This is a genomic window from Streptomyces sp. LARHCF249, assembly GCF_052871255.1.
Genome location: NZ_JBIXJQ010000017.1, coordinates 336 through 110,256, shown reverse-complemented (window position 1 = coordinate 110,256; position 109,921 = coordinate 336). Strand labels below are relative to the sequence as shown.

Genomic DNA, 109,921 nt, shown 5'->3' with positions numbered 1-109,921 from the left:
TGGTTGGTCTTGTCGTGCTCGATGGCGCGCAGCCGCCGGGGCCCGGGGAGGGCGGTGACGTTGTCGGGCCGGTCGGGGTCGCTGTGCAGCCCCAGTGCATCGTTCAGCTCGTCCTCGCGCTGCGTCATTCCCGCCTTGACGTCGAGGGCGAAGTCCTTGAGGCGGTGACCCGCCTCCACGGCCTTGTCGGCGGCCTGGGCGGCAAGGCTCTCCGGCGTCAGCTTCTTGAGCTGGCGGTTGACCTTGGTGGTGGCCCACACACCGGCGGCGGCGCCTGCGGTGAACCAGAAGGCTCGGCGGAACATCGGCGGTCAGCCCTTCTGCTTCCGGCGGCGGGCCGCCGGCACGGTACGGCCGGCGATCACGGTTCGCCTGGTGGTCTTCGCGGGCGCGTCGTCCGTCCGGCCCAGCGCCCGGCGGACGCCGTACCCGAAGGCCGCGACCTTGACCAGCGGTCCCCCGAAGGTGGAGGCCACCGTGGAGGAGAGCGCGGAGGCGTTGGAGGTGACCTCCTGGACGTCGCTCGCGATGGCGTCGACCCGGTCCAGCTGGGTGCGCGCGGAGCGGACGGTCGTGGAGGCGTCCGCCAGCAGCGGGACGGCCTGCTCCGTCACCTCCGCCACCAGCTTGGTGGTCGCCTTGAGCACCTGCGCCAGCCTCGCCAGCGCGACGGCGAGGAAGGAGACCAGGATGGCCCAGAAGACGGCCACGAGGATCCCGGCCACCTCTCCACCGGACACGTTGCACCGCTCCCTGCGCCTAGAAAATCTACGGAGAAAAGTCTCCCCCGACCCTATCGCGCCGGGGATCCGCCGCCGTACCCGATTTCCGGGGTCGGCACGCTCGTCTTGTACGCAGCGCGTTCGGAGCAGTACCCTCCGTGTCCCATGCGCCAGAGACGCCTTCCCCGCACCGCGTACGGCAATCTTCCCTCGGAGCTGAGCGGCTTCGTCGGCCGGGGTGCCGAACTCGCCGAGGTGGGACGGCTCCTGGAGTCCTCACGGCTGGTGACGGTGACCGGGACGGGCGGAGTGGGCAAGTCCCGGCTGGTGCTCGCCGCGGCCCGCGCCCAGGCGGACGCCGCGCAGGAACGCTCCTGCGACGGCGTGTGGCTGGTCGAACTGGCGACCGTACGGGATCCGGCACTGCTGGAGCTGACCGTCTCGGAGGCCCTCGGGCTGACCGATCACACCACCCGGCCGCCCCGGACCGTCCTGGCCGAGCACCTGGCCGGGCGGCGGCTGCTGCTGGTCCTGGACGGCTTCGAGCAGCTCGTCGCCGAGGCGGCCGGGCTGGTACGGGAGCTGCTGCGGGGCTCCCCCGGCCTGCGGGTGCTCGCGGCGGGCCGGCGGCCGCTGGACCTGGACGGGGAGCTGGTCCTCCCGCTGGCCCCGCCGGCCCCGGAGGAGGCGCTGGCCCTGCTGGCGGCCCGGGCCCGCGCCGCCGACCCGGCCTTCGCGGTGACCGAGGCGAACCGCGCCGAGCTGACCGAGCTGTGCGCCCGCCTCGACGGGATCCCGCTCGCCCTCGAGCTGGCGGCGGGCCGGCTGCGGGCGCTGTCCCCCGCGCAGGTGCTGGCCCGCCTCGAGGACCGCTTCGCCCTGCTGACCGGAGGCTCGCGCGGGGCGCTCCCCCGCCACCGGGCGCTGCGTACGGCGATCGGCTGGAGCCACGAGCTGTGCACGGCCGCGGAGCGGCTGCTGTGGGCGCGGCTGTCGGTCTTCGCCGGGCCGTTCGACCTCGATGCCGCCGAGTACGTGTGCGCGGGTCCGGACCTGCGGGTGGAGAACGTGCTGGACCTGGTCGGGGAGCTCCTGGCCCAGTCCCTCCTGCTGCGGGAGGAGACGCCGGCCGGTGTGCGCTACCGGATGCTGGAGACCGTACGGATGTACGGGGCGGGCTGGCTGGAGTCGCTGGGTGACGCGGGCCGGCTGCGGCGGCGGCACCGGGACTGGTACGTGGGCCTGGCGACCTGGTGCGAGCTGGACTGGTTCAGCCCGCGGCAGGCGGAGGTGGCGGCGCTGGTGGAGACGGAGCTGCCGAACCTGCGCCTCGCCCTGGAGTGCTCCCTGGACGACCCGGACGAGGTCCACCTGGGCCGGTACCTGGCGGGGACCCTGTGGTTCTACTGGGCGGGCTGCGGCCGGCTCACGGAGGGCCGGCACTGGCTGGAGCGGGCCCTGGAGGACGCGGACCAGCCGGCGGAGTACGAGAACTCGCGGCTGAAGGCGCTGTGGGTGCTGGGGTACGTCGCGGCCCTGCAGGGCGACTCGGTGGCCTCCCTGAGCGCGCTGTACGAGTGCCGGGACGCGGCCGCGCGCAGCGGAAACCCCCTCGCCGCGGCGTACGCGGTGCACCGGCTGGGCTGTCTGGCGCTGGTCTCGGACGACATGGCGCGGGCCGCAGAGCTGCTGGGCCAGGCGCTGGAGCGGTACCGGGACGCCGGGGAGCTGAACAGCAACGTGCTGATGTGCCAGGTGGAGCTGGCGATGGCGCTCGCCTTCCAGGGGGAGCAGGCCGGGGCGCTGTCGCTGTGCCGGGAGGTGCGGGAGATCTGCGAGGAGCGCGGGGAGCGCTGGACGAAGGCCTACGCCCTGTACGTCCTCGCGTACGCGGCACTGGACGCGGGGGCGGCGGACGAGGCGCGGCAGCTGCTGACCGAGTGCGTGGCGATCAACCACGCCTTCCACGACCTGGTGGGGCTGGTGCTGGCACTGGAGCTGCTCGCGCTGGTCGCGGTCGCCGAGGGCGATCCGGCGGAGGCGGCGGTGCTGCAGGGCGCGGCGGAGCCGATGTGGGGCGCGGTGGGCCTGCGGCTGTTCGGCTCGGGGTACTTCAACGCGCCGCGGCTGATGTGCCAGGAGCGGGCGGGCGAGCTGCTGGGGGCCGAGCGCTACGCGGCGTACGCGGCCGAGGGGCGGGCGCTGAGCCGGGAGGCCGTGGTCGTGCGGGCGCAGCACGGGCCGGTGGATCCGGAGGACGGAAAAACCCGCCGCCCCGGAAGGGGACGGCGGGTTTCCACCAGCCTGTGAGGCCTATGCCTGCATCAGCGGGCGTAGTACTCGACGACGAGCTGCTCGTCGCAGATGACCGGGATTTCCTTGCGGTTCGGGTCGCGGTCCAGGCGGAAGGCCAGGGCCTTCAGGTTGACCTGCAGGTAGCGCGGGGTCTCGCCCTCGCCTGCGTAGCCACCCTCGCGGGCAACCTGGAACGGAACCTTCTCGCGGCTGCGCTCGCGCACGGTGACGACGTCGTCCGGGCGGACACGGAACGACGGCTTGTCGACCTTGCCACCGTTGACCTCGATGTGGCCGTGAACGACCATCTGGCGGGCCTGGTAGATGGTGCGGGCGATGCCCGAACGCAGAACCAGGGCGTCGAGGCGACGCTCGAGCTCGACGACAAGCGCCTCGCCCGTCTTGCCTTCGGCCTTCTTGGCGCGGTCGTACGCGCGGGCCATCTGACGCTCGGAGATGTCGTACTGCGCGCGCAGACGCTGCTTCTCCAGCAGACGAACCTTGTAGTCCGAGTTCTGCTTGCGGCCACGGCCGTGCTCGCCCGGCGGGTAGGGGCGGGCCTCGAAGTACTTGACGGCCTTCGGGGTCAGCGCAATGCCGAGGGCACGCGACTTCTTGACCTTGGGTCGCTTCTGGTTCACGTGGAACCTACCTCCATGTAAGTTAGGTGAGGCTTACCTTAGCGAGGAGGACGTAATGTCTCGACCACATGGGATCCCCCTGCCCAGTGCGCACCGAAGTTCAGATTCCAACGGAACAGAATCTGCTTTCGGCGACGATAAGCAAGGTCAGCCGCGTCCCAGGGAAGGCGTTCGGCAGCTCACCGGAGCCGAACGCGTACGAACCCTCGTAGAGTCCAACGCCTCAGTATCCCTCACGCTGCCGGGTGCTCGTGACAGTCACGGGCCCGACGAGTTCGGGACAGGGATGCCGGCCGCACGGACCGTCACCCCGGACGGGGACGTGATTCTCCTTGTTTCCGCGGAATCCGCGGCTGCCAGGGCAGCCGCTCACGCCCAGGACGACGACCTCACGGCCGTGATCGAGATCACGGATGTGGCGCCGGTGTCCGTGCCTCATCGTATCCGAGGCCGTGCGTGGCTGGCCGGCTGGCTGACGCGGGTACGCGGGACGGACCGCGCGGCCTGCGCGGCGCTGCTCGCGGAGCGGCAGCCGGTGGGTGAGCTGCTGGGGATGGAGGGCCGCCCCGCGTACGTGCTGCTCCGCCTGGAGGTCGGCGAGATCTCGGTGGACGACCTGTGGGGTGCCGAGCACGTGGACCCGGAGGACCTGGCCGCCGCGGAGCCGGACCCGGTGGCCGGGCACGAGGCGGAGCTCCTGCAGCACCTGGCCTCCTCCCACTCCGACCGGGTCGGGGAGCTGTGCGGCCTGCTGGGCGGGCGGGCGGCGGACGGCATGACCGCCACCCCGCTCGCCCTGGACCGCCTCGGCCTGCGCGTGCGCTTCTCGGGCGGCGCGACCGGTTCCTTCGACGCCCGCTTCGACTTCCCCGAACCGGTGGCGGACATCTGCGGCCTGCGCCGTGCGATGCGGAGCCTCTTCGCGGCGGCCGGGGACACCTCCCAGCGGTAGCTCCGCAGGTCAGGACCCGCCGCGCAGCCGCTCCCGCACCTTCTCCACCACATCCGCGTAGCGGGCTTCCGCCCCGTACCGCGTCGGCTCGTAATACCGCTTTCCGTGCACCGCATCCGGCGCGTACTGCTGGGCCGCGATGCCCCCCGGCACGTCGTGCGGGTACACGTATCCCACCGCGTGCCCCAGCTTCGCCGCGCCCTTGTAGTGCCCGTCCCTCAGGTGCGTCGGCACGGAGCCGGCCAGCCCTGCCCGCACGTCGGCCAGTGCCGCGCCGATCGCGGTCGTGGCGGTGTTCGACTTCGGGGCCAGCGCCAGCGCGATGGTGGCGTGCGAGAGGGTCAGCGCGGCCTCCGGGAAGCCGATCATCGCCACCGCCTGAGCGGCGGCCACCGCGAGCGGCAGGGCCGTCGGGTCCGCCAGGCCGATGTCCTCGCTCGCCGAGATCATCAGGCGTCGCGCGATGAACCGCGGGTCCTCCCCCGCCTCGATCATCCGGGCCAGATAGTGCAGCGCCGCGTCGACGTCCGAGCCGCGGATCGACTTGATCAGCGCGCTCGCCACGTCGTAGTGCTGGTCGCCGTCCCGGTCGTAGCGGACGGCGGCGCGGTCGACCGCCTCCTCCACCGTCTGGAGGGTGATCTCCTGCTCGCCCTTGGCGATGGCCGCCCCGGCCCCCGCCTCCAGCGCGGTGAGCGCCCGCCGGGCGTCGCCGCCGGCGATCCGCAGCAGGTGCGCCTCGGCGTCCGCGGGCAGGGTGACCGCCCCGCCCAGGCCGCGCTCCTCCGTGAGCGCCCGGCGCATCAGCGCGCTCAGGTCCTCGTCCGTCAGCGGCTCCAGCGTCAGCAGCAGGGAGCGCGACAGCAGCGGGGAGATGATCGAGAAGTACGGGTTCTCGGTGGTGGCCGCGATCAGCGTGACCCAGCGGTTCTCGACGGCCGGGAGCAGCGAGTCCTGCTGTGCCTTGCTGAAGCGGTGGATCTCGTCGAGGAAGAGGACGGTGTCCTTGCCGTAGCCGCCGGCCGCGCGTTTGGCGCCCTCGATGACCGCCCGCACCTCTTTGACGCCCGCCGTGATGGCGGACAGTTCCACGAACCGCTTCTGCGTGGCCTGGCTGACCACGTACGCGAGGGTCGTCTTTCCGATGCCCGGCGGGCCCCAGAGGATCACCGAGGAGGCACCGGCCGGACCGCCGGCCCCCTCCTCGACCAGGCGCCGCAGCGGTGAGCCGGGCTTCAGCAGGTGCTGCTGGCCGACGACCTCGTCCAGGGTGCGCGGGCGCATCCGGACGGCGAGCGGAGAGGTCGAGGGGTCCTTCTCCCGGCGGTCTTCGGCAGCGGCGGTGAACAGGTCTGGTTCCACACAGGAAGCCTATGCGAGGCCACCGACAGTCCCGCCGCGCCCGGTCAGGAGGGCCGTCGGGACGGCCCTCGGGAGGCCCGTCAGGAGGTCCAGAAATCCCACCAGCGCGTCAGGACCAGCATTCCGATGACCCCGATGTGCAGCACCGGGAGCACCCAGGTGAACTCGTCGAGGAAGCGCTTCAGCCAGCCCGGCGCGGGCAGCAGGCCCTGGCGCACGTTGTGCGAGGTGACGTACCAGAACATCAGGATCGTGGCGACCCAGGCCAGGCAGCACCACAGGCAGAGCGAGCTGATGTTGTACAGCGACTGGTAGGTCAGCCAGGCGCAGAACACGACGCCGAAGAGGGTGCCCGCGTTCAGCGTCAGCCAGTACCAGCGGCGGAACCGGGCCCCGGCGAGCAGGCTCATGCCGACGCAGATCACGATGCCGTACGAGACCAGCCCGAGCATGGGGTTCGGGAAGCCGAAGACGGCGGCCTGGTCGCTCGTCATGATGTTGCCGCAGGAGACGATCGGGTTCAGGCTGCAGCCCGGGACGAAGTTCGGGTCCTCGAGCAGCTTGAACTTGTCGATCGTGATCACCCAGGCGGCGAGGAGGCCCGCGGCCCCCGTGATCACCAGCAGCAGGGCCAGGGCCCGGCTGCCCCCGACGGTGTTCCCCGGGGCGGTGTCCGTGTCCGTACTGCGTGTCGTCATACCGCCCGCTCCACATCTGCAAGGTCAACAAGCACCGGCCATTGTGCCGTACGCCGCTGTGAACGGGCGGGGCCGGGGAAACGTCCCCGGCCCCGCCGTCCTTCGGGTACCGCTGCCGTCAGGCGAGGCGCGCCCGGACCGTCTCGACGAGCTCGGCGACCGGCACGGCGGCCTGGTCGCCGGACTCCATGTCCTTCAGCTGCACGACGCCGTCGGCAAGGTCGCGGTCGCCCGCGACGACCGCGAAGCGCGCACCGCTGCGGTTCGCGTCCTTCATGGCGCCCTTGAGGCCCTTGCCGCCGTAGGACATGTCCGCCGCGATACCGGCCTTGCGCAGCTGGGTCACCAGCCCGAACAGGGTCGGCTTGGCCTCGCCCAGCGCCACGGCGAACACCGAGGTCGACGCCGGGATGTCCAGCTCGACGCCCTCGGCCTCGAGCGCCAGCACCGTGCGGTCGACGCCCAGGGCCCAGCCCACGGACGGCAGCGCCGGGCCGCCGATCATCTCGGACAGGCCGTCGTAGCGCCCTCCGCCGCCGACCGCGGACTGCGATCCCAGGCCGTCGTGGACGAACTCGAAGGTGGTCCGCGTGTAGTAGTCGAGCCCGCGCACCAGCTTCTCGTCGTCCTCGAAGGCGACCCCGGCCGCCGTGATCAGCGCCCGGACCTCCTCGTGGTACGCCTTGCACGCGTCGCACAGGTAGTCCCGCAGCACCGGCGCGCCGACCAGCTGCTTCTGCACGTCTGCCCGCTTGTCGTCGAGCACCCGCAGGGGGTTGATGTCGGCCCGGCGGACGGTCTCCTCGTCGAGGTCGAGTCCGCGCAGGAAGCCCTGCAGCGCCTCCCGGTACACCGGGCGGCACTCCTTGTCGCCCAGCGAGTTCAGCAGGATCCGGAAGTTGCGCAGGCCCAGCGAGCGGTACGCCTGGTCGGCCAGGATGATCAGCTCGGCGTCCAGGGCCGGGTCCTCGGCGCCGATCGCCTCGGCACCGACCTGCGAGAAGTGGCGGTAGCGGCCCTTCTGCGGCTTCTCGTAGCGGTAGTACGAGCCCGAGTACCAGAGCTTGACCGGCAGGTTGCCCTTCTTGTGCAGGCTCGCCTCCAGCGCCGCGCGCAGGACCGACGCCGTGCCCTCGGGGCGCAGGGCGAGCTGGTCGCCGCCCTTGGTCTCGAAGGCGTACATCTCCTTGGAGACGATGTCGGTGGACTCGCCCACTCCGCGGGCGAAGAGGCCGACGTCCTCGAAGCCCGGCGTCTCGATGTAGCCGTAGCCCGAGTTCCTCAGGGGCGCGGAGATGGCCTCGCGCACCGCCAGGTACTTCACGGAGACCGGCGGGATCAGGTCGTACGTGCCCTTGGGGGCCTGAAAAGTAGCCACGAAACTCTCGTCACATTCCTCGTCGTGGAGCGGCTGTCGGATCCGCTGCCAGGCCGGCGGCCACTTCCCGCAAGTACGGGTTGGCGGCGCGCTCGCGGCCGATGGTGGTCTGGGGACCGTGGCCGGACAGCACCACGGTCGAGTCGTCGAGCGGCAGGCACACGCGGCCCAGCGACTCGAGCATCTCGGCGTGGGAGCCGCCGGGCAGGTCGGTGCGTCCGATGGAGCCGGCGAAGAGCAGGTCACCGGAGAAGAACACGGACGGGATGTCCGGGGCCTCCGGCATCCGGAAGGTCACCGACCCCTTGGTATGCCCCGGCGCGTGCGCCACGGAGAAGTCCATCCCGGCCAGCTTCAGGGCGGCGCCGTCGGTCAGCTCGCGGACGTCGTCCGGCTCGCCCACGGTGAGCTCGCCCATGAGCGGCATCCCGATGGAACGGCCGAGGGCCTTCTCCGGGTCGCTCATCATGTAGCGGTCCTCGGGGTGGATCCAGGCCGGTACGTCGTGTGCTCCGCACACCGGGACGACCGAGGCCACATGATCGATGTGGCCATGGGTCAGCACGACCGCGACGGGCTTGAGCCGATGCTTCTTCAGCGTCTCCTCGACACCCTGGACGGCCTGGTGGCCCGGGTCGATGATGACGCACTCCTCACCGGCGGCGGGGGCGACCAGGTAACAGTTGGTCCCCCAGGCCCCGGCGGGGAACCCGGCAATCAGCACGTTCGTCCTCAATCGTCGTCCGGCGGGAGGCTGCAGATCGGAATGCTGCTGCTCAGAGCCTACCGGCGCCCCTCATCACACAGCGAACCCATATACGGTACGGCCTAACCCAGCCCGGACAGCGGTACCAGAGACGCACAAGGAGACGACCCGGTGGTCACGAGCGATCAGCGGCGGCGACAGCTCGCCAAGGAGAAGTACGAGCGCCAGCAGAAGCGCCGGGCCGAGGCCCGGCAGAAGGCGCGCCGACGGGCGGCCGTGATCGGCGCGGCGGTGGCCGTGGTGGTCGCGACGCTGGTCGGCCTCATCGTGGGCGGCGTCTTCGACAAGGGCCCGAAGGACCAGGCGGCGGACCCGGCCGCCAACCCGTCGGCCTCGCCCTCGCCGAAGCAGTCCCCGTCGCCCGAGATGGCCATCGACCAGAAGGCCAAGTACACCTTCGCCCTGAAGACCGGCGCGGGCGACATCAGTTTCACGATGGACGCGGCGAAGACCCCGCAGACCGTGAACTCCTTCAAGTCGCTCGCCGACAAGGGCTACTTCGACAACACCAAGTGCCACCGGCTGACGTCCAGCGGGATCTTCGTGCTCCAGTGCGGCGACCCGGAGGGCACCGGCACGGGCGGCCCCGGCTACAACATCCCGGACGAGAACCTCGACGCCCTGGGCAAGGCGAACGAACAGGGCCAGGTCGTCTACCCGGCGGGCACGGTCGCGATGGCCAACACCGGCCAGCCCGGCTCGGGCGGCAGCCAGTTCTTCCTGGTCTACAAGGACAGCCCGCTGGCGCCCTCGTACACCCCGTTCGGCAAGATCGACGCGGCGGGCATGAAGGTCCTGGAGGAGATCGCCAAGGCCGGTACGGCCGACGGCGGCCAGGACGGGGCCCCGAAGAACGAAGTGAAGATCGAGAAGGGCACCGTCACCCAGAACTGACCGGAAGCCGCTGCCACGGGCCCGGCGGCCCGCATCCCGCCCCTACGTCGATATTCCGTCGTGCGGGATGCGGACAGCCGGCCCGGCGGTCGCCTATGTTTGCGTTGTGCAGGGCGGGCGCGGCCCGCCCCAGGAAACTGTGGACGATGCCCAGGGGGTGAACCCCTCGCAAGGCATCAGGTGGAGGAGGCGCTGTGAGCAGCGACCCGTGGGGCCGAGTCGACGAGACGGGCACCGTGTACGTGCGTACTGCCGATGGCGAAAAGGTCGTCGGTTCGTGGCAGGCGGGCACCCCTGAGGAGGCCCTGGCCTATTTCGAGCGCAAGTACGAGGGCCTGGTGGTGGAAATCGGCCTCCTCGAAAAGCGGGTGCGGACCACCGATCTGTCCGCCAAGGACGCACAGACGGCGATCGACCACCTGCGCACGCAGGTCGACGAGCACCACGCCGTGGGTGACCTCGACGCGCTGCGCGTACGGCTGGACAAGCTGGTCGCGACCGTCGAGTCGCGGCGCGAGGAGCGCAAGGCCCAGAAGGCCAAGCAGACGGACGAGGCCCGCGCGGCCAAGGACGCGCTGGTCGTCGAGGCCGAGCAGCTGGCGCAGAGCGACCAGTGGCGCAGCGCGGGCGAGCGGCTGCGCGCCCTGGTGGACATCTGGAAGGGTCTGCCGCGCCTGGACCGCAAGTCGGACGACGAGCTGTGGCACCGCTTCTCGCACGCGCGCTCCGCGTTCTCCAAGCGCCGCAAGGCTCACTTCGCCTCGCTGGACGCGCAGCGCGAGGATGCCCGCAAGGTCAAGGAGAAGCTGGTCGCCGAGGCCGAGTCGCTGTCGAAGTCGACCGACTGGGGTCCCACGGCCGCCCGCTACCGCGAGCTGATGGCGGACTGGAAGGCGGCGGGCCGGGCGCAGCGCGAGGCCGAGGACGACCTGTGGAACCGTTTCCGCGGTGCGCAGGACGTGTTCTTCGCGGCGCGCAGCGAGGTCTTCGCGGAGCGCGACGCCGAGCAGATCGAGAACCTGAAGCTGAAGGAAGAGCTGGCCGACGAGGCCGAGAAGCTCGTCCCGATCACCGATCTGAAGGCGGCCCGTGCCGCGTTCCGCTCCCTCAACGAGCGCTGGGAGGCCATCGGCCACGTGCCGCGGGACGCCCGGCCGAAGGTCGAGGGCCGGATGCACGCGGTGGAGCGGGCCATCCAGGAGGCCGAGGAGGGCGAGTGGCGCCGTACGAACCCGGAGGCGCGGGCGCGCGCGGCCGGTCTGACGGGCCAGCTCCAGGCGGCCGTCGACAAGCTGCGTGAGCAGATCGACGCGGCCCGTGCGGCGGGCAACAACGCGAAGGCCGACAAGCTCTCGCGCGAGCTGGAGGGCCGCCAGGCCCTGCTGGACCAGGCGCTGAAGGGCCTGGAGGAGTTCGGCGGCTGAGGCCCCGGCTCCCCGGTACGCGCAAGCGGGCCCCGGTACGGATTCCGTACCGGGGCCCGCTTGCGTCTGCGGCTACGGCCGGCGGGCCGAGGTCACGCGGTAGACGTCGTACACGCCCTCCACACCCCGAACGGCCTTCAGGACGTGGCCCAGGTGCTTGGGGTCGCCCATCTCGAAGGTGAAGCGGGAGGTGGCCACCCGGTCGCGGGAGGTCTGGACGGCGGCCGAGAGGATGTTCACGTGCTGGTCCGACAGGACGCGGGTGACGTCCGACAGCAGGCGGGACCGGTCCAGGGCCTCGACCTGGATGGCGACCAGGAAGACCGAGGACTGGGTGGGCGCCCACTCGACCTCCAGCATCCGCTCGGGCTGCTGGGAGAGCGAGTCGACGTTGACGCAGTCCGCGCGGTGAACCGATACGCCGCTGCCGCGCGTGACGAACCCGATGATCGGGTCGCCCGGCACGGGGGTGCAGCAGCGGGCCAGCTTGACCCACACGTCGTCGACGCCCTTGACGACGACACCGGGGTCGGCGTTGCTGCGCCGCTTGCTGCGGGCCCGCGCGGGCGGGATGGACTCCTCGATGTCCTCGTTGGCCGCTTCCTCGCCGCCGAGGGCCTGCACCAGCTTCTGTACGACGCCCTGCGCGGCCACGTGGCCCTCGCCGATCGCCGCGTACAGGGAGGAGATGTCGGGGTAGCGCATCTCGTGCGCGAGGGTGACCAGGGAGTCGCCGGTGAGGATGCGCTGGATCGGCAGGTTCTGCTTGCGCATGGCCCGCGCGATGGCGTCCTTGCCGTGCTCGATGGCCTCGTCGCGGCGCTCCTTGGAGAACCAGGCGCGGATCTTGTTGCGGGCGCGCGGGGACTTGACGAAGCCGAGCCAGTCGCGGGACGGTCCGGCGCCCTCGGCCTTGGAGGTGAACACCTCGACCAGGTCGCCGTTGTCGAGCGTGGACTCCAGCGGGACGAGGCGGCCGTTGACCCGGGCCCCTATGGTCCGGTGTCCGACCTCGGTGTGGACGGCGTAGGCGAAGTCCACGGGCGTGGCCCCGGCCGGCAGCGCTATGACGTCGCCCTTGGGCGTGAAGACGAAGACCTCGTTGCGGGAGAGGTCGAAGCGCAGCGAGTCGAGGAACTCGCCCGGGTCCTCGGTCTCCTTCTGCCAGTCGAGCAGCTGGCGCAGCCAGGCCATGTCGTTGACCGTGTCCTGCCCGGCGCTGCCCTTGGCGGCCTGGGGCACGTCGGTCCGTACCTTCGACGTGCCCGCGACGGTCTGCTGCTTGTACTTCCAGTGCGCGGCGATGCCGTACTCGGCACGGCGGTGCATGTCGAAGGTGCGGATCTGGAGCTCGACCGGCTTGCCGCTGGGTCCGATGACCGTCGTGTGGAGCGACTGGTACATGTTGAACTTGGGCATCGCGATGTAGTCCTTGAACCGGCCGGGGACCGGGTTCCATCGCGCGTGCACGGTGCCGAGGGCGGCGTAGCAGTCCCGAACGGTGTCGACGAGGACGCGGATGCCCACCAGGTCGTAGATCTCCGCGAAGTCACGGCCGCGGACGATCATCTTCTGGTAGACGCTGTAGTAGTGCTTCGGGCGACCGGTGACGGTGGCCTTGATGCGGGCGGCTCTGAGGTCGGCCTGCACCTCGTCCGTGACGACGGCGAGGTACTCGTCGCGCTTGGGCGCGCGCTCGGCGACCAGGCGCACGATCTCGTCGTACATCTTCGGGTAGAGGATCGCGAAGGAGAGGTCCTCGAGCTCCCACTTGATCGTGTTCATGCCCAGGCGGTGCGCCAGCGGGGCGTAGATCTCGAGGGTCTCGCGGGCCTTCTTCTCCTGCTTCTCCCGCTTGAGGTAGCGCATGGTGCGCATGTTGTGCAGGCGGTCGGCGAGCTTGATCACGAGGACCCGGGGGTCCTTGGCCATCGCCACGACCATCTTGCGGACGGTCTCGGCCTGGGCGGCCTCGCCGAACTTGACCCGGTCGAGCTTGGTGACGCCGTCGACGAGGAGGGCCACGGCGTCGCCGAAGTCGCGGCGCAGGTCCTCGAGGCCGTACTCGGTGTCCTCGACGGTGTCGTGGAGCAGACCGGCCATCAGGGTGGCCGGGTCCATGCCGAGCTCGGCGAGGATGGTGGTCACCGCGAGCGGGTGGGTGATGTACGGGTCGCCGCTCTTGCGCTTCTGGCCGCGGTGCCAGCGCTCGGCGACCTGGTAGGCCTGTTCCAGCTGGCGCAGCGTCGCCGTCTCGATCTTCGGGTCGTTGCTGCGGACTATGCGGAGCAGGGGCTCCAGTACGGGGTTGTACGGGTTGGAGCGCTGGACGCCCAGCCGGGCGAGCCGGGCGCGCACCCGGTTGGAGGACCCGGCCGACTTCGCCGGCGCGGGCTTGACCGGCGGGGCCGGCGGGGGCGTGGCGGCGGCCGCCGTGGCCTGCTCGGCCTGCGGGTCGGGCTGCGCGGCGGAGAGTGGCTGGACCTCGTCTGGCAAGAGCGCTCCTCCTGGGGGTCCCCCCGGACGGTATCCGGGGGAGGATCCGGTGCCCGTGTCCGGTCCGGATAACCCATCGTAGCGAGCCTCGCGTCCCCCCGTTCCCCCAGCCTCCTCCCGGCCCGGGCCGGAGCCCCGGCGGACGGGCCGCACACGGAAGCGGCGGGCATCCGGGAGGACCCGGATACCCGCCGCTCGGCAAACAGAGGAGGTCAGACCACGATCAGCGCGTCCAGCGGGGCACCCGCGAGCGCCGCGCCCAGCTTGGCCCGGCCCGGGAGGAACGACAGTTCCATCAGGACCGCCACCCCGGCGACCTCGGCCCCGGCCCGCCGGATCAGCGAGAGCGAGGCTTCGGCGGTGCCGCCGGTGGCGAGGACGTCGTCGATGACCATGACCCGGTCACCGGCGGCCAGGTCCTCCGCGTGAACCTCGATCGCCGCGGTCCCGTACTCCAGCTCGTACGACTGCGCGAGCGTCGCCCCCGGCAGCTTCCCGGCCTTGCGCACCGGCACGAAGCCGATCCCGGCCTGTACGGCCACCGGAGCCGCCAGGATGAACCCGCGCGCCTCCAGCCCGACGATCTTCGTCGCCCCGTACCGCCCGGCCAGCTCCACCAGCGCGTCCGTCAGCGCCGCGAACGCCTGCGCGTCCGCCAGCAGCGGGGTGATGTCCTTGAACATCACGCCCGGCTTCGGGTAGTCCGCCACGTCCTTGATCCGGCTGAGCAGCAGCTCGCGCACGCCGTCGGACAGCGGCGACGCGGTCACCGGCGCCGTCCCGGCTGCCGGCCCTGCGCCACGACCTGCGGCTCGTCACCGGAGTCGTAGCCCTCGTCCGCGGACTCGCCCTTCGCCGCCGCGGCCGCCCGCTTCGCGAGCACCCGCTTCTTCAGGCCCTTCATCGCCGGCTCGCGCTCCTTGAGGTCCACGACCAGCGGGGTCGCGATGAAGATCGAGGAGTACGCACCGGCCGCCAGGCCGACGAACAGCGACAGCGAGATGTCGTTCAGCATGCCGGCGTCCAGCAGGCCGCCGCCGATGAAGAGCAGGGCCGCGACCGGCAGAAGCGCCACGACCGTGGTGTTGATCGAGCGGACCAGCGTGCCGTTGATGCTGCGGTTGGCGATCTCGCTGTACGTCCAGCGGGTCTGCTTGGTGATGTCCTTCGACCCCTCCTTGAGACCGTCGAAGACGACGACGGTGTCGTAGAGCGAGTAACCGAGGATCGTCAGCAGACCGATGACCGTACCGGGGGTGACCTCGAAGCCGACCAGCGCGTAGATGCCGACGGTGATGGTGAGGTCGTGGATCAGCGCGATCAGCGCCGCGACCGCCATCCGCCACTCGAAGGCGATGGCCAGGTAGATCACCACGAGGATCATGAAGATCCCGAGGCCCGTCCAGGCCTTGTTGGCGATCTGCTCGCCCCAGCTGGGGCCGACCAGGTCCGCGTTGATGTCGGCCTCGGTGACCTTGAGGTCGGTGGCCAGCTGCTTCTTCACGTCGGTCGCCGACTCGGTGTCCAGACCGGAGATCTGGATCCGCAGGCCGCCGGTGCCGAGCTCCTGGACGATCGCGTCGTGGCCCGAGGCCTTCTCCGCGTCCTCGGTCGCCTTGGCGACGGAGACGGCCGTCTTCGGGGTGGTGAAGACGGCACCGCCCTTGAACTCGATGCCCATGTTGAGGCCCTGAACGGCCAGGGCCGCGATCGCCGTGATGGTGATCAGGATGGAAACGCCGTACCAGATGAAGCGCTTGCCGACGAAGTCGTAGCCGACCTCACCGCGGTACAGCCTGGCGCCGAGATCTCCCAGCTTCGACATCTCTCACGCCTCCTTTGCGTCGACGGGGGCGGGTGCGGAACCGGTACGGCGGGACCGGCGCAGCGGCGGCTTGGCGCCGAGCCGCTTCGGGTCCAGCCCGGACCACGGGTGACCGCTGGCGAAGAACTTCGTACGCGCCAGCAGCGTCATGACCGGCTTGGTGAAGAGGAACACCACGACCACGTCGAGCAGGGTGGTGAGGCCCAGCGTGAAGGCGAAGCCCTGCACCTTGCCGACGGTGACGATGAACAGCACCGCGGCCGCCAGGAACGACACGAAGTCGGAGACCAGGATGGTGCGCCGGGCGCGCGGCCAGGCACGCTCGACGGCCGGACGCAGGGTGCGGCCCTCGCGGATCTCGTCACGGATGCGCTCGAAGTACACGATGAACGAGTCCGCCGTGATGCCGATCGCCACGATCGCACCGCAGACGGCGGGCAGGTTCAGCGCGAAGCCGATGCCCTTTCCGAGCAGCGCCATGATCGTGTACGTGAGGATCGCGGAGACCAGGAGGCTGATGATGGCGACGAACGCCAGGCCCCGGTAGTACACCAGCAGGTAGATCACCACGAGGAGCAGACCGATGGCACCGGCGATCAGGCCGGCCTTCAGCTGCTCGCCGCCGAGCGCGGCCGTGACGGTGGTGACGCTGTCCTCGCTGAAGGAGAGCGGCAGGGCGCCGTACGAGAGCATGTTGCCCAGGTCCTGCGCGGACTGCTGGGTGAAGCCGCCGGAGATCTCGGCGTTGCCGCCGGTCAGCGCCTGGCTGACGGACGGGTCGGAGATGACCTCGCCGTCGAGCACGATCGCGAACTGGTTCTGCGGGGCCTGCTTGGTGGCGAGCTCACCGGTGATCTTGGCGAACTTGTCGGCGCCCTTGTCGGTGAACTGCATCGTGACGATCCACATGCCGCGCTGCGGGTCGATGATGCCCTTGGCGTCCTTGACGTCCTTGCCGTCGACCTGGGCCGGGCCGAGGATCCACTTGCCCCAGGCGGTGCCGCGCTGGCCGCAGGCCACCATCGGGTCCTCGGGCTTGACACCCTTGCCGGCGGCGGCGCGCTGCTCCTCGTTGGTGCAGTCCAGCTTCGCGAAGGCCTCCTGCAGGCCGGCGGCGGCGGTCTCCTCGGTCGTGGGGGGCGTGGACGGCGACGGTGCGCCCGACGCGGAGCCCGACGGGGTCGGAGCGGCCTTGTTGTCGTCTGCCTTCTTCGACTCGCTACCCGAGGGGGTGGGAGTGGGGGCGTTCGGGGCCTTGAGGGCCTCGCTGAGCGCACGGCCCTGGGAAGTGGCGCTGGACGACGGGGTGGCCGACGGAGACTTGCCGTCCTCGGCCTTGGGGGCGCCGGAGCCGCTCGCGGAGGGGCTCGGGCTCTGGGTGCCCTCGGGAGCGGCGGGGGCGCCGTCCGCGAAGGCGAGCACCGGGCGGAAGTACAGCTGGGCGGTGGTACCGACCTGCTCGCGCGCCTGCTGCTCGTTCGTCCCCTTGGGGATGTTCACGATGATGTGGTCGCGGCCCTGCGTCTGGACCTCGGCCTCCGACACGCCGAGACCGTTGACGCGGCGCTCGATGATGCCGACCGCCGTGTTCATGTTGGTCTCGTTGATCGCGTCCGGCTTGCCGGGCTCGCTCTTGGCCTTGAGCGTGATGCTCGTGCCGCCGGCGAGGTCGATGCCCAGCCGGGGAGTCGTCTGCTTGGAGAGGAACATCCCCGCGGTGAGCGCCACCATCGCGATCAGGATGATCGCCAGGGCGCGCCCCGGCCTCCCCTGAGCCCCCGTGGGCCGCCGGCCCTTCTTCGGTGCTGCCACCTTGTCGTTTCTCCCTGTCCAACCGCCCCGCGCCGGGTCAGCGCGCGGACGGCCACGAAATGTGTGGTGGGGACCCCTGCCCCCCGCAGAAGTGGGTCGCTGCCCGGGACCGCGACGGCCGCCGATCAGGCGCCCTCGCGGTCCCCGGCCCGCGCGCTACTTCGCGCCGGGCTCGCCGTCCGCCTTGCCGTCCTTGGGCTCGTCGTCCTTCGGCTCGTCCTTCTTGCCGAGGTCGAGCTTCGGGGTCTCGTCCGCGTCCTTCTCGGTGAGCGAGGAGGCGTCGTCGGGGACGACCGGCGTGTCGATGGTCAGATCATCGGTGGTGCCGTGGACGATGCGGTTGTATTCCGCGTCCTCGAGCACGGCGCCGATGGCGTTCTTCGCGAAGATCGCGTGGACGCCGGGAGCCACCTCGAGGGTGACGGTGTCGTCGCCGATCTCCTTCACCGTGGCGTACATGCCGCCGATGGTGCGGACCCCGGTGCCGGGCGTCATCTGGTCGCGCATCTGCGCGGCCGCCTGCTGCTTCTTCTTCGCGGAACGGGTCATCAGGATCATCGCCCCGATGAGCACGATGAACGGGAGGAATGTCAGGAGATTCACGGGACGGAGATCCTTCGCACGACCGCACGCGGACGGCGGCCTTTTCTACGGGGGTGGGCATGCCGACCCGAAGGGTCGGCATCGGCGGAGTCTAGGCGAGTCCGCACCGATGGAACAACGCCCAGCATGGCACCGCAGTTCCTGAGGGTGCGAACCTCCGCGCCGTCAGGCCCTGAACAAGCCCTGTTGTCCGCTTGATCCGCTCCCGTACTGCTGGGGCGGCACGAGTCCCAGGTGGGACCAGGCGGCGGGCGTCGCGACGCGCCCCCTCGGGGTGCGCGCGAGCAGGCCCTCGCGCACGAGGAACGGCTCGGCGACCTCCTCGACGGTCTCCCGCTCCTCGCCGACGGCGACGGCGAGCGTGGACAGGCCCACGGGCCCGCCGCCGAAGAGCTTGAGCAGGGCCTCCAGGACGGCCCGGTCCAGCCGGTCCAGCCCGCGCGCGTCCACCTCGTACACCTGGAGGGCGGTACCGGCGACCTCGCGGTTGATCACGCCGTCGGCGCGGACCTGGGCGTAGTCCCGGACGCGGCGCAGCAGGCGGTTGGCGATGCGGGGCGTGCCGCGGGAGCGGCCGGCGATCTCGGCGGCGCCGTCGGCGTCGATCTCGACGTCGAGGAGGCGGGCGGAGCGGTGGATGACGCGCTCCAGCTCCTCGGGGGCGTAGAACTCCATGTGGCCGGTGAAGCCGAAGCGGTCGCGCAGCGGGGGCGGCAGCAGGCCGGCCCGTGTGGTCGCTCCGACCAGGGTGAAGGGCGGCAGCTCCAGGGGAATGGCGGTGGCCCCCGGCCCCTTCCCCACGATCACGTCGACGCGGAAGTCCTCCATGGCCATGTAGAGCATCTCCTCGGCCGGCCGGGACATGCGGTGGATCTCGTCGAGGAAGAGGACCTCGCCCTCCTGGAGGGAGGACAGGATGGCGGCGAGGTCGCCGGCGTGCTGGATGGCGGGGCCGGAGGTGATGCGGATGGGCGCGCCCATCTCGGCCGCGATGATCATCGACAGGGTGGTCTTGCCGAGGCCGGGGGCGCCGGAGAGCAGGACGTGGTCGGCGGTGGCGCCGCGCTGCTTGGCCGCCTTCAGGACGAGGTCCAGCTGCTGGCGGACCTTCTCCTGACCGACGAACTCCTCGAGGTCCTTGGGACGCAGCGCCGCCTCGACGGCGGTGTCCTCTCCGTCGGCGGCGGCCGCCACGATCCGATCGGCCTCGGCGTCGCTCTCGTCGTCCCAGTTCACGGTGTCAGTCTGCCTTCTCGGTTCGTGCGGTGGTCTGCCGGGTGCGGGCCGTGCATTGGGGCTCCGCCCCAGACCCCGCTCCTCAAACGCCGGAGGGGCTGGATATGGCCGGCGTCAGCCTGCAACGTGCCGGCACAACCCAGCCGCGCCGGCGTTTGAGGCGCGGGGGTCCGGGGGCGGAGCCCCCGGCAGCGGCGCCGCACGTCAACGGGCACGGTTCAGGGACTGGAGGGCGGCGCGCAGGAGTTGGGGGACCGGGGCCGAGCCTCCGGCGGCGATCGCCGCCTCGGCCTGCGGGGTGACCGCGGAGACGGCCTCCTCGGCCTCCCGGGAGGCGTACCCGAGGCCGATCAGAGCGGCGGCGAGCTGCTCCGTCCACGGCGCCGGCCCCGACGCGGCGGCCCGCTGCGGCCCCACCAGGCCACTCGAACCCAGCGGAGCCCCGAGCTTGTCCTTCAGGTCCAGCAGCAGCTTCTGCGCGCCCTTCTTGCCGATCCCCGGCACCGCCGTCAGGGCCTTCTCGTCACCCGTCGAGACAGCCGTCCGCAGCGCGTCCGGGCTGTGCACGCCGAGCATCGCCTGCGCCAGCCTCGGTCCGACCCCGCTCGCGGTCTGGAGCAGTTCGAAGACCTGCCGCTCGTCGTCGTCGGCGAAGCCGTACAGGGTGAGCGAGTCCTCCCGTACGACCAGCGAGGTGGCCAGCCGGGCCTGCTCGCCCATCCGCAGGCCGGCGATGGTGTTCGGCGTGCACTGCACGGCCATGCCCACTCCCCCGACCTCGATCACGGCCAGGGTGGGGGCGAGCGCGGCGACGGGGCCGGTGACGAAGGCGATCATCGGGTACGGCCTTTCGAGCCAGAGGCGTGCAGGGCGACCGCCTGCTGGAGGCGGTTCTGGGCGGGGGCCCGCCAGATGTGACAGATGGCCAGGGCCAGGGCGTCGGCGGCGTCGGCCGGCTTCGGCGGTGCGTCCAGCCTGAGCAGCCGGGTGACCATGGCTCCGACCTGGGCCTTGTCGGCCCGGCCGCTGCCGGTGACGGCGGCCTTGACCTCGCTCGGCGTGTGCAGGGCGACCGGTATCCCGCGCCGGGCCGCGCACAGCATGGCGACGGCGCTCGCCTGGGCGGTGCCCATCACGGTGCTGACGTTGTGCTGACTGAACACCCGTTCCACGGCGACGACTTCGGGCCGGTGGTTGTCGAGCCACTCCTCGATGCCCTGCTCGATGGCGACGAGCCGGTCTCCCAACTCCGCGTCCGCGGGCGTCCGTACGACCCCCACCGCGCGCATGGTCAGGGGGCGGCCGGCGACACCCTCGACGACGCCGATGCCGCATCGCGTCAGGCCCGGGTCCACGCCGAGTACGCGCATCCCGCCCCCCATCATCGATCACATGTCCGTGTTCGTGCAGGGTATCGGGACCCGCTGACAATGCGGCCAAAGCGACGGGCCGACAGGGTGTGTCCTGTCGGCCCGTCGTGGAAATCAGCGCCCTGGTCAGGCGTCGACCTTCTCCATGACCTCGTCCGAGACGTCGAAGTTGGCGAAGACGTTCTGCACGTCGTCGCTGTCCTCCAGCGCGTCGATCAGCTTGAAGATCTTGCGCGCGCCCTCTTCGTCCAGCTCGACCTGCATCGAGGGGACGAAGCTGGCCTCGGCGGAGTCGTAGTCGATGCCCGCCTCCTGCAGCGCGGTGCGGACGGCGACCAGGTCGGTGGCCTCGCTGATGACCTCGAAGGACTCACCGATGTCGTTGACCTCTTCGGCACCGGCCTCGAGCACCGACTCCAGGACGTCGTCCTCGGTCAGTTCACCCTTGGCCAGGACGATGACGCCCTTGCGGTTGAACAGGTACGAGACCGAGCCCGGGTCGGCCATCGAGCCGCCGTTGCGGGTCATGGCGACCCGCACGTCGGACGCGGCGCGGTTGCGGTTGTCGGTGAGGCACTCGATGAGCACCGCGACACCGTTCGGACCGTAGCCCTCGTACATGATCGTCTCGTAGTCGGCGCCGCCGGCCTCGAGGCCGCCGCCGCGCTTGACCGCGGAGTCGATGTTCTTGTTCGGGACCGAGCTCTTCTTGGCCTTCTGGATGGCGTCGAAGAGGGTCGGGTTGCCGTCGATGTCGGCACCGCCCATACGGGCCGCGACCTCGATGTTCTTGATCAGCTTCGCGAAGAGCTTGCCGCGCTTGGCATCGATCACGGCCTTCTTGTGCTTCGTCGTAGCCCATTTAGAGTGGCCGGACATCCGCCTGTCTCCTTCGCGTAACCAACAGTGTTCGTCTCCGATCCTACCGGGACCTGATTACAGCCCGGCGCGCACCATGTCGACGAAGTACGCGTGGACTCGGTCGTCGCCGGTCAGTTCGGGGTGGAACGACGTCGCGAGGACGCTGCCCTGGCGAACGGCGACGGTGTGGCCGTCGTACGTGGCGAGCACCTCGGCGGCGCCGCCGACGGACTCGACCCACGGGGCGCGGATGAAGACGCCCTGGACCGGGCCGCCCTCGATGCCCGCGAAGTCGATCTCCGCCTCGAAGGACTCGTTCTGGCGGCCGAAGGCGTTGCGGCGCACGATCATGTCGATGCCGCCCAGGGTCTCCTGGTCCTCACGGCCGTCCAGGAGCTTGTCGGCGAGCATGATCATGCCGGCGCAGGTGCCGTACACCGGCATGCCGGCGGCCACGCGCTCGCGCAGCGGCTCGAGCATGCCGAACAGCACGGCGAGCTTCGACATGGTCGTGGACTCGCCGCCGGGGATCACCAGGGCGTCGACCTCGGCGAGCTCCTCGGGGCGCCGGACCGGCCTGGCCACGGCGTCCGCCGCGGCCAGGGCGATCAGGTGCTCCCGTACGTCGCCCTGGAGTGCCAGGACACCAATCACGGGGGTGGTCATGGCAGTGACTACCAGCCGCGGTTGGCGTAGCGCTCGGCCTCGGGGAGGGTGTCGCAGTTGATGCCGACCATGGCCTCGCCCAGGTTGCGGGACGCGTCCGCGATGATCTTCGGGTCGTCGTAGAAGGTGGTGGCCTTCACGATGGCGGCGGCGCGCTTGGCCGGGTCGCCCGACTTGAAGATGCCGGAGCCGACGAAGACGCCCTCGGCGCCGAGCTGGCGCATCAGGGCGGCGTCGGCCGGGGTGGCGACGCCACCGGCGGAGAACAGGACGACCGGGAGCTTGCCGAGCTCGGCAACTTCCTTGACGAGCTCGTACGGGGCGCGCAGCTCCTTGGCGGCGGCGAACAGCTCGTTGTTGTCGTAGCCGCGCAGGCGGGCGATCTCGTTCTTGATCTGGCGCAGGTGGCGGACGGCCTCGACGACGTTGCCGGTGCCGGCCTCGCCCTTCGAGCGGATCATGGCCGCGCCCTCGGCGATGCGGCGCAGGGCCTCGCCCAGGTTGGTGGCGCCACAGACGAAGGGGGTGGTGAAGGCCCACTTGTCGGAGTGGTTGACCTCGTCGGCCGGGGTCAGGACCTCGGACTCGTCGATGTAGTCGACGCCGAGGGACTGCAGGACCTGGGCCTCGACGAAGTGGCCGATGCGGGACTTGGCCATGACGGGGATCGAGACGGCCTCGATGATCTCTTCGATCATGTTCGGGTCCGACATGCGCGCCACGCCGCCGTCCTTGCGGATGTCGGCGGGGACCCGCTCGAGGGCCATGACGGCCACGGCGCCGGCGTCCTCGGCGATCTTCGCCTGCTCGGCGTTGACCACGTCCATGATCACGCCGCCCTTGAGCTGCTCGGCCATGCCGCGCTTGACGCGCGAGGTGCCGATGGCCGACTCAGCGGACTGGGGGGAAGTGGGAAGCGTGCTCACGGATTGACCTCACTCGAAAGGAAGACGGGTGCTACTGGTACTACTCGGCCGAGGAAACCCCACGGACCAGTCCACTACAAGGGCCAATGTGGAGCTTGTGGCCTCTTCAATTGTCCCCTGCGGCCCTAGACCGGCCTCTCCGCGAGATCCGCGGGGGGCTCGTCGTCCATCTCGAAGGCCAGCGGGAAGGGCGCGTGTCCGGCCAGCCGGAACCAGCGGACCTTGCGGTGCCTGCGCAGGGCCCGCGCGGCCCGTACGGAGTCGTTGTGGAACCGGCGCGCCATGGGCACCCGGCGCACGGCCGCCGCCAGCTCCTCGGCGGCCTCCGCCCCGCCCGGCGCGGCCTTCAGCACCTCGACCTGGTCGGCGTCGGCGAACACCGCGCGCAGCGCCTGGCTGAGCTCGCTCTCGGCGACCTCCCGGTGCTCCTCCTCAGCCTGCCGCGCGGCGTGCGCGGCCTCGTACAGCACGAGGGAGGACGCGGGGTCGAGCACGCCGGAGGCGGCCACCTCCACCACCACGGAGGCCCGCCGCACGAGCTGCGCGTCCAGCGCGGCCCGCGCGGCGTCCATCCGCGAGTGCAGGCGGTCGAGCCGGCCGGCGGTCCAACTGAGGTACACCCCGATGACACCGAGCGCCAGGGCAATCCAGACAAGGGTTTCGATCACGGGCCGCGACTCTACCGGCCGCTCAGGCGGACGGGTCGCGGGAGAAGCCGAGGCGGGTGCGGAGGGGGACGCGTTCGTCCGCGGCGACCGCCGCCGCGCCGTCCGTGACCGTTTCGTAGACCGCGAGGATGTCCGCGCCGACCGTGGACCAGTCGAAGCGGCGCACGTGCGCCGAGCCGCGGGCGCTGAGCTCCGCGCGGCGGGCCGGGTCGCGCAGCAGGGCGATCGCGCCGGCCGCGAGGGCATCGGCGTTCTCGTTGGTGAAGAGGTCGCCCGCGCCTCCCTGGTCCAGGACCTGCGCGAAGGCGTCCAGGTCGGACGCCAGGACCGCCGCGCCCGCCGAGAGGGCCTCGACCAGGATGATGCCGAAGCTCTCGCCGCCGGTGTTCGGGGCCACGTACACGTCGACGCTGCGCAGCAGCCGGGCCTTGTCCTCGTCCGAGACCATGCCGAGGAACTCGACCCGGGAGCGGAGCCCGGCCGGGAGGGAGGCCACCGCCTCCTCCTCGTCGCCGCGGCCCGCGACGAGCAGCCGTACGTCCGGGCAGGCCTCCGCGATCTTCGGGAACGCCGCCATCAGCACCGGCAGGCCCTTGCGCGGCTCGTCGATGCGGCCGATGAAGCCCAGCGTCTGGCCGGACCAGGACGGATTGGGTTCCGCGGCCGCGAAGAAGTCCACGTCGACGCCGTTGGGGATCACCACCGCGTCCCCGCCCAGGTGCTCCACCAGCGTGCGCCGCGCGTACTCGCTCACCGCGATCCGCGCGCTGATCTTCTCCAGGGCCGGCTGGAGGATCGGGTACGCCGCGATCATCGCCCGCGACCGCGGGTTCGAGGTGTGGAAGGTCGCCACGATCGGGCCCTGCGCCGCCCAGCAGGACAGCAGTCCCAGCGAGGGCGAGGCCGGCTCGTGGATGTGGATCACGTCGAAGGTGCCGTCGTGCAGCCAGCGCCGCACCCGGGCGGCGGACAGGAAGCCGAAGTTGAGGCGGGCGACGGAGCCGTTGTAGGGCACCGGCACGGCCCGGCCCGCCGAGATCACGTACGGCGGCAGCGGGGTCTCGTCGTCCGCCGGGGCCAGGACCGACACGTCGTGGCCGAGGCGGATCAGGTGCTCGGCCAGGTCCCGGATGTGGAACTGGACGCCGCCCGGCACGTCCCACGAGTACGGGCACACGATGCCGATCTTCACTACGGGCGCTCCCCCTGGTCGGTCAGGTCGTCCAGCCACAGCCGCTGCAGCATGTGCCAGTCCTCCGGGTGCTCGGCGATGCCCCGCGCGAAGGCGTCCGCCACGGCCTGCGTCATCGCGGCGGTCTTCTCGATCCGGGTCCCGGTCGGGGGCACCTCCACCGCGGGGTGGATCCGGCCGTACAACTTCGGCGAATCCCCGTAGTACAGGGTCACCGGGAGCAGCACCGCCCCGGTCTGCTGCGCCAGCAGCGCCGGCCCGGCCGGCATGCGCGCCGTAGAGCCGAAGAAGTCCACTTCGATCCCGGAGGCCGACAGGTCGCGGTCCGCGACCAGACAGATCAGGCCACCGGAGCGGAGCCTGCGGGCGAGGGTCCCGAAGGCGGCGCCGCCGCTGTGCGGCAGCACCTCCATGCCCAGGCTCTCGCGGTAGGCCACGAAGCGGTCGTAGAGGCTCTCGGGCTTGAGGCGCTCGGCGACGGTGGTGAAGGGAACGCCCAGGTGCCCGGTGACCCAGGCGCCGGCGAGGTCCCAGTTGGCCAGGTGCGGCAGGGCGGCGACGACCCCGCGCCCGGAGGCGATGGCCTCGCGCAGGATGTGGTCGTCCTCGAGCCGGACGTCCTCGCCGAACCTCCCGGGGTCCATGGCCGGCAGCCGGAAGGATTCCATCCAGTACCGCATGTACGAGCGCATGCCCGCGTGCGACAGCTCGCGCAGCTGCTCAGGCGTCGCGTCCGGCACCACTCGGGCCAGGTTCGACTCCAGCCGCAGCACGCTCTTGCCGCGCCGCTTCCACGCCACGTCCGCGATCTTGCGGCCCAGGGCCACCGCGGCCGGCTCCGGGAGCTTCTTCACTCCCGCCCAGCCGAGCCCGTACAGCCCGTCGACCAGCTTGTCCCGCACCGTCCCCATCAGGCCGCGCCGCCCTCGGCGGCGGACGCCGCGGCGTCCGCCTCGGCCGACTCGCGCCGTACGGTGACCACCCGCTGGATCAGCGTGACGAGGGAGCCGACCGCCACGATCCACAGCGCGATCGGCAGCAGCACCCCGATCCAGGACGGCACGCCGAAGGTCTGCAGCCCGGACAGGCCCGCCGCGACCAGCGAGATCACGAGGCGCTCGGCACGCTCGATCAGCCCGTTGACGGCGACCGGCAGGCCGATCGATTCGCCGCGTGCCTTCGTGTACGAGACCACCTGGCCGCTGGCCAGGCAGAAGATCGCCACCGCGCACAGCACGTTGTCGTTGCCGGAGCCCGCGTACCAGAGCGCGAGTCCGCCGAAGATCGCCGCGTCCGCCACCCGGTCGAGGGTGGAGTCGAGGAACGCGCCCCACCGGCTGGAGACGCCGGCCTGGCGGGCCATGTTCCCGTCCACCAGGTCGGAGAAGACGAAGAGGGTGATCGTGATCGTGCCCCAGAAGAACTCTCCCCGGGGGAAGAAGACCAGCGCTCCCGCCACGACTCCGGCCGTGCCGATCAGGGTGACCGCGTCCGGGCTCACCCCCCGCCGGAGCAGAAAAGCGGCGAATGGCGTGAGAACACGCGTGAAGAATGCACGCGCGTACTTGTTCAGCATGGCCTTCCCGGAGGGTCGCTGGGCCGCACGGCCACCACGGCCACCGGCTGGCCCATCGTAGCCAGCACCCCGCCCCCCGCACGCCGCGCACCCACCGGTTCGCACCGCGCAAGACGTACTTCACGTCACGGACCGCCTCCCGCCCCCCTCCGGTACGGCATCCGTACGGCATCCGTATGCCCGCGGGGACCGTGCCCGGTACGACGTATGGACGCGGTGTGACACCAGTGCAAAGCTCGAAGAGCCCCTTTTCCCTCCTCGTAGGAAGCAGGGAGGCACGAGAACCATGGGAGCCACCTCACACCAAGCCGGAGCCGCCGGCAGGGCACTGACGGCCGACCGCCCCTCCTCCGTACGGAACGTCGTGCTGGTCGGCCACAGCGGATCCGGCAAGACCACGCTCGTCGAAGCCCTCGCCCTGACCGCCGGAGCGGTCAACCGGGCCGGCCGCGTCGAGGACGGTGCCACGGTCTCCGACTACGACGAGATCGAGCACCGCCGACAACGCTCCGTCCAGCTGTCCCTCGTCCCCGTCGAATGGGGCGGAATCAAGATCAACATCCTGGACACCCCCGGATACGCCGACTTCGTCGGAGAGCTCAGGGCCGGTCTGCGCGCCGCGGACGCGGCCCTTTTCGTCGTCTCGGCCTCCGACGGCATCGACGGCGCCACCCGCATGGTCTGGGACGAGTGCCAGGCCGTCGGCATGCCGCGCGCCATCGTCGTCACCCACCTGGAAGCCGCCCGCGCCGACTACACGCAGATGGCCAACATCTGCGGCGAGATCTTCGGCGCCGACGACCCGGACGCCGTCATCCCGCTCTACCTCCCCCTGCACGGCCCCGCCGGGCCCGACGGCCACGCCCCCGTGACCGGCCTCCTCGGACTGCTCTCGCAACGCGTCTACGAGTACGCCTCCGGCGAGCGCGTCGAACGCGATCCGGACCCGTCCGAGCTCACCCTCATCTCCGGCGCCCGCTCCCGCCTCATCGAGGGGATCATCGCCGAGAGCGAGGACGAGGGCCTCATGGACCGCTATCTCGGCGGCGAGGACATCGACATCAAGACCCTCGTCGACGACCTCGAGCGCGCCGTGGCCCGCGGCACCTTCCACCCCGTCCTGATGGCGGCGCCCGCCGCCGAGGGCGCCAAGCAGGGCCTGGGCACCGTGGAGCTCCTCGAACTGGTCACCGGCGGCTTCCCCACCCCCCTGGAGCGCCCCGCCCTCACCGTCACCGCCCCGGACGGCTCCCCGCGCCCCGCCGTCACCTGCGACCCCGCCGGTCCGCTCCTCGCCGAGGTCGTCAAAACCTCCTCCGACCCCTACGTCGGCCGCGTCTCCCTCGTACGCGTCTTCTCCGGCACCCTGCTCCCCGAGGAGACCGTGCACGTCTCCGGCCACGGCCTCACCGACCGCGGACACGAGGACCACGATGTGGACGAGCGGATCGGCGCCCTCAGCTCCCCCTTCGGCAAACAGCAGCGCGTCCTCACCCGGTGCATCGCGGGCGACCTCGCCTGCGTGGCCAAGCTCACCCGCGCCGAGACCGGCGACACCCTCTCCGCCAAGGACGACCCGCTCCTCATGGACCCCTGGGCCATGCCCGACCCGCTGCTCCCCCTCGCCATCGAGGCCCACAGCAAGGCCGACGAGGACAAACTGTCCCAGGGCCTGGCCCGGCTCGTCGCCGAGGACCCGACGATGCGGCTGGAGCAGAACCCGCACACCCACCAGGTCGTCCTGTGGTGCCTCGGCGAGGCCCACCAGGACGTCGCGCTGGAGCGGCTGCGCACCCGCTACGGCGTCCAGGTCGACGCCGTGCCCCACAAGGTGAGCCTGCGGGAGACCTTCGGGGCGAAGGCGGCGGGCCGCGGTCGGCACGTCAAACAGTCCGGCGGCCACGGCCAGTTCGCCATCTGCGAGATCGAGGTGGAGCCGCTGCCGCCCGGCAGCGGCATCGAGTTCGTCGACAAGGTCGTCGGCGGGGCCGTGCCGCGCCAGTTCATCCCGTCCGTGGAGAAGGGCGTACGCACCCAGGCCGCGCGCGGGGTCGCGGCCGGGTACCCCCTGGTCGACGTCCGCATCACCCTCCGCGACGGCAAGGCGCACTCGGTGGACTCCTCCGACGCCGCCTTCCAGACCGCCGGCGCCCTCGCCCTGCGCGAAGCCGCCGCCGAGGCCCGGATCCATCTCCTGGAACCCGTCGCCGAACTCTCGGTCGTGGTCCCCGACGAGTACGTCGGGCCCGTCATGAGCGACCTCGCGGGGCGCCGCGGCCGGGTCGTCGGCACCGAACAGGCGGAGCCGGGGCGCACCCGGATCCGCGCCGAGATCCCCGAGATCGAGATCGGCCGCTACGCCGTCGAGCTGCGTTCCGTGTCGCACGGCACCGGCCGCTTCGCCCGGAGTTACGCCCGCCACGAACCCATGCCGCCCCAGATCGCGGACAAGGTGCGCGAACAGGCCGAGAAGGGAAAGTAACTGACGTGACGTCGGGGGCCGCCGCCCACCCAACCCGCTTGCGGTGGGCGGCATTTCCCTGTCCCATGACCATGGGGTGAGATCGCCCGATAGGCTCATCGGCGCACCAAAGAGCACGAACGCACAGCGATGGGGGCAGCGGTGGCGGACGACGGATTCGACTTCAGGCCCGGGGCACAGGTTCCGCTCCAGGGCGGCGGGGGACAGACGGCGGCGACCAACGCACTGGCCTCCGCCGCGTACCGGGACGGCGCCAAGGACAGCGGGCTGGCCCTCATACTCGGGGCCAACAGCGAGAACCACCCCGCCACGGTCAAGCCCCCGAAGATCTCGCTCTTCGAGCCCAACCTCGGCGAGGCCTTCTGCCGGGCCGTCGAGGCCCGCACGCTGGCCTCCGGCCGCAAACCGCTGATCCAGTCCTTCGGCGCCGACCCGCAGACCGTCGTCGAGCACTGCCTGGCGGCCTCCCGCATCCGCAAGGAGCGCGACCAGAAGCTCCGCCTGATCATGCTGGTCTGCGGTGTCGTGTTCCTCCCGGGTCTGCTGCTGTGGCTGGGCCTGTTCCAGCTCCGCAAGAGCCTGGCCGCGGGCGAGGGCAAGCGCGCCTCCTGGATGGGCACCGCGCTCCTGGTCGGCGTGGCCGTCGTGGTGGCCGTCCTGATGTTCAGGCTGCCGTTCAGCGGCTTCGCCGGCCTCTACCTGCGCGGCATGATCATCGCCCCGGCCCTGGGCTGGCTGCTCGCCCGCCGGCTCTGCGAGTCCACCGCCGCCGACCTGCGCTCCCGCTGGGACGGGCTGCTGGACGGTGACGGGATCGGCGCGAAGATCCCGGAGGCGGTGCCGGGCAACCCCGACGAGAAGGCCCGCGAGGACCTGCGCCACCAGCTGGCCAAACTGACCGCGGAGGACCGTAGCAACCACGTCTTCTACGCGGGCCCCAAGGGCATCCTCGGGATGGGCACCCGGTGGGGCAGCTGGCAGATGGCCGAGGAGCTCACCCCCAAGAACGAGGGCGCCGAGATCCACCCGTTCCGCAGCTGGGACGTCATACGCGCGATCGACACCCAGCTCCGCAAGCTGGAGCGCGGCCCCCTGCACACCGGCGGCTTCCCGCCGGCCGCGATACAGCACTGGATCGTCACCCCGATCGGCGAGGGCGCCGGGGAGGTGGCCCGCCCGACCGGCGAGAACGTCGACACCTTCCTCATCAAGCCGCACGAGATCACCCGGATCTGCAACGAGCAGCAGTTCAGCGCCGGCAACCGGCACTACCTGGGCATCCAGTACCCGCTGTGGGACGGCCAGCTGGTCATCACCATGCTGGTGACGGTCACCGTGCTCTACAAGACGCTGCGCGTGGACGTCACCGCGCACGCCCTGGGCCCCGTGCACGGCCTGTTCACGACGAAGTCCAAGGCCCCGGTGGTGGAGGTGCCCAAGAGCATCCGCTTCTGGGAGACCGTGGAGCGGAAGCTGCCGCTGGTGGACGCGCAGGAGGTCGTACGGCTGGCCGTGCGGGCCCCGCTGACCTGGTACCCGCCGGTCCTCGACTTCTTCGGCGGCAAACTGGTGCTGCCCGAGCCCTTCGGCCTGCGGCACGTGTGGGCGGGCTCGATGTGGCGCCACCGGTTCATGGCCGACGACGCCATCCGCACCGTGGCCCCGGTCCTGCGGTCCGTGCACGCGGCGACCTTCAAGGTCCTGGAGGAGAACGGCGTCGACACCGACCGCTTCACCAACCGTTCCTCGATCATGAGCGGCCTGATCCAGGAGCCGGCACCGCGCAAGGCGGACGTGTACGACGCGTAGGCAGGGGGCGCAGGTAGCCTGAAGGCGAGACCGAGCCGATCCCGGATGCGGAGGAGCGAGCGACCATGACCGAGCGCAAGCCGCCTGGTGTCGACGTCGAGTCCTGGGTGGACCGGCAGATCCGGGAGGCCGCCGACCGCGGCGACTTCGAGAACCTGCCGGGCTGGGGCAAGCCGCTGGCCTCGCTCGACGCCCCCTACGACGAACTGTGGTGGATCAAGGGGAAGCTGCACCGCGAGGGGTTCTCCGCCCTGCCCCCGTCGCTCGCGCTGCGCAAGGAGGCCGAGGACGCGAGGGAGGCGGCCCTCGCGGCCCGTTCCGAGCGCCAGGCGCGGGACATCCTCACCGGGATCAACGAGAAGATCCGCGCGGCCCTGCGCAGGCCGCCGCAGGGGCCGCCCCTCCACCTCACCGAGTTCGACGTGGAGGACGTGCTGCGCACGTGGCGCGAGACACGTACCCCCTAGGCGGGACCGGTCAGCCGGTCAGCCGATCGGCCAGGAGTCGGCGAGCATCTGGCGGGTGTCCGCGAGGAGTTGGGGCAGCACCTTGGTGTGCCCGACGACCGGCATGAAGTTCGTGTCCCCGCCCCAGCGGGGCACGATGTGCTGGTGCAGGTGCGCGGCGATGCCCGCCCCGGCGGCCGCGCCCTGGTTCATGCCGATGTTGAACCCGTGCGCTCCGGAAGCCTTGCGGAGCGCGACCATGGCCCGCTTGGTGAGGTCGGCCAGCTCGGCCGTCTCGGGGCCGTCGAGCTCGGTGTAGTCGGCGACGTGCCGGTACGGGACCACCATCAGGTGGCCGCCGTTGTAGGGGTACAGGTTCAAAACGGCGTACACGTGCTTGCCGCGGGCGACGATCAGGCCGTCCTCGTCGGACATCTCCGGAATGCCGCAGAAGGGGCAGCCGTCCCCGGCCTCCGGGCCGGTCGGCTTGTTCTCCCCCTGGATATAGGCCATCCGGTGGGGCGTCCACAGACGCTGGAACGCGTCCTGCGTGCCCACACCGATCTGCTGCTCCGGCTCAGTCGTCATGGCGGCAAGCATATGACCTCGCCTGCGCGTACGAGGAAGGCCCCCGGAAAGTGATCACTTTCCGGGGGCCTTCCTGCCGGGCAAACCGAGGAGAAGGTCAGACCTGGACGCGGTCCGCGACGACCTTGGCCAGCTTGGCCAGCGCCTCGTCCTTGGGGACGCCGTTCTCCTGCGAACCGTCGCGGTAGCGGAAGGAGACGGTACCCGCGGCCATGTCCTCGTCACCGACGATGATCATGAACGGGACCTTGAGCTTCTGGTGGTTCCTGATCTTCTTCTGCATCCGGTCCGAGGAGGCGTCCACCTCGACCCGCAGGCCCTGCTTCTTCGCCTCGGCGGCGAACTCCTGCAGGTACTCCACGTGCCCGTCGCCGATCGGGATGCCGACCGCCTGGACCGGAGCCAGCCACGGCGGCATGGCGCCCGCGTAGTGCTCCAGCAGCACGGCGAAGAACCGCTCGATCGAGCCGAACAGGGCGCGGTGGATCATGACCGGGCGCTGGCGCGAGCCGTCCGGGGCGGTGTACTCCAGGTTGAACCGCTCCGGCAGGTTGAAGTCAAGCTGCACGGTCGACATCTGCCAGGTACGGCCGATGGCGTCCCGCGCCTGCACCGAGATCTTCGGGCCGTAGAAGGCCGCGCCGCCCGGGTCGGGGGTCAGCGGGAGGCCCTGCTTCTCGGCGACCTGCTGGAGGACGGCGGTGGCCTCCTCCCAGACCTCGTCCGAGCCGACGAACTTCTCCGGGTCCTTGGTGGACAGCTCCAGGTAGAAGTCGGTCAGACCGTAGTCGCGCAGCAGGTTCAGCACGAAGGTGAGCGTGCGGTCGAGCTCCTCCGCCATCTGCTCACGGGTGCAGTAGATGTGCGCGTCGTCCTGGGTGAAGCCCCGGGCGCGGGTCAGGCCGTGCACGACGCCCGACTTCTCGTACCGGTACACGGTGCCGAACTCGAAGAGGCGCAGCGGCAGTTCGCGGTACGAGCGGCCGCGCGCGTCGAAGATCAGGTTGTGCATCGGGCAGTTCATGGGCTTGAGGTAGTAGTCGGTACCACCGTCGAGCTGCATGGGGGGGTACATGCCCTCCGCGTACCAGTCCAGGTGGCCGCTCTTCTCGAAGAGGGCGCCCTTGGTGGCGTGCGGGGAGTAGACGAACTCGTAGCCCTCCTCCTCGTGCCGGCGGCGCGAGTAGTCCTCCATGGTCCGGCGGATGATGCCGCCGCGCGGGTGGAAGACGGCGAGGCCGGAGCCGATCTCGTCCGGGATGGAGAAGAGGTCCAGCTCGTTGCCGAGCTTGCGGTGGTCGCGCTTCTCGGCCTCGGCGAGGAAGTCGAGGTGGGCCTTCAGCTCCTCCTTCGAGGGCCACGCGGTGCCGTAGATGCGCTGGAGCATCGGGTTCTTCTCGCTGCCGCGCCAGTAGGCAGCGGCGTTGCGCATGAGCTTGAAGGCCGGGATGTTGCGGGTGGTGGGCAGGTGGGGACCGCGGCAGAGGTCCTTCCAGCACAGCTCGCCGGTCTTCGCGTCGAGGTTGTCGTAGATGGTCAGCTCGCCGCCGCCCACCTCGACGTTCGCGCCGTCGTCGGTGGACGCGGCGCCCTTGATGCCGATGAGCTCGAGCTTGTACGGCTCGTCGGCGAGCTCCTCGCGGGCCGCCTCGTCGGTGACCACGCGGCGGGCGAACTTCTGCCCGCGCTTCTGGATCTCCTGCATCTTCTTCTCGATGGCCTTGAGGTCATCGGGGGTGAAGGGCCTGGCGACGTCGAAGTCGTAGTAGAAGCCGTTCTGGACCGGCGGGCCGATGCCCAGCTTGGCCTCGGGGAACAGCTCCTGCACGGCCTGGGCCATGACGTGCGCGGTCGAGTGGCGCAGGATGTTGAGGCCGTCCTCGGAGGAGATCTCCACCGGCTCGACGGTCTCGCCGTCCTGCACCGCGTAGCTGAGGTCCTTGAGCTCGCCCGCGACCCGGGCGGCGACGATGGTGCGCTCGCCGGCGAAGAGCTCCGCCGCCGTAGTGCCCGTGGCCACCACGCGCTCGTCCCGCTCGGAATCGCGTTGGATGATCACACGGACGTCTGACACCGGTCTCTCCTGACTCAGGGGGTGCGCGAGCGAACACTGCGCGCCTGAATCGTACCGAGCGGAGTGGCTGCGCTGCTAAACGGTTACCGGGCGGCCCGCCCGGCAGGTCGCCCGCGCGCCGGCCCGGCCCTGAGCCGAAGGGGCAGTGCGGCCGGCGACTCGGCGGCGGCGGGTAGCGTGGGCCGGGTCGCCCGACTTCCCCGGAGGGACCCGTATGCCGAGCCCGCAGATACGACCGCTGGACCTGGCCGACGACGCCACCGCGGCCGCCGTGCACCGGATCGGTCGCGCCGCGTACGCGGTGGAGGCGGAGCTGATCGGCTTCGACGGCATCCCCGCGCTGCGCGAGAGCCTCGCGCAGATGCGGGCGCGGGACCTGCACTGGGCCGGCGCCGTGTCCGCGGCCGGCGAGCTCGCCGGTTTCCTCGCCTGGGAGGAGCAGGCCGACGGCGCTATCGGCATCGACCGGCTCTGCGTGGACCCGGCCTGGTTCCGCCGGGGCATCGCCTCCCTGCTGCTGCGCCACGCCCTGACCGAGCTCTTCCCGGACCGCCCGGTCGAGGTCACCACGGGCGCCGCCAACGCCCCCGCCGTGACCCTGTACGAAGGCCTGGGGTTCATCCGGGGCGCGGACTTCTCCCCCGCCCCGGGCCTGACCATGGCCTCGTTCCGTACCCGCTCCTAGTCGCCGGTCGTCAGTCGCCGGTCGTCGGTCGCCGGTCGCCGGTCGCCGGTCGTCAGTCGTCGCCCGGCAGCGCGTCCGCAGGGTCGAACGCCTCGTCCAGCGACTTCATCAGCCGGTCCCGCTCGACCTCGTCCAGCGGCACCGGAGTCACGTCCGTGACGTCGGCCAGCCGGCGGAAGCCGCCCCGCCGCTGCAGCCGCCCGCGGACCCGGACCGGCAGGCCCACCAGGTGCGCGTGGCCCGCCACCCGGTACGCCTCCTCGTCCAGCGCGGCCCGGACGTACGGGATCTCCGCCCCCGCCAGGACCCGCAGCCGGACCGTGCCCCCGCCGCCCGCCGCCGAGCGCCGCATCCGCACCACCGCGCCCGTGATCCGCACCGGGACGGCCGGCTCGGTCGCGGTGTAGCGGGCGGCCGCCTCGCGGAGCACCGGCAGGTCGCCGGGCGAGAACTCCACCGGCTCCGGGCGGGCCGCGCACCCCGCCGGGACCCCCGCCGCCGGAGCCCAGGCCAGCGCGACCCGGGCCCCCTCGGAGCCCCGGACCAGCGCGATCAGCGCATCGGCGAGCTCCCGGCTGACCCCGGCCCGTACGGCCGCGTCGAACGCCTCCATGCCGCCGGTGGCCCTCCGGTAGTCCACCGCCTCGCGGGCCGCGTGCAGCGCATGGTGCAGCCGGGTCACGGTCCCCCGCCCGCCGTCCACGGGCACGTACGCGGTGAGCCGCCGCCCGCCGGGGGACGGCCCCACCAGCACCCCTTCCAGGGCCCGCTCGGCCTGCGCGCGGTGGCGGGCCCCGTAGTACCCGGCCCGCTCCCGGTCGGCCAGGGCCCCGGCCAGCAGCAGCCGGCGGGCGGCCGAGCGCAGCTGTTCCTGCACGGTCCAGTCGGCCTCGCCCCGGAGCGCGTACGCCCCTTCGGGGATCTCCCGCTCCCAGCGGACCTCGTCGCTCGGCACGCTCAGCCCGTACAGCACCTCCCGCGCCGACGGCAGTGCGCTGCGCGAGAGCGCGGTCAGCGCCTCCTCCAGCAGGTCCGTGCAGTCGGGGAAGGTGCGGCTCTCGGGGACGAGCAGGCTGGTGCCCCCGGTGCCCGGGGCATGGGCGGCGGGCGGGGTCCAGCGCCCGTAGCGTCCGGCGGCCCCGCCGCGCCGCAGCCAGCCGTGCCGGTGCAGCAGCGCGCCCAGCACCGCCGGGTCGACGTGCGCGGGGTCGGGCGTACCGGAGGCGAACTCCGGGGACGACAGTGGTTCGAGGTGCGGTGCGTGCCAGTTCATCAGGGTGTCCCTCCCGACCCGACCCGGGTCATGATCTCGCACAGCGCACGGTCGTCGAAGATCCGCGAGGTCGGGATCCGTACGGTGGTCCGGCGCCGGCCGGTCACGGGGTGTCCGGCGAGGTTGGTCCAGTAGCAGCAGTGCCGCAGGTCGAGCCGGTCGTGTCCGGCCGTGAGCCACTGGTCGCGCTCCCGCGGAACGAGCATCACGACGAGGATCTTGTGGACGGCGACCGGCGTGCGGGCCAGCTTCACCAGGTGCTCGTTGTCCAGGGTGAAGCCGAAGGTGGGCCCGGCCGGCCGCGGCGGTATCTGGTAGGTCGCCTTCAACTGCACCTTGATGGTGACCTCGTCGTCGACGACGTGCTCGGGGGCACCGTGGCTGACGTGCCAGTCGATGCCGTTGTCCGGAAAGGGCTGGGACAGCGAGCAGCCGGCCGCGGCGGCGACGGCGTGCAGGTATCCCACCTGAAGGGTCTCCATGCAGGCGGTGGTGGCGAGTGTGCCGCGCAGCGGTCCGCTCCGCGCCTCGCCCGGCGTTCCGGTGCGCGGATCGATCTGCCCCGCCAGCACCCCGCCCTGTTCGGGCTGTGCGAGCGCCATGGCCGGCTCCCCATGCCTTCCGGGCTCTGCCGTGGGTGGTGGGTGGAGTGACGACCGGTCATGTGCACGGCCCCCCATGGGTGTTGTCTCCGCACCCGGGTCCCCGCAAACGGCGTACGGGGCAAACAGCCCGGGTATCACCGATGCGGGCAAGGGTGGCGTGGTCCGGGTGCGCCCCATCTGCCGATCGGGGACGAGGAGTTCGCCATGACACGCTGGTACGAGGGCCCGCTGGCCGCATTCGACACGGAGACGACCGGGGTGGACGTCGAGGAGGACCGGATCGTGTCCGCCGCGCTCGTCGTGCAGGAGTGCGCGGGCGGCCGGGTGCGCACCACGCGCTGGCTGGTCAATCCCGGCATCCCGGTGCCCCCGGGGGCGACGGAGGTGCACGGCCTGACCGACGAGCACCTCCAGCGGCACGGGCGGTGGCCGGCGCCGGTGGTGGAGGAGATAGCCCGCGCGCTCGGGGAGCAGCAGGTGGCGGGCCGGCCGGTGGTGGTGATGAACGCGCCGTTCGATCTGACGCTGCTGGACCGGGAGTTGCGCCGGCACCGGGCGTCGTCGCTGACGCGGTATCTGGACAACCGGCCGCTGACGGTGCTGGATCCGCGGGTGCTGGACAAGCACCTGGACCGCTACCGCAAGGGCCGCCGGACCCTGACGGACCTGTGCGCGCACTACGGGATAGAGCTGGAGGGCGCGCACGACGCGGCGGCGGACGCGCTGGCCTCGCTGGAGCTCGTACGGGCGGTGGGGCGCCGGTTCGCGGCCCGTCTGGAGCGGCTGTCGCCGGCCGAACTGCACACGCTGCAGGCGGTGTGGCACGCGGCACAGGCGCGGGGGCTGCAGGCGTGGTTCGCGCGGCAGGGGACACCGGAGCCGGTGGATCCGCACTGGCCGCTGCGGCCGGGCCTGTCGACGGCGGCGTAGGACGCGGCACAGAACGCGGCGCGGAACGCACCCCGTACGTGCCGGACATGCGGAAGGCCGGCCCGTCAGATGACGGACCGGCCTCTCCCGGTGGGCGATACTGGGATCGAACCAGTGACCCCTTCGGTGTGAACGAAGTGCTCTCCCGCTGAGCTAATCGCCCGGGAACGCACTGAACAATACAGAAGCCTTGGGGCTGGTTCAAACCGCTTCCGGCGAAGCGGCCAGCCGGGCCGCGAGACCGCGCCGCCCGGCCCGCATCATCAGGGCGTGGTTGAGCCGGAACACGGGCCGTCCCGGCAGCGCGAGGCGCCGCATCAGCGGCCGGCGCACCTCCACCTCCTGCTCGTACAGCGCGCGGGTGCGTGCGGAGCCGGTTCCGGCGCGCGGCCGGACCGTCCACCGGGCCCAGCCTTCGAGATCACCGTGCAGGGACACCTCCAGCACCCCGCGGACGGGGTCGCGCAGCAGTTCGCCGACGGTGACGCGGAGCGCGTACGGGAGGACCGAGCGGACGGTCGCGGTGCCGGTGCGCTCGTCGACCGGCTCGACCCGGCGGATCTGGGGCCACCACTGCGGGTACTCCTCCGGCTGCTCCAGTACGGCGTAGACGCGTGCGGGCGGGGCGTCGAGGTCCCACACGCTGCGGAAGCGGTAGCGGCTCCAGCGGTCCCAGCGGCTGCGGTCCATGGATCCAGTCTGGCCGGGCGCGGCCCCCGGTATGCCCCATTCCGCCGGGTCTTGCGCCGGTCCTCCCGCCCGGCCGTGCGTACTCAGGGCGGATCTGAGTACGCGCACCCATGTCCCGACCGCGTGACGGGCGCCACACTCCGAACCATGAACACCCCTCTGCCGCCGGCCGAAGAGCTGGCGCTCATCGACCGTGAGCTGGCTCAACTCGATGCCCGGCGCCTGTTCTTGCTGGCCCGCCGGGACTGGCTGCTGCGGCTGCCCGTGCCTCCCGCCCGGACCCCGGCGGTGTCCGCGCGCCCCAAGGAGGCCTCGGCTCCCGGCGCGCAGAACGTGCTGCTGACCTTGGGCGCGGTGCTGCTGGCCGTGGCCGCGCTGGCCTTCACGCTGCTCAGCTGGGGGTCCCTCGGGATCGCCGGGCGCTCGGCGGTGCTCGCCGCGGTGACGGCGGCCGCGCTGGCCGCGCCCGTGCCGCTGCTGCGCCGCGGCCTGGCCTCGACGGCGGAGTCGGTGGCGGCGGTGGGGTTGCTGCTGACCGTGCTGGACGCGTACGCGCTGTACGCGGTCGGCCTGCCGGGCACGGACGGCACGGCGTACGCGGCGGGGGCGGCGGCGGTGCTGGCCGCGGTGTGGAGCGGGTACGGCTCCGCCCTGCGCACCCTGCGGATCCCGCTGCCGGCGGCGGTGCTGGCGGCGCAGTTCCCGCTGCCGCTGGCCGCGCTGGCCGCGCAGGCGGGACCGCCGGAGCTCGGCTGGGCGCTGCTGGCGACGGCCGCGCTGGACACCGTTCTCGCGCTGCGGGCCCGGGCGGCGGCGGTCCCGGCGGCGGTGCTGGGGGCGGGGGCGCTGCTGATCGGCGCGGTCGAGTCCTGGTCCGCGGACTCGGCGGCCGCCGCGCTGGCTCCGGCGGGCCTGCTGCTGGCGGGTGCGGCGCTGGGCACGGCGGCGGCGTGGCGGGAGCCGCGCGCGTGGCCCGCCGCGTCGGCGGGCGGTCTGGCGGCGGTGGTCGCGCTGGGCGGGGTGGCGCGGCCCGGGCTGGCTCCCGCCTGGGCGGTGGCGGCGCACCTGCTGGCGGCGCTCCCGCTGCTGGCGGTCGTCCGGGTCCACGCGGTCCCGGAGCCGGTGCGGCGCGGGCTGGCCGGGGCCGGGGCGGTGACGGCCGCGCTGGCCGCGGCGGCGGCCGGGTCGGCGGCGGCGGCGACCCTGCTGGACCGGGTCGGGGTGCTGGACGAGGTGTGGGCGGCGACGGCCCCGGCCCGGGAGCCGTACTGGCCGGGGGCGGCGGTGCCGGTGACGCTGCTGGTCGCGGCGGGGGCTGCCTGGTGGCTGTCCCGGGTGTCGCCGCGGCCGGAGCCGGTGGCGGTGGTGCTGGCCTGGGCGGGGCTGTTCACGGCTCCGGAGCTGCTCGGCCTGCCGGTGGCGGCGGTGTTCGCCGCCCAGACGGCGGTGACGGGGGCCGCGGGCGCGCTCGCCCTGCGCTCCCCGGAGCGCGCGGCCGGGATCGCGGCCGCCGCGTGCTCGCTGCTCGGGGCCGCGAACGTGTCCCTGGGCGCGCTGGACGGCCGGGCGGCCACCTTCGCGGTGTGGGGGCTGCTGGCCGCGGGCTGCGCGGCAGGCGCGGCGTACGGACCCGCTGCACGTCCGCTGCGGGCCGGGGCGGCCGTGTGCGCCGTCGGGTACGCGACGGCGCTGCTGGTGGCCGCGGCCGCGGTGACGGACCTGGCGGTGGTCTGGTGGGCGCTCCCGGTGCTGGCCGTCCCGGCGGCGGTGGCGGCGCTCGGACCGCGGCTCGGCGCCGTGCGGGTGCCCGCCGAGATCGCGGCGGGCGGGGCCGGCGTGCTGGCGGTCGCCCTGTCGGCGGGCCGCGCCGGGACCCTCGCGCTGGTGCTCGCCCTGGCCGGGGTGATCTGCTCGGGCGCCGCGGTGCGGGCCGACCGGCGGGCGCTGGGCTGGGCGGCGGGGGCCCTGTTCGCGGCGGCGACCTGGGTCCGGCTGGCGGAGGCCGGGGTCACCGCCCCGGAGGCGTACGCGCTGCCGGTGACGGTGCCCGCGCTCGTGCTGGGCCTCCTGCGGCGCCGTACGGACCCGGGGACGTCCTCGTGGACGGCGTACGGTCCGGGGCTGTCCGCGACCCTGCTGCCGAGCCTGGTGGCCGTCCTGGGCGGGTCCCCGGTCGGCACCGCGAGCTGGCTGCGCCCGCTGCTGCTGGGGGTGGCCGCGCTCGCGGTGACCCTGGCGGGCGCCCACCGGCGGCTCCAGGCCCCGCTCCTGCTGGGCGGCGCGGCGCTGGCGGCGGTGGCCCTGCACGAGCTGGCCCCGTACGTGGTGCAGATCGCGGGGTCGCTGCCGCGCTGGGTGCCGCCGGCCCTGGCGGGCCTGCTGCTGCTGGCGGTGGGGGCGACGTACGAGAGGCGGCTGCGCGACGCCCGCCGCCTGAAGGACGCGATCGGGCGGCTCGGGTGACCGGGTGACCCCGTGGGACCGCGGAAACGCCAGAGGCCCGGAGACGGTGAAAGTCTCCGGGCCTCTGGTCCGGGTGGGCGATACTGGGTTCGAACCAGTGACCCCTTCGGTGTGAACGAAGTGCTCTCCCACTGAGCTAATCGCCCGGACGCACCGCAAACATTACCGCATGTCAGCGGTGCTCCATGACCATCGCCGGCCGATCACTGGTCCTTGAGGTTCCAGGGCAGCACGAGCCCGTACTTCCACAGGTAGAAGCCGATCAGCGCGCCCGCGATGACGAGGCCCGCGGTGGTCAGGATGATGTTGCGGCGGCGGACCTTGGGGTCCATCGCCCGCTGCGCCGCCTCGGTGACCTTGCGCTTGGTCCAGTGCAGCACGAGGTGGGCCCAGGCGAACTCGGTGGCCCAGATCGCCAGGCCCGCGAAGATCGCGACCCAGCCCGGCCCGGGCAGGACGAGCATGGCGATGCCCGCCCCGATGACCGCCAGGCCGACGACGAAGACGCCGACCTGCCAGCTCAGGTGCAGGCTGCGGCGGGCCTTGATGAAGGCGGGCGCCTTCGAGACGTGCGGCGCCGCTTCGGCGGCCGGCTCACTGCTCACGGACTCATCGGACCCGTGGTCACTCCCCGTATTCATGAGGACGAATCTACCCGAGCCGGAAGCACACGTGAATGGTGGTTTGGATCCGCCGTCCGAGGGACCCAGAGGTCCGCAAAACGGTCAGAGGGGTTTACAACGGCACCGTAGGTGGCATGTCGATTTCGCCGACGTGCGAATCCCCGAGCGCACACTGAGCGAAAGGCCCTGGCGCTTATGAACACCACGGTCAGCTGCGAGCTGCACCTGCGCCTCGTTGTGTCGAGCGAGTCCTCACTGCCTGTTCCCGCGGGCCTGCGGTATGACACGGCCGACCCCTACGCCGTGCACGCCACCTTCCACACCGGCGCCGAGGAGACGGTCGAATGGGTATTCGCCCGCGACCTCCTCGCGGAGGGCCTGCACCGGCCCACCGGTACCGGCGACGTCCGCGTCTGGCCCTCCCGCAGCCACGGTCAGGGCGTCGTCTGCATCGCCCTGAGCTCACCGGAGGGAGAAGCGCTGCTCGAAGCACCAGCACGAGCACTCGAGTCGTTCCTCAAGCGGACGGACGCCGCGGTCCCGCCCGGTACCGAGCACCGGCACTTCGACCTCGACAAGGAGCTCTCCCACATCCTGGCCGAAAGCTGAGCCAGGCCCTCCGCCGCGCGACACCGTCCGACTCGGGGCGACGGTGCGCGCCGGACAACCACATAGGCAGTGCCGGCGCTGTCCACGCGGGAGCCATCCGCGCGGACGGCGCCGGTGTGCGTGCCGGGCCCCCTCGGCGGAGTACCCGCTAGAGTCGGCCCCCATCGGCGGCGGCAGCCCGTCGCCGCAGGCCCGGCCCTTGAGGGAGACCCCGTGCAGATCCCCCACGACACCCGTCGCGCGCTCGACGTCGTCGTCGCGCTGGTGAACACCGCGGCCGAGGCTGACCAGCCCGACGGGCTCTCGGACATCAGCGCGCTGCGCGACTTCGTCCAGGAGTACTCGATCAGCGACGTCGGCGAGCTCGGCGCCCGCGACCTGGCCGGGGTCCGCACGGTCCGCGGCAAGTTCGCCCAGGTCTTCGCGGCACCGAACGCCCGTGCGGCGTCCGTGCTGATCAACGAGCTGGTGGCGACGGCCGGCACCACCCCGCAGCTCACCGACCACGACGGCTACGACTGGCACGTGCACTACTTCGCGCCGGGCGCCTCGGTGGGCGACCACCTCGCGGCCGACGGCGGCATGGCGCTGGCCTTCATCGTGGTCTCCGGCGAAGAGGAGCGGCTGCGCCGCTGCGAGGCCCCGGACTGCCGGCGCGCCTTCGTGGACCTGTCCCGGAACCGTTCGCGGCGCTACTGCGACAGCCGGACCTGCGGGAACCGGCTGCACGTGGCGGCGTACCGGGCCCGGCGCAAGGAGGCCGACGCGGGGCACTCAGAGCAGGAAGAGATCGTGCACGGCGGCCAGCAGCAGCAGGACGCCGATCACTCCTAGAAAGATCATCAAGGGCGGCTGGGAGAGGGCGAAGAGGCAGCCTCGCGGCTCCTCGGCGACAGGGGCGGGTGCCGGGGCGGGCACCGAGGGCTCACTCTGAGATGTTTCGAGCATGTCGGGGCGATGATGGCGCAGCACACGGCCATCCGTCCCTCAACACGCGATTTTCGGCGCGGTAGTTCGCCCGATCTCGTGGACCGGGGCGCTCTGCCGCCGGTCCGGCCGGTCAGATCCCGTGCTTCTTGAGGATGGCCTCGATGTCGGAGAAGTCGTCCGCCGGAGCGGCGGTCTGCGGGTTCTTGCGGGCGGCGGGCTGCGGGCGGGCGCCGGAGCCGAGCGAGGGCCCGGAGGCGGCCGGGGCGACGGCCTCCGGGGCCGGGCCCCCCTTGGCGGCCTTGGCCGGCTTCCCGGGCGCGCCGAGCCTGCGGCGCTCGATCGCGCGGGTGGTCATGAAGAGCAGCCAGGCCAGTCCCAGCACTCCGAATCCGGCCCAGACGGTCGGCTTGAAGACCATGCCGGACACCCATTCCACGACACCGGTCATCACGAGGCCGACCGGCACCAGCGCGTACGCGGCGATCCGCGTGGCGGCCAGGAAGCGCCTGCGGTAGGCGGTCAGCGCGGCGATGCCCAGGCCCGCCGCGGACACCGCGGAACAAATGGTCTCGGCGAGCATGCGGTCCTCCAGGGGTGGGCGGTCTGTCCCCCTCCATCCTGCCCCGCCCGCGGCCGTACGGGCCAGGCGCGCGGCCTTCCCGGGACGGATCTCGGGGACATCTCCGGGTCGCGTCTCCTCCGCAGGTCCCGGTCGGTGTGTGCGGGCGGGGGCTGGGAGACTGTCCACATGACCGATTCCGTGATCCTCGACGTCTGGTGCGAACTGCAGTGCCCGGACTGCCACAGCGCGCTCGACGACGTCCGCGCCCTGCGGGCCCGCTACGGCGACCGGCTGGACATCCGGCTGCGCCATTTCCCCCTGGAGAAGCACAAGCACGCCTTCGCCGCGGCGCAGGCCGCCGAGGAGGCCGTGGAGCAGGGGCAGGGCTGGCCGTACGCGGAGGCCGTGCTCGCGCGCACCGCGGAGCTGGGCGAGCGGGGCGAGCCGGTCCTGCTGGACGTGGCGCGTGAACTCGGGCTGGACGTCGAGGAGTTCGACACCGCCCTGATCGACGGGCGGCACATCCTGATCGTCGACGCCGACCAGGCCGAGGGCAAGGCGATCGGCGTCACCGGCACCCCGACCTACGTGATCGGCGGCGAGCGCCTGGACGGCGGCAAGAGCCAGGAGGGCCTGCGCACCCGCATCGAGGAGATCGCGGACCGCCTGCTCGCGTCCTAGTGCTCGGGACTAGAGCAGCTCTTTCCTGGCGTTCACGATGATGTCCCGGTACCCGAGCGACGCGTAGAGCCGGCGGGCCGCGGTGTTGTCCTCGTGGACGTGCAGGGCCAGCCGGCGGGCGCCCGCGGCGAGGGCGGCGTGCTCGGCCAGCAGCATGAGGGTCCGCCCGTGCCCCTGCCGCCGGTGCTCGGCGGCGACCTCGACGTCCCACACGTACGGGACGGGGCCGGGCCCGGGCAGGTCGCGCTCCCCCACCCACAGCGTGCCCAGGACCGCCCCGTCCGGCGCCTGCAGCACGAGGAACGCCGAGCCGGGGGTGTCCCGCCCGGCCGGCAGCAGCACGGCGTGCTCCGCGCGGGACGCGGCCAGGGCCTGCTCGGCGGTCATGCCGGGGGCGGCGAGGTGGTGGCTGTACTCCACGACGGCCTGCTCGTGCCAGGCGTCGTACTCGGCCTGGGTCATGGCGCGGCCGCGGCCGCCCGGCGGGAGAGCGGGCGGTTCGGCCGGCAGCTCCTTGACCTGGACCCGGCCGGTAACCCGGTAGCCGAGGGCCTCGGCCATCCGCAGCGCGGGCGCCGCGTCGGCGGGTACGGACACGGCGACGCCCGTGCAGCGCCAGGAGCGCAGCACCTCCTCGGCGGCGAGCGCGGCGACCGTGCCGCGCCCGCGCCGCCGGTCCGGTTCGTCGATCCTCAGGTCCCGGATCACACCGACCTCCGGCTGTGCGGCGGAGCGGGTGGCGAGTTCGAGGCTGCCGACGTGCCGGCTGTTGACCCGGACCGCGTACGTCCGTGAGCGGGTGCCGTCACTGTGCTGCTGGAGCGGCTGCGCGGGCCGCAGGGTGGTGGTCATCACCTCGTGTTGTACCTGCCCGGCGGCCCCGCGTCACCCGGGTTCACGGATCGAGGTCCGCGCCGGCCTTCGCGTCGAAGATCCGCATGGCCTCGGCGGTGACGGGGCCGGGGGCCGCGCCGAGCTCGCGGCCGTCGATCCGCAGGACCGCCTGGACGTCGCGCAGGGACGAGGTCAGGAAGACCTCCTCGGCCTGTTCCAGCGCCTCGAAGGGCAGGTCGGTCTCCTTGGCCCCGGCCCACTCGACGACCAGGGCGCGGGTGATGCCCGCCAGGCAGCCCGAGGCCACGGGCGGGGTGTGCAGCTCTCCGTCGAGCACGACGAAGACGTTGGAGCCGGTGCCCTCGCAGAGCCGTCCCACGGTGTTGGCGAGGAGCGCCTCGGAGGCCCCGGCCCGGTGGGCGGTGGCGAGGGCGACGACGTTCTCGGCGTACGAGGTGGTCTTCAGGCCGGCCACGGCGGAGCGCTCGTTGCGGACCCAGTCCACCCGGACGACGGCGGTGGTGTCGGGGCGGCGGACGGACTCCGCGACGGCGGCGACCAGCGTGGGCGCCGCGTCCCCGCGGTCGGAGCCGAGGGGCGAGACGCCGCCGGTGTAGGTCACGCGCAGCCGCCCGAACGGCGTCGGGTTGGCTTCCAGTACGGCCGCGCACGCGCGGCGCACCTCGTCCAGGTCGGGATCCGGGAGGCCGAGACCGCGCGCCGAGCGGGTCAGCCGCTCGAGGTGGCGGGTGAGCGCGAAGGCCTGTCCGCGCTCCGCCTTGAGCGTCTCGAACACGCCGTCACCCACGGTCAGCCCGTGGTCGAAGACCGACACCTTCGCGTCGTCCACGTCCCGCAGCGCTCCGTCGAGCCAGATTCTCATCCGTGCGGCTCCTCTCATCGTCCCGCTCGTCCCGTTCGTCCTGCCTGGTGCGTCCCCGACGCTACCCGCAACAGCCGGGCGGCCTTGAGTTCGGTCTCCGCCCATTCGCGGTCGGGGTCGGAGCCCCAGGTGATGCCCGCGCCGGTGCCGAACAGCAGGCGGGGGCCGCCGGGGGCCTCCCGGTCGATCCAGAAGGTGCGGATGCCGACGGCGAGTTCGGCGGTGCCCCGGTCTGCGTCGACCCAGCCGATGCCCCCGCAGTAGGGGCCGCGCGGGGCGGTCTCCAGGGCCTCGATGATCCGCAGGGCCGAGGATTTGGGCGCCCCGGTGACGGAGCCGGGCGGGAAGGCGGCGGCGAGCAGCTCGGGCCAGCCGGCGCCGTCGGCGAGTTCGCCGCTGACCGTGGAGACGAGGTGGACCAGGCCCGGGTGCTCCTCGACGGCGCACAGCTCGGGGACGGTGACGGAGCCGGTGGCGCAGACCCGGCCCAGGTCGTTGCGTACGAGGTCCACGATCATCACGTTCTCGGCGTGGTCCTTGGGGAGCAGGTCTGCGACGGTGCGGCCGGTGCCCTTGATGGGGCCGGACTCGATGCGCAGGCCGCTCCGGCGCAGGAACAGCTCCGGGGAGGCGGTGGCGATCTCGACGCCGTGGGCGGGTAGCCGAATCGTTCCTGCGTAGGGCGCGGGGTTGCCGCGCGCGAGCAGCGCGGTGAGGGCGTCGACGTCGGCAGCGGCCGGATCGGGAAGCGGCGCGGACATCACCCGGCAGAGGTTGGCCTGGTAGACCTCGCCCGCGGCGATGTGCTCGCGGATGCGGCGGACGCCGGCGACGTACGCGGCGCGGTCGAGCGAGGTGGACCACTGGTCGGCGTCGGGGCCCCGCCAGGCGCCGGGTCGCGGCGTGGGGACGGGGTCGGGGCGTATGTCTCCGAAGCGCGCGCAGACGAGCCGCCCTTCGAAATCGGCGGTCACCGCCCAGAAGCCGGTGGAGTCCAGGGCCGCGGGATCGCTGGTGACGTCTCGGAGGTCGGTCGCGAGGAGGCCGCCGAAGCGGGCCAGGGGAGGCAGGTCGTGCACGGCTGCGAGTCTATGACCGGTGACGCGACGGCGCCGGTGAGGTGACGGCGGCGTGACCGCCGGTGATCGAGCGGCAGCACGCTGCGGAAACGCGTTTTTGAGCTGGCCCCGGAATCCGCTAGAGTTCAACACGTCGCCAGGGAGCGAAGGGGCAAAACCCCGGAGCGCACACGGTGACCTGCGGACGTAGCTCAGTTGGTAGAGCACCACCTTGCCAAGGTGGATGTCGCGAGTTCGAGTCTCGTCGTCCGCTCGAAGTGGGGGATTTCTTCCCGAGAACCCCTGCAGCTCCATGGTGGAGTGGCCGAGAGGCGAGGCAACGGCCTGCAAAGCCGTCTACACGGGTTCAAATCCCGTCTCCACCTCCAAGGACGATTAGCTCAGCGGGAGAGCGCTTCCCTGACACGGAAGAGGTCACTGGTTCAATCCCAGTATCGTCCACTGATCCGCAAGGATCCCCGCGCGATTAGCTCAGCGGGAGAGCGCTTCCCTGACACGGAAGAGGTCACTGGTTCAATCCCAGTATCGCGCACGCAGCACGTGCACCACCTGCTTCACCTGCGGCTTCATGCCGTTCCCGCGCGATTAGCTCAGCGGGAGAGCGCTTCCCTGACACGGAAGAGGTCACTGGTTCAATCCCAGTATCGCGCACCATCCGGAAGCCCCGGCCGTCTCGACGGCCGGGGCTTCCGCGTTCCCCCGCGCTCCCCGGCTTTCAGGAGGAGAAGAGCATCCGGCCGAAGCCGCCCTTGCGGTGGCCGTGGTGGCCGTGGCCGCCGTGGTGGGGGGCGCCCCAGGCGGGGGCCGGTGCCGCGTGCGGGGCCGGGTAGGGGGCCGGGGGCGCGGCGGGCGGGGGGACCTGCCCGTACTGCTGGCCGGTGTACTGCGATTCCAGGCGGGTCAGCGCCTCCAGCTCGCCGTAGTCGAGGAAGATGCCGCGGCAGCCGCTGCACTGCTCGATCTGGACACCGTTGCGGTTGTAGGTGTGCATCATCGCGTGACACTTCGGACACTGCATGACCGGATCAACTCCTCGCCGTGGACGTCGCCATCGGATGCATGCCCGATGCCGGGAGACTCACCCTACGGCGGAGGCTCGGACTCCAAGTCGGCCGGGAGGGCGGCGATTCGGGCGCAGGCGTCCACCATCAGCCGCTCCTCGTCGTCGAGTCGGCGGCCGCCGTGCGCCGCCTTGGCCAGGGACAGGGCCGCCGTCTGCACGGTGAGCGCCCGGGCGGCGAGGTCGAGTTCCGGCCAGGGGTCGCTGCCGGGCGGGCCGGCCGCCGGGCCGCCGGCGGCGCGGTAGGCGTCGAGGAAGCGCAGCCAGGTGGCGGTGTCGAGGAGCCCGGCGGCGTACCAGGCGGCCGGGCGGGCCAGGTCCCAGGCGGGGAGGCCGAGACCGAGGTCGTCGACGTCGATGAGGAGCCAGGCCCCCGCCGGGGCGGGATACCGCACCAACTGCCCCAGGTGAAGGTCTCCGTGGCACAGCGCCCCGCCGGGCGGGGGCGGTTCCTCCGCGCGCGCCCAGGCGGGCAGGGACCGGGCGGCGGCCCGTACGGCGCGCGTGGCCCCGGGCTCGGCCCCCAGGGGCTCCGCCCGCGCCAGCCGGTCCAGGGCGCGGGCGAGCTTGGCCGGTCCGCGCATCGGCGGAAGGGGGACCGGGAGTACGTCGGGCGGTGTCCGGTGCAGGACCGCCAGGAGCCGGCCGGCCTCTTCCCAGGGCGCGTCCTCGGGGCGCTCCGGATCGACCGGAGCTCCGTAGGGCCACAGGGAGACGGGCCTGCCGTGTACGGCCCCGGTGCGCAGCGGCGGCAGCAGCACCCCGGCGAGGGCGCTCGCTCCGGCGATGCGCAGCCGCGCGGCGAGGGCCTCGCGGTCGCTGTCCCCGGCGTGGGCCTTGGCCACGGTGTCCCCGTGGCGTACGAGGGTGCCGTCGGGCCGGTCGGCGAGGACCTGGTACTCCCCTGGAGCGCGGCCGTCGCCCCAGGCGGCGAGGGCGGCGGGCAGGGCGCCGGGGGTCAGGGCTCGAACGGCTCGTCGCTCCACCGGAACCAGGCCTCCTCCCCGTCGACGTGCAGCAGGAACTCGGCCACCGGGCCGGCGGGCGATTCCAGGGTGAGCGCCTGCGCGATGACCCCGTACGCGGCGTCGAAGGGCTCGTCGTACTCCTCGGCGGCCATCAGCGCGAGGACCTCGTCGAACCAGGGTTTGACCTCGGCGAAGGCCGGCTCGGGCGCGAAACTGCCGTGGAGCCAGGGGAAATCGGCCCCGGTGATGGTGATGGTGCCCAGCAGGGCGTCCCGGCGCAGCAGCCGCCATGTGGTGCCTTCGGGCGTCATGGCCCTCCCCTCGTGCGGCACGAGGGTACGCGCAGGGCGGCGCGGCATGAGAGGCGGCACGAGACGCGGCACGAGAAAGGGTGCTGCCCGTCCGACTCCCCAGTCGTACGGGCAGCACCCTTCACCTGCCGTCCGTCGTCACGCCCCCGTCCCCACGGGGTGTGACAGGCCGATTCCCCGGGCCGCTCTCCCGGGTCTGTGGCGCCGCTCAGCGCCCCAGCACCGCGCCCACGGACGACGCCTGTGCCGCCACCTGCTCGAAGCCTCCGAAGAGGAAGAGCAGGAGCGCGGCCAGGGGGAGCACCATCGCAGCGGCCACCAGCGGGTGCCGCGTACCGGACTCATGGCCGTTGAACGCGAATGCCTTGCGTCCCTGCCGTGCGATGTCCGCCATGGTCCTCTCCCTGTCGTTGGCAGCGGCGGGCTTTTGACCTCGGGGGACGAGTGCGCCACCCGCCGCTTGTCTTCAACACTAGGCGCGCGGAGGGTTCCAGGCCTCATGCCCTCGTACCCATTGGCGGGCCTCCAGGAGGATGACGGGCCGCGGTCGGTGTACTCCCCTGGGTGGAGACCGCTCCCCCGGAGTCGGGGTCTTCCCGGAGGGGATCAGCGCAGGGTGGTGACTTCGCTCACTTCCGTTACTCCCTGTTCACGCGTGTCCGCCGACGGGGAACGGGCATGATCGACTCGCCGGTGCGCGGCCCCTGGGCACGGACGATCCGGGCACGGACGGCGGCGATCGCCCAACCCCCTTGCCCAGGGCCGCGATTGATCCAACGCCCCGACCGGGGGTCCGGACCCCGCCGTACGGCTGAGGACCCCTCAAGTGTGCTGCGGCGCACTGACAATCGAATCCCACGGCGAGGGCGCGGCCTCTGAGCGCACATGCCGGATGGTCCGTAAGCTGTGCCACGTCAACAGGACGACCGGTCAGCGGGGTGGACATGGCGATGATGCGGCTCCGGCGCGAGGACCCGCGTGTCGTCGGCTCGTTCAGACTGCACCGACGGCTCGGCGCCGGCGGCATGGGCGTGGTCTACCTGGGCTCCGACCGGCGCGGTCAGCGCGTCGCGCTCAAGGTCATCCGGCCGGATCTGGCCGAGGACCAGGAGTTCCGCTCCCGGTTCGCCCGCGAGGTGTCAGCGGCCCGCCGTATCCGCGGCGGGTGCACCGCACGCCTGGTGGCGGCGGATCTGGAGGCCGAGCGGCCGTGGTTCGCCACCCAGTACGTGCCCGGGCCGTCCCTGCACGACAAGGTGGCCGAGGAAGGCCCCCTGACGGCCGCGCAGATCGCCGCCGTCGGTGCCGCGCTCTCCGAGGGTCTGGTCGCCGTGCACGAGGCGGGGGTCGTCCACCGGGATCTCAAGCCCTCGAACATCCTCCTCTCCCCCAAGGGCCCGCGGATCATCGACTTCGGGATCGCCTGGGCGACCGGGGCGAGCACGCTCACCCATGTGGGAACGGCCGTCGGCTCCCCCGGCTTCCTCGCGCCCGAACAGGTGCGCGGCGCGGCCGTCACCCCGGCCACGGACGTCTTCGCCCTCGGCGCCACCCTCGCCTACGCCGCGACGGCGGACTCGCCCTTCGGGCACGGCAGTTCCGAGGTCATGCTGTACCGGGTGGTGCACGAGGAGCCCCACCTCGTCGGAGTTCCGGACGCGCTCGCGCCCCTCGTACAGGCCTGCCTGGCCAAGGATCCCGAGGAGCGGCCCAGCACGCTCCAGCTGTCGATGCGGCTCAAGGAGATCGCGGCCCGCGAGGCGCAGGGCCTGTCCGACGGACGCCCGCCGGCGCAGCGGGCCCGCGTCGAGCGGCCGTCCGGACGGCTCGCGGAGGAGTACGCCGACCAGCGCACGGAGCGTCGTACCGGTGGCGGGGCCGCGCCCCGGCCCCAGGGCGGTGCGCAGAGCGGACCGCCCTCGCGGCCCTCGTCCTCCCGCAACCCGCGCACCCCGGGCGGCCCGTCCTCCCGGCCGACGGCGGGGCGTACGGGTGGCCGCACGGGCCCCCGTACGACGGGGACGGGCCGGCGGCCTTCGCGGCCGGACCCGAAGCTGATGCGGCAGCGGCTGATCGTGTTCGTCGTGGTGACGCTGATCGTGGCCTTGGGCATCGCCGCCGCCCAGAAGTTCTGACGCGCCGGGCCCCGGGGGGCGGCCTAGGCGCCGTCGCGGCCCTGGGCCACCGCGTAGAAGGCCACCGCGGCGGCGGCGCCCACGTTCAGCGAGTCCACGCCGTGCGCCATGGGGATGCGCACCCATTCGTCGGCGGCGACCAGCGCTTGGGTGGACAGGCCGTCCCCTTCGGCGCCGAGCATCAGCGCGACCCGCTCCAGGGACTGGGGTGCGGCCACGTCGATGGGCGAGGCCTTCTGGTGCGGGGTGAGGGCCAGCAGCTTGAAGCCGGCCTCGCGGACCGAGTCCAGGCCCTTGGGCCAGGCGTCCAGGCGGGCGTAGGGGACGGAGAACACCGCACCCATGGAGACCTTCACCGAGCGGCGGTAGAGCGGGTCCGCGCAGTCGGGCGACAGCAGGACCGCCTCCATGCCGAGGGCGGCGGCGCTGCGGAAGATGGCCCCGATGTTGGTGTGGTCGTTGACCGCTTCCATGATGACCACGCGGCGGGTGGTGGCGAGGAGCTCCTCGGCCGTGGGCAGCGGCTTGCGCTGCATGGAGGCGAGGGCGCCGCGGTGCACGTGGTAGCCGGTGACGCGTTCGGCGAGCTCCGGGCTGACGGCGTAGACCGGGGCGGGGAGTTCGTCGATGACGTCGCGCATGACGTCGACCCACTTGGCGGAGAGCAGCATCGAGCGCATCTCGTACCCGGCGTCCTTGGCCCGTCTGATGACCTTCTCGCCCTCGGCGATGAAGAGGCCTTCCGCGGGCTCGCGCCTGCGCCGGAGTTCGACGTCGGTCAGGCCCGTGTAGTCGCGCAGGCGCGGGTCGTCGGGGTCCTCGACGGTGATGAGATCAGCCACAGGGTGATACTGCCTTGTCCTGGGTGCGGTGCCAACGGCCTTGGCGGTCTCCGGGAAGTGCCCCACTTCCCGGAGACCGCTTAGGCGCCGGTGGTGGGGAGGGCGCCGGGGTCGAGGACGGTGACGACCTCTCCGATGACGATGACGGCGGGCGGGCGGACCGCCTCGGCGCGGACCGTCTCACCGACCGTGGCGAGGGTGGCGTCCACCCGGCGCTGGGTGGCGGTGGTGCCCTCCTGGATCACGGCGACCGGGGTTCCGGCGGGCTTGCCGTGCCGGACCAGGGCCTCGGCGATGGAGCCGATCTTGTCGACGCCCATCAGGATGACGAGGGTGCCGGTGAGCTTGGCGAGGGAGGCCCAGTCCACGAGCGAGCGCGGATCGTCGGGGCCGACGTGGCCGCTGACCACGGTGAACTCGTGGGCCACGCCCCGGTGGGTGACGGGGATGCCGACGGCGCTGGGCACCGAGATGGAGCTGGAGATGCCGGGCACGACGGTGCAGGTGATGCCGGCCTCGGCGAGCGCCTGGAGCTCCTCCATGCCGCGGCCGAAGACGTACGGGTCCCCGCCCTTGAGGCGGACCACGGCCTTGCCTGCCTTGGCGTGCTCGATCAGGGCGTTGTTGATGGCCTCCTGGGCCATGTACCGGCCGTACGGGATCTTCGCGGCGTCGATGACCTCGACGTGCGGGGGGAGCTCCGCGAGCAGGTCGCGGGGGCCGAGGCGGTCGGCGATGACGACATCGGCCTCGGCGAGGAGGCGGCGGCCGCGCACGGTGATCAGGTCGGGGTCGCCGGGTCCGCCGCCGACGAGGGAGACGCCGGGCGTGTGGGGGCGGGCGGCCGTGAGGGAGCCGTCGCGCAGTCCCTCGACGACCGCGTCCCGGACGGCGGCGGAGCGGCGGGGGTCGTTGCCGCTGAGGACGGCGACGGTGACGCCCTCCACGCGGCCGGTGGCCGGGGTCCAGGCGGTGGCGGCCTCGGCGTCGTCGGCGCGGACGCACCAGACCCGCTCGCGCTCGGCCTCGGCGGAGGCGCGGTCGTTGGCCTCGCGGTCCCGGGTGGCGATGAGCGCGTACCAGGCACCGGCTAGGTCGCCGTCCTCGTAGCGGCGGCGCTCCCAGCGGATCTCCCCGGTCTCGGCCATGGCGTCCACGGAGGGGGTGGCGGAGGGCGAGATCAGGAGGATGTCGGCGCCGGCCGCGATGAGGGCGGGCAGGCGGCGCTGGGCGACCTGGCCGCCGCCGATGACGACGACGCGGCGGCCGGCCAGTCTGAGGCCGACGGGGTACGCGGGGTGTTCAGCCATGGCGGTGCGGCTCCTGATGCGGCGGTCGTCGTTTGTCTTGCCGCTGCGGCGTTGGAGCGGCGGGGGTACTGACGTGCGGTTATGTGGTGCGGGTCCACCATACGGCGCGGGCCGGGCGGGGGCGCGGGGCGGGCCGGGGCCCGCTGCGCGGGGGCCTCCTGCGGCTCCGCCCCGGACCCTCCCCCGGACTCCGTCCGGGGGACCCCCACGCCTCGCACTCCTGCTGGGCCGGATGTGGCTCGTGCCGTCCGCCGGGCGCGGCCGGATTGCCCGCCGGGCCGTATCAGCCGCATCCGGAGCCGGGAAGGCGGCCCGTACGGACTACTTCTCGGTGACGCCCGCCGAGTCGAACGTGGCGACCTCGTGCATCGCGCGGGCCGCGCTCTGCACCAGCGGGAGGGCAAGCAGCGCGCCGGTGCCCTCGCCGAGGCGGAGGTCCAGGTCGACCAGGGGGCGCAGGCCGAGCTTGTTCAGGGCCGCCACGTGGCCCGGCTCGGCGCTGCGGTGGCCCGCGATGCACGCCGACAGGGCCTCGGGGGCGATGGCGCGGGCCACCAGGGCGGCCGCGCCCGCGCTCACCCCGTCCAGGATGACCGGCGTACGCAGGGAGGCTCCGCCGAGGAGGAGGCCGACGATCGCCGCGTGCTCGAGGCCGCCGATGGCCGCCAGGACGCCGATCGGGTCCGCCGGGTCCGGCTGGTGGAGTTCCAGGGCGCGGCGTACGACGTCGACCTTGCGGGCGTGTGTCTCGTCGTTGATGCCGGTGCCGCGGCCGGTCACCTCGGCCGGGTCGACCCCGGTGAAGACCGAGATGAGGGCCGCGGAGACGGTGGTGTTCGCGATGCCCATCTCGCCCGTGAGCAGGGCCTTGTTGCCCGCCGCGACCAGGTCGCGGGCGGTTTCGATGCCGACCTCGATCGCCGCGACGGCTTCCTCGCGGGTCATCGCCGGGCCGACGGAGAGGTCGGCCGTGCCCGGGCGGACCTTGCGGGGCAGCAGGCCGGGGGTGGCGGGCAGGTCGCCCGCGACGCCCACGTCGATCACGCAGACCTCGGCGCCGACCTGGTTGGCGAAGGCGTTGCAGACCGCCCCGCCGCCCAGGAAGTTCGCCACCATCTGGGTGGTGACCTCCTGCGGCCACGGGGTGACGCCCTGGGCGTGCACGCCGTGGTCACCCGCGAAGATCGCGACGGCGGCGGGCTCCGGGATCGGCGGCGGGCAGACCCGGGACAGGCCGCTGAGCTGGGCCGAGATGATTTCGAGCATGCCCAGGGCCCCGGCGGGCTTGGTCATGCGCTTCTGCCGCTCCCACGCCTCGCCGAGCGCCTTCGCGTCGAGCGGGCGGATGCTGGCGACGGTCTCGGAGAGCAGGTCGTGCGGCTCCTCGCCGGGCAGCGCGCGGCGCCCGTACGTCTCCTCGTGGACGACCCAGGACAGCGGGCGGCGCTGGGACCAGCCGGCCTGCGCGAGCTCGGGCTCCTCGGGGAACTCGTCCACGTAGCCGACGCACAGGTAGGCGACGACCTCCAGGTGCTCCGGCAGGCCGAGCTCGCGGACCATCTCGCGCTCGTCGAAGAAGCTGACCCAGCCGACGCCGAGGCCTTCGGCGCGCGCGGCGAGCCAGAGGTTCTCGACGGCGAGGGCGGAGGAGTACGGGGCCATCTGCGGCTGGGTGTGCCGGCCGAGGGTGTGGCGGCCGCCGCGGGTGGGGTCGGCGGTGACGACGATGTTCACCGGGGTGTCGAGGATGGCCTCGATCTTGAGTTCCTTGAACTGCTTCGCCCGGGCCTTGGGGAGGGAGTTCGCGTAGGCCTCGCGCTGGCGCTGGGCGAGCTCGTGCATCGTCCGGCGGGTCTCGGCGGATCGGATGACGACGAAGTCCCAGGGCTGGGAGTGGCCGACGCTGGGCGCGGTGTGGGCCGCCTCCAGGACGCGGAGCAGCACCTCGTGCGGGATCGGGTCGGTGCGGAAGCCCTTGCGGATGTCGCGGCGCTCGCGCATGACGCGCAGGACGGCCTCGCGCTCGGCGTCGTCGTAGGCCGGAGCCGGGTCGCCTGCCGGGGCGCCTGCGGCGGGCTCGGCGAGTACGGGCTCGGGCTCGGTCTCGGCTTCGGCGGCCACCGGCTCGGCCTCCCCCGGAACGGGATTCGCCGGAACGGCCGGGGTCGCTGCCACGGGCTCGGCCGGGACGGGCTCGGCAGCCGCCGGCTGCGGCTCCGCCGCCATCGGCTCGGTCTGGGCCGGTACGGGGGCGGGCACCACGAGAGCGACCGGCTCGGCAGCGGCCGGCTCGGGCTGGGCCGGCTCCACCGGCTCGGGCTCGGGCGCGGCGGCCTCGACCGCCACGGGGGCCGGTACGGGCTCCGGTTCGGGCGCGGCCGCCGGTACGGCGGGCTGAACCACCGCTTCCGCGAAGGCGGGCGCGGGCACGGACTCCGGCTCGGGCTGCGGCTCGGGCGCGGCGGCCTCGACCGCCACGGGGGCCGGCACGGGCTCCGGTTCGGGCGCGGGTGCGGGCTCCGGCTCCGGGACGGCCGCCATGACCGGCTCGGGCTCCGGTACGACGACCGGCTCGGGCTGGGCTTCGGGCTCGGGGGCCGCTGCCATCGCGGGGGCCTCGACGGCCACCGGCGCCGGCTCCGGGGTCCACGGGGCGCCGGCCTGCGGCGGGATCTCGGTCAGCTGCGGCGCGGGGGCCGCCGGGAGGTCCAGGTACTCCGGACCCGTGGTCGGCGGCCCGGGCTGGTGCAGGGGGGCGGGCGCCGCGGCCGGACCCCGGTCCGCGAGGGACCGTACGACTCCGCCGGTGGCCTCGGGCACGGGCGGACCCATGTGCAGCGGGCGCCGGACCGGAGCGGCCGGGGCGGCGGCCGGAATCGGGGCGGCGGGCGGAGGGACGACGAGCCCGCCGAGGTCGAGCGCGCCGGAGTCACGGCCGCCCGTCTCGTGCGCGCCGGCGCCGTAGGAGGGGAACTCGGGGTAGGCGGCAGGCTCGTTGTAGGCCGGGGCCTGCGGGTACGAGGGCTCGGTGCCGTACGGTGCGTCGGCGTAGTGCGGCAGTTCGGCCGCGGGCTCGACGGGGAAGGCGGGGGCCTGCGGGACGACCTGCGGGTCGCTCCACGCGCCCTGGCCGCTCGGCATCAGCAGCAGTTCCTCGTCCTCCGGCTCGGCGTCCACGAGGTCCTGGAAGGCGTAGCCGGCGGGAAGCGGCGGCGGGGGCTGGACCGGAGCGGGGATGCCCTGCTGATCCACCATGCCCGCGTTGTCCGGGTGACCCTCGCCCGGGACCTGGCCGGTGTCAGTCATGCGTACCCCTCGCCCATCGGTGTTGCGTCTTCGATCGCCCGGCGCCCCACGTGAAGGACGAGCGGGGTTGCCGTGCGGCGCCCTTGCCTCACGTACGCCTGCGCGACAACCACTAAGCATTGTCGCGCCCGTTCGCCACTGTGGCGGCCATAACCGCCACGGTCCACTGTGGACTGCGCCACGTCGCGCGTCGTCCGGTGCCGTGATGCCCGAATCGTCCAGGGCAGTACGACGATCGGCCAGCCTACCCCGGCCCTGCCGTCAGCGGGTCACGGGGCGTTCGGCCGCCAGCAGGAAGACGACGGAGCGCTCTTGTTCGGTCCAGGTGCGCGTGTCCAGGCCCACGGACTGGAGCAGCGCGCACTCGACGGCGTACCCGTGTTCGGTGAGGGCGCGGCCGATGGCCTCCGCCTCGTCGCGGGTGGAGGCGTGGCTGACGATCCGTTCGGGGCGGCGGTCGGCGACCGCCGCGACGACCGCGGCTCCCCCGCCGCCGACGCGTACGACGTCGGGTTCGGGCAGGTTCTCCAGTACGTGGGGTGCGCGCCCGGCGACGACTTGGATCTGCACTCCGCGCTTGCGGGCCGCGGCGGTTACGCGTTCGCAGGCCTGCGGGTCGGCGTCGACGGCGATGACGGCGGCGCCGAGCGCGGCGGCGTCCACGGCGACGCCTCCGGAGCCCGCTCCGATGTCCCAGACGAGGTCGCCGGTGCGGGGGCCGAGCCGGGCGAGCTGTGCGGCGCGCAGCTGCGCGGACTCCCCTTCCCCCGTGTCCGCCTGGGGCCGGGCCCAGCCGCGGTCGCCGGGGCGGTTGCGGTCCGGGCTCTGGCCGAGCAGCCAGCCGGGCTCGGCGGCCAGGGCCTGTCCGGTGCCTCCGCCGCCGATGACGATGACGACGTTCGGGTCGCGCCAGGTGTGGTCGGCGGCCTTGTCGGAGGTGAGGACACTCACCTGTTCCCGGTCGGTGCCGAGTTCCTCGCAGATGACGAACGTGCGGTGGACTCCGTCGAGGAGGAGCGCGAGTTCGGCGGGGCCGGCGCCGGGCGAGGTGAGGACGGCGACCTTGCCGTGGGCGCGGATGACGTTGACGGCGCGGCGCAGGGTACGGGGGTGGGCGACCACGACCTGGGCGTCGTCCCACGGCATCCCGGCGCGGGCGAAGGCGGCGGCGACGGAGGAGACGGCCGGGACGACCTCGACCTCCAGTCCGTGCTCCGGGGCGCGCAGGGTGCGTACGACGCCGAAGAAGCCGGGGTCGCCGTCGGCGAAGACGACGGCGGTGCCGCGGTGGCCGGCGATGCGGCGGGCGGCGAGGCCGAGGCTGCCGAGACGGATGCGTTCGGCGGTGGGCGGGACCTCGGGGAGCGCGAGGTGGTGGGCGGCGCCGGCCACCAGGGTTGCGGCGGAGAGCGCGGACCGGGCGGCCGAGGTCAGGGGCGAGCCGTCCCAGCCGATCACCGTGACCCGGTCGGCCATCGTCGTCAGTCTCCTGGGGTGGGCGGGGGCGCCTTCCAGCGGTGGCTGGGGGAGCGCGAAGCTTCGTCGAGGGGGTCGGGCACGGTGAGACTACCTGGTCATCGGGTCAGCTCCCGGTCGGCGTCGTCGGCTCTGGCGGTTCTGTCGACGGAGAAGGTGTCGTAGCCGTCGTAGTCCCCGTAGCCGTCCGCGTCGTCGAGGTCCTCGGGGACCAGGCTCCAGACGATGACGTCGGTGCGGGCGTCGGTCCAGCTGCCGTCGGCGGCCTGGGTGCGCACTATCCAGGCGTTGCGCAGGACTCCCTCGCTGATGCAGCCGATCTTCTGGGCCACCTGCTGGGAGGCGGTGTTGTCGGCGGCGGTGCGCAGTTCGAGGCGTTCGAAGCCCTGGTCGCGGAAGAGCCATCGGGTGACGGCGAGGACGGACTCGCTGGCGTAGCCCTCGCCGCGGGCCCAGGGGGCGGTGACGTAGGCGACCTCGGTGGCGCGGGTGCGCCAGTTGGTGTTCCGGAGGTGGACGATGCCGACGAGGCGCTGGGTGAGGAACTCGGTGACGGCGAAGACGATGCCGCGGCCCTCGGTGCGCTCTGCGTGGGAGACGCGGGTGGCCCAGCCGTGGGCGTCGGCCCGGGTGTAGGGGTGCGGGACCGAGGTCCAGGCGGTGACGCTCTCGTCGTTCATCATCTCGGTGAGCGCGGTGACGTCCTCTTCCTCGAACGGGCGCAGCACCAGCCGGTCCGTGCTGATGGTGACGTCCGGGAAGGTGGTAGTCATGCGCAGCTCCATGCCTGAGACCGTGGTGCGGGACCGTTTGTGCGGGTCGTAGGCCACAGCATGCAGCATCGACCCGGGGAAGTGCAGGGCCGGGTTGCCCGGAAGCGGGCAGAGCTCGGCCCCGCGCGCCGACAGGAGCGTGCGGGGCCGAAATGCCTGACCGTCCGGCTCAGGAGGCCGGGGTACCGAAGGCCGGGACGACCGAGCCCTGGTACTTCTCCTCGATGAACTTCTTGACCTCGGGCGAGTTCAGGAGCGTGGCGAGCTTCTGGACCCGCGGGTCGTTCTCGTTGCCCTTCTTCACGGCGAGGAAGTTGGCGTACGGGTTGCCCTCGGCCTTCTCCAGGGCCAGGGCCTGCTCCTTGGGCTTGAGGTCGGCCTCGATGGCGTAGTTGCCGTTGATCACGGCGGCGTCGACCTGGCCGAGGGCGCGGGGCAGGGTGGCGGCCTCCAGCTCCTTGAACTTCAGGCCCTTGGCGTCGGTGATGTCGGAGAGCTTGGCGGTGGCTCCGACCCCCTGCTTGAGGGTGATCAGGTTGTGCTCGGCGAGCAGCTGGAGGGCGCGGCCCTCGTTGGTGTTGTCGTTGGGCACGGCGATGGTCTGGCCGGCCTTGATGTCGGTGAGGGCCTTGGCCGTCTTGGAGTAGAGGCCGAGCGGCTCCAGGTGCACGGTGACGACCGGCACGATGTGGGTGCCGTTCTTGGCGTTGAAGTCATCGAGGTAGGGCTTGTGCTGGAAGTAGTTCGCGCCGACCTGGCCGTCCTCGGTGGCCCTGTTGGGCAGCACGTAGTCGGTGAACTCCTTGACGTCCAGCTTCAGGCCGGCCTTGGCGGCGAGGTTGTCCTTGACGAAGTTCAGGATGTCGGCGTGCGGGGTGGGCGACGCGGCCACGACGAGCGCGGCGCTGCCGTCGGTGCTGCCGTCGGCCTTCTTGGCAGGGGCCGGGTCGGAGGAGCTGCCGCAGGCGGTCAGGCCGAGGGCGAGCACGGTGGCGGCAGCGGCGACGGCGGTGGTCTTGATGTTGTTGCGCACGAAGAGTGCCTCTTTCTTGGTGGTGCGGTCTACGCCCAAGCACGACAAGTGCGGGCTGTGCGGGGTGGTGAGGTCTGTTTCAGGCGGTCCGGCCGCGGCGGGCGAGCAGTCGTACCGCTCCGTCGCCGATCAGCTGGATGGCGGTGACGATCACGATCAGGACCACGACGGTGGCGAGCATGAACTCGCCTTCGAAGCGCTGGTACCCGTGGGTGATCGCGAGGCTGCCGAGGCCCTCGCCGCCGACGGCGCCGGCGAGTGCCGAGTAGCCGATGAGGGCGATGACGGTGGTGGTGAGGCCGGAGAGCAGGGAGGGCAGGGCCTGCGGCAGCAGCACCTTCCACACGATGGTGGGGATGCCGCCGCCCATGGCCTGGGCGGCTTCGACGAGCCCGTGGTCGACCTCGCGGACGGCCGTCTCGACCAGGCGGGCGAAGAAGGGGATGGCGCCGATGGAGAGCGGCACGATCATCGCCGTGGGGCCGATGTACGTGGGGATGCCGGTGAGCATCCCGATCACCCATGTGGTGACCGGGATGAGCCAGATGAGCAGGATGATGAACGGCATCGAGCGGCCGATGTTCACCACGACACCGAGAACCTTGTTGAAGGGACGGTTCTGCAGCAGTCCGCCCTTGTCGGTGAGGACCAGCAGCACGCCCAGCGGCAGGCCGCCGAGCGCGGTGACCACGGTGGACCACAGCACCATGTACAGGGTGTCGTAGGTGCCCTGGGTGAGCAGGGGCTGCATCTCGGACCAGGTCACTTCGCACCATCCTTGACCAGCGCGGCCAGTTCGTCGTCGATCGCGTCGGCCTCGTCGACGACGTCGACCTGGAGGCCCTGTTCGCGCAGGAAGCCCACGGGTACGACGTTGTCCTCGAAGCGGCCGGGCAGCTCGATGCGCATGCGGCCGATCTGGCGCCCGGCGACGGTGTCCATCGCGGCGCCGAGGATCGAGATGTCGATGTTGTACGTGCGCGAGAGCTGCGAGATGACCGGCTGGGCGGCGGTTTCACCGTGGAAGGTGACGTCGACGACCGTGCGGTCGGGGCCGGTGGCGGCGCCGGTGACCGGGAAGAGTTCGCCCGCGAGCTCGGAGCCCGGGGTGGCGAGCAGTTGGGCGACGGTGCCGGACTCGACGATCCTGCCGCGCTTCATCAGGGCGGCCGAGTCGCAGACGGACTTGACGACGTCCATCTCGTGCGTGATGAGCAGCACGGTGAGGCCGAGCTGCTGGTTGAGGTCGCGCAGCAGCTGGAGGATGGAGCGGGTGGTCTCGGGGTCCAGGGCGCTGGTGGCTTCGTCGGACAGCAGCACCTTGGGGTCGCCGGCCAGGGCGCGGGCGATGCCGACGCGCTGCTTCTGACCGCCGGAGAGCTGGCCGGGGTAGGCCTTGGCCTTGTCGGCGAGGCCGACCAGGTCGAGGAGTTCCAGGGCCTTGCGGGAGCGCTCGCGGCCGGAGGCGCCGAGGATCTCCAGGGGCAGCTCGATGTTGCCCTGGACGGTGCGCGAGGACAGCAGGTTGAAGTGCTGGAAGACCATGCCGATGCGGCTGCGGGCCTCGCGCAGCTCCTTGCCGGCGCGGCGGCCGCGGCCGGCGAGGGCGGTGAGGTCGACGCCGTCGACGCTCACGGTGCCGGTGGTGGGGCGCTCGAGCAGGTTCACGCAGCGGATCAGGGAGGATTTGCCGGCGCCGCTCTGGCCGATGACTCCGTAGACCTCGCCCTCGCGGACGTGGAGGTCCACGCCGTCCAGGGCGGTGACCTCGCGGCCACGGGACTGGTAGACCTTCGTGAGGCCCGATGTGGTGATCACAGGATTTCCGTCGCTGTCGAGTGCACGGCGCAGCGGAGTGCCGGGCACGGGGCATACATCTGGGGACGCGATACGGGTCGAACCGTCATGAGGGGATGGCGTCGACGCGTGCGCGGGGCAGGAGCGGTCCGGGGACGCACGGACGGGCTCGGCCGGTCTCGCTTCGGGGCGCGAGGCGTGCGGAAGGGGCCCTCAGAAGGCGCGCATTCGACACATACAACGAGCACCGGGCGTCATCGTCGCCTCGGTCGCAAGGGTGCGGCTGCTCGTCGTGGTCATGGGCCCCAGTAAAGCAGACATGTCGCTTCACCGATCAACGATGTCCGGATAGCGGACGGAAAGCGGCCGCATACCGGACACGACCGGTCGACGTCAGCCACCCGTCCCGAGCGTCGGACCCCCGCCGCCGACCTGCACCGACACGGGCGAAAGCTCCCTGCCGACCAGGTCCGCGCCGCGGGCCGCGGCGGTGTGCGCTGTGGTCAAGGCCACGGTCCGGATGCCGGCGCGCGGGCCCGGGCCCGGCGGAGGCGAGCGTGCCGCCGTTGTCGAACGGGCCCCCGCGCAGGGGTGCGCGCATCGGGTCTTTCGGCCCGTAATACCCTCGCTGCATGCTCGACGCCCTGACGGTCGCCATCGGTGTGGCCGCACTCGCCCTCGCCGCCTGGTGCGGCCACGCCGCATGGCGGGACCAGCCGACCAAGGACTGGCACTTCACCGGCATGGCCGTGGTGACGGTACTGGTCCTGGCCCAGCTGGTGATCGGCCTGGTCATGCTGGCCCGGGGCGAGAAGCCCGACGAGGGCACGGTGATCTTCGTGGCGTACCTGCTGGGCGCCTTCGCGGCGGTACCGGCCGCCGGCATGCTCTCGCTGACCGAGCGGACCAAGTGGGGTTCGGTGACGGTGGCCGCGGGCGCGGTCGTCCTCGCCGTCCTCGAAGTACGGCTCCACGACATCTGGGGAACCACCGGTGCCTGACACGACGACCGCCGCACCGGCCGGGCGCACACGGCTCGTCTCCGGGCCGGGGCTGCTGCTGGTGTGGCTGTACGGGGTGATGGTGGTCGGCGCGGTGTCGCGTTCGGCCTACCAGATCTCCACCGAGTTCGGCCGGGCGCCGCTGGCGTACTCGCTCTCCGCCGCGGCGGCCCTGGCCTACGCGTTCATCACGTACTCGCTGGTGCGCGGCGGGGAGACGGCCCGCAAGGCGGCGCTGGTCTGCTGCGCCGCCGAGCTGGCCGGCGTACTGGCCGTCGGCACGTGGACCCTGGTGCGGCCCGACTCCTTCCCCGACGCGACCGTGTGGTCGCAGTTCGGGATGGGCTACCTGTTCATCCCGGTGATCCTGCCGATCACCGGGATGCTCTGGCTGCGCAGGAAGCGCTAGCGTCAGGCGCTGACCGCGAAGTCGGTGGCGTCCTTGGCTTCCTTCTCCAGGATCACCAGCTGCACGCCGTCCGAGGCCGTGCGGCCGCCGACCTTCGTGTAGCCCGCCTTGCGGTAGAGCCGCAGGTTGGACTCGCTCTTGTGCCCGGTGTGCAGACGGAAGCGCGTGGTGGCGCCGTGGCCGGCGAGGGCCTCCTCGACCGCGCGCAGCAGACGTGCGCCGAGACCGTGACCCTGCAGCCGCGGGTGGACGCACAGCTTGGCGATCTTCCCCGTGCCGTCCTCGTCGACGCTGCCGCGCACGGTGCCGACGACCTCGTCGCCGAGCCGGGCCACCAGGACGGTGTCCGTCGCCAGCTCTGCCTTGAGGGAGTCCAGGGACTGGGTGAGCGGCTGGATGAGGTAGTTGCCGTACAGCTCGGCCTCGCGCTGGAAGGCCAGGTACTGCAGTTTGAAGATCTGCTCAGCGTCCTCGGCAGCCGCCGCCGAAATGGTCACGCTCATGCCCATGTGCGCATGCCTCCCGCTCACCTGGTAGCCCGTTGGTCTACCGCTCCTTTCCCCGCAGGCCAGGAGCCGCAACCTCTGCAGCCAGCATTCTGCGCAGACATCCCAGGCAACGGGAACGGACGGGCCCCAAACTTCCTTGTGAGATACCCAACTCTCCTGCGATTTCACGGTAAGTGAGGTCTCTGGGCGAAAGAAGTGCCTTCATGAGCTCCGGGCAGCGGCCGGGCAATCGGGCGACCGCCGATCGGAGGGCCCGGTTCTCCTCGCCGTTGAGGAGGACGTCCTCCGGTACGCCGCCCGCGTCCGCGGGGGCCGCGCCGACCGCTCGGTGGCGACGGCGGCCGTCCACGGGGTGATGGCGGTGGTCGTAGGGGATCTCGCGGCGCGCCCGCCGCCGAGCGAGCCGGGCCTCGGCGCGCACCGCCCGGCGCAGCCAGCGGGCGCGGCCGGTGGGATCGGGGTCGCGGGGGCCGCTCTCCAGCAGCCTGACCCAGACGGCTTGTTCCAGGTCGGCCGCCTCGACTCCGGTACCCGTGGCTTCCGCGGCCGCCTCGGCGGAGAGCAACGGGCCGAGCTTCTCGAAGAGGTCAGCCTTCAGCAGGTCCATGCCGGGCGGGACGAGCGGTGCGCGCCCGGCGGTTTCCCCGCCGGGCGCGTCCCACTCGTACGGGAAGCTCCGCTCAGCGGTTGACGGGGCGTCGGCCCGGGCGGAAGGCCTCCGCCGCGAGGAGCCCGGTGTCCGGGTTGTCCGTGAAGATGCCGTCGATGCCCTGTTCGAAGTACGTCCGGAAGGCGGCGAAGGCGTCTCCGTACGCGGCCGGGTCCGTGCCCTTGCGGAAGTCGGCCGGCAGGAAGCTGTTCTCGTTGCGCGCGGTGTAGGGGTGCAGCAGCAGCCCCTGGGCGTGGGCGTCCTTGACCAGGGTGGTCGGGGCGCCGAGTTTGCCGGCCGCGTCGCGCGGGAGGATCAGGTCCATGGTCGGGCCGATGCCCTGGGCGAAGCCGGCGATCCACTTCAGGCCCTCGGGCTTGACCAGGTCCGCAACCGTGCGCGGGTCCTTGGCCAGTTCGAAGTCCCAGGGGCGGGTGCCCGCCGCGGAGAGCAGGACGACGCGGGGCGCCGAGACCAGCCGGGAGAGCCGCTGGATGCTGGAGGGCTCGAAGGACTGGAGGAAGACGGCCGAATCGTGCCGGTCGCGTCCGTAGCGGCGCAGCAGCTTGGCGAGGGGCTCCTCCAGGCCGAGGCCGAGCGACCGGAAGTAGCTGGGGTGCTTGGTCTCCACGTGGAGCCAGACCTGCTTGTCGCGCCGGCGGCCCTCCCGGTTGGCCCAGCGCAGGACCTCCTCGAAGGTGGGCACCGCCCACTGGCCGTCGTAGAGGGTGTTCCGCTGCCGGACGGCGGGGATACGTTCCTTCGCGCGCAGGGTCTTCAGCTCGGCGAGGGTGAAGTCCTCGGTGAACCAGCCGGTGACGGAGACCCCGTCGATGGACTTGGTGGTACGGCGTCCCGCGAACCCGGGATGGTCGGCGACGTCCGTGGTACCGCCGATCTCGTTCTCGTGGCGGCACACCAGGTGACCGTCCTTGGTCGGGACGAGGTCCTGCTCGATGACGTCGGCGCCCAGGTCGAGGGCGAGCTGGTAGGAGCCGAGCGTGTGCTCGGGCCGGTAGCCGCTGGCTCCGCGGTGGCCGATCACCGTCGGGTACGGGAGGTCCCGGAACCCGCCCTCGCCGTGTCCGCCGCCCGTGGCGGAGGCGGAGGCGGATCCCGCCGCGAGGCCGGCGATGCCGGTGCCCGCCGCCAGAACCGCCGCGCCGAGGACCGTCCGCCGTGCTGCCCCACCCTGTGTCATGCGTGCCACTTCCCCTCGCGAAAAACGCCCGAATCGGCGTGCCGATCGTAGGCTGGAAGGGGTTTCCGGGAAGGGTGTCACGTCGGAACACGGCGGAAACGTGCGTCAACACTGCGTATCCGTCTCGTGAACCCGATGTGCGATCAGACCTGACCCACGAGTATCGTCCTCACCTGCACTACCGCCGTGTGGTGGGTGCGAGAACCGCTTTTCGATGCCGGAGGGCCCACGTTGTTCCGTACGCGCCTCATCAAAGCCACTGTCGGACCGGTCATGCGCCTGATGTTCCGCACCCGTGTGGAGGGCATCGAGAACATCCCGGGCACCGGACCGGTGATTTTGGCGGGCAACCACCTCACGTTCATCGACTCCATGATCCTCCCGCTGGTCTGCGACCGCACGGTCCACTTCATCGGCAAGGACGAGTACGTGACGGGCAAGGGCCTCAAGGGCCGCGCGATGGCCTGGTTCTTCACCGGCTCCGGCATGATCCCCGTCGACCGTGACGGGGCGAACGGCGGGGTCGCGGCCCTGATGACCGGCCGCCGGATCCTCGAAGAGGGCAAGATCTTCGGCATCTACCCGGAGGGCACCCGCTCCCCCGACGGCCGGCTCTACCGCGGCCGCACCGGCATCGCCCGGCTGACCCTCATGACGGGCGCCCCCGTGGTCCCGTTCGCGATGATCGGCACCGACAAGCTGCAGCCCGGCGGCGCCGGGATGCCGCGCCCGGGCCGGGTCACCGTGCGCTTCGGCGAGCCGATGGAGTTCTCCCGCTACGAGGGCATGGACCGCGACCGGTACGTGCTGCGCGCGGTCACCGACTCGGTGATGGCCGAGGTCATGCGGCTGTCGGGCCAGGAGTACGTGGACATGTACGCCACGAAGGCGAAGGCGGCCTGACCCTACTGCCGCTGGAGTGAGCGGCTGATGCCCGCCGCCGTGGTGGTGGCGAGGATCCAGCCGGTCACGATCAGCAGGTACGACAGCCACTGGTACCAGCCGCTCGGCGCGTAGGCGGACTCCTGCCCGAAGCTGATGATCGGCACCATCAGGTCGAGCGTGTAGAACACCGCGTTGAAGTCCGGGGCCTCGCCCGCCTTCAGCGGCCGCGGCGGCTCCGTGCCGTATGCGATCGATCCGGTGAGCAGCAGCGCGAGCAGCCAGCCGACCGCCCGCAGCGGCCGGAAGCCGTAGCCGACCGTGACGTCCTGGAGCTTCCCCCACAGCCGGGCGTGCCGGGGCAGGGTGCGGCGGTGGCGGCGAAGCTTGGCGAGCTGTACGGTCCGGGCGGCGGCCTCGTCGCCCGCCGTACGGTAGGCCGCGGCGAGCTGTTCGTAGGCGTACGGGACGTAGCCCGACTCCTCGCGTTCCAGGGCGGGCAGCCGCTGCTCGGCGGGCAGGTGCGGGGCGAGGGTGCGGTAGGTCAGGCCGTCGATGCGGATCTGGTCCGGCCAGGTCTCCGGCGGCATGTGCAGCCGGTCGAACTGGGAGCGCCGCAGGTTCACCCCGCCCTGGATCGTCGCGCAGGACCTCAGCCACACCTCGCCGATCACGCAGCTGGACGCCCGCAGGGCGACTCCGCCGGGGTTGGCGAGGCGGGCATAGGCCAGGTTGAGCTGCCCCGGTATGCGGGAGCCGGTGAGGTTGACCCGGCCGGTCAGCTCGGCGCGCATGGCCCGCAGGTCGGTGCCGACGGTGAGGGTCTCGGCGTGCAGGGCGGTGGAGCCGGGGGCGAGCAGGCGGGCGTCGTCGAGGTTGATCTGACCGCCGACGGTGGCGCCGTTGATGCGGGTCTGGCCGTGGACGGTGAGCCCGAAGGCGATCACGTCGGTGCCGATGTCGGCGTGGTTGACCTGGAGCGGCGCCTCCTCGCTCGCCGCCTCCCCCTCCGCGGGGCCGGGGCTCCCGATGACCGCCTTCTGCAGGAAGAGGCCGCCGGATATCCGGGCGCCGGAGAGCCGCACCGGTCCGGTGATCCGGCAGCAGGGCATGCGCAGCACGACGTCGATGGTGACGGAGGTGGCGGTGAGGCCGGGCAGGGCGGAGTCGCTCAGTACGAGGGCCCGCAGCTGGGCCCCGTAGACGAGGGGCTTGCGCTCGAACCAGCAGCCGCGCAGCCGGATCGCGTGTTCGACCACGGCGTACTTGAGGTTGAGCTTGCCGGTGATCCGGGCGCCTCGGACGTTGAGGCCGGCGACCTGGCCTCGGGCACTGGACCCGTTCAGCAGCAGGTCGGTGAGCACCTCGGCCCGTACGGTCCGCTCAGAGCCCCAGGCGTGGCCGTCGGAGGCGTCCTCCTCGGGTTCCGACCGGAAGTCGACCCGCTCGCCACGCGGGAAGGCGTCCCAGATGCGGCGCTCGGCCGGGGTCAGGTCGTTGATCTCCATCGCCGGGATGGTGTCCCGCGCTTCGACGGAATGTCAACTCCGCATGGAAGAGCCCTTCCTGGCGGGACGTCAGTGCTCGATGCCGTCGTGGAGCCGCTGGCCCTTCAGCAGGAACCAGGCGGCCGCGGCGGTGGCCAGGAGGACGGCCGCGCCCACGCCGGAGGCGAGCCGCAGCCCGTCCGCGAAGGCCTCCTGAGCCGCTCCCACCAGCTGTCCGGCGGTGTGCGGGTCCAGTGCCCTGGCCGCTTCGACGGCCCCGCCGAGGGATTCGTGCGCGGCGTCGGCGACGGGTCCGGCGACCGTGGCGGGGGCGGTGAAGCCCTGGTAGACGCCCGTGACGATGGAGCCGAGCAGGGCGATGCCGAGGGCGGCGCCGAGTTCGTACGCCGTCTCGGAGACGGCCGAGGCCGAACCGGCCTGCTCCTTGGGCACGCTGGAGAGGATCACGTCGGCGGTGACGGTGAAGGAGAATCCGGCGCCGAGGCCGACGACGAGCAGGGCCGCGCCGAGCAGCGGGTAGCCGGTCTCCTTGTGGATCACGGTGAGCACGGCGAGGGCCAGGCCGATGGCGGCGAGGCCGCCGGCGACGACGGAGCGCACCGAGTACCGGCGGGCGTAGCGGCCCGCGACCAGACCGGTGGCCACCGCGCCGATGGCGGCGGGCAGTTCGGCCAGGCCCGCCTCCAGCGGGTCGCGGCCCTGGACGAGCTGGAGGAACTGGGAGAGGAAGAAGACCAGTCCGGAGAGCCCGAAGACGGTGAGCAGGTCGGCGAGGACCGCGCCGGAGAAGCCGCGGTGCTTGAAGAGCCGCATGTCGAGCAGCGGGGACGGCAGGCTGAACTGGCGGCGCACGAAGGCGTACAGGCCGGCTGCGCCGATGAGGGCGGCGGCCCAGACCCCCGGGGTCATGCCGTGGGTGGCGACTTCCTTGACGGCGTACACGACGCCGATGACACCGACGAGGGACAGGCCGACGCTGAACAGGTCCCAGGGGCCCGCGACCGGGTTCTTGGACTCGGGCAGCAGCTTGGTGCCGACGATGACCAGGACGATCATCACGGGGAGGTTGATGAGGAAGACCGAGCCCCAGTAGAAGTGCTGGAGCAGGGCTCCGCCGACGACCGGGCCGACGGCGGCGCCGGCCGAGGCGGTGGCGCCCCATATGCCGATGGCGAGGCTGCGTTCCCTGGGGTCGTGGAAGATGTTGCGGATCAGGGCGAGAGTGGACGGCATCAGGGTCGCGCCGGCCACGCCGAGCAGGGCCCGGGCGACGATCATCATCTCGGGGCTGGTCGCGTAGGCGTTGAGGACGGAGACGGCGCCGAAGGCGGCGGCGCCGACCAGCAGGAGCTTCTTGCGGCCGATGCGGTCGCCGAGGGAGCCCATGGAGACGAGCAGTCCGGCGATGACGAAGGAGTAGATGTCGCCGATCCACAGCAGCTGGGTGCCGGACGGCTTGAGGTCCTCGCTGAGCGAGGGCGTGGCCAGACCGAGTACGGTCGCGTCCACCGCGACCAGCAGCACGGCCAGGACGAGTACGGAGAGCGCGAGCCAGCGCCCGGGGCTCTTGGCCTCCGTCCCCTTCGTCAGGCTCAGCTGCTCGGTTCCGGTCATTGCTCCACGCTCCGTCGTGCGCCACCGAGCAGCAGCTCGATGATCATGTACTGAAAGTCCTTGGCGGCGACCCGGCCGTCCATGACGGCCCAGGCGCAGGTGCCGATGAGGCCGTAGAGGGCCTCGGTGAGCCAGGCGGTGCTCAGGTCGATCCGGATGTCGCCCTCGGCCTGGCCGCGCCGGAAGAGCGCGCCGACGCGGGCGTCGAGGCGGGCCCACCCCTCGTTGACCTGGTCGCCCTCGAACAGCTGGTTCTCGGTCACGAGGAAGGCCAGCAGCTGGGCGTTGGGCTCGGTCTCGGCGACGAGCCGCTTCAGGGCGTCCACCGCCGTGCCCTCGTCGAGGCGGGCGTTGTCGAAGGCCACCTCGAACTCCCTGATGCCGAGTTCCTCGAGGGCCCGTACGAGGGCGTCGCGCCCGGCGAAGTGCCGGTGGAGGGTCGCGCGGCCGATGCCTGCGGCGCGGGCGACCTCATCCATCGTGGCGGTTGATTTGCGGGAGAGCAGGGCCGCCGCAGCGCGGAGCACCTGGTCACGATCCATGGCCATGAGACAAGCATACCCCGAATGAGACGCCTACGTCTCATTCGTACGGAAAACGAGCTGCCACCCGGGCGGCCTGAAAGGAATCCTGCGGACATGAAGCCACTGCTGCTGATCAACGTCGACGGACCCCTGAACCCGTACGCCGCGAAGGCCCGGCGCCGCCCCGAGGGCTACACCACCCACCGGATGCGCCCGACGGGCTGGACCGGCGCCGAGAGCGCGCGGCCCCTGCGGGTCTGGCTGAACCACGCTCACGGCGCGGAGCTGCTCGCGCTGGCGGACGCGTACGAGCTCGTCTGGGCCACGACCTGGAAGGACGAGGCGAACGACTGGATAGGCCCGCACCTCGGCCTGCCCAGACTCCCCTTCATCGACTGGCCGGTGATGCACGGCCGGGCGCCGCGCGGAACGTTCTGGAAGACCCAGTACGTCCTCGAGTACGCGGGCGCCCGGCCGTTCGCGTGGATCGACGACGACATCACGGCCATGGACCACGAGTACGTCGACCAGCGCCACCCGGCGCGGGCGCTGCTCCTGCGGATCGACGAGCGGATCGGGCTGACCCGGCCCGACTTCGACGCGCTGCGCGACTGGGCGGCGTAGGGCCGGCCGGGATCAGGTGAGGGCCGAGGCCAGCAGCCGGGCGGTCTCGGCGACGAGGGCGTTGTCCCGGGGGCCGGCCGGCGAGCCCGGCTTGGTCGTCAGGACCGCCATCACGATCGGGGCGCCGTCCGGCGGCCACACCACGCCCACGTCGTTGGCCACCCCGTACTCGTGCCCGCCACCGGTTTTGTCCGCCAGGATCCAGTCCGCGGGGAGGCCGGCCCTGAACCGCTCGGTGTTCGTCGTGTTGGCGATCAGCCAGCCGGTCAGCATCCTGCGGTCCCCGGGCGGCAGCGCGTCGCCGAGGAGCAGGCGCGCGTAGGTCCTCCCGATGGCCCGGGGGCTGGTGGTGTCGGTCACCCGCCCGGGTTCCGCAGAGTTCAGTTCGGGTTCCCAGCGGTCCAGCCGGGTGGTCCGGTCGCCGAGCGAGCGGCTGAAGCGGGTGATCGCCGCGGGGCCGCCCAGTTCCTCGAGGAGCAGGTTGGCCGCGGCGTTGTCGCTCAGGCTGACGGAGGCCGAGCACAGGGCCTCGACCGTCATGCCGTTGGCCACGTTCTCGGGCTTGCCGGTCTCCGGGCCGTACCCCGACTTCGTGACGTACTCCTGGGTGTACCGGATGCACTGGGCGAGGAACTCGCCGTCCTCGTCGAGGTCCCGCAGCACGGCCGCCGCGGCGAGCCCCTTGAAGACCGAGCACATCGGGAACCGCTCGTCCGCGCGGTACGCCACCGTCCGGCCCGTGGCCGTGTGGCGGGCGAACACTCCCAGCCGGGCGGAGTGCTCCCGCTCCAGCTCCCGCAGCCGCCGGGTCACCGCGGCCGCCGGCTCCGCGGCGTGGGCCCGGCCCCCGGCGGCCGCGGCCAGGCCGGTGAACAGGACGGTCCCCGTACCGAGTGCCAGTAACGCGCGCCGGGACGGGCCGGCTCCTGAGGTGTCCACCATCGTCTCCTCGTCTCCCAAGATCAGGTCACCGTCCAACACGCTCCTCGGTGCCGGACGGTTCCCTTCGGGCGGCGCGGAGCCGTTACTGCTTGTGCGCGGCCCAGGCGTGCTGGATGACCAGGTCCGCCTTCAGCTCGGTCAGCTGGACGGCCACCGCGGAAGGGGCCGTGCCGCCGCGGCCGTTGCGGGAGGCCAGGGCGCCGGGCACGTTGAGGACGGTGCGGACCTCGGGCGTCAGGTGCTGCGAGATCTTCGCGAACTGCTCGTCCGTGAGCTCGTCCAGCTCGATGCCGAGCGCCTCGCACTCCTTGACGCACTCGCCGGCCACCTCGTGCGCGACGCGGAACGGCACACCCTGCTTGACCAGCCACTCCGCGATGTCGGTGGCGAGCGAGAAGCCGGCCGGAGCCAGTTCCTCCATCCGCTCCCGGTTGACGGTGAGGGTGGCCATCATGCCGGTGAAGGCCGGCAGCAGGACCTCGAGGGTGTCGCAGGAGTCGAAGACCGGCTCCTTGTCCTCCTGGAGGTCCCGGTTGTAGGCCAGGGGCAGCGCCTTGAGGGTGGCGAGCAGACCCGTCAGGTTGCCGATGAGGCGGCCGGACTTTCCGCGCGCCAGCTCCGCGATGTCCGGGTTCTTCTTCTGCGGCATGATCGACGACCCGGTGGAGAAGGCGTCGTGCAGGGTCACGAAGGAGAACTCCTTCGTGTTCCAGATGATGATCTCCTCCGCGATCCGGGACAGGTTGATCCCGATCATCGCGGTGACGAAGGCGAACTCGGCGACGAAGTCGCGCGAGGCCGTGCCGTCGATGGAGTTGCCGACCGAGCCCCGCTCGAAGCCCAGGTCGGCGGCGACCGCCTCCGGGTCCAGGCCGAGCGAGGAGCCGGCGAGGGCGCCCGAGCCGTACGGGGAGACCGCTGTCCGGGTGTCCCACTGGCGCAGCCGCTCCGCGTCCCGGGACAGGGACTGCACGTGGGCCAGTACGTGGTGGGCGAAGAGCACCGGCTGGGCGTGCTGGAGGTGGGTCCGGCCGGGCATCGCCACGTCCGCGTGCGTCTCGGCGAGGCCGACCAGCGCGTCCTGGAGGTCGGCGATGAGGCCGCCGATGATCCGGGCGTGGTCGCGCAGGTACATCCTGAACAGCGTGGCCACCTGGTCGTTGCGGGACCGGCCGGCCCGCAGTTTGCCGCCGAGGTCGGCGCCGAGCCGCTCCAGCAGGCCGCGCTCCAGCGCGGTGTGCACGTCCTCGTCGGCGACGGTGCCGACGAAGGTGCCCGCGGCCACGTCGGCCTCGAGCCGGTCCAGCCCGGCGATCATGCGCTCGAGCTCGTCGGCCGTGAGCAGGCCCGCCTTGCGCAGCACGCGGGCGTGGGCACGGGAGCCCGCGATGTCGTACGGCGCGAGGCGCCAGTCGAAGTGGACCGACGCGGACAGCTTCGCGAGGGCCTCGGCGGGCCCGTCGGCGAAGCGGCCGCCCCAGAGCCGGACGTCACCGTTGTTGCTGCTCACAGCTACTGCTCCTCAAGACTGCATGGTGTGGGATGTGCAACCGCCCCCCGGTCGCGGAGGTAACGGGGGGCGGTCCGTTCGGCTGCGCGTGCGCCTCAGGCGAGGTCGCGGCGCGCGGCGATCTTCGAGGAGAGGCCGAAGATCTCGATGAAGCCTGCGCGGCCGCCGTGCAGGGTCATCCGGATGTCACCGGTGACGTGCCGCCACGGGCTTCTCCTTGCGGTGCGTTCGGCGTGCGGGGGATTCAACGACAGGCATAACTATGCATTACTCCGTATGTTTCGTCAATGGAGTCTTCGCCGCTCCGCTGACCAGCCCCCCGCGGGCGCGTTCCGGGCCTCCGCCGTCGCCGGGCTGCGCCGGGCGGCCGGCAGTTCGCGGCACGACAACCGGTGCGACGGATAATCAGCCACATGGGAAAACTCTACGAACGCATAGACGGCCGGCTGCGCACCTTCATCGAGGAGCAGCCGGTCTTCTTCACGGCCACCGCGCCGCTCGCCGGTGACGGCCACATCAACCTCTCCCCCAAGGGCCGCGCCGGAACCCTCGTCGTCATCGACGAGCAGACGCTCGCCTACCTCGACTTCGGCGGCAGCGGCGCCGAGACCATCGCCCATGTCCGCGAGAACGGCCGGATCACCCTGATGTGGTGCGCCTTCACCGGACCGCCCAACATCGTGCGCGTGCACGGCGAGGGCGAAGCGGTCTTCCGCGACGACCCCCGCTGGGGCGAGCTGATCGGCCTGTTCGGCGACGCCGACGGGCCCTCCGCACGGGCGGTGATCCTCGTCCACGCCCGGCGGATCGCGGACACCTGCGGGTACGCCGTCCCCTTCATGGAGTACGAGGGCGAGCGCACCCTCCACGCGGAGTACTTCGGCCGCAAGACGGACGAGCAGTTCGCCGAGTACTGCGAGAGCAAGGAATTCATCGAGAAGAGCCTCGACGGCCTGCCTGCGCTGCCTCTGCCCCTTCCGCCCCGTACCGTCTGACATGTGCTGCGTACTGCTCTTGTCACGGGCTCACTGATCGTCACCGCCCTGCTCCCGCAGGGCTTTCCGGGCCACCCCCCGCTGCCCGCCCTGCTCGCCGACACCGGCGGCGGAACCCAGCTGATCACCGCCGTCGCACCCGCTCCCGGCTCCACGACCGGGCGGCTGACCTGGTGGGACCGGCGGGCGGGGCGGTGGTACGAGGCCGGGAGCGCGACCGCCCGCTTCGGGGCAAAGGGCCTCACCGAGGGCGCGACCCGCACCCAGGGCACGAACACCACCCCGACCGGGCTGTACGACCTCCCGTACGCCTTCGGGATCCGGCGGGCGCCGGCCGGAACGGAGTACGACTACCGGCCGGTGTCCGGCGACTCCTGGTGGTGCCAGGACAACGCGTCCGCCGCGTACAACCGCTGGGTGGAGCCGCTGCCCGCGGACTGCGCGCCGGGCGAGGCGGAGCGCCTGGTGACGTACGAGACGCAGTACGCCCATGCGCTGGTCATCGGCTTCAACTACGCCGAGCCCGTGCGCGGCCGGGGCGCCGGGATCTTCCTGCACGTTAACGGCAGGGGCGCGACGGCCGGTTGCGTGTCCGTGCCCGAACGGGCCATGCGGGCGATCCTGCGCTGGGCGGACCCGCGCCGCCGTCCGCACATCGCGATCGGCACGGAGTCCGGGACCCTGGACGTCACGCGCTACTAGGCGCCGGCGCCTAGGTCGTCTCTTTCGGCCTAGCCCTCCTTCTGGGCCAGGCGCAGCAGGTGGTCGGCCAGCGCCTGGCCGCCCGCCGGGTCGCGGCTGATCAGCATCAGGGTGTCGTCGCCCGCGATCGTGCCGAGGATCTCCCGGAGTTCGGCCTGGTCGATCGCGGAGGCGAGGAACTGGGCCGCACCCGGCGGGGTGCGCAGGACCACGAGGTTGGCGGAGGCCTCCGCGGAGATCAGCAGTTCCCCGGAGAGGCGCCGCATGCGCTCCTCCTTCGCCGACTCGCCGAGCGGGGCCTGCGGGGTGCGGTAGCCGCCCTCGCTGGGCACCGCGTAGATCAGCTCGCCGCCGGTGTTGCGGATCTTCACCGCGCCCAGCTCGTCGAGGTCGCGGGAGAGCGTCGCCTGGGTGACGCTCAGTCCGTCGTCGGCGAGCAGCTTGGCCAGCTGGCTCTGTGAGCGGACCGGCTGCCGGTTGAGGATGTCCACGATCCGGCGGTGGCGGGCGGTGCGGGTCTGCGGGACGGCCTGGCCGCCGTGCTCGTTGTCCTGCGCCTGACTCATCGTCGTCTCATTCTCCGGATCCGTCCCCGTGGGCTGCGACGCTCGCCGCGTCGAGGATGCCGGGCAGGTCCCGGAGGAACGCGTCCGCCTCGGCCTCGGAGAGTACGTACGGCGGCATGAGCCGTACGACGTCGGGGGCGGGCGCGTTGACCAGGTAACCGGCATCCTGAGCCGCCTGCTGCACCTGAGGCGCGAGGGGCTCGGTCAGCACGATACCCAGCAGAAGGCCCGCACCACGGACGTGGGAGACCAGCGGATGCGCGGAAGCCTCGATTCCGGAGTGCAGCCGCTCGCCGCGCGCCTTGACCTGCGCGAGCAGGTCTTCGGCGGCGATGGTGTCGATGACGGCGAGTCCGGCGGCGCAGGCGACCGGGTTCCCGCCGAAGGTGGTGCCGTGCTGGCCCGGCTGGAGCAGGTCGGCGGCGGCGCCGAAGGCGGCCACGGCGCCGAGGGGAAGACCGCCGCCCAGCCCCTTCGCGAGCGCGACGAGGTCCGGCTCGACGCCCTCGTGCGCCTGGTGCTCGAACCACTGGCCGCACCGGCCGATGCCGGTCTGCACCTCGTCGAGTACGAGCAGGGTGCCGGTGGCGCGGGTGATCTCGCGGGCGGCCGTCAGGTACCCGGCGGGCGGGACGACGACGCCGTTCTCGCCCTGGATGGGTTCGATGACGACGAACGCGGTCTGCTCGGTGACGGCGGCCCGCAGCGCCTCGGCGTCGCCGTAGGGAACGTGCGTGACGTCACCGGGCAGGGGCAGGAAGGGCTCCTGCTTCGCGGGCTGGCCGGTGAGCGCGAGGGCGCCCATGGTCCGGCCGTGGAAGCCGCCCGTGGTGGCGACCATGTGGGTCCGCCCGGTCAGCCGGCCGATCTTGAAGGCGGCTTCGACGGCCTCGGCGCCGGAGTTGCAGAAGAACACCTTGCCGGGGCGGCCGAAGAGCTGGAGCAGCCGCTCGCCGAGTGCGATGACCGGCTCGGAGGCGTAGAGGTTGGAGACGTGGCCCAGCGTCCGGATCTGGCCGGTGACGGCCTCGACGACCGCCGGGTGGGCGTGGCCGAGCGCGTTGACCGCGATGCCGCCGACGAAGTCGGTGTACTGCTTGCCGTCCGCGTCCCAGACCTGGGCGCCCTCACCGCGTACGAGAGCCAGCGCGGGGGTGCCGTAGTTGTTGGTCAGCGCGCCCTGCCAGCGGGTGCGGTACTCCTCGTTGCCCGTGGTCACCGGGGCTCCCCTCCCTGTCCGTCGGGCACGACCATCGTGCCGATTCCCTCGTCGGTGAAGATCTCCAGCAGGATCGAGTGCTGGACCCGTCCGTCGATCACGCGGGCGGTGGTGACCCCGTTGCGGACGGCGTGCAGGCAGCCCTCCATCTTGGGCACCATGCCGCTGGACAGCTCGGGCAGCAGCTTCTCGAGCTGGCTGACGGTGAGCCGGCTGATGACCTCGTCGCTGTGCGGCCAGTCCGCGTAGAGGCCCTCGACGTCGGTGAGGACCATCAGCGTCTCGGCGCCGAGCGCGGCGGCGAGCGCGGCGGCGGCCGTGTCCGCGTTCACGTTGTACACGTGGTGGTCGTCGGCGCTGCGCGCGATGGAGGAGATCACCGGGATCCTGCCGTCGGCCAGCAGCGCCTCGATCGCGCCGGTGTCGATGGCGGTGATCTCGCCGACCCGCCCGATGTCGACGAGCTCGCCCTCGATCTCGGGGGTGTGCTTGGTGGCGGTGATGGTCCGGGCGTCCTCGCCGGTCATGCCGACGGCGAGCGGCCCGTGCTGGTTGAGCAGCCCGACCAGCTCGCGCTGGACCTGGCCCGCCAGAACCATCCGTACGACGTCCATGGCCTCCGGGGTGGTGACGCGCAGGCCCGCCTTGAACTCGCTGACCAGGCCCTGCTTGTCGAGCTGGGCGTTGATCTGCGGGCCGCCGCCGTGCACCACGACCGGCTTGAGGCCGGCCTGGCGCAGGAAGACCACGTCCTGGGCGAAGGCGGCCTTCAGGTCCTCGTCGATCATGGCGTTTCCGCCGAACTTGATGACGACGACCTTGCCGTTGTGGCGGGTCAGCCAGGGCAGGGCCTCGATGAGGATCTGGGCCTTGGGCAGCGCGGTGTGCTTCCTCGCCGTGCTCATGAGGAGTACGCGCTGTTCTCGTGGACGTACTCGGCGGTCAGGTCGTTGGCCCAGATGACCGCCGACTCGCTGCCCGTGGACAGGTCGGCGGTGATGCGGACCTCGCGGTCCTTCATGCTCACCAGGTCGCGGTCCTCGCCGACCGAGCCGTTCTTGCAGACCCAGACCCCGTTGATGGCCACGTTCAGCCGGTCCGGGTCGAAGGCCGCCTTGGTGGTGCCGATGGCGGAGAGCACCCGGCCCCAGTTCGGGTCCTCGCCGTGGATGGCGCACTTGAGCAGGTTGTTCCGGGCGATGGACCGGCCGACCTCGACCGCGTCGTCCTCGCTCGCCGCGCCGATGACCTCGATGCGGATGTCCTTGCTGGCGCCCTCGGCGTCGCCGATCAGCTGGCGGGCCAGGTCGTCGCAGACGGTCCGTACGGCCTCGGCGAACTCCTCGTACGCGGGCACGGTGCCGGAGGCTCCGGAGGCCAGCAGCAGCACCGTGTCGTTGGTGGACATGCAGCCGTCGGAGTCGACCCGGTCGAAGGTGGTGCGGGTGGCGGCGCGCAGTGCCGTGTCGAGGGTGGCGCTGTCCAGGTCGGCGTCGGTGGTGAGGACGACGAGCATGGTGGCCAGGCCCGGGGCGAGCATGCCCGCGCCCTTGGCCATGCCGCCGACGGTCCAGCCGTCCTTCGTCACCGCGGCCGTCTTGTGCACGGTGTCGGTGGTCTTGATGGCGACGGCCGCGGCTTCGCCGCCGTCCTCGGACAGGGCCGCGGCCGCGGTCTCGATGCCCGGCAGCAGCTTGTCCATGGGCAGCAGGACGCCGATCAGGCCGGTGGACGCGACCGCGATCTCGCCGGAGTTGAACTCCTCGCCCAGTACGGCCGCCACCTTCTCGGCGGTGGCGTGGGTGTCCTGGAAGCCCTTGGGGCCGGTGCAGGCGTTGGCTCCGCCGGAGTTCAGGACGACCGCGCTGACCACGGCGCCGCGCAGGACCTGCTCGGACCAGTGCACGGGCGCGGCCTTGACGCGGTTGGAGGTGAAGACGCCCGCCGCCGCCAGGCGGGGCCCGTTGTTGACCACGAGGGCCAGGTCCGGGTTGCCGTTCGCCTTGATCCCGGCGGCGATGCCCGCCGCCGTGAATCCCTGTGCTGCCGTGACGCTCACGGTGCGACTCCGATCGTGGAAAGCCCCAGGCTCTCGGGGAGGCCGAGGGCGATGTTCATGCTCTGCACCGCGCCGCCGGCGGTGCCCTTGGTCAGGTTGTCGATGGCGCTGACGGCAATGATCCGCTGTGCGGACTCGTCGTAGGCGACCTGTACGTGGACGGCGTTGGAGCCGTGCACGGACTTGGTGGACGGCCACCGGCCCTCGGGCAGCAGGTGGACGAAGGGCTCGTCGGCGTACGCCTTCTCGTAGGCGGCGCGGAGCGACTCGCCGGTGGTGCCGGGCTGGGCCTTGGCCGAGCAGGTGGCGAGGATGCCGCGCGCCATGGGGACGAGGGTCGGCGTGAACGAGACGGAGACCCTGGTGCCCGCGAGCGGGCTCAGGTTCTGCACCATCTCGGGCGTGTGCCGGTGGCCGCCGCCCACGCCGTACGGGGTGACGCTGCCCATCACCTCGGCGCCGAGCAGGTGCGTCTTGAGGGCCTTGCCCGCGCCGGAGGTGCCGGTGGCGGCGACGATCACGGCCTCCGGCTCGGCCAGCTGCGCCTGGTAGGCCGGGAACAGCGCGAGGGAGACGGCGGTGGGGAAGCAGCCCGGGACGGCGATGCGACGGGCCCCTTCGAGCGCGGCGCGCCCGCCGGGCAGCTCGGGCAGACCGTACGGCCAGGTGCCGGCGTGCGGGGCTCCGTAGAACCGGTCCCAGTCGGCCGAGTCCTTGAGCCGGTGGTCGGCGCCCATGTCGACGACGAGGACGTCCTCGCCGAGCTGGGCCGCGACGGCGGCGGACTGGCCGTGCGGCAGCGCGAGGAACACCACGTCATGCCGGCGGCCCTGCCCGGCCAGGACCTCGGGGCTGGTCGGCTCCAGGGTCCGCCCCGCGAGCGGCACGAGGTGCGGCTGCAGGTTGCCGAGGAGCTCTCCGGCGTTGGAGTGTCCGGTCAGCGCACCGATCTCGACCTCGGGGTGCGAGAGCAGGAGGCGCAGGACTTCACCGCCCGCGTACCCGCTCGCTCCGGCCACCGCTACACGTACCGCCATCGGACCCTCCTTGTCGATGGCATGACTATACGTATCGCCGCACGTTTATGCAAAGCCCTTCCGGTCCCGACCGGCAGGACGGCCTCAGGATCCGGACATGCCGAGCTTTCCGCTGCCCGAGCAGCCGTGACAGCGCCTCCCGCCGGAGGTCAGCCCCGCACGGCCGGGCCCAGCGGGTGGCGGACCCAGACGTTCGGTTCGACGTAGACCGCGTAGCCGGACTCCGGGGCGCAGTGGACCGGGGCCAGGGCGCCCGGGACGCGGACCGGGCCCGGGGCGTCGAAGGGGAGACCGGTCCACTCGCGCCACTGGGGGAGCGAGCCGGTGATCGTCATCGAGAGGGGGGCCACCGAGTCGATGGCACCGCCCGCGCGGACGTGGACGCGCAGCCAGGGGTCGTACGGGAGCCCGTCCTCGCGGGTGCGGTACGCGTACTCGTGGATCGGGGTGTCCGGCTCGGCCGGCTTTCCGCTCGGGCGGACCGGGGCCACGGCCTCGGCGAAGCCGCGGGCGCGTGCGTTGTCCCGCAGGGCGGCCAGCATCCGGCCGGACAGGCCCTCGCCCTGCCGGTCCGTGGCGACGCTGATCTCGATCGCGCTCACCGTGTCCGGTGCGATCCCGCGCCGCAGGTCGGAGAAGGCCCACATCAGGACGCGGTCCCAGCCCTGCTCGGGCAGGACCCCGTCGCGGCCCGGCGCGTGCTGGGCGAAGGGCACGCTGAACCCCCGGGCGACCACCGCGTCGCCGTCCGTGGCGACCAGGACGTACTCCGGCAGCTCGGCCACCATCCGCGGGTACAGCAGCCAGGCGAGCGCGTCGTGCTGGGCGAACTCGGGCCACGAGTCCTTCATGTCCCAGAGCCGGTCGGCGAGTTCGGGCCGCTCCGCCAGTGTGGTGATCAGTATGCCGGTCATCCCCGCAGGCTAGGACCCGGAGGCGAGGGCCTCAACCGCTTTACACCGGGGCCTGCAGGGAGAGGTGCCAGCGCCCAGCCCAGCCCGTCAGGGTCATCGTGGACAGCGGTCGCACGTCCACGTTCCAGTAGGTCAGCGGCGGTGCCTGCAAGGCGTAGACCAGGGCCGCCCGGACCACCGAGGGCTCCGCCACCGCGACGATCGCGCCCCCGTCGTCGGCGGGGCGCGTGTCGAGCCAGCCGCCGATCCGGGAGATGAAGGCGAGCAGCGACTCGCCGCCGTGCGGGGCGGCGCGCGGGTCGGTGAGCCACAGGTCCACCGCCCCCGGCTCGCGGGCGGTCACCTCGGCGAGGGTCAGCCCCCGCCAGCGGCCCATGTCGCACTCGCGCAGCGCGGGCTGGGCGAGGGGCGCGTACCCGAGCGCCTCGCCGGTGGCCCTGCTGCGCGGGGTGGGCGAGCAGTAGCGCAGCCCGGCGGCGCCCAGCGGGACCAGCCCGGGGGCGGCGGACTCCACCGCGTGCCAGCCCGCGCCGTCGAGCGGGCGGTCGTCGTCGAAGCGCTCGGTGAGCAGCGGGGAACTGCGGGCTGCGGCAACGAGCGAGACCCGAACATGCATGCGGTGATGGTGGGCCGTGCGCCGCGCGGGGTCAAGCGTCGGTACGGGGTGCCGTGACCGGTGACGTTCCCGGTCACAGCACGTGCGCCGCCCGCAGCCGCTGGACCGCCTCCACCAGCTCTCCGGGCCCCGACACGCCGGCGAAGCTCAGCCGGACGTGCGGACCGGGCGGCTCCGCGCAGAAGTACGGGCGGCCGGGTGTGACCGCGACCCCGGCGCGCAGGGCGGCCGCCGCGAACCCGGCGTCGTCTCCCCCGCCGCTCGGCCTCACCCACAACTGGTAGCCGCCGGAGGGCAGATGGGGCAGTTCCAGCCCGGGCAGCTCCCGGCGCAGCGCCCCGGCGAGGACGTCCCGGCGGTGGCGCAGCTCGGCGGAGACGGTCCGCAGGTGGCGGGGCCAGGCGGGCGCGCCGACCAGCTCCAGGGCGGCCTCCTGGAGCGGCCGGGGCACGAAGAAGGTGTCCACGACCTGGATGGCGCGCAGCCGGTCCACGACCGGGCCCCGGGCGGCGAGGGCGCCCACCCGCAGGCTGGGCGAGGTCGGCTTGGTCAGGGACCGGACGTGCACGACCACTCCGTCGGCGTCCTCGGCGGCCAGCGTGGCGGGCAGCGGCCCGCAGTCCTCGTGGGCCAGGGCCCGGGCGTAGTCGTCCTCGACCACGAAGGCCCCGGCGGCCCGGGCGATCCGCAGCACCTCGGCCCGCCGCCCGGGAGCCAGCACGGCCCCGGTCGGGTTCTGGAACAGCGGCTGGCATACGAAGACCCGCGCCCCGGTGGCTTCGAAGGCGGCGGCGAGCAGTTCCGGCCGGACCCCCTCGGCGTCCACCGGGACCGGCACGGGCCGGCAGCCGGAGGCGCGCGCGATGGCCAGCAGTCCCGGGTAGGTGGGCGATTCCACCAGGATCGGCGCCCCGGGCGGGGCGAGCGCCCGCACGGCGGTGGCCAGCGCGCTCTGGCCGCCCGCGGTGACCAGCACGTCGGCGGCGACGACCGGTCCGCCGATCTCCCGGGCGAACCAGTCGCGCAGCTCGGGCAGCCCCTCGACGGGCGGCCGCCCCCACGCACCGGGCCGGCGCCCGGCCCGGGCCAGCGCGGCCGCCATGGCCCGCTCGGGCTGGAGGGAGTGGTGCAGGTAGCCGCCGTTGAGCTCGATCACCCCGGTCGGCGGGGCGGCCAGCGAGCCCAGGACCCCGGTGGCGTCCACGGAGCGCGGCACGATGTCGCCGGCGCCCTCGGCGCTGAGGGCGACCTCCTGCCAGGAGGTGTCTCCGGATGCGGGGGCCGACGTACGCGGCCGGGCGCGGAAGACCCCGGCGCCGGGCCGGGTGACGACGAGGCCCTCGGCGGCGAGCTGCGCGAGGGCCCGGGAGACCGTCACGGGGCTGACCCGGTAGCGCTCGACCAGGGCCCGGCTCGACGGCAGCTTTCCACCGACCGAGTAGCGGTTCAGTTCGGATCGCAGGGATTCGGCCAGTTCCGCCACACTGCTACGCTCATACATGACAGCACAGAATAGCGCTACTCTGCCGAGCACGATAGCGGTAACGGGATCCGCCCGCGGCGCCGCCACCGGTACCGCCCTCGCCTCGCTCGGCGTGGTCGCGTTCTCCCTGACCTTCCCCGCCACCGCCTGGGGGCTGGAGAGCTTCGGCCCGTGGTCGATGGTCGCCCTGCGCAGCGTCCTGGCGGCCGCCATCGCCGGAGTGTTCCTGCTGGCCCGGCGGGTGCCGCTGCCGGCCCGCGAGCACTGGGCGGGGCTGGCCGTCGTCGCCGCCGGGGTGGTCGTCGGATTCCCCCTCCTCACCACCCTCGCGCTGACCACCTCCACGACCTCGCACGCCGCCGTCGTGGTCGGCCTGCTGCCGCTGACCACGGCCGCGCTCTCCGCGCTGCGCACCGGCGCCCGGCCCTCGCGCCGGTTCTGGGCGGCGGCGCTGGCCGGGGCCGCCGTGGTCCTCGCCTTCACGGTGGCCCAGAGCGGCGGTTCGCTCTCGGCCGGGGACGCCTACCTGTTCGGCGCCCTGCTGGTGTGCGCCGCCGGCTACACCGAGGGCGGCCGGCTCGCCCGGACGCTGCCGGGCTGGCAGGTGATCGGCTGGGCGCTGGTGCTGTGCCTGCCGCTGAGCCTGGCCGGCTCGGCGCTGGGGCTCGCGTACGAGCCGGTCCACCTCACCGGGCACGGGCTGGCCGGGCTGGTCTGGGCGGCGGCCGGCTCCACCTTCCTCGGCCTGTACGTCTGGTACCGCGGCATGGCCGAGATCGGCGCGCCCCGGGCCAGCCAGCTCCAGCTCGCACAGCCGCTGCTGACCCTGGTCTGGTCCGTGGCCCTGCTCGGCGAGCAGCTGTCCCCCGCCGCCCCGGCGGCCGCCTGTGCGGTACTGGTCTGCATCGCGGTGACCCAACGGGTCAAATAGCCCCCGAACGACCTAAACTGCTAGCACCGGATCGGACCGCCACCGAGGAGGTCGGTTATGCGCGCTACCGAGGGCGACCAGCTGGTGCAGCACGGCAGGATCGTCGGACAGCACGACAAGGTGGGCGAGATCACCCAGGTGCTCGGCGAGAACGGAACCCCCCCGTACCGGGTCCGCTTCGAGGACGGGCACGAGGCCCTGATGGCCCCCGGACCCGACTGCGTGGTCCGCCACCCCGCAGAGCCCGAGGACCAGCACTGACTCAGCCCGGTACCGCCGCCGATCCGTAGTGGTCGGCGACCACTCGGGCCATCGCGCCGTTGGGGTCCGCGGCCACGTGTTTCGCCGAGAAGTACACGTGGCCGCGGACCTCCGGATATGTCCGCGCGAACGCGACGTGGCGGGAGAGCTCCCGCGGATCGCGCCAGGCGGGAGTGGAGCTGTCCGCGTCGCAGCGGTACAGGGCCTCCCCCACGTACAGCTGGACGCCCGTGCCCGCGACCGTCCGCGCCCACCAGGGGACGATGTCCGCGTAGTCGGCGGTCGGGTGCCCGATGTGCCAGTAGGCCTGCGGCACGATGTAGTCGATCCAGCCCTCGGTGACCCACTTGCGGGTGTCCGCGTACAGGTCGTCGTACGTCGCGATGCCCGCCCGTGTGGGTGAACCGAGCGGATCCCGGTCGGAGTTGCGCCAGATCGCGAACGGGCTGACGCCGAACCGGGCGGCGGGCCGGACCTCCTTCAGCCGCGCGGACATCTCACTGACCAGGGTGTCGGTGTTGTGGCGGCGCCAGGCGGCCCGGGAGTCGAAGTCCGCCCCGTACTCCTCGTAGGCCTCGTCGTCGTCGAACTCCTCGCCCTCCACCGGGTACGGGTAGAAGTAGTCGTCCCAGTGCACCCCGTCCACCGGGTAGCGGGAGACGGCGTCGAGCATGGCCTCCTGGACGAAGCGCCGCACCTCGGGCAGCCCGGGGTTGTAGAAGAGCCTGCCGCCGTACTCCACGGTCCATTCCGGGTTGCGCCGGGCCGGGTGCGCGGGCGCCAGCCGGTCGAAGTCGGCGTGGTGGGCCACCCGGTACGGGTTGAACCAGGCGTGCAGTTCCAGACCCCGGGCGTGCGCCTCGGTGACGGCCGTGCCCAGCGGGTCCCAGCCCGGATCCACCCCCTGCTCCCCCGTCAGCCACTGCGACCAGGGCTCCAGCCGCGAGGGCCACAGCGCGTCGGCCGCCGGCCGGACCTGCAGGACCACCGCATTGAGACGGCGCCGCACCGCCGCGTCGAGGAGCCCGAGCAGCTCCCGGCGCTGCTGCGCGGCGGGAAGCCCGCTCCGCGATGGCCAGTCCACGTTCGACACGGAGGCGATCCACATCCCCCGGAACTCCGTGGTCGCCGCATGGCGGGAGGGCCGGGGGACCGCCGCCCGGGCCTGCGCCGCCCCGCCGCCCGTGGCCGCCGCCAGCGTCCAAGCGGCCCCCGCCAGCAGTCCCCGACGCCCGATGTACGTCATGTGACGACTCCGTTCCGTTGCGTGACATCCCGTTGCGTGCGCCCAGCATGCCCGCCCCGGCCCGCCACCGGGGTCAACGTCGGGGGTAACGTCGGGGGGCGTGGCGGGCGCCGGAGAGCAGTTACCACTGTGAGCACGGGGGACCCGCGATGGATGAGCAGCGAAAGGCACGAAGTGACGGACCTCTCTACCCTCCCGACCGACATCACCCGCGTCGGCGTAGTGGGCTGCGGCCAGATGGGCGCGGGCATCGCCGAGGTGTGTGCCCGCAGCGGTCTTGAGGTGAAGGTCGCCGAGACCACGGGCGAGGCCCTGGAGATCGGTCGCACCCGGCTGCACAGCTCGCTGACCAAGGCCGCCGAACGCGGCAAGATCAGCGAGGAGGAGCGGGACGCCACCCTGGCCCGGCTCACCTTCACCACCGACCTCGGCGAGTTCGCCGACCGCGACCTGGTGATCGAGGCCGTCGTCGAGAACGAGCAGGTCAAGACGGAGATCTTCCAGGTCCTCGACCAGGTGATGACCCGCCCGGACGCCATCTTGGCCTCCAACACCTCCTCGATCCCGCTGGTCAAGCTGGCCGTCGCGACCTCGCGCCCCGACCAGGTCATCGGCATCCACTTCTTCAACCCGGCCCCGGTGCAGAAGCTCGTCGAGCTGATCCCGGCGCTGACGACGGGCGAGGAGACGGTCAAGCGGGCCGAGGCCCTGGTCCGCAACGTGCTGGGCAAGCACGCCGTCCGCGCCCAGGACCGCTCCGGCTTCGTCGTCAACGCGCTCCTCGTCCCGTACCTGCTGTCCGCGATCCGGATGTTCGAGTCCGGCATCGCGAGCCGCGAGGACATCGACAACGGCATGGAGCTGGGCTGCGCCCACCCGATGGGCCCGCTCAAGCTCTCCGACCTGATCGGCCTGGACACCATCGCCTCGATCGCCGACTCCATGTACGCGGAGTACAAGGAGCCGCTGTACGCCGCTCCCCCGCTGCTCCAGCGCATGGTCGACGCCGGCCGCCTGGGCCGCAAGACCGGCTCGGGCTTCTACCCGTACGGCTAGCCGAGCCGCAGGTGGTGCAGCAGGAGCAGCCCGGCCGCCATGTTGGCGGCCGGGATCTCACCGCGGGCGATCATGTCCGGCACCAGCTTGAGCGGGACCCACTCCCGTCGCGAGGACTCGAAGTCGTCCTCGGGATGGCCGACGTACGTGGCCCCGTCCGCCCAGTAGAGGTGGTGACGGGCATCGGTCAGCCCGTTGGACGGCTCCACGGTCATCAGGTGCTGGAGCGGTCCGGGCCGCCAGCCCGACTCCTCCTCCATCTCCCGCGCCGCCGCGCTCTCGAGGGACTCCCCTTCCTCCACCACCCCGGCGGGCAGCTCCCAGCCCCAGCTGTCGGTGATGAAGCGGTGCCGCCACAGCAGCAGCACCTCATTGGCCTCGTTGACGGCCGTGGCGACGGCGACCGGGCGCAGCCGGATCACGAAGTGGTCCAGGTGCCGGCCGTCGGGGAGTTCCACATCGGCGAGATTCACATCGAACCAGCGGTTCTTGTACACGGTCTGCTCACTCAGGTTCGTCCACTGCACGGTTGTGCCGCCTTCCGTTCGGATTGGTGGCAACATGGCAGCAGCTGAACCTGTCACAGGGGAACGCGCAGCGCCCCGTCGATGAGCTGGGCGGTCTCCTCCGCGCCCGAACAACCGCTGGTCAGCAGCTGTTCGCGGACCGCCCGCAACCGGTCGCGCAGCCGCAGCGACTCCATGCCTTTGGCCCGCTCCGCCATTTCGGCCGCGGCCGCCACCGCCCGGTCCGCCTCTCCCTGCCGCAGCTGGATCTCGCACAGCATCGCGAGGCGGTGCACCCGGCCGCGGTCGTGCGCGGGGGTGCCGACGGCCGCGGTCGCCTGCTCGTGCGCGGCGGCGAGGTCCCCCAGGCCGAGCAGCGCCTCGGCGACCTGGACGTTGACCAGCCCCGGCTGTACGTAGCCGGTCTCGTCCGGTTCGGCGCCCGGGGTGATCCGCTCGGCCGCCGACTCGGCGTGCCGGATGCAGGTCAACGCGGCCGGGGTATCGCCGAGTTGGGCGTACGCCTTGGCCTGCATCGCGTACAGGTCGGCGGCCAGGGCCGGGGTGGTGTGCCGGCCGGCGGCGCGCAGCGCGGCCTCGGCGAAGGCCACGGCCTGCCGGTACTCCCGCAGGTGCAGGGACTGGTTGACGATCAGCGCGATGACGTACGCACCGAGCCCGCGGTCCCCGCTCGCCTTGGCCAGGCGCAGGGCCTGGTGGAAGTAGCGCTGGGCGAGCCCGTGCGCGTCCGAGTCGTACGCGCAGATCCCGGCCACGGCCACGAGGGACCCGGTGGCCCGGTGCAGCCGGCGGCCGAGGGCGTCGGGGTAGCTGCCGCGCAGCATGGGCGCCGTCTCGGTGCCGAGGAAGCGCACGATCCGGTCCCGGGTCGCCACCCCGCCGGCCCGGCGGTACATCAACTCGTAGTGCGCGCGGGCCGCCCGCAGGATCTCGATGTGCTCGGGCCCGATCCTGTCCGGGCCCTCGCGGGAGACGTCGGCGTCCTCCGGCGGGTTCTCCCACTCCCAGACCGGGATGACGGCGGGGGTCCCGGTGACGGCCTGCACCGCGAGGAGTTGGGTACGCGCCTGCCCGTCGGCCCGCCACAGCGCGGCGGCGCGGTCCACGAAGCCGCTGAGCGGGGAGGCGTGCGCAGAGGCGGGCAGGCCCGGCACGCCGAGGCCGATGTCGTCCAGGCCGACGGGACGCCTCAGCCGGCCCCCGAGCACCTCGCAGATCAGGTCGGGGACCTGGCCGCGGGGCCGCTGGCCCTTCAACCACCGGGCGACGGCCGTGTGTTCGTAGCGCAGCGCGAGTCCGCGGGTGCGGCCCGCCTGGTTCACGTGCGCGGCGAGTCCGGCGTGGGACATGCCCGCCTCGGCGAGGAGGGCGTCGAGCAGGACATTGGGCTGCATGGGCCGCTCCCGGGGCTCGTCGGTCTCAGGCTAGTGGGTACTCGCTTCACACGGGGTGTGAACCGAGTACGCGCATAAATGCGATACGCACTCTGCCGCGGGGGGTCCGCAGGGCGCTTCACTTAAGGGCCTCGCCAAGAGGCGGCTCGGGTCGTCGGCTCCCCCTCGTACAGTGCGACGACCCGTCACCGCGCCGCCCGTCCTGCTGTCTGCCCGACACTCCACGGCAGGCGGGCGGCGTGCCGGTTCCCGCCGGTGCCCGGTTGGTCGCCGGGCCCGGCGGGGCCGGCCTTCCGGCCGGGCCGGTCAGGGCCGGTCGTCGCGGAGCACCAGCAGGGCGACGTCGTCGGCGAGTTGCCCGCCGGTGTGCCGGAGCAGGGCCGCGTGCACGCCCGCGACCAGCCGCGCGGGCGTGAGCGGTCCCTCTGCGAGGACGCTCCGCAGGGGGAAGAACGCACCTGCGGCGTCGCGGGCGTCCTCGGCACCGTCGGTGTGCAGGAACAGCGTCTCCCCGGGCCGCAGTTCCCCCACGGGGTGCGGCTGCGCGTCCGCCGGCAGGGGCACCACCCCGAGCGGGGGCATCGTCTCGCCGTCGAGCGCCTGCACGTCCGTGAGCCGCTGCGCGGGGCCTCCCCCACCCCGCCCCTTCCCGGCACCGGGGCTCCGCCCCGGACCCCCTACGGCGCTCCGCGCCCGCGCCTCGAACGCCGGCGGGGCTGACCCCCAGCTGCGCGGAGCGCAGTGCTCCGGGACCGCCGGGCGCAGCAGGTACGGCCACGGGTGGCCGCAGTTCAGGGCCAGCAGGGAGCCATCCGGGCACACTTGGAGGAGCAGCACCGTCACGAACTCCTCGGCCGAGGGCGACTCCGGCTCGGACGGGCAGGACGCGGGGTGCTCGGACCGGGCCCGGTCACGGACATGCCGGCCCAGCGCCCGCTCCATCCGCACCAGCACCCCGCCCAGCGACACCTCGTCGTACGCCGCTTCGCGGAAGGCCCCGAGGACCGCCGCGGCCGCGCCCAGGGCCGGCAGCCCGTGCCCCCGTACGTCCCCGATGACCACCCGCACGCCGTGCGCCGTCGACACGGCCTCGTACAGGTCCCCGCCCACTGCCGCGCCCCGGCTCGCGGAGAGCTGCGCGGCGGCCAGGGTCAGCCCGTCCATGCGTCTCGGCAGCGGCCGCAGCAGTGCCCGCTGCGCGGCCCCCGCGATCTCCTGCGAACGCCGCAGCTCCGCGACGAGCCCGCGCCGGATGTGCAGCGCGCAGCCCGTCGCCAGCAGCAGGAACGCCGCGCAGGTGGCCAGGCTCGGCACCAGCCGCCCGGGGGTGGACAGCTCCCAGGACACCGCGGCGCCGCCCCACGCGAAGACGCACACCCGGCGTACCTGGGGCATCTCCCCGATCATCGCGGCCTCCCCTCGGCCGCAACGATTGTGCCGACCACCCGGTGCCCCGGACCCGGGCCGCGGGCGTTCTCACCCGAATGAGTGAGGGGCGGATCCGGTGTCCGGATCCGCCCCTCAACAGGCCTTGCAGGCGGCGGTCACGCGCCCCGGAGCACCGCCCCGGTCCGCTCGCCCGCGAGCGCCACCGCCGCGTCGCGCGCGGCCGTGGACTCCTCGGCGGTCAGCGTGCGGTCGGCCGCGCGGAAGCGCAGCGCGTACGCCAGGGACTTCTTGCCCTCGCCGACCTGCTCACCGGTGAACACGTCGAACAGCCGGAGCGACTCGAGGAGTTCGCCCGCGCCCGTGCGCAGCGCGGCCTCCACGTCCGACGCCGGAACCGACGCGTCCACGATCAGCGCGACGTCCTGGGTCGCCACCGGGAAGGAGGAGATCCGGGGCGCCTGGAGGGCCTCGCCGCCGGCCGCCGCGAGGCGGTCGAGGTCGAGCTCCATCGCGCTGGTGCGGGCCGGCAGGCCCATCGCCTTGACCACGCGCGGGTGCAGCTCACCGGCGTGGCCGATGACCTGCGGGGCGCCGTCGAGGGTGACGACCAGCTCGGCGCAGCGGCCCGGGTGCCAGGGGCCGTACTGGCCCTGGCGGACGATGAGCTCCGTGCCGGCCTCGACGGCCAGCGCACGCGCGGCCTGGACGGCGTCCGCCCAGTCGGCCGGGCGGCCCTTGCCCCACCAGCCGGCCTGCTCGCGCGCACCGGCCAGCACGACCGCGGCGTACCGCGGCTGCGCGGGCAGGGCCGCGTTCAGGGTGCCGATCTCCTCGTCCGTGGGACGGCGGTCGACGGGCAGCCGTACGGCGACGCCCGGCTTCGGGCCGGCCAGGAAGACCGAACCGGTCTCGAAGAGCGCGAGGTCGTGGCTGCCCCGGCTGTCGTTGCGGCGCAGCGCGCCGAGCAGACCCGGCAGCAGCGTGGTGCGCAGCGCCGGCTCCTCGTCGGAGATCGGGTTGACCAGCTTGACGACCTGGCGGGCGGCGTCCTGGGCGGGCAGCTGGAGCTGGTCGAAGACGCCCTCGCCGATGAACGGGTAGCTGAGCGCCTCGACGTACCCCGCGCCGGCCAGCGCGCGGCCGGCCCGGCGGTGCAGCTGCTGGCGGGGGGTGAGACCGCGGCCGGAGGGCACCTGCGGGAGGGTCGACGGGAGGTTCCCGTAGCCCTCGAGCCGGATGATCTCTTCGGCGAGGTCGTTGGGCGCGGCGAGGTCGGGCCGCCAGGAGGGGACGGTGACGACGAGCTCGTCCTGGCCGTAGACGTCGCAGCCGACCTCCTGGAGGCGGCGTACGACGGTCTCCCGGCCGTAGTCCATGCCCGCGACCCGGTCCGGGTGGTCCGCGCGCATCGCGATGGTGCGCGGGGCGCCGGGGGCGAGGAACTCGGTGACCCCGGCCTCGGCGGTGCCGCCCGCGAGGAGCACGAGCAGGTCGACGGTCCGCTGCGCGGCCGCGGCGGCGGCCAGCGGGTCGACGCCCCGCTCGAAGCGCTTGGAGGCCTCGGAGGAGAGCTTCAGGCGGCGGGCGGTGCGCGAGATCGACACGGAGTCGAAGTGCGCGGCCTCGATGACCACGTCCCTGGTGCCGGTGACGGCGCCCGTCTCGGGGTCGGTGACGGAGTCGGCGATCTCGGTGTTGGCGCCGCCCATGACACCGGCGAGGCCGATCGGCCCGCTGTTGTCGGTGATCACCAGGTCCTCGGCGTCGAGCGTGCGCTTGACCCCGTCGAGGGTGGTGAACTTCTCGCCCTGCTCGGCGCGGCGGACACCGATGGCGCCGTCGATCCGCGAGCGGTCGTAGGCATGCAGCGGCTGGCCGAGTTCGAGCATCACGTAGTTGGTGATGTCGACGGCGAGCGAGATCGGGCGCATTCCCGCCTTCTGCAGGCGGCGGGTCAGCCAGATCGGGGAGCGCGCGTCGGGGTCGAGGCCGGTCACGGTGCGGGCGGTGAAGCGGTCGCAGCCGGCCGGGTCGTCGACCTTGACCGGGTAGCCGTACGCGTTCGGCACCGGGACGTCGAGCAGCGCCGGGTCGCGCAGCGGCAGGCCGTAGGCGGTGGCCGCCTCGCGGGCGACGCCGCGCAGGGACATGCAGTAGCCGCGGTCCGGGGTGATGTCGATGTCGAGGACCTCGTCGACGAGCTGGAGCAGCTCGATCGCGTCGGTGCCGACCTCGTGCTCGGGCGGTAGCACGATGATGCCGTGCGTGCCGTCGTCGCCCATGCCCAGCTCGTCGCCGGAGCAGATCATGCCGTGCGAGGTGCGGCCGTACGTCTTGCGCGAGGCGATCGCGAAGTCGCCGGGCAGGACGGCGCCGGGCAGGACCACGACGACCTTGTCGCCGACGGAGAAGTTCCGGGCGCCGCAGACGATCTCCTGCGGCTCGCCGGTGCCGTTGGCCTGGCCGACGTCGACCGTGCAGAACCGGATCGGCTTGCGGAAGCCCTCGAGCTCCTCGATGGTCAGCACCTGGCCGACGACGAGCGGGCCCTTGAGCCCGCCGCCGAGCTGCTCGACCGTCTCGACCTCGAGGCCGGCGTCGACGAGCTTGGCCGCCACGTCACGACCGGTCGCACCCGCGGGGAGGTCGACGTACTCCCGCAGCCAAGAAAGCGGGACCCGCATCAGATCTCCATCCCGAACGGCCGGGTGAAACGGATGTCACCCTCGACCATGTCTCGCATGTCTTCTACGTTGTGGCGGAACATCAGCATCCGCTCGATGCCGAACCCGAAGGCGAACCCGCTGTACTTCTCCGGGTCCACACCGCAGGCGACGAGCACCTTGGGGTTGACCATGCCGCAGCCGCCGAGCTCGATCCAGCCCTCGCTGGAGCAGGTACGGCACGGGCGGTCGGGGTTGCCCACCGACTCGCCGCGGCACACGTAGCACTGCATGTCCATCTCGGCGGACGGCTCGGTGAACGGGAAGAAGTGCGGGCGCAGGCGCGTGGTGGTGCCCTCGCCGAACAGCTCCTGGACCATGTGGTCCATGGTGCCCTTGAGGTCGGCCATGGTCAGGCCCTCGTCCACGGCGAGCAGCTCGACCTGGTGGAAGACCGGGGTGTGCGTCGCGTCGAGCTCGTCGGTGCGGTACACGCGGCCCGGGCAGACGATGTAGACGGGGGGCTTGCGCTCCAGCAGCGAGCGCGCCTGCACCGGGGAGGTGTGGGTGCGCAGCACGACGCCGGACTCGTCGCCCTCGGTGCCTTCCGGCCCCTGGACGAAGAAGGTGTCCTGCATCTGGCGCGCCGGGTGGTCGGGGGTGAAGTTGAGGGCGTCGAAGTTGAACCACTCCGCCTCGACCTCGGGCCCCTCGGCGACCTCGTACCCCATGGCCGTGAAGATGTCCGCGATGCGGTCCATCAGCGTGGTCAGGGGGTGCCGGGCGCCGGCGGGCACGCGGTCGTAGGGCAGCGTGACGTCCACCGCCTCCTCGACCAGCACCCGCTCGTCGCGCTCGGCTTCGAGCTCGACCGTGCGGGCCCCGAAGGCCTTGTTCACGGCGCCGCGGGCCTGTCCCACGCGCTTGCCCGCCTCGGCCTTGGCCTGGGGGGGCAGCGCGCCGATCTCGCGGTTGGCGAGCGCCAGGGGCGAGCGGTCGCCCATGTGCGCGGTCTTCGCCTCACGCAGCGCGTCGAGGTCGCCGGCGGACGCGAAGGCGGCGAGCGCCTCGTCCCGCATGCGCTCGATCTCTTCCGGTTTCAGTGCCTCGACCTCGACAGGGTCGTACGACTTGTTCGGTGCCGACATCTCTTCCCGTACTTCCGATGGCTGGCTGGTGGGTCCCCGTACGGCGCGATCAGACCGATCGACACAGAGACACAAAGGTGCCAAAGGACGAGTCTAAAGGTCGCTGGGGGTGAAGGGGCCCGTGGGCCGCCTGGCAAGACGCTCCGCAGTGCTACTGCGTGAGGTAGGCCGGGGCGCTCACGGGCAGGATAAATCGGAATTCGGCGCCGCCGCCGGGGCCGCGGCCGACCGTGATGGTGCCGCCGTGGGCCTCCACGATGCCCTTGACGATGTACAGGCCCAGGCCGGTGCCGCCGCGCTTGCTCCCCCGCCAGAAGCGGGTGAACACGCGGCCCATCGACTCCTCGGGGATCCCGGGGCCTTCGTCGGTCACGGTGACGGCGGTTCCCTTCTCATGCGGCGATACGTCGATGGTGACCGTTCCGTCTCCGTGGCGCACCGCATTTTCGAGGAGGTTGCCGAGGATCTGGTCGATTTTGTCCGGATCGGCCCACAGATCGGGGAGGGGGCGGCTGACCCGTACGAGGAACCGCTCGGGGGCCTGGCCGTTCGCGGTGAGCGCCTGGACGTGGCGGCCGACGGCGGTGGCGATGTCCACCGGCTGGCGGCGCACCTCGAGGCGGCCGGAGTCGATGCGGGAGATGTCGAGGAGTTCGGCGATGAGGCGGGTGACGCGGTTGGCGTCGGCGTCGACGGTCTCCAGCATCAGCCGCTTCTGGTCGTCGGTGAACCGCTCCCACTTGGCGAGCAGGGTCGCGGTGAAGCCCTTGACGGAGGTCAGCGGGGAGCGCAGTTCGTGTGCCACGGTGGCGATCAGCTCGGCGTGGCTGCGCTCGGTGCGGCGGCGGGCCTCGGTGCCGCGCAGGGTGACGACGAGGCGGCGCAGGGGGCCCGTGGGGTGCGTGCGGATGTAGCTGGCGGAGACGAGCACCTCGCGGCCGCCGGGCAGCAGCAGGTTCCGCTCGGGCTGCCCGCGGCGGGTGGCGAGGCCCCCGTACGGGTCGGTCAGCGTCCACCAGCGGCGGCCCTCGAGGTCCTCGAGGGGCAGCGCGCTGTCGATGCGGGTGCCCAGTGCCTGGCCGGCGGCGATGGCGGTGATCCGGGCGGCCGCCGCGTTGAAGCAGATCACCCGTCCCGTGTCGTCCGCGACGACGAGCCCGTCGGGCAGTTCGTCGGGGTCCAGCCCGAGGGCAGCGGGCGGCACCGGTACGCGGCCGCGGGCGGGCTCCGCCGCCTGCGGCGGTACACCGGACAGCCCGCCGTCGGCGGCCGGGGATTCAGGGGCGCACCCGAACCGCTGCCCGTCCGCGTGCGCCGCGTCCGCGGCCCCCGGTGAGCTGTTCGTACCGACGGTCATGTCCCCGTACCCCACATCTCCGAGTAGCGCAGTGGGCCCCCGGGCCGCCACATTACTAGCTGGGGGTCACGGAGCGGCACCCTCCGGGCGCCCGCTGTGCACGCGCGGAGGCGTACAGGCACACGGCGGCGGCCGTGGCGAGGTTCAGGCTCTCCGCCTTGCCGTGGATCGGGACCCGTACGACGGCGTCCGCGAGGGCCCTGGTCTCCTCGGGCAGGCCCCAGGCCTCGTTGCCGAAGACCCAGGCCGAGGGACCGCCCATGGTGCCCGCGTCCAGCTCGGCGTCGAGGTCGTCCTGGCCGGCCCCGTCGGCCGCGAGGATCCGTACGCCCGCCGCGCGCAGCCCCTCCACGGCCTGCTCCACGGGGACGCCCACGGCGACCGGGAGGTGGAAGAGGGAGCCGACGGAGGCCCGTACGGACTTGGGGTTGTACAGGTCGACCGAGGCGTCGGTCAGGACGACGGCGTCGGCTCCGGCGGCGTCCGCGCAGCGCAGCACCGTCCCGGCGTTGCCGGGGTCGCGGACGTGCGCGAGGACGGCGACGAGCTTCGGCCGGGCCCGCAGGACGTCCTCGAAGGGCGAGTCGAGGAAGTGGCAGACGCCGACGAGGCCCTGCGGGGTGACGGTCTGCGAGACCTCGGCGAGCACCTCGTCGGAGGCGTAGTGGACGCGGGCCCCGGAGGCCAGTGCGGCGTCGATGATCTCGGTGTAGCGCTCGGCGGCTTCGACCGTGGCGAACAGCTCGATCAGGGTCGGCGTGCCCTCGGCCCCGCGGTGCTCGACGGCCTCGCGGACGGCCTGGGGGCCTTCGGCGATGAACCGGCGCTCCTTGGTGCGGAAGTTGCGCCGCGCCAGTCGCCTGGCGGCGGCCACCCGCGGGGATCGGGGGGAGATCAGCTCGGGGTGACCCAGGTCAGCCATGGTCTCTGCGGTTCTCTCTCGGGGGTGCGGGGCGCGCGGGGCACGGACGGTGCGGGGCGCGGCGGTGCGGGGGCGCGGGCGCGGGCGGTGCCGAGGCATCCCTGCCGTGCGGGGAAAAGCACTCGGACCCGCAGGCGAAGTGCCTGCGGGTCCGAGGGTGCCGACTGCTTACGCGGCCGGCCAGGCCTTACGCGGCGGCCTTGGGGGCGTTGACGTCGGCCGGGAGGGCCTTCTGGGCGACCTCGACCAGCGCGGCGAACGCGTTGGCGTCGTTGACGGCCAGCTCGGCGAGGATCTTGCGGTCCACCTCGACGTTGGCGGCCTTCAGACCCTGGATGAGGCGGTTGTACGTCATGCCGTTCTGGCGGGCAGCGGCGTTGATGCGCTGGATCCACAGCTGACGGAAGTCGCCCTTGCGCTTCTTGCGGTCGTTGAAGTTGTAGACCAGCGAGTGGGTGACCTGCTCCTTGGCCTTGCGGTACAGGCGCGAACGCTGACCGCGGTAGCCGGAGGCCGCCTCGAGGATTGCCCGGCGCTTCTTGTGGGCGTTTACTGCCCGCTTGACGCGTGCCACTTTTTAACTCCTTGTAGCGGGGCCGTGGTTGTCTTCACACGGCCCGAATTCGATGGGGTCCCGGTCTTGACGCTCATCCGCTCCCGGCGCGGGAGCGGAGAACATCACTTGCCGAGAAGCTTCTTGATCTTCGCGGCGTCGCCGGGGGCCATCTCCGCGTTGCCGGTGAGGCGACGGGTGATGCGGGACGACTTGTGCTCGAGCAGGTGGCGCTTGCCGGCGCGCTCGCGAAGCACCTTGCCGGAGCCGGTGATCTTGAAGCGCTTCTTGGTCCCGCTGTGCGTCTTGTTCTTCGGCATAGCGCCGTTATCTCCTCGTCGGTGGCGCTCCCCCCGGTCCGGTTCGGGACCGGGTGGCGGGAGCGTCATGTTGTGTCGGTGATCCGAGACAGGCTGCCCCGGAATCAGGCCTCGGCGTTCGCCTCGTCGGCGGCGGCCTCGGTGACGTCGGCATCCTCGGTGGTCGTCGCCTCGACGGCGTCGGTCTCCTCGGAAGGAGCCTCCTCGTCGGTGGCGGCGACACCCTGGCGCTCCGCCTTGCGGGCGGCCTGCGCCTCGCGGGCTTCGGCCATCGCCTCGGTCTTCTTCTTGTGCGGACCGAGGACCATGATCATGTTTCGGCCGTCCTGCTTCGGGTTCGACTCGATGAACCCGAGGTCCTCGACGTCCGAAGCGAGACGCTGCAGCAGTCGGTAGCCGAGTTCCGGCCGGGACTGCTCGCGACCACGGAACATGATCGTGATCTTGACCTTGTCGCCCTGCTTGAGGAACCGAACGACGTGACCCTTCTTGGTGTCATAGTCGTGCGGGTCGATCTTCGGCCGGAGCTTCATTTCCTTGATGACCGTGTGCGCCTGGTTCTTGCGCGCCTCACGGGCCTTCATGGCCGACTCGTACTTGAACTTGCCGTAGTCCATGAGCTTGCAGACCGGCGGGCGTGCGGACGCCGCGACCTCGACCAGGTCGAGGTCGTACTCCTGCGCGAGCTCAAGCGCCTTGGCAAGCGGCACGATGCCGACCTGCTCGCCGCTGGGACCGACGAGTCGTACCTCGGGAACGCGAATCCGGTCGTTGATGCGGGGCTCGGTGCTGATGGATCCTCCTCGGTAGCACCACACGACTGCCTGGCAGACAGCCGCTGACGTGTATTTCCGTCAGACCGACCACGGCGGGAGAATGAAAAAAGCCCCGCCGGGCACAGGCAGGGGCTCCAAAGGGACCGGAGCACCGCCGCATGCGAACCGCGGGGCGCAGACTCGGGCAGCTTTCCATCGTCCGTACGGAACGATGGATGCCGCCTGACCGGTGACCCGCCGCCCCGGAGGGTGGTCGGGTGGGAGATCGGAGCCTCCACTTGTGGGCCGGGGACTTACGTCTCCGGCCGGTCGTAGCCCAATATAGCATTCCGCGCCAGAGCCGCTCACCTGGTGCTCCGGTCGGGGGCCTGCGGCGCCCGGCTTATCGTGGGGAGCATGACTGACGCGACCCGCCCCGCCGACACCGCTGCCGGCACCGCACCCGATTCGCCCGACTACGACGCCATGACCCGCGACATCGCGGACGTCCCCGCCGTCGAGGTGATCACCACGGTGGCCGTGCACCTCCTGAGCGCCGCGGCGGTCAACCTGGGCCTGGACAAGCCCGACTCCGAGCACAAGGACCTCGACGAGGCCCGAAAGCTGATCACGGCCCTGGCCGGCCTGGTCACCGCGAGCGCCACCGAGATCAGCTCCTTCCACGCCGCCCCGCTGCGGGACGGCCTGAAGTCGCTCCAGCTCGCCTTCCGCGAGGCCTCGATCGTCCCGGACGAGCCGGGCCAGGGGCCGGGCGAGAAGTTCACCGGTCCCGTCTTCGGCTGAGCCGCCGCGCGTCGCCGCCGTACGGCCGGGGGCGGGGGCTGCGGGAACCGTCCCGCAGCCCCCGCCCCCTCGTCGTTCAGCGGGTGAACAGCGCCTCGCCGGGCGGGGCCGGGGCGTCCGGCGGCAGCAGCGCCAGGTCCAGGCCGCGCACCAGCCGGGCGCGCAGGGTCTCGTCCGCCGCCAGGGCCTCGGCGACCCGGCGGGCCGCCGGCTGCGCCTGGGCCGCCTCGGCCGGCACGATCGCCAGGGTGCCGTCGGAGTCCGCTCCGCCGGGGCCGAGGTAGGCGCGCAGTACGGCCTCCTCCGCCGCCACGGCGGCCCGTACGGCCTCCCGTACGGCGGGATCGGCCAGCGGGCCCGCCTGCGTGCGGCCCTCGGCCAGCGCGAGCAGGGCGGAGCCGGTCAGCTGGTAGGTGACGGGGCCGGCCAGGTCCAGGACCACGGTGTCGGCCTTCTCGTGCGCCGCGGCCGCCAGGGCCTGGTGCAGCGGGACCGCGACCGGCCGGGCCGCCGGGTCCCACAGGGCGAGCGATGCGGTCGAGGTGAAGGCGGGCAGCGCCCGCCGGTCGCCCGCGCGCAGCGTCGGGACGGCCATGTCGCTGGTCTTCTCGCGGGTGAGGCCGGTCTCCGGGTCGGTCTCCACCTCGCCGAGCACGGCGACGACCGGGACCAGCAGGCGGGCGTCCTTCAGGGCCGCCAGCACCTCCGGCTCGTGCGACCGGTCCTGGGACCAGGCGGCCAGGGCCGCGCTCAGCCGGGGGTCGGCCGAGCCGTCGTCGTCGGAGAAGCCCGGGTCGGGAATGTTCTTGTTCGCCATGTTCGCCACAGTTACCCGACCCTACTGTGCCGGGCTCGACGGCGTGGTGAGGGGTTGGCGGTCCCGGCCCCGGGTCCGGCCCCGGGTGCCCCGCCGCGGCCGCCGGGACAGCACGGCGGCCAAGGCGAGCAGCACGGCCCCGGCGGCCGCGGCCGCCGGGGCGCCGAGGCGCGCCGCGCGCTCGGGCGGGCGGGCCGGTTCGGGGCCGGGGCCGAAGTACGGCTTCTCGGCGGCGGCGGGCGCGGGGACGGGCGGCTCCGGCTGCACGGCCTCCGCGACCTGGAGGGCGGCGACGGGGTCCACCATCCCGTGGCCGCGGGCGTCGTCGCGGCCGCCGGCCGGGCTGCCGGAGGCGGTGTCCTCCAGCAACTTCTTGATCTGGGCCGGGGAAAGGTCCGGGTGGGCGGCCTTGACGAGGGCGACGGCGCCGGAGACGAAGGCCGCCGCGGCGCTGGTGCCCCAGCCCTCGTAGTACGAGCGGTCGGGATCGGCGATGACGACGTCGACGCCGGGGGCGCTGACGGTGGCGTACCAGTTGCGCGTGGAGAACTTGGCCTTGCGGCCGCGCCGGTCGACGGCGGTGACGGCGATGACCCCCGGGTAGGCGGCCGGGTAGGAGACGCGGTCGCCGCTCTCGCCGCCGTTGCCCGCGGAGGCGACGACGACCACGCCCTTGGCGAGGGCGTACTGGACGGCCTCGTCCTCCCCCGCCTCGTGGTGGGCGGAGTCGCTGTCGTCGCCGAGGGACAGGTTGATCACGTCGGCGCCGTGGTCGGCGGCCCAGCGGATGCCGTCGGCGAGGGCGCCGCCCTTGCTGTCGCGGGCCTGGGCGCGGCCCGGGTCGCCCTCCTCCAGGATCACCCGGACGGGCAGGATCTTGGCCTGCGGGGCTATGCCGAGGACGCCCTGGCCGTGGCCTGAGCCGTGGCCGTGCCCGGCGATGATGCTCGCCATGGCGGTGCCGTGGCGGGCCCAGGAGCGGTCGCCGCGGCCGGCGCCCATGCCGATGAGGTCGGTGCCCTCGAGTACCTGCCCGGCGAGGTCGGGGTGGGAGTCGTCCACCCCGGTGTCCAGGACGGCGACGGTGACCCCGTCGCCGCGGGTGGTGCCCCAGGCCTCCTCGGCGCGCAGGGCCAGGAGCCCCCACTGGCGGTCGCGGATGGCGTCGGCGGCGGCCGGGGCCGCGCCGACGGCCGTCAGGACGGCGGCGACGGCCAGGGCGGCAGCGCCTCGGACGAGCGCCCGGGGGGGCTTCATCGGGAGGCCTCCGGGGCGGGAGTGGCCCGAGCGGCGGGCGGGGCGGGCGGGGCGGGCGGGGCGGCGAGCAGGGCCACGCCGTTGCCGATGCGGTCGGCGACGGCCTTGGCCTCGTGGCCGAGGCCCGCCTGGGCCACGGCGCCCGTGGCGTCCTTCTTCATCACGTCCTCCGCGGGGCGCGGCCCGTCCAGCGGACGGCCGTCGGCGAAGGCGGAGACGGCGTAGACGACCACGGGGGCCTTGTCGACGACGGACGCGGTCCAGGCGGCGCGCTGGGAGTCGGCGAACCCGTACGCGGGCGGGGCGGTGAGCCGGCCGGTCAGGGCGGTCATCGCGGGGGCGTCGGCGGGGGTGAAGACCATGCCGACGGTGATCAGGAAGCTGCGGGTGGCGTCGGTGTAGGTGGCGCGCAGCACGCGGGTGCAGCCGGCCTCGGCCAGCAGGCCCTGCCAGTCGGCGGCGAGGGCGGCGGGGCAGTCGGCGTCCGGGGCGAGCGCGATCCGCGTCCAGACCCGCTTGGAGCCGCCGGGGCCGGCCGCGGGGCCCGCGAGGACCGGCGGGAAGAGCGTGTCCACGGGGGCGGACCGCCACAGCGACTCGGCCTTGCGGTACACGGCGGCGGCGGACAACGGGCGGTGCGCGGCGCGGTGTTCGAGCCAGGCGTCTGCTCCGGCGCCGCCGACGAGCCCGAGGCCGAGGAGGGCGCACAGCACGGCGGCGAGGACGCGTCCGGGGCGGCGGCGCGGCGGTGCGGGGAAGGGCGGCGGGGTCCGGTCCGGCTCGGGGGGCGGGTCGGGCTCGCCCAGGACCGCGGTCCGCGGTGTCGTCGTGGTCATCCGGCGGCTCCGCCCCCCGTTCCGTACGGCTGCCTGCCCGTACTCTACGGGTTCCCCGGCCGGCGGTATCGCGGGGACTGGGCCGGTGTGCCCGGCCCCGGCGGCACCGGTCGGACCCGCCGGCGCCCGGGGCGCGGCGGGCCGTGGCGGAGCCCCGGACCCCTACCCATCGGTAGAGCCGTCTGGCAAGCTCCCGCCATGAACTCCCCCGCCGCCGACCGCGCCCGGTACGACCGGGCGACCGCGCACCTGGACGCGCCGCTGGCCATCGTGGATCTCGACGCGTTCGACGCCAACGCCGACGATCTCGTGCGCCGGGCCGGCGGGAAGCCCGTCCGCGTCGCCAGCAAGTCCGTCCGCTGCCGCGTGCTCCTCGAACGGGTCCTGGCCAGGCCGGGGTTCGCCGGGATCATGTCGTACACCCTCGCCGAGTCGCTGTGGCTGGCCCGCTCCGGCTTCGGGGACGTGCTGCTGGCCTATCCGTCCGCCGACCGCGGCGGATTCGCCGAGCTGGCGGGCGATCCGAAGCTGGCCGCCGCGGTCACCGTCATGGTGGACGACGTGGCGCAGCTGGAGCTCATCGACCGGTCGCGGGACGGCGGCACGCAGGAGATCCGGGTCTGCCTGGAGCTGGACACCGCGCTGCGCATGTTCGGCGGACGGGTGCGGGTCGGGGCGCGCCGGTCGCCGTTGCGGGAGCCCGGCCAGCTGGCCGCACTGGCCCGTGCGGTCGGTGCCCGGCCCGGGTTCCGGGTGGTCGGGCTGATGGCGTACGAGGGCCACGTCGCAGGGGTCGGGGACGCGCTGGCCGGGCGGCCGGTGCGGTCGCGGGCGATCCGGCTGATGCAGGGCGCGGCCCGCAGGGAGCTGGCCGCACGGCGGGCCGACGTGGTGCGCGCGGTGCGGGCGGTGGTGCCGGACCTGGAGTTCGTCAACGGCGGCGGGACGGGAAGCGTGGCGGAGACGGCCGCCGAGGAGGCGGTGACCGAGATCGCCGCCGGGTCGGGGCTGTACGTTCCGCGGCTGTTCGACAACTACACCTCGTTCAGCGGGCGGCCGGCGGCCCTGTTCGCCCAGCCGGTGGTCCGCAGGCCCGGGGTGGGTGTGGTGACCGTGCTCGGCGGCGGGTATCCGGCCTCGGGCGCACCCGGCCCGGACCGGCTGCCGGTGCCGTACCTGCCGCAGGGGCTGCGCTACGACCCGCAGGAGGGCGCCGGCGAGGTGCAGACGCCGCTGCTCGGCAGCCCGGCCGACGATCTGCTGATCGGGGACCGGGTCTGGTTCCGGCACGCGAAGGCGGGCGAGCTGTGCGAGCGGTTCGACACCCTGCACCTGGTGGAGGGCGACCGGGTGACGGCCGCCGCCCCGACCTACCGGGGCGAGGGCCGCACCTTCCTCTAGGCCGTCTGGAAGACCCGGTCCGCCTGGTCCGGGATGACGCTCGTGTCCTCCCGCAGGACCGGGCCCCTGGTGCCGTCGCGGTCGACGTAGCCCGTCGTGGCGCACGGGTACGGGGTGGCCTTCTGCTCCTTCGGTTCGATGAACATCGGGTTGACGATCCAGCGCCCGTCGCTGTTGTCGTACGCCCGGCACATCAGCTCGTTCTTGTTGCGGTTGACGGCGAGCCGCAGGGCGGTCGCGTCGCGCAGGAACGAGATGTCCGTGTCGGAGTCGCCCGCGGCGAACACCTGGCGGCGGGAGGCGGGCTGGACCTGTTCGGCGGCCGCGCCGTGCACGCCGAAGACCTCCTTGTTGATCCAGCAGCGCTTGCCGTCGATGTACGTGGTCATCGTGTCGTCGCCGTCCCGGACGGATCCGCAGCCCTGCAGGTGGGAGGTGAGCTTCCCGCCGCGCGTGGTGGTGTTGCGGATGCCGATGACGTGGTCCGCGTCGATGCCCACGCCCTTGGCCCAGACCTCGACGACCGGCTGCGGGGAGGCCGAGCTGATCCAGACGTCGAAGCCGGACTTCCGGAGGGTGTTGACCAGGTCCTTCTGCTGGTCGTAGTAGCGGACCCAGCCGGTGGCGGTGCCGCTGCCGACCTGCTGGACGGCGCCGACGGGCGCGGCGAGGTTCTCGGTGCGGGCCGCGGCGGCGAAGCCGCGGACCTCGCGGGCGGTCCAGCCCTGCATCAGCTGCGGGAGCCAGGCGTAGGAGGGCTCGGTCGTGCGGCGGTCCCAGCCGGCGAAGGCGGCGGCGCCGGTCCGGGTGGCGGCCGTGCCGTACACGCTGTTGATCTCGTCGGCGCAGCCCGCACCTCCGGGGGTGCCCGTGGGCAGCGGTGCGCCGGGGCGGGCGAGCGGGCCGCAGGCGTCGGTCAGGGCGGTGGCGGCCGCGGGGGTCAGGAAGCGGCTGGTGGCCGACCAGTCGGCGGGCTGGCGGATCCTGCCGTTGCGCAGAAGCCAGTACATGGTCGCGTCGCCGACGTCGTTCTTGACGACCGTGTTGTCCCAGTCGAAGACGGCTACGGGCTTGTGCCCCCGGCCGCAGCTGCCGTACCGGTCGACGAGCTGCTGCAGCCTGGCCTGGTTGTCCCCGTACCAGCCGGACCCGACGACCGCCCGCCGGCAGGAGGTGGGGTCCGCCTGGGCGGGCGGTGCCAGGAGAAGGCCGGAGCCGGTGGCGGCTATGAGGGCGAGGGTGGCGGTTCGGCTTCTGCGCATGCTGCTCCTCGGGGTTCGGGACAGGGGACGGCCGGGCGCCCCGCGGGGCGCCCGGCCGGCTCGGAGCGGGGCTGGTCTACAGCGGGGTGACGTAGGCGCCGGAGATGCCGCCGTCGACCAGGAAGTCGGTCGCGTTGATGAAGGAGGAGTCGTCGCTGGCGAGGAAGGCGACGGCGGCGGCGATCTCGGTGGGCTCGGCGAAGCGGCCCAGCGGGATGTGCACGAGCCGGCGGGCGGCGCGCTCCGGGTCCTTCGCGAACAGCTCCTGGAGGAGGGGGGTGTTCACGGGCCCCGGGCACAGCGCGTTGACGCGGATGCCCTCGCGGGCGAACTGCACGCCGAGCTCGCGGGACATGGCCAGGACGCCGCCCTTGGAGGCGGTGTAGGAGATCTGCGAGGTGGCGGCGCCCATGATGGCCACGAAGGAGGCGGTGTTGATGATGGAGCCGCGGCCCTGGCGCTGCATGTAGGGGAGGGCGGCCTTGCAGCACAGGTAGACGGAGGTGAGGTTGACGTCCTGGACGCGCTTCCAGGCCTCCAGGCCGGTGGTGAGGATCGAGTCGTCGTCCGGCGGGGAGATGCCCGCGTTGTTGAAGGCGATGTCGACGGAGCCGTAGGTGTCGAAGGCCGTCTTGAAGAGGGCCTCGACCTCCTCGGGGCTGGTGACGTCGACCTTCACGAAGGTGCCGCCGACCTCCTCGGCCGCGGCCTTGCCGGCGGTCTCGTCGATGTCGCCGCAGACGATGTCGGCGCCCTCGGAGGCCAGGCGGCGGGCGGTGGCGAGGCCGATGCCGCTGCCGGCTCCGGTGATGACGGCGGTACGGCCGACCAGGCGGCGGCAGACGATCTCTTCAGTGCTCATGGTGCTCAGGCCTCCGTGCTGATGAAGACGTTCTTGGTCTCGGTGAAAGCGGTGAGGGCGTCGGGTCCGAGCTCCCGGCCGAGGCCGGACTGCTTGTAGCCGCCGAAGGGGGTCCAGTAGCGGACGCTGCTGTGGGAGTTGACGGACAGGTTGCCGGCGGCGACGGCGCGCGAGACGCGCAGCGCGCGGCCGATGTCGCGGGTCCAGAGGGAGCCGGAGAGGCCGTACTCGGTCGCGTTGGCCAGGCGTACGGCGTCCTCCTCGTCCTCGAAGGGCAGGACGACGGCGACCGGGCCGAAGACCTCCTCGGCGGCGACGGGCGCGGTGGGGGCGACGTCCGTGACGAGGGTCGGCGGGTACCAGAAGCCGGGGCCCTCGGGGGCCTTGCCGCGGATCGCGGTGAGGCCGGCGGTGACGTAGGACCGTACGCGCTCCAGCTGGGTGCGCGAGATGAGCGGGCCCATCTGGGTGTTCTCGTCGAGGGGGTCGCCGACGGCCACGGATTCGATGCCGGGGGCGACGAGCTCCAGGAACCGGTCGTAGACGGAGCGCTGGACGAGGATCCGGGTGCGGGCGCAGCAGTCCTGGCCGGTGTTGTCGAGGAAGGCCATCGGCGCAGCGGCCGCCGCCGCCTCCAGGTCGGCGTCCGCGAAGACGATGTTGGGGCTCTTGCCGCCGAGTTCGAGGGTGACGCGCTTCACCCGGTCGGCGCACTTCGCCATGATCTGCTTGCCGACGGGGGTGGAGCCGGTGAACACGATCTTCGCGACGCCGGGGTGCTCGACGAGTGCGTCGCCCGCGACCGCGCCGCGGCCGGGGAGCACCTGGAAGAGGTGCTCGGGGATCCCGGCTTCGAGGGCGAGTTCGGCGAGGCGCAGCGCGGTGAGCGGGGTGGTCTCGGCGGGCTTGAGGAGGACGGCGTTGCCCGCGGCGAGGGCGGGGGCCAGGCCCCAGGCGGCGATCGGCATGGGGAAGTTCCAGGGGGCGATCACGCCGATGACGCCGAGGGGTTCGAGGAAGGTGACGTCGATGCCGCCGGCGACGGGGATCTGGCGGCCGGAGAGCCGTTCCACTCCCCCGGCGGCGAAGTCGAGCAGGTCGCGTACGTTGCCGGCCTCCCAGCGGGCGTTGCCGATGGTGTGTCCGGCTTCGCGGACCTCCAGCCGGGCCAGTTCCTCGATGTGGCCGTCGACGACGGCCGCGAAGCGGCGCAGGATCCTGGCCCGGTCGGCGGGGGCGGCCGCCGCCCAGCCGCGCTGGGCCGCGGCGGCTCTGGCGACGGCGGCATCGACATCGTCCCGTGTGGCGGCCGGGACGATGGCGACGATTTCCTCGGTGGCCGGATTCAACACTTCCAGCGCGTCGGACACGTGGTGCCTCTCAGACGTTCGGTCGGTTCGTGGGTTACAGGCGTTCGAAGGAGCGGCGCAGCTCCCAGTCGGTGACCGCGGAGTCGTAGGCGTCGAGTTCGACGCGGGCCATGTTCCGGTAGTGGGCGACCACTTCGGGCCCGAAGGCGGCCTTGGCGATCTCGCTGTTCTCCCAGAGCTCGGCGGCGTCGCGCAGGGTCGCCGGGACGTGCGCGTAGTCGGCGGTGTACGCGTTGCCGGTGCACACCTCGGGCAGTTCGAGGCGGTTCTCGATGCCGTAGATGCCGGCCGCGACCAGGCCCGCGACGGCGAGGTACGGGTTGACGTCACCGCCGGGGAGGCGGTTCTCGAAGCGCATGGAGCGGCCGTGGCCCACCACCCGGAGTGCGCAGGTCCGGTTGTCCACGCCCCAGGCGACGGCGGTCGGCGCGAAGGATCCCGGCCGGAAACGCTTGTACGAGTTGATGTTCGGGGCGTAGAGAAGGGAGAAGTCGCGCAGCGCGGCCAGCTGGCCGGCCAGGAAGTGCCGCATGACCGGTGACATTCCGCCTGGTCCGTCCCCGGCCATCGCGTTGCGTCCGTCAGCGTCCTGGAGCGAGAGGTGGATGTGACAGGAGTTGCCCTCGCGCTCGTCGTACTTGGCCATGAAGGTGAGCGAGACGCCCTCCTGGGCGGCGATCTCCTTCGCGCCGGTCTTGTAGACCGCGTGCTGGTCGCAGGTGGTCAGCGCCTCGTCGTAGCGGAAGGCGATCTCGTGCTGGCCGAGGTTGCACTCCCCCTTCGCCGATTCGACGATCAGGCCCGCGGCCTGCATCTCGTTGCGGATGCGGCGCAGCAGGGGTTCGATGCGCCCGGTCCCGAGGACGGAGTAGTCGATGTTGTACTGGTTGGCGGGGGTCAGGCCGCGGTAGTTGGCGTTCCAGGCCTGCTCGTAGGTGTCCTGGAAGACCATGAACTCCAGCTCGGTGCCGACCATCGCGGTGTATCCGTGCTCGGCCAGGCGCTCGAGCTGGCGGCGCAGGATCTGCCGGGGCGCGGCGACGACGGGCGTGCCGTCGTTCCAGCCGAGGTCGGCCAGGAGGAAGGCACTGCCGGGGTTCCAGGGGATGCGGCGCAGGGTGACGGGGTCGGGGTGCATGGCGAAGTCGCCGTAGCCCCGGTCCCAGGAGGACATCTCGTATCCGTCGACGGTGTTCATGTCGGTGTCGACGGCGAGGAGGTAGTTGCAGCCCTCGGTGCCGTGCGCGAGGACCTCGTCCAGGAAGAACTGTGCGGCGAACCGCTTGCCCTGGAGGCGACCCTGCATGTCGGGGAAGGCCAGGACGACTGTGTCGATCTCACCGCCGGCGACCAGGGAGCGGAGCTCCTCGATCGTCAGCGGCGGCTTGCGGTCTACCACGGGAATCTCTCCTTCGGTGAGCCGAGGAGGCCTAAGGTATTGAATAGAACCATTGCTTGGGAAGGGGAGGGGCCGAGATGACCGATACGGCGAGCGGGGGCGGCGCGATCGCGCGGCTGAATCCCGTACTGCGGCAGGTGCGGGCGGGCAACGGTTTCGAGGAAGCGCTGGAGCAGATCCTCCAGGTGGTCCGGCTGGGTCTGGTACCGGGCGGGGAACGGCTTCCGCCCGAGCGCGAGTTGGCCGAGCGGATGGGGATCAGCCGGGTCACGCTGCGCGAGGTGCTGAAGGTACTGCAGGACCAGGGGCTTGTGGAGGCGCGGCGCGGCCGGTACGGCGGAACGTTCGTGCTGCCCCGCCCGGACACCCCGGCGGGAGGCGCCGAGGAGGAGCTGCGCCGGCGCGTCGCGGGCGTGGACATCGAGGACGTCCTGCGGTTCCGCGAGGTCCTGGAGGTCGGGGCGGCCGGGCTCTGCGCCTCGCAGGGGCTGGCCGAGGAGGGCGCCGAACGGCTGCTCGCGGCCCTGACCGCCACCCATGACGCCCCGCTCGCCGACTACCGGCGCCAGGACACGCTCTTCCACCTGACCCTGTGCGAACTGGCCGGGTCCGCCTCCCTGACGGCCCAGTACGCGGCCGTCCGGGCCACCGTCAACGACCTGCTGGACTGCATCCCGCTGCTGGTGCGCAACCTGGAGCACTCGCAGCAGCAGCACACCGCGCTGGTGGAGTCCGTACTGGAAGGGGACGCGGCCGGGGCGCGCGAGACGATGCGCGAGCACTGCTGCGGCACGGCGGCGCTGCTGCGGGGCTTCCTGGCGTGACCGCCCGGCCCCGGACCGCCCGTCCACCCTGCCCCACCCCACCCCACCCCACCCGGAGCTTTTCGTAACGTCCGTTTAACGCAGAGGTCTTGCGCTCTCCACCGCTCTACGGCAAAGGTACGCCCCACAACCATTGCCCCGAGGCAGGAGCGCACGATGGCCGACGACATCGAGGCACGGCTGAAAGCCGTGCCCGCACCCACCCCGTCCCCCGAGGGCGGCGACAGCCGCGACGACTACCTCGAGCGCCGTACGCTGCGCCGCGGCAGCGCCGGCTGGCTGCTCCTGACCGGCCTCGGCGTCGCGTACGTGGTCTCCGGCGACTTCTCCGGCTGGAACATCGGCCTCGACAAGGGCGGCTTCGGCGGCCTCGCCATCGCCACCGTCCTGATGGGCGCGATGTACGCGTGCCTGGTCTTCTCCCTGGCGGAGCTCTCCACCATCCTGCCGACGGCGGGCGGCGGTTACGGGTTCGCCCGCCGCGCGCTCGGCCCCTGGGGCGGCTTCCTCACCGGTACCGCCATCCTCATCGAGTACATCCTGGCCCCGGCCGCGATCGTGATCTTCATCGGGGACTACGTCGAGTCCCTCGGCCTCTTCGGCCTGACCTCCGGCTGGCCCGTCTACCTCGGCTGCTTCGTCGTCTTCATCGGAGTGCACCTCTGGGGCGTCGGCGAGGCGCTGCGCTTCAGCCTCGTCGTGACCGCCGTGGCCGTCGCCGCGCTGCTCATCTTCGCCGTGGGCGCCTTCACCGAGTTCAGCGCCGACGGCCTGAACGACATCCCGGTCGACGCGAGCGCCTTCGGCTCGAACTCCTGGCTGCCGCTGGGCGTGCTGGGCATCTGGGCCGCGTTCCCCTTCGGCATGTGGTTCTTCCTGGGCGTGGAAGGCGTACCGCTGGCGGCCGAGGAGGCCAAGGACCCGGTCCGCTCCATGCCGAAGGCCCTCGCCATCTCCATGGGCGTCCTCGCCCTGCTGGCACTGATCACCTTCTTCGCGGCGACCGGCGCCCAGGGCGCGGACGCCGTCAAGTCGGCGGGCAACCCGCTGGTCGTGGCGCTGGAGGGGGACGGCGGCCCGACCGCGCTGAGCCGCTTCGTCAACTACGCCGGGCTCGCCGGCCTGGTCGCCTCCTTCTTCTCGCTCATCTACGCGGGCTCGCGCCAGCTCTTCGCCCTCTCCCGGGCCGGCTACCTGCCGCGCTTCCTCTCCCTCACCTCCCGGCGCAAGGCCCCGTACCTGGGCCTGGTCATCCCCGGCGCGATCGGCTTCGCCCTGGCCGCGGCCACCGGCAACGGCGCCCGCATGCTCAACATCGCGGTGTTCGGCGCGACCATCTCCTACGCCCTGATGGCCCTCTCGCACATCGTGCTGCGCCGGCGGGAGCCCGACCTGGAGCGGCCGTACCGCACCCCCGGCGGCATCCTGACCTCCTCGGTGGCCTTCGTACTCGCCCTCTCGGCCCTGGTCGCCACCTTCCTGGTGGACAAGGACGCCGCATTCATCGCCCTGGCCGTGTACGGCGTCGCCCTGGCCTATTTCGCGCTCTACAGTCGGCACCACCTCGTAGCCTCGGCTCCCGAGGAGGAGTTCGCGGCGCTGGCGCAAGCCGAGGCGGAACTGACCCGCGACTGATCCGCGACTGACTCACGTCCGACCCTGCCCGTATCGCCCTGCGGAGGTAAAGCCCGTGCCACGGCCGCTCATCGGCATCACCACCTATGTGGAGGACTCCACCCGTTACGGGGTGTGGGACCTCCCGACGTCCCTCGTACCGTCCGGGTACTACGAACTCGTCCAGGCGGCGGGCGGCGCGGCCGTGCTGCTGCCGCCGGACGAACCCGGGTCGGCGGCGGAGGTGCTGAGCCGGGTGGACGGCCTGGTCGTGGCGGGGGGGCCCCCCCCGGGCCCCCCCCCCCACCCCCCCCCCCCCCCCCCCCCCCACAGCGCCCCCCCCCCCCCCCCCCCCCCCACGGAACAATC

Annotated in this window: 106 protein-coding genes, 7 tRNA genes and 1 pseudogene (1 of these 114 running past the window's edge); 33 read left to right on the top strand and 81 right to left on the bottom strand. The window is 72.6% G+C overall.

Features of this window, described 5'->3' with window-relative positions; translation table 11 throughout:
- Together ACIPUC_RS34050 and ACIPUC_RS34045 are read right to left on the bottom strand one after the other, a co-directional pair.
- Window positions 1-305 carry the 5' portion of a DUF6167 family protein gene (locus tag ACIPUC_RS34050; protein ID WP_446594243.1) on the bottom strand. It extends 49 nt beyond the left edge of the window, so the window shows 305 of its 354 coding nt (coding positions 1-305); its start codon is at window positions 303-305; its stop codon lies beyond the left edge, outside the window.
- Window positions 306-311: 6 nt separating this feature from the next.
- Window positions 312-740 (bottom strand): DUF948 domain-containing protein, encoded by a 429-nt coding sequence (locus ACIPUC_RS34045; protein WP_446594242.1) that lies wholly within the window; start codon window positions 738-740, stop codon window positions 312-314.
- A gap of 147 nt (window positions 741-887) precedes the next feature.
- On the opposite strand from ACIPUC_RS34045, the gene ACIPUC_RS34040 reads away from it, so the two are divergent.
- Window positions 888-3,032: an ATP-binding protein gene (locus tag ACIPUC_RS34040; protein WP_446594241.1), complete on the top strand. Its 2,145-nt coding sequence runs from the start codon at window positions 888-890 to the stop codon at window positions 3,030-3,032.
- Window positions 3,033-3,046: 14 nt separating this feature from the next.
- On the opposite strand, the gene rpsD is transcribed toward ACIPUC_RS34040, so the two are convergent.
- Window positions 3,047-3,658, bottom strand: coding sequence for a 30S ribosomal protein S4 (gene rpsD / locus ACIPUC_RS34035; RefSeq protein ID WP_150520470.1), 612 nt, complete (start codon window positions 3,656-3,658; stop codon window positions 3,047-3,049).
- Window positions 3,659-3,713: 55 nt separating this feature from the next.
- Between rpsD and ACIPUC_RS34030 the strand changes: the two genes are divergently transcribed.
- On the top strand, window positions 3,714-4,610 hold the full coding sequence (locus tag ACIPUC_RS34030; protein WP_446594240.1) for a DUF2470 domain-containing protein: 897 nt from the start codon (window positions 3,714-3,716) through the stop codon (window positions 4,608-4,610).
- 9 nt (window positions 4,611-4,619) lie between these two features.
- On the opposite strand, the gene ACIPUC_RS34025 is transcribed toward ACIPUC_RS34030, so the two are convergent.
- The 4 genes from ACIPUC_RS34025 to ACIPUC_RS34010 form a co-directional block, all read right to left on the bottom strand.
- Window positions 4,620-5,972, bottom strand: coding sequence for a replication-associated recombination protein A (locus ACIPUC_RS34025; protein ID WP_446594239.1), 1,353 nt, complete (start codon window positions 5,970-5,972; stop codon window positions 4,620-4,622).
- 80 nt (window positions 5,973-6,052) lie between these two features.
- Entirely contained in the window at window positions 6,053-6,670 is a 618-nt protein-coding gene (locus ACIPUC_RS34020) for a vitamin K epoxide reductase family protein (RefSeq protein ID WP_446594238.1), read from the bottom strand.
- A 118-nt stretch (window positions 6,671-6,788) separates the two neighbouring features.
- Entirely contained in the window at window positions 6,789-8,048 is a 1,260-nt protein-coding gene (hisS, locus tag ACIPUC_RS34015; RefSeq protein WP_446594237.1) for a histidine--tRNA ligase, read from the bottom strand.
- 10 nt (window positions 8,049-8,058) lie between these two features.
- On the bottom strand, window positions 8,059-8,772 hold the full coding sequence (locus ACIPUC_RS34010) for an MBL fold metallo-hydrolase (RefSeq protein WP_446594236.1): 714 nt from the start codon (window positions 8,770-8,772) through the stop codon (window positions 8,059-8,061).
- Between the two features lie 153 nt (window positions 8,773-8,925).
- Here ACIPUC_RS34010 and ACIPUC_RS34005 point away from each other — a divergent pair, with 153 nt between their 5' ends.
- Window positions 8,926-9,708: a peptidylprolyl isomerase gene (locus ACIPUC_RS34005; RefSeq protein ID WP_446594235.1), complete on the top strand. Its 783-nt coding sequence runs from the start codon at window positions 8,926-8,928 to the stop codon at window positions 9,706-9,708.
- Between the two features lie 194 nt (window positions 9,709-9,902).
- Window positions 9,903-11,132 carry a DUF349 domain-containing protein gene (locus tag ACIPUC_RS34000; RefSeq protein ID WP_446594234.1) on the top strand — a complete coding sequence of 410 codons (1,230 nt, stop codon included), beginning with the start codon at window positions 9,903-9,905 and terminating at the stop codon, window positions 11,130-11,132.
- 72 nt (window positions 11,133-11,204) lie between these two features.
- On the opposite strand, the gene ACIPUC_RS33995 is transcribed toward ACIPUC_RS34000, so the two are convergent.
- The 15 genes from ACIPUC_RS33995 to pgsA all read right to left on the bottom strand — a co-directional run bounded on the left by ACIPUC_RS33995 (window position 11,205) and on the right by pgsA (window position 26,363).
- Window positions 11,205-13,628 (bottom strand): RelA/SpoT family protein, encoded by a 2,424-nt coding sequence (locus tag ACIPUC_RS33995; protein WP_446594233.1) that lies wholly within the window; start codon window positions 13,626-13,628, stop codon window positions 11,205-11,207.
- A 212-nt stretch (window positions 13,629-13,840) separates the two neighbouring features.
- Window positions 13,841-14,398, bottom strand: coding sequence for an adenine phosphoribosyltransferase (locus ACIPUC_RS33990; protein WP_446594232.1), 558 nt, complete (start codon window positions 14,396-14,398; stop codon window positions 13,841-13,843).
- On the bottom strand, window positions 14,395-15,453 hold the full coding sequence (gene secF, locus ACIPUC_RS33985) for a protein translocase subunit SecF (RefSeq protein ID WP_446594231.1): 1,059 nt from the start codon (window positions 15,451-15,453) through the stop codon (window positions 14,395-14,397). Before secF ends, ACIPUC_RS33990 begins: the two co-directional genes overlap by 4 nt.
- 3 nt (window positions 15,454-15,456) lie before the next feature.
- Complete coding sequence (gene secD, locus ACIPUC_RS33980; RefSeq protein ID WP_446594230.1) at window positions 15,457-17,265, bottom strand: protein translocase subunit SecD; 1,809 nt, start codon at window positions 17,263-17,265, stop codon at window positions 15,457-15,459.
- Between the two features lie 156 nt (window positions 17,266-17,421).
- Window positions 17,422-17,868 carry a preprotein translocase subunit YajC gene (yajC, locus tag ACIPUC_RS33975; RefSeq protein WP_446594229.1) on the bottom strand — a complete coding sequence of 149 codons (447 nt, stop codon included), beginning with the start codon at window positions 17,866-17,868 and terminating at the stop codon, window positions 17,422-17,424.
- Window positions 17,869-18,033: 165 nt separating this feature from the next.
- Window positions 18,034-19,104, bottom strand: a complete 1,071-nt coding sequence (gene ruvB, locus ACIPUC_RS33970; protein WP_446594228.1) for a Holliday junction branch migration DNA helicase RuvB — start codon at window positions 19,102-19,104, stop codon at window positions 18,034-18,036.
- A gap of 204 nt (window positions 19,105-19,308) precedes the next feature.
- Window positions 19,309-19,941 (bottom strand): Holliday junction branch migration protein RuvA, encoded by a 633-nt coding sequence (ruvA, locus tag ACIPUC_RS33965; RefSeq protein WP_446594227.1) that lies wholly within the window; start codon window positions 19,939-19,941, stop codon window positions 19,309-19,311.
- The gene (gene ruvC / locus ACIPUC_RS33960; RefSeq protein ID WP_446594226.1) at window positions 19,938-20,474 is read right to left on the bottom strand and encodes a crossover junction endodeoxyribonuclease RuvC; all 537 of its coding nucleotides are present in this window, start codon (window positions 20,472-20,474) and stop codon (window positions 19,938-19,940) included. The genes ruvA and ruvC overlap by 4 nt, the downstream gene beginning before the upstream one ends.
- Before the next feature lie 126 nt (window positions 20,475-20,600).
- Window positions 20,601-21,353 (bottom strand): YebC/PmpR family DNA-binding transcriptional regulator, encoded by a 753-nt coding sequence (locus tag ACIPUC_RS33955; protein ID WP_446594225.1) that lies wholly within the window; start codon window positions 21,351-21,353, stop codon window positions 20,601-20,603.
- 57 nt (window positions 21,354-21,410) lie between these two features.
- On the bottom strand, window positions 21,411-22,001 hold the full coding sequence (gene pdxT, locus ACIPUC_RS33950) for a pyridoxal 5'-phosphate synthase glutaminase subunit PdxT (protein ID WP_446594224.1): 591 nt from the start codon (window positions 21,999-22,001) through the stop codon (window positions 21,411-21,413).
- An 8-nt stretch (window positions 22,002-22,009) separates the two neighbouring features.
- A complete protein-coding gene (gene pdxS, locus ACIPUC_RS33945) occupies window positions 22,010-22,927 on the bottom strand; it encodes a pyridoxal 5'-phosphate synthase lyase subunit PdxS (protein WP_030706266.1) in 918 nt (305 codons plus the stop codon).
- 125 nt (window positions 22,928-23,052) lie between these two features.
- On the bottom strand, window positions 23,053-23,595 hold the full coding sequence (locus tag ACIPUC_RS33940) for a hypothetical protein (RefSeq protein WP_446594223.1): 543 nt from the start codon (window positions 23,593-23,595) through the stop codon (window positions 23,053-23,055).
- A 22-nt stretch (window positions 23,596-23,617) separates the two neighbouring features.
- Complete coding sequence (locus ACIPUC_RS33935) at window positions 23,618-24,787, bottom strand: glycosyltransferase family 4 protein (protein WP_446594222.1); 1,170 nt, start codon at window positions 24,785-24,787, stop codon at window positions 23,618-23,620.
- Entirely contained in the window at window positions 24,787-25,698 is a 912-nt protein-coding gene (locus tag ACIPUC_RS33930) for a phosphatidylinositol mannoside acyltransferase (protein WP_446594221.1), read from the bottom strand. The genes ACIPUC_RS33935 and ACIPUC_RS33930 overlap by 1 nt, the downstream gene beginning before the upstream one ends.
- On the bottom strand, window positions 25,698-26,363 hold the full coding sequence (gene pgsA / locus ACIPUC_RS33925; RefSeq protein WP_446594220.1) for a phosphatidylinositol phosphate synthase: 666 nt from the start codon (window positions 26,361-26,363) through the stop codon (window positions 25,698-25,700). Before pgsA ends, ACIPUC_RS33930 begins: the two co-directional genes overlap by 1 nt.
- A 286-nt stretch (window positions 26,364-26,649) precedes the next feature.
- Between pgsA and ACIPUC_RS33920 the strand changes: the two genes are divergently transcribed.
- The 3 genes from ACIPUC_RS33920 (at window position 26,650) to ACIPUC_RS33910 (ending at window position 31,121) form a co-directional block, all read left to right on the top strand.
- The gene (locus ACIPUC_RS33920; RefSeq protein ID WP_446594219.1) at window positions 26,650-28,845 is read left to right on the top strand and encodes an elongation factor G-like protein EF-G2; all 2,196 of its coding nucleotides are present in this window, start codon (window positions 26,650-26,652) and stop codon (window positions 28,843-28,845) included.
- Between the two features lie 141 nt (window positions 28,846-28,986).
- The gene (locus ACIPUC_RS33915) at window positions 28,987-30,654 is read left to right on the top strand and encodes a hypothetical protein (RefSeq protein WP_446594218.1); all 1,668 of its coding nucleotides are present in this window, start codon (window positions 28,987-28,989) and stop codon (window positions 30,652-30,654) included.
- 65 nt (window positions 30,655-30,719) lie between these two features.
- Complete coding sequence (locus tag ACIPUC_RS33910) at window positions 30,720-31,121, top strand: DnaJ family domain-containing protein (RefSeq protein WP_446594217.1); 402 nt, start codon at window positions 30,720-30,722, stop codon at window positions 31,119-31,121.
- Window positions 31,122-31,139: 18 nt separating this feature from the next.
- Here the strand turns inward: ACIPUC_RS33910 and ACIPUC_RS33905 are convergent, their stop codons facing one another.
- Window positions 31,140-31,700, bottom strand: coding sequence for an HIT family protein (locus ACIPUC_RS33905; protein ID WP_446594216.1), 561 nt, complete (start codon window positions 31,698-31,700; stop codon window positions 31,140-31,142).
- An 85-nt stretch (window positions 31,701-31,785) separates the two neighbouring features.
- The gene (gene thrS, locus ACIPUC_RS33900; RefSeq protein WP_446594215.1) at window positions 31,786-33,762 is read right to left on the bottom strand and encodes a threonine--tRNA ligase; all 1,977 of its coding nucleotides are present in this window, start codon (window positions 33,760-33,762) and stop codon (window positions 31,786-31,788) included.
- Between the two features lie 214 nt (window positions 33,763-33,976).
- Between thrS and ACIPUC_RS33895 the strand changes: the two genes are divergently transcribed.
- Window positions 33,977-34,447 carry a GNAT family N-acetyltransferase gene (locus tag ACIPUC_RS33895; RefSeq protein WP_446594214.1) on the top strand — a complete coding sequence of 157 codons (471 nt, stop codon included), beginning with the start codon at window positions 33,977-33,979 and terminating at the stop codon, window positions 34,445-34,447.
- 52 nt (window positions 34,448-34,499) lie between these two features.
- Here ACIPUC_RS33895 and ACIPUC_RS33890 read toward each other — a convergent pair whose 3' ends face one another.
- The gene (locus ACIPUC_RS33890; RefSeq protein ID WP_446594213.1) at window positions 34,500-35,720 is read right to left on the bottom strand and encodes a hypothetical protein; all 1,221 of its coding nucleotides are present in this window, start codon (window positions 35,718-35,720) and stop codon (window positions 34,500-34,502) included.
- Window positions 35,720-36,322 (bottom strand): DUF4365 domain-containing protein, encoded by a 603-nt coding sequence (locus tag ACIPUC_RS33885; RefSeq protein WP_446594212.1) that lies wholly within the window; start codon window positions 36,320-36,322, stop codon window positions 35,720-35,722. Before ACIPUC_RS33885 ends, ACIPUC_RS33890 begins: the two co-directional genes overlap by 1 nt.
- Before the next feature lie 207 nt (window positions 36,323-36,529).
- Here ACIPUC_RS33885 and ACIPUC_RS33880 point away from each other — a divergent pair, with 207 nt between their 5' ends.
- Window positions 36,530-37,255 carry a 3'-5' exonuclease gene (locus ACIPUC_RS33880; protein ID WP_257557149.1) on the top strand — a complete coding sequence of 242 codons (726 nt, stop codon included), beginning with the start codon at window positions 36,530-36,532 and terminating at the stop codon, window positions 37,253-37,255.
- A 91-nt stretch (window positions 37,256-37,346) separates the two neighbouring features.
- Here ACIPUC_RS33880 and ACIPUC_RS33875 read toward each other — a convergent pair.
- Window positions 37,347-37,418: transfer RNA gene (locus ACIPUC_RS33875), tRNA-Val, on the bottom strand.
- Window positions 37,419-37,456: 38 nt separating this feature from the next.
- On the bottom strand, window positions 37,457-37,945 hold the full coding sequence (locus tag ACIPUC_RS33870) for an SRPBCC family protein (RefSeq protein WP_446594211.1): 489 nt from the start codon (window positions 37,943-37,945) through the stop codon (window positions 37,457-37,459).
- A gap of 147 nt (window positions 37,946-38,092) precedes the next feature.
- Here ACIPUC_RS33870 and ACIPUC_RS33865 point away from each other — a divergent pair, with 147 nt between their 5' ends.
- Window positions 38,093-40,408 (top strand): SCO7613 C-terminal domain-containing membrane protein, encoded by a 2,316-nt coding sequence (locus ACIPUC_RS33865; protein WP_446594210.1) that lies wholly within the window; start codon window positions 38,093-38,095, stop codon window positions 40,406-40,408.
- Between the two features lie 74 nt (window positions 40,409-40,482).
- Here ACIPUC_RS33865 and ACIPUC_RS33860 read toward each other — a convergent pair.
- Both ACIPUC_RS33860 and ACIPUC_RS33855 read right to left on the bottom strand, forming a co-directional pair.
- Window positions 40,483-40,554, bottom strand: a tRNA-Val gene (locus ACIPUC_RS33860).
- A 57-nt stretch (window positions 40,555-40,611) separates the two neighbouring features.
- Window positions 40,612-41,049: a TIGR02611 family protein gene (locus ACIPUC_RS33855; protein ID WP_446594209.1), complete on the bottom strand. Its 438-nt coding sequence runs from the start codon at window positions 41,047-41,049 to the stop codon at window positions 40,612-40,614.
- A gap of 177 nt (window positions 41,050-41,226) precedes the next feature.
- Here ACIPUC_RS33855 and ACIPUC_RS33850 point away from each other — a divergent pair, with 177 nt between their 5' ends.
- Both ACIPUC_RS33850 and ACIPUC_RS33845 read left to right on the top strand, forming a co-directional pair.
- The gene (locus ACIPUC_RS33850) at window positions 41,227-41,640 is read left to right on the top strand and encodes an SsgA family sporulation/cell division regulator (RefSeq protein ID WP_030011909.1); all 414 of its coding nucleotides are present in this window, start codon (window positions 41,227-41,229) and stop codon (window positions 41,638-41,640) included.
- A 213-nt stretch (window positions 41,641-41,853) separates the two neighbouring features.
- On the top strand, window positions 41,854-42,474 hold the full coding sequence (locus ACIPUC_RS33845; protein WP_446594208.1) for a CGNR zinc finger domain-containing protein: 621 nt from the start codon (window positions 41,854-41,856) through the stop codon (window positions 42,472-42,474).
- 226 nt (window positions 42,475-42,700) lie between these two features.
- Here the strand turns inward: ACIPUC_RS33845 and ACIPUC_RS33840 are convergent, their stop codons facing one another.
- Window positions 42,701-43,150: a hypothetical protein gene (locus tag ACIPUC_RS33840; protein ID WP_446594207.1), complete on the bottom strand. Its 450-nt coding sequence runs from the start codon at window positions 43,148-43,150 to the stop codon at window positions 42,701-42,703.
- 168 nt (window positions 43,151-43,318) lie between these two features.
- Here ACIPUC_RS33840 and ACIPUC_RS33835 point away from each other — a divergent pair, with 168 nt between their 5' ends.
- Window positions 43,319-43,813 (top strand): DsbA family protein, encoded by a 495-nt coding sequence (locus tag ACIPUC_RS33835; RefSeq protein ID WP_446594206.1) that lies wholly within the window; start codon window positions 43,319-43,321, stop codon window positions 43,811-43,813.
- A gap of 9 nt (window positions 43,814-43,822) precedes the next feature.
- On the opposite strand, the gene ACIPUC_RS33830 is transcribed toward ACIPUC_RS33835, so the two are convergent.
- The 3 genes from ACIPUC_RS33830 to ACIPUC_RS33820 are packed head-to-tail and all read right to left on the bottom strand — an operon-like array spanning window position 43,823 to window position 46,609.
- On the bottom strand, window positions 43,823-44,665 hold the full coding sequence (locus ACIPUC_RS33830; RefSeq protein WP_446594205.1) for a GNAT family N-acetyltransferase: 843 nt from the start codon (window positions 44,663-44,665) through the stop codon (window positions 43,823-43,825).
- A gap of 43 nt (window positions 44,666-44,708) precedes the next feature.
- The gene (locus tag ACIPUC_RS33825; RefSeq protein ID WP_446594204.1) at window positions 44,709-45,530 is read right to left on the bottom strand and encodes an aminotransferase class IV; all 822 of its coding nucleotides are present in this window, start codon (window positions 45,528-45,530) and stop codon (window positions 44,709-44,711) included.
- A gap of 14 nt (window positions 45,531-45,544) precedes the next feature.
- Window positions 45,545-46,609, bottom strand: a complete 1,065-nt coding sequence (locus tag ACIPUC_RS33820; RefSeq protein WP_446594203.1) for a chorismate-binding protein — start codon at window positions 46,607-46,609, stop codon at window positions 45,545-45,547.
- A 180-nt stretch (window positions 46,610-46,789) separates the two neighbouring features.
- Between ACIPUC_RS33820 and ACIPUC_RS33815 the strand changes: the two genes are divergently transcribed.
- The 5 genes from ACIPUC_RS33815 to ACIPUC_RS33795 all read left to right on the top strand — a co-directional run bounded on the left by ACIPUC_RS33815 (window position 46,790) and on the right by ACIPUC_RS33795 (window position 47,263).
- Window positions 46,790-46,862, top strand: a tRNA-Gly gene (locus ACIPUC_RS33815).
- 41 nt (window positions 46,863-46,903) lie between these two features.
- A tRNA-Cys gene (locus ACIPUC_RS33810) sits at window positions 46,904-46,977 on the top strand.
- Window position 46,978: 1 nt separating this feature from the next.
- Window positions 46,979-47,050 (top strand) — tRNA-Val (locus ACIPUC_RS33805).
- 19 nt (window positions 47,051-47,069) lie between these two features.
- Window positions 47,070-47,141: transfer RNA gene (locus ACIPUC_RS33800), tRNA-Val, on the top strand.
- 47 nt (window positions 47,142-47,188) lie between these two features.
- Window positions 47,189-47,263, top strand: a tRNA-Val gene (locus tag ACIPUC_RS33795).
- 61 nt (window positions 47,264-47,324) lie between these two features.
- On the opposite strand, the gene ACIPUC_RS33790 is transcribed toward ACIPUC_RS33795, so the two are convergent.
- From ACIPUC_RS33790 to ACIPUC_RS33775, 4 genes are all read right to left on the bottom strand, one after another.
- Window positions 47,325-47,627, bottom strand: coding sequence for a TFIIB-type zinc ribbon-containing protein (locus ACIPUC_RS33790; RefSeq protein ID WP_446594202.1), 303 nt, complete (start codon window positions 47,625-47,627; stop codon window positions 47,325-47,327).
- A gap of 65 nt (window positions 47,628-47,692) precedes the next feature.
- A complete protein-coding gene (locus ACIPUC_RS33785) occupies window positions 47,693-48,616 on the bottom strand; it encodes a phosphotransferase (protein ID WP_446594269.1) in 924 nt (307 codons plus the stop codon).
- An 11-nt stretch (window positions 48,617-48,627) separates the two neighbouring features.
- Window positions 48,628-48,948: a hypothetical protein gene (locus ACIPUC_RS33780; protein ID WP_446594201.1), complete on the bottom strand. Its 321-nt coding sequence runs from the start codon at window positions 48,946-48,948 to the stop codon at window positions 48,628-48,630.
- 208 nt (window positions 48,949-49,156) lie between these two features.
- Complete coding sequence (locus ACIPUC_RS33775) at window positions 49,157-49,342, bottom strand: hypothetical protein (protein WP_446594200.1); 186 nt, start codon at window positions 49,340-49,342, stop codon at window positions 49,157-49,159.
- 550 nt (window positions 49,343-49,892) lie between these two features.
- Here ACIPUC_RS33775 and ACIPUC_RS33770 point away from each other — a divergent pair.
- On the top strand, window positions 49,893-51,083 hold the full coding sequence (locus ACIPUC_RS33770) for a serine/threonine-protein kinase (protein WP_446594199.1): 1,191 nt from the start codon (window positions 49,893-49,895) through the stop codon (window positions 51,081-51,083).
- 23 nt (window positions 51,084-51,106) lie between these two features.
- Here ACIPUC_RS33770 and ACIPUC_RS33765 read toward each other — a convergent pair whose 3' ends face one another.
- The 8 genes from ACIPUC_RS33765 to ACIPUC_RS33730 all read right to left on the bottom strand — a co-directional run bounded on the left by ACIPUC_RS33765 (window position 51,107) and on the right by ACIPUC_RS33730 (window position 61,641).
- Entirely contained in the window at window positions 51,107-51,925 is an 819-nt protein-coding gene (locus ACIPUC_RS33765) for a TrmH family RNA methyltransferase (protein WP_446594198.1), read from the bottom strand.
- Between the two features lie 80 nt (window positions 51,926-52,005).
- Window positions 52,006-53,235 (bottom strand): uroporphyrinogen-III C-methyltransferase, encoded by a 1,230-nt coding sequence (gene cobA, locus ACIPUC_RS33760; protein WP_446594197.1) that lies wholly within the window; start codon window positions 53,233-53,235, stop codon window positions 52,006-52,008.
- Window positions 53,236-53,556: 321 nt separating this feature from the next.
- Window positions 53,557-56,541 (bottom strand): nicotinate-nucleotide--dimethylbenzimidazole phosphoribosyltransferase, encoded by a 2,985-nt coding sequence (gene cobT, locus ACIPUC_RS33755; protein ID WP_446594196.1) that lies wholly within the window; start codon window positions 56,539-56,541, stop codon window positions 53,557-53,559.
- A 261-nt stretch (window positions 56,542-56,802) separates the two neighbouring features.
- Window positions 56,803-58,017 (bottom strand): precorrin-6y C5,15-methyltransferase (decarboxylating) subunit CbiE, encoded by a 1,215-nt coding sequence (cbiE, locus tag ACIPUC_RS33750; RefSeq protein WP_446594195.1) that lies wholly within the window; start codon window positions 58,015-58,017, stop codon window positions 56,803-56,805.
- A 98-nt stretch (window positions 58,018-58,115) separates the two neighbouring features.
- Window positions 58,116-58,790 (bottom strand): GNAT family N-acetyltransferase, encoded by a 675-nt coding sequence (locus ACIPUC_RS33745; protein ID WP_446594194.1) that lies wholly within the window; start codon window positions 58,788-58,790, stop codon window positions 58,116-58,118.
- A gap of 169 nt (window positions 58,791-58,959) precedes the next feature.
- A complete protein-coding gene (locus ACIPUC_RS33740; protein WP_446594193.1) occupies window positions 58,960-59,823 on the bottom strand; it encodes a MetQ/NlpA family ABC transporter substrate-binding protein in 864 nt (287 codons plus the stop codon).
- Window positions 59,824-59,902: 79 nt separating this feature from the next.
- Entirely contained in the window at window positions 59,903-60,589 is a 687-nt protein-coding gene (locus tag ACIPUC_RS33735) for a methionine ABC transporter permease (protein WP_446594192.1), read from the bottom strand.
- Window positions 60,586-61,641, bottom strand: a complete 1,056-nt coding sequence (locus ACIPUC_RS33730; protein WP_446594191.1) for a methionine ABC transporter ATP-binding protein — start codon at window positions 61,639-61,641, stop codon at window positions 60,586-60,588. Before ACIPUC_RS33730 ends, ACIPUC_RS33735 begins: the two co-directional genes overlap by 4 nt.
- A 611-nt stretch (window positions 61,642-62,252) precedes the next feature.
- Here ACIPUC_RS33730 and ACIPUC_RS33725 point away from each other — a divergent pair.
- Window positions 62,253-62,621, top strand: a complete 369-nt coding sequence (locus ACIPUC_RS33725; RefSeq protein WP_446594190.1) for a hypothetical protein — start codon at window positions 62,253-62,255, stop codon at window positions 62,619-62,621.
- Window positions 62,614-63,030 carry a hypothetical protein gene (locus ACIPUC_RS33720; RefSeq protein WP_446594189.1) on the top strand — a complete coding sequence of 139 codons (417 nt, stop codon included), beginning with the start codon at window positions 62,614-62,616 and terminating at the stop codon, window positions 63,028-63,030. Before ACIPUC_RS33725 ends, ACIPUC_RS33720 begins: the two co-directional genes overlap by 8 nt.
- 2 nt (window positions 63,031-63,032) lie before the next feature.
- Here ACIPUC_RS33720 and ACIPUC_RS33715 read toward each other — a convergent pair whose 3' ends face one another.
- From ACIPUC_RS33715 to ACIPUC_RS33705, 3 genes are all read right to left on the bottom strand, one after another.
- Window positions 63,033-63,539 (bottom strand): GNAT family N-acetyltransferase, encoded by a 507-nt coding sequence (locus tag ACIPUC_RS33715; RefSeq protein ID WP_362595645.1) that lies wholly within the window; start codon window positions 63,537-63,539, stop codon window positions 63,033-63,035.
- A 37-nt stretch (window positions 63,540-63,576) separates the two neighbouring features.
- The gene (locus ACIPUC_RS33710) at window positions 63,577-64,146 is read right to left on the bottom strand and encodes a sigma-70 family RNA polymerase sigma factor (protein WP_446594188.1); all 570 of its coding nucleotides are present in this window, start codon (window positions 64,144-64,146) and stop codon (window positions 63,577-63,579) included.
- A gap of 73 nt (window positions 64,147-64,219) precedes the next feature.
- Entirely contained in the window at window positions 64,220-65,389 is a 1,170-nt protein-coding gene (locus tag ACIPUC_RS33705) for a glycerophosphodiester phosphodiesterase (RefSeq protein ID WP_446594187.1), read from the bottom strand.
- Between the two features lie 273 nt (window positions 65,390-65,662).
- On the opposite strand from ACIPUC_RS33705, the gene ACIPUC_RS33700 reads away from it, so the two are divergent.
- Window positions 65,663-66,292: a lysophospholipid acyltransferase family protein gene (locus ACIPUC_RS33700; RefSeq protein WP_069923714.1), complete on the top strand. Its 630-nt coding sequence runs from the start codon at window positions 65,663-65,665 to the stop codon at window positions 66,290-66,292.
- A 2-nt stretch (window positions 66,293-66,294) separates the two neighbouring features.
- Here ACIPUC_RS33700 and ACIPUC_RS33695 read toward each other — a convergent pair whose 3' ends face one another.
- The 3 genes from ACIPUC_RS33695 to ACIPUC_RS33685 all read right to left on the bottom strand — a co-directional run bounded on the left by ACIPUC_RS33695 (window position 66,295) and on the right by ACIPUC_RS33685 (window position 69,941).
- Window positions 66,295-67,779: a membrane-associated oxidoreductase gene (locus tag ACIPUC_RS33695; protein WP_446594186.1), complete on the bottom strand. Its 1,485-nt coding sequence runs from the start codon at window positions 67,777-67,779 to the stop codon at window positions 66,295-66,297.
- Between the two features lie 69 nt (window positions 67,780-67,848).
- Window positions 67,849-69,393, bottom strand: coding sequence for an MFS transporter (locus ACIPUC_RS33690; RefSeq protein ID WP_446594185.1), 1,545 nt, complete (start codon window positions 69,391-69,393; stop codon window positions 67,849-67,851).
- Entirely contained in the window at window positions 69,390-69,941 is a 552-nt protein-coding gene (locus ACIPUC_RS33685; protein ID WP_446594184.1) for a TetR/AcrR family transcriptional regulator, read from the bottom strand. Before ACIPUC_RS33685 ends, ACIPUC_RS33690 begins: the two co-directional genes overlap by 4 nt.
- Window positions 69,942-70,031: 90 nt before the next feature.
- Here ACIPUC_RS33685 and ACIPUC_RS33680 point away from each other — a divergent pair, with 90 nt between their 5' ends.
- Window positions 70,032-70,541 carry an HAD domain-containing protein gene (locus ACIPUC_RS33680; protein WP_446594183.1) on the top strand — a complete coding sequence of 170 codons (510 nt, stop codon included), beginning with the start codon at window positions 70,032-70,034 and terminating at the stop codon, window positions 70,539-70,541.
- Window positions 70,542-70,553: 12 nt separating this feature from the next.
- On the opposite strand, the gene bla is transcribed toward ACIPUC_RS33680, so the two are convergent.
- The 3 genes from bla to ACIPUC_RS33665 form a co-directional block, all read right to left on the bottom strand.
- Window positions 70,554-71,480, bottom strand: coding sequence for a class A beta-lactamase (bla, locus tag ACIPUC_RS33675; protein ID WP_446594268.1), 927 nt, complete (start codon window positions 71,478-71,480; stop codon window positions 70,554-70,556).
- An 85-nt stretch (window positions 71,481-71,565) separates the two neighbouring features.
- Window positions 71,566-72,993 carry an argininosuccinate lyase gene (gene argH, locus ACIPUC_RS33670; protein WP_446594182.1) on the bottom strand — a complete coding sequence of 476 codons (1,428 nt, stop codon included), beginning with the start codon at window positions 72,991-72,993 and terminating at the stop codon, window positions 71,566-71,568.
- A 95-nt stretch (window positions 72,994-73,088) separates the two neighbouring features.
- Complete coding sequence (locus ACIPUC_RS33665; protein WP_446594270.1) at window positions 73,089-73,241, bottom strand: hypothetical protein; 153 nt, start codon at window positions 73,239-73,241, stop codon at window positions 73,089-73,091.
- Between the two features lie 165 nt (window positions 73,242-73,406).
- Here ACIPUC_RS33665 and ACIPUC_RS33660 point away from each other — a divergent pair, with 165 nt between their 5' ends.
- Both ACIPUC_RS33660 and ACIPUC_RS33655 read left to right on the top strand, forming a co-directional pair.
- The gene (locus ACIPUC_RS33660; protein WP_446594181.1) at window positions 73,407-73,988 is read left to right on the top strand and encodes a pyridoxamine 5'-phosphate oxidase family protein; all 582 of its coding nucleotides are present in this window, start codon (window positions 73,407-73,409) and stop codon (window positions 73,986-73,988) included.
- Window positions 73,989-73,994: 6 nt separating this feature from the next.
- Window positions 73,995-74,690, top strand: a complete 696-nt coding sequence (locus ACIPUC_RS33655) for a L,D-transpeptidase family protein (RefSeq protein WP_446594267.1) — start codon at window positions 73,995-73,997, stop codon at window positions 74,688-74,690.
- Between the two features lie 29 nt (window positions 74,691-74,719).
- On the opposite strand, the gene ACIPUC_RS33650 is transcribed toward ACIPUC_RS33655, so the two are convergent.
- The 8 genes from ACIPUC_RS33650 to ACIPUC_RS33615 all read right to left on the bottom strand — a co-directional run bounded on the left by ACIPUC_RS33650 (window position 74,720) and on the right by ACIPUC_RS33615 (window position 82,602).
- Window positions 74,720-75,256 carry an arginine repressor gene (locus tag ACIPUC_RS33650; RefSeq protein WP_446594180.1) on the bottom strand — a complete coding sequence of 179 codons (537 nt, stop codon included), beginning with the start codon at window positions 75,254-75,256 and terminating at the stop codon, window positions 74,720-74,722.
- A 7-nt stretch (window positions 75,257-75,263) separates the two neighbouring features.
- The gene (locus ACIPUC_RS33645; protein ID WP_446594179.1) at window positions 75,264-76,475 is read right to left on the bottom strand and encodes an acetylornithine transaminase; all 1,212 of its coding nucleotides are present in this window, start codon (window positions 76,473-76,475) and stop codon (window positions 75,264-75,266) included.
- Window positions 76,472-77,380, bottom strand: coding sequence for an acetylglutamate kinase (argB, locus tag ACIPUC_RS33640; RefSeq protein ID WP_362595619.1), 909 nt, complete (start codon window positions 77,378-77,380; stop codon window positions 76,472-76,474). The genes ACIPUC_RS33645 and argB overlap by 4 nt, the downstream gene beginning before the upstream one ends.
- Complete coding sequence (gene argJ / locus ACIPUC_RS33635) at window positions 77,377-78,534, bottom strand: bifunctional glutamate N-acetyltransferase/amino-acid acetyltransferase ArgJ (protein ID WP_446594178.1); 1,158 nt, start codon at window positions 78,532-78,534, stop codon at window positions 77,377-77,379. The genes argB and argJ overlap by 4 nt, the downstream gene beginning before the upstream one ends.
- Window positions 78,531-79,571: an N-acetyl-gamma-glutamyl-phosphate reductase gene (gene argC, locus ACIPUC_RS33630; protein WP_446594177.1), complete on the bottom strand. Its 1,041-nt coding sequence runs from the start codon at window positions 79,569-79,571 to the stop codon at window positions 78,531-78,533. The genes argJ and argC overlap by 4 nt, the downstream gene beginning before the upstream one ends.
- 149 nt (window positions 79,572-79,720) lie before the next feature.
- Window positions 79,721-80,485, bottom strand: a complete 765-nt coding sequence (locus ACIPUC_RS33625; RefSeq protein ID WP_446594176.1) for an N-acetyltransferase — start codon at window positions 80,483-80,485, stop codon at window positions 79,721-79,723.
- A 40-nt stretch (window positions 80,486-80,525) separates the two neighbouring features.
- Window positions 80,526-81,101, bottom strand: coding sequence for a histidine phosphatase family protein (locus ACIPUC_RS33620; RefSeq protein ID WP_446594175.1), 576 nt, complete (start codon window positions 81,099-81,101; stop codon window positions 80,526-80,528).
- 73 nt (window positions 81,102-81,174) lie between these two features.
- Complete coding sequence (locus ACIPUC_RS33615; RefSeq protein WP_446594174.1) at window positions 81,175-82,602, bottom strand: aminotransferase-like domain-containing protein; 1,428 nt, start codon at window positions 82,600-82,602, stop codon at window positions 81,175-81,177.
- Between ACIPUC_RS33615 and ACIPUC_RS33610 the strand changes: the two genes are divergently transcribed.
- Window positions 82,601-83,515: a DMT family transporter gene (locus tag ACIPUC_RS33610; protein ID WP_446594173.1), complete on the top strand. Its 915-nt coding sequence runs from the start codon at window positions 82,601-82,603 to the stop codon at window positions 83,513-83,515. The two genes, ACIPUC_RS33615 and ACIPUC_RS33610, sit on opposite strands and share 2 nt — an antisense overlap.
- 57 nt (window positions 83,516-83,572) lie before the next feature.
- Window positions 83,573-83,776: a DUF1918 domain-containing protein gene (locus ACIPUC_RS33605; protein ID WP_446594172.1), complete on the top strand. Its 204-nt coding sequence runs from the start codon at window positions 83,573-83,575 to the stop codon at window positions 83,774-83,776.
- A 1-nt stretch (window position 83,777) separates the two neighbouring features.
- Here ACIPUC_RS33605 and ACIPUC_RS33600 read toward each other — a convergent pair whose 3' ends face one another.
- Window positions 83,778-85,022, bottom strand: coding sequence for a glycoside hydrolase family 10 protein (locus tag ACIPUC_RS33600; RefSeq protein ID WP_446594171.1), 1,245 nt, complete (start codon window positions 85,020-85,022; stop codon window positions 83,778-83,780).
- A gap of 153 nt (window positions 85,023-85,175) precedes the next feature.
- Here ACIPUC_RS33600 and ACIPUC_RS33595 point away from each other — a divergent pair, with 153 nt between their 5' ends.
- Window positions 85,176-86,078, top strand: a complete 903-nt coding sequence (locus tag ACIPUC_RS33595) for a 3-hydroxybutyryl-CoA dehydrogenase (RefSeq protein ID WP_446594170.1) — start codon at window positions 85,176-85,178, stop codon at window positions 86,076-86,078.
- Here the strand turns inward: ACIPUC_RS33595 and ACIPUC_RS33590 are convergent.
- The 10 genes from ACIPUC_RS33590 to infC form a co-directional block, all read right to left on the bottom strand.
- On the bottom strand, window positions 86,075-86,605 hold the full coding sequence (locus tag ACIPUC_RS33590) for an NUDIX hydrolase (RefSeq protein ID WP_446594169.1): 531 nt from the start codon (window positions 86,603-86,605) through the stop codon (window positions 86,075-86,077). The genes ACIPUC_RS33595 and ACIPUC_RS33590 overlap by 4 nt on opposite strands.
- Window positions 86,606-86,658: 53 nt before the next feature.
- A complete protein-coding gene (locus ACIPUC_RS33585) occupies window positions 86,659-87,999 on the bottom strand; it encodes a transcriptional regulator (RefSeq protein ID WP_446594168.1) in 1,341 nt (446 codons plus the stop codon).
- A gap of 306 nt (window positions 88,000-88,305) precedes the next feature.
- Window positions 88,306-89,394, bottom strand: coding sequence for a PP2C family protein-serine/threonine phosphatase (locus ACIPUC_RS33580; protein WP_446594167.1), 1,089 nt, complete (start codon window positions 89,392-89,394; stop codon window positions 88,306-88,308).
- A 149-nt stretch (window positions 89,395-89,543) separates the two neighbouring features.
- A complete protein-coding gene (gene pheT, locus ACIPUC_RS33575; RefSeq protein WP_446594166.1) occupies window positions 89,544-92,072 on the bottom strand; it encodes a phenylalanine--tRNA ligase subunit beta in 2,529 nt (842 codons plus the stop codon).
- Window positions 92,072-93,199: a phenylalanine--tRNA ligase subunit alpha gene (pheS, locus tag ACIPUC_RS33570; RefSeq protein ID WP_069919536.1), complete on the bottom strand. Its 1,128-nt coding sequence runs from the start codon at window positions 93,197-93,199 to the stop codon at window positions 92,072-92,074. Before pheS ends, pheT begins: the two co-directional genes overlap by 1 nt.
- 151 nt (window positions 93,200-93,350) lie before the next feature.
- On the bottom strand, window positions 93,351-94,556 hold the full coding sequence (locus ACIPUC_RS33565; RefSeq protein ID WP_446594165.1) for a sensor histidine kinase: 1,206 nt from the start codon (window positions 94,554-94,556) through the stop codon (window positions 93,351-93,353).
- Window positions 94,557-94,611: 55 nt separating this feature from the next.
- A complete protein-coding gene (locus ACIPUC_RS33560) occupies window positions 94,612-95,469 on the bottom strand; it encodes a TrmH family RNA methyltransferase (RefSeq protein ID WP_446594266.1) in 858 nt (285 codons plus the stop codon).
- A 196-nt stretch (window positions 95,470-95,665) separates the two neighbouring features.
- On the bottom strand, window positions 95,666-96,052 hold the full coding sequence (rplT, locus tag ACIPUC_RS33555; RefSeq protein WP_073920387.1) for a 50S ribosomal protein L20: 387 nt from the start codon (window positions 96,050-96,052) through the stop codon (window positions 95,666-95,668).
- 104 nt (window positions 96,053-96,156) lie between these two features.
- Window positions 96,157-96,351, bottom strand: a complete 195-nt coding sequence (gene rpmI / locus ACIPUC_RS33550; RefSeq protein WP_069919538.1) for a 50S ribosomal protein L35 — start codon at window positions 96,349-96,351, stop codon at window positions 96,157-96,159.
- Between the two features lie 104 nt (window positions 96,352-96,455).
- The gene (gene infC / locus ACIPUC_RS33545) at window positions 96,456-97,169 is read right to left on the bottom strand and encodes a translation initiation factor IF-3 (RefSeq protein ID WP_446594164.1); all 714 of its coding nucleotides are present in this window, start codon (window positions 97,167-97,169) and stop codon (window positions 96,456-96,458) included.
- A gap of 354 nt (window positions 97,170-97,523) precedes the next feature.
- Here infC and ACIPUC_RS33540 point away from each other — a divergent pair, with 354 nt between their 5' ends.
- Window positions 97,524-97,910, top strand: coding sequence for a DUF1844 domain-containing protein (locus tag ACIPUC_RS33540; protein ID WP_446594163.1), 387 nt, complete (start codon window positions 97,524-97,526; stop codon window positions 97,908-97,910).
- Between the two features lie 76 nt (window positions 97,911-97,986).
- On the opposite strand, the gene ACIPUC_RS33535 is transcribed toward ACIPUC_RS33540, so the two are convergent.
- From ACIPUC_RS33535 to ACIPUC_RS33525, 3 genes are read right to left on the bottom strand one after another with little or no spacing between them, the layout of a single operon-like run.
- Window positions 97,987-98,727 carry an SseB family protein gene (locus ACIPUC_RS33535; RefSeq protein WP_446594162.1) on the bottom strand — a complete coding sequence of 247 codons (741 nt, stop codon included), beginning with the start codon at window positions 98,725-98,727 and terminating at the stop codon, window positions 97,987-97,989.
- A 21-nt stretch (window positions 98,728-98,748) separates the two neighbouring features.
- Window positions 98,749-99,984, bottom strand: coding sequence for a type VII secretion-associated serine protease mycosin (gene mycP / locus ACIPUC_RS33530; protein ID WP_446594161.1), 1,236 nt, complete (start codon window positions 99,982-99,984; stop codon window positions 98,749-98,751).
- On the bottom strand, window positions 99,981-100,820 hold the full coding sequence (locus ACIPUC_RS33525; RefSeq protein ID WP_446594160.1) for a hypothetical protein: 840 nt from the start codon (window positions 100,818-100,820) through the stop codon (window positions 99,981-99,983). Before ACIPUC_RS33525 ends, mycP begins: the two co-directional genes overlap by 4 nt.
- 198 nt (window positions 100,821-101,018) lie before the next feature.
- On the opposite strand from ACIPUC_RS33525, the gene ACIPUC_RS33520 reads away from it, so the two are divergent.
- Entirely contained in the window at window positions 101,019-102,221 is a 1,203-nt protein-coding gene (locus ACIPUC_RS33520) for an amino acid deaminase/aldolase (RefSeq protein WP_446594159.1), read from the top strand.
- Here ACIPUC_RS33520 and ACIPUC_RS33515 read toward each other — a convergent pair.
- The 4 genes from ACIPUC_RS33515 to ACIPUC_RS33500 all read right to left on the bottom strand — a co-directional run bounded on the left by ACIPUC_RS33515 (window position 102,218) and on the right by ACIPUC_RS33500 (window position 107,114).
- Complete coding sequence (locus ACIPUC_RS33515; RefSeq protein ID WP_446594158.1) at window positions 102,218-103,483, bottom strand: haloacid dehalogenase-like hydrolase; 1,266 nt, start codon at window positions 103,481-103,483, stop codon at window positions 102,218-102,220. The two genes, ACIPUC_RS33520 and ACIPUC_RS33515, sit on opposite strands and share 4 nt — an antisense overlap.
- Before the next feature lie 76 nt (window positions 103,484-103,559).
- The gene (locus tag ACIPUC_RS33510; protein ID WP_446594157.1) at window positions 103,560-104,345 is read right to left on the bottom strand and encodes a 3-oxoacyl-ACP reductase; all 786 of its coding nucleotides are present in this window, start codon (window positions 104,343-104,345) and stop codon (window positions 103,560-103,562) included.
- A gap of 5 nt (window positions 104,346-104,350) precedes the next feature.
- A complete protein-coding gene (locus ACIPUC_RS33505; RefSeq protein ID WP_446594156.1) occupies window positions 104,351-105,715 on the bottom strand; it encodes an aldehyde dehydrogenase family protein in 1,365 nt (454 codons plus the stop codon).
- A 34-nt stretch (window positions 105,716-105,749) separates the two neighbouring features.
- Window positions 105,750-107,114, bottom strand: coding sequence for a glutamine synthetase family protein (locus ACIPUC_RS33500; protein WP_446594155.1), 1,365 nt, complete (start codon window positions 107,112-107,114; stop codon window positions 105,750-105,752).
- 77 nt (window positions 107,115-107,191) lie between these two features.
- Here ACIPUC_RS33500 and ACIPUC_RS33495 point away from each other — a divergent pair, with 77 nt between their 5' ends.
- From ACIPUC_RS33495 to ACIPUC_RS33485, 3 genes and pseudogenes are all read left to right on the top strand, one after another.
- Window positions 107,192-107,938, top strand: a complete 747-nt coding sequence (locus ACIPUC_RS33495; protein ID WP_446594154.1) for a FadR/GntR family transcriptional regulator — start codon at window positions 107,192-107,194, stop codon at window positions 107,936-107,938.
- Between the two features lie 156 nt (window positions 107,939-108,094).
- A complete protein-coding gene (gene eat, locus ACIPUC_RS33490; protein WP_446594153.1) occupies window positions 108,095-109,573 on the top strand; it encodes an ethanolamine permease in 1,479 nt (492 codons plus the stop codon).
- Window positions 109,574-109,628: 55 nt separating this feature from the next.
- Window positions 109,629-109,826: pseudogene (locus ACIPUC_RS33485) on the top strand (gamma-glutamyl-gamma-aminobutyrate hydrolase family protein); the annotation flags it as partial.
- Window positions 109,827-109,921 lie beyond the last annotated feature (95 nt).

What these genes read in the sequence shown, in the direction of transcription:
- ACIPUC_RS34040 (WP_446594241.1), top strand. Translation starts at nt 888, where the DNA reads ATGCGCCAGAGACGCCTTCCCCGCACCGCGTACGGCAATCTTCCCTCG.
- ACIPUC_RS34030 (WP_446594240.1), top strand. Translation starts at nt 3,714, where the DNA reads ATGTCTCGACCACATGGGATCCCCCTGCCCAGTGCGCACCGAAGTTCA.
- ACIPUC_RS34020 (WP_446594238.1), bottom strand. Translation starts at nt 6,670, where the DNA reads ATGACGACACGCAGTACGGACACGGACACCGCCCCGGGGAACACCGTC.
- secF (WP_446594231.1), bottom strand. Translation starts at nt 15,453, where the DNA reads ATGTCGAAGCTGGGAGATCTCGGCGCCAGGCTGTACCGCGGTGAGGTC.
- ruvA (WP_446594227.1), bottom strand. Translation starts at nt 19,941, where the DNA reads ATGATCGCCTTCGTCACCGGCCCCGTCGCCGCGCTCGCCCCCACCCTG.
- ruvC (WP_446594226.1), bottom strand. Translation starts at nt 20,474, where the DNA reads ATGCGCGTACTCGGCGTGGACCCGGGCCTGACGCGATGCGGCATCGGC.
- ACIPUC_RS33955 (WP_446594225.1), bottom strand. Translation starts at nt 21,353, where the DNA reads ATGTCCGGCCACTCTAAATGGGCTACGACGAAGCACAAGAAGGCCGTG.
- pdxT (WP_446594224.1), bottom strand. Translation starts at nt 22,001, where the DNA reads ATGACCACCCCCGTGATTGGTGTCCTGGCACTCCAGGGCGACGTACGG.
- ACIPUC_RS33930 (WP_446594221.1), bottom strand. Translation starts at nt 25,698, where the DNA reads ATGGGGACGGTGCGGGACAAGCTGGTCGACGGGCTGTACGGGCTCGGC.
- pgsA (WP_446594220.1), bottom strand. Translation starts at nt 26,363, where the DNA reads ATGCTGAACAAGTACGCGCGTGCATTCTTCACGCGTGTTCTCACGCCA.
- ACIPUC_RS33920 (WP_446594219.1), top strand. Translation starts at nt 26,650, where the DNA reads ATGGGAGCCACCTCACACCAAGCCGGAGCCGCCGGCAGGGCACTGACG.
- ACIPUC_RS33910 (WP_446594217.1), top strand. Translation starts at nt 30,720, where the DNA reads ATGACCGAGCGCAAGCCGCCTGGTGTCGACGTCGAGTCCTGGGTGGAC.
- ACIPUC_RS33905 (WP_446594216.1), bottom strand. Translation starts at nt 31,700, where the DNA reads ATGCTTGCCGCCATGACGACTGAGCCGGAGCAGCAGATCGGTGTGGGC.
- ACIPUC_RS33895 (WP_446594214.1), top strand. Translation starts at nt 33,977, where the DNA reads ATGCCGAGCCCGCAGATACGACCGCTGGACCTGGCCGACGACGCCACC.
- ACIPUC_RS33890 (WP_446594213.1), bottom strand. Translation starts at nt 35,720, where the DNA reads ATGAACTGGCACGCACCGCACCTCGAACCACTGTCGTCCCCGGAGTTC.
- ACIPUC_RS33885 (WP_446594212.1), bottom strand. Translation starts at nt 36,322, where the DNA reads ATGGCGCTCGCACAGCCCGAACAGGGCGGGGTGCTGGCGGGGCAGATC.
- ACIPUC_RS33880 (WP_257557149.1), top strand. Translation starts at nt 36,530, where the DNA reads ATGACACGCTGGTACGAGGGCCCGCTGGCCGCATTCGACACGGAGACG.
- ACIPUC_RS33870 (WP_446594211.1), bottom strand. Translation starts at nt 37,945, where the DNA reads ATGGACCGCAGCCGCTGGGACCGCTGGAGCCGCTACCGCTTCCGCAGC.
- ACIPUC_RS33865 (WP_446594210.1), top strand. Translation starts at nt 38,093, where the DNA reads ATGAACACCCCTCTGCCGCCGGCCGAAGAGCTGGCGCTCATCGACCGT.
- ACIPUC_RS33855 (WP_446594209.1), bottom strand. Translation starts at nt 41,049, where the DNA reads ATGAATACGGGGAGTGACCACGGGTCCGATGAGTCCGTGAGCAGTGAG.
- ACIPUC_RS33850 (WP_030011909.1), top strand. Translation starts at nt 41,227, where the DNA reads ATGAACACCACGGTCAGCTGCGAGCTGCACCTGCGCCTCGTTGTGTCG.
- ACIPUC_RS33840 (WP_446594207.1), bottom strand. Translation starts at nt 43,150, where the DNA reads ATGCTCGCCGAGACCATTTGTTCCGCGGTGTCCGCGGCGGGCCTGGGC.
- ACIPUC_RS33835 (WP_446594206.1), top strand. Translation starts at nt 43,319, where the DNA reads ATGACCGATTCCGTGATCCTCGACGTCTGGTGCGAACTGCAGTGCCCG.
- ACIPUC_RS33830 (WP_446594205.1), bottom strand. Translation starts at nt 44,665, where the DNA reads ATGACCACCACCCTGCGGCCCGCGCAGCCGCTCCAGCAGCACAGTGAC.
- ACIPUC_RS33825 (WP_446594204.1), bottom strand. Translation starts at nt 45,530, where the DNA reads ATGAGAATCTGGCTCGACGGAGCGCTGCGGGACGTGGACGACGCGAAG.
- ACIPUC_RS33790 (WP_446594202.1), bottom strand. Translation starts at nt 47,627, where the DNA reads ATGCAGTGTCCGAAGTGTCACGCGATGATGCACACCTACAACCGCAAC.
- ACIPUC_RS33780 (WP_446594201.1), bottom strand. Translation starts at nt 48,948, where the DNA reads ATGACGCCCGAAGGCACCACATGGCGGCTGCTGCGCCGGGACGCCCTG.
- ACIPUC_RS33775 (WP_446594200.1), bottom strand. Translation starts at nt 49,342, where the DNA reads ATGGCGGACATCGCACGGCAGGGACGCAAGGCATTCGCGTTCAACGGC.
- ACIPUC_RS33770 (WP_446594199.1), top strand. Translation starts at nt 49,893, where the DNA reads ATGGCGATGATGCGGCTCCGGCGCGAGGACCCGCGTGTCGTCGGCTCG.
- cobA (WP_446594197.1), bottom strand. Translation starts at nt 53,235, where the DNA reads ATGGCTGAACACCCCGCGTACCCCGTCGGCCTCAGACTGGCCGGCCGC.
- cobT (WP_446594196.1), bottom strand. Translation starts at nt 56,541, where the DNA reads ATGACTGACACCGGCCAGGTCCCGGGCGAGGGTCACCCGGACAACGCG.
- cbiE (WP_446594195.1), bottom strand. Translation starts at nt 58,017, where the DNA reads ATGGCCGACCGGGTCACGGTGATCGGCTGGGACGGCTCGCCCCTGACC.
- ACIPUC_RS33745 (WP_446594194.1), bottom strand. Translation starts at nt 58,790, where the DNA reads ATGACTACCACCTTCCCGGACGTCACCATCAGCACGGACCGGCTGGTG.
- ACIPUC_RS33725 (WP_446594190.1), top strand. Translation starts at nt 62,253, where the DNA reads ATGCTCGACGCCCTGACGGTCGCCATCGGTGTGGCCGCACTCGCCCTC.
- ACIPUC_RS33715 (WP_362595645.1), bottom strand. Translation starts at nt 63,539, where the DNA reads ATGGGCATGAGCGTGACCATTTCGGCGGCGGCTGCCGAGGACGCTGAG.
- ACIPUC_RS33710 (WP_446594188.1), bottom strand. Translation starts at nt 64,146, where the DNA reads ATGGACCTGCTGAAGGCTGACCTCTTCGAGAAGCTCGGCCCGTTGCTC.
- ACIPUC_RS33705 (WP_446594187.1), bottom strand. Translation starts at nt 65,389, where the DNA reads ATGACACAGGGTGGGGCAGCACGGCGGACGGTCCTCGGCGCGGCGGTT.
- ACIPUC_RS33700 (WP_069923714.1), top strand. Translation starts at nt 65,663, where the DNA reads ATGCGCCTGATGTTCCGCACCCGTGTGGAGGGCATCGAGAACATCCCG.
- ACIPUC_RS33695 (WP_446594186.1), bottom strand. Translation starts at nt 67,779, where the DNA reads ATGGAGATCAACGACCTGACCCCGGCCGAGCGCCGCATCTGGGACGCC.
- ACIPUC_RS33690 (WP_446594185.1), bottom strand. Translation starts at nt 69,393, where the DNA reads ATGACCGGAACCGAGCAGCTGAGCCTGACGAAGGGGACGGAGGCCAAG.
- ACIPUC_RS33685 (WP_446594184.1), bottom strand. Translation starts at nt 69,941, where the DNA reads ATGGCCATGGATCGTGACCAGGTGCTCCGCGCTGCGGCGGCCCTGCTC.
- ACIPUC_RS33680 (WP_446594183.1), top strand. Translation starts at nt 70,032, where the DNA reads ATGAAGCCACTGCTGCTGATCAACGTCGACGGACCCCTGAACCCGTAC.
- ACIPUC_RS33660 (WP_446594181.1), top strand. Translation starts at nt 73,407, where the DNA reads ATGGGAAAACTCTACGAACGCATAGACGGCCGGCTGCGCACCTTCATC.
- ACIPUC_RS33650 (WP_446594180.1), bottom strand. Translation starts at nt 75,256, where the DNA reads ATGAGTCAGGCGCAGGACAACGAGCACGGCGGCCAGGCCGTCCCGCAG.
- argB (WP_362595619.1), bottom strand. Translation starts at nt 77,380, where the DNA reads ATGAGCACGGCGAGGAAGCACACCGCGCTGCCCAAGGCCCAGATCCTC.
- argC (WP_446594177.1), bottom strand. Translation starts at nt 79,571, where the DNA reads ATGGCGGTACGTGTAGCGGTGGCCGGAGCGAGCGGGTACGCGGGCGGT.
- ACIPUC_RS33625 (WP_446594176.1), bottom strand. Translation starts at nt 80,485, where the DNA reads ATGACCGGCATACTGATCACCACACTGGCGGAGCGGCCCGAACTCGCC.
- ACIPUC_RS33620 (WP_446594175.1), bottom strand. Translation starts at nt 81,101, where the DNA reads ATGCATGTTCGGGTCTCGCTCGTTGCCGCAGCCCGCAGTTCCCCGCTG.
- ACIPUC_RS33610 (WP_446594173.1), top strand. Translation starts at nt 82,601, where the DNA reads ATGACAGCACAGAATAGCGCTACTCTGCCGAGCACGATAGCGGTAACG.
- ACIPUC_RS33615 (WP_446594174.1), bottom strand. Translation starts at nt 82,602, where the DNA reads ATGTATGAGCGTAGCAGTGTGGCGGAACTGGCCGAATCCCTGCGATCC.
- ACIPUC_RS33605 (WP_446594172.1), top strand. Translation starts at nt 83,573, where the DNA reads ATGCGCGCTACCGAGGGCGACCAGCTGGTGCAGCACGGCAGGATCGTC.
- ACIPUC_RS33600 (WP_446594171.1), bottom strand. Translation starts at nt 85,022, where the DNA reads ATGACGTACATCGGGCGTCGGGGACTGCTGGCGGGGGCCGCTTGGACG.
- ACIPUC_RS33595 (WP_446594170.1), top strand. Translation starts at nt 85,176, where the DNA reads ATGAGCAGCGAAAGGCACGAAGTGACGGACCTCTCTACCCTCCCGACC.
- ACIPUC_RS33585 (WP_446594168.1), bottom strand. Translation starts at nt 87,999, where the DNA reads ATGCAGCCCAATGTCCTGCTCGACGCCCTCCTCGCCGAGGCGGGCATG.
- ACIPUC_RS33580 (WP_446594167.1), bottom strand. Translation starts at nt 89,394, where the DNA reads ATGCCCCAGGTACGCCGGGTGTGCGTCTTCGCGTGGGGCGGCGCCGCG.
- pheT (WP_446594166.1), bottom strand. Translation starts at nt 92,072, where the DNA reads ATGCGGGTCCCGCTTTCTTGGCTGCGGGAGTACGTCGACCTCCCCGCG.
- pheS (WP_069919536.1), bottom strand. Translation starts at nt 93,199, where the DNA reads ATGTCGGCACCGAACAAGTCGTACGACCCTGTCGAGGTCGAGGCACTG.
- ACIPUC_RS33565 (WP_446594165.1), bottom strand. Translation starts at nt 94,556, where the DNA reads ATGACCGTCGGTACGAACAGCTCACCGGGGGCCGCGGACGCGGCGCAC.
- rpmI (WP_069919538.1), bottom strand. Translation starts at nt 96,351, where the DNA reads ATGCCGAAGAACAAGACGCACAGCGGGACCAAGAAGCGCTTCAAGATC.
- ACIPUC_RS33540 (WP_446594163.1), top strand. Translation starts at nt 97,524, where the DNA reads ATGACTGACGCGACCCGCCCCGCCGACACCGCTGCCGGCACCGCACCC.
- ACIPUC_RS33535 (WP_446594162.1), bottom strand. Translation starts at nt 98,727, where the DNA reads ATGGCGAACAAGAACATTCCCGACCCGGGCTTCTCCGACGACGACGGC.
- mycP (WP_446594161.1), bottom strand. Translation starts at nt 99,984, where the DNA reads ATGAAGCCCCCCCGGGCGCTCGTCCGAGGCGCTGCCGCCCTGGCCGTC.
- ACIPUC_RS33525 (WP_446594160.1), bottom strand. Translation starts at nt 100,820, where the DNA reads ATGACCACGACGACACCGCGGACCGCGGTCCTGGGCGAGCCCGACCCG.
- ACIPUC_RS33520 (WP_446594159.1), top strand. Translation starts at nt 101,019, where the DNA reads ATGAACTCCCCCGCCGCCGACCGCGCCCGGTACGACCGGGCGACCGCG.
- ACIPUC_RS33515 (WP_446594158.1), bottom strand. Translation starts at nt 103,483, where the DNA reads ATGCGCAGAAGCCGAACCGCCACCCTCGCCCTCATAGCCGCCACCGGC.
- ACIPUC_RS33510 (WP_446594157.1), bottom strand. Translation starts at nt 104,345, where the DNA reads ATGAGCACTGAAGAGATCGTCTGCCGCCGCCTGGTCGGCCGTACCGCC.
- ACIPUC_RS33495 (WP_446594154.1), top strand. Translation starts at nt 107,192, where the DNA reads ATGACCGATACGGCGAGCGGGGGCGGCGCGATCGCGCGGCTGAATCCC.
- eat (WP_446594153.1), top strand. Translation starts at nt 108,095, where the DNA reads ATGGCCGACGACATCGAGGCACGGCTGAAAGCCGTGCCCGCACCCACC.